The organism is Streptomyces sp. NPDC087263, assembly GCF_044744645.1.
Lineage (GTDB): Bacteria > Actinomycetota > Actinomycetes > Streptomycetales > Streptomycetaceae > Streptomyces.
Genome location: NZ_JBIUYT010000005.1, coordinates 112,231 through 227,573 on the forward strand (window position 1 = coordinate 112,231; position 115,343 = coordinate 227,573).

General features: G+C 69.3%; 89 protein-coding genes, 1 pseudogene and 1 riboswitch (2 of these 91 only partly in view). Of the genes and pseudogenes, 28 read left to right on the plus strand and 62 right to left on the minus strand.

The genetic code is table 11. The annotated features are described in order from the left end of the window. The 17 genes from ACIPC1_RS17650 to ACIPC1_RS17730 all read right to left on the minus strand — a co-directional run. Positions 1-226: the beginning of a peptidase gene (locus ACIPC1_RS17650; RefSeq protein ID WP_402517865.1), read on the minus strand. 698 nt of this gene lie to the left of the window's left edge; 226 of the gene's 924 nt are visible here — the first part of the coding sequence; its start codon is at positions 224-226; its stop codon lies off the left edge, out of view. A gap of 322 nt (positions 227-548) precedes the next feature. Continuing rightward, a complete protein-coding gene (locus ACIPC1_RS17655; protein ID WP_402517867.1) occupies positions 549-3,212 on the minus strand; it encodes a hypothetical protein in 2,664 nt (887 codons plus the stop codon). Beyond that, positions 3,209-4,729: a purine-cytosine permease family protein gene (locus ACIPC1_RS17660; RefSeq protein ID WP_402517868.1), complete on the minus strand. Its 1,521-nt coding sequence runs from the start codon at positions 4,727-4,729 to the stop codon at positions 3,209-3,211. The genes ACIPC1_RS17655 and ACIPC1_RS17660 overlap by 4 nt, the downstream gene beginning before the upstream one ends. Positions 4,730-5,522: 793 nt before the next feature. Further along, a complete protein-coding gene (locus tag ACIPC1_RS17665; RefSeq protein ID WP_402517871.1) occupies positions 5,523-6,806 on the minus strand; it encodes an XdhC family protein in 1,284 nt (427 codons plus the stop codon). Between the two features lie 4 nt (positions 6,807-6,810). Beyond that, the gene (locus ACIPC1_RS17670; RefSeq protein ID WP_402517874.1) at positions 6,811-7,581 is read right to left on the minus strand and encodes an aspartate/glutamate racemase family protein; all 771 of its coding nucleotides are present in this window, start codon (positions 7,579-7,581) and stop codon (positions 6,811-6,813) included. Between the two features lie 70 nt (positions 7,582-7,651). Next, a complete protein-coding gene (locus ACIPC1_RS17675; protein WP_402517877.1) occupies positions 7,652-8,134 on the minus strand; it encodes a MarR family winged helix-turn-helix transcriptional regulator in 483 nt (160 codons plus the stop codon). A gap of 78 nt (positions 8,135-8,212) precedes the next feature. Further along, positions 8,213-9,067 carry an alpha/beta fold hydrolase gene (locus tag ACIPC1_RS17680; protein WP_402518784.1) on the minus strand — a complete coding sequence of 285 codons (855 nt, stop codon included), beginning with the start codon at positions 9,065-9,067 and terminating at the stop codon, positions 8,213-8,215. A 20-nt stretch (positions 9,068-9,087) separates the two neighbouring features. After that, positions 9,088-9,750 carry an isochorismatase family protein gene (locus ACIPC1_RS17685; protein WP_402517880.1) on the minus strand — a complete coding sequence of 221 codons (663 nt, stop codon included), beginning with the start codon at positions 9,748-9,750 and terminating at the stop codon, positions 9,088-9,090. Then, complete coding sequence (locus ACIPC1_RS17690; RefSeq protein WP_402517882.1) at positions 9,747-10,445, minus strand: SRPBCC family protein; 699 nt, start codon at positions 10,443-10,445, stop codon at positions 9,747-9,749. The genes ACIPC1_RS17685 and ACIPC1_RS17690 overlap by 4 nt, the downstream gene beginning before the upstream one ends. A 3-nt stretch (positions 10,446-10,448) precedes the next feature. After that, positions 10,449-10,982, minus strand: coding sequence for a (2Fe-2S)-binding protein (locus ACIPC1_RS17695; RefSeq protein ID WP_402517884.1), 534 nt, complete (start codon positions 10,980-10,982; stop codon positions 10,449-10,451). Further along, the gene (locus ACIPC1_RS17700; RefSeq protein WP_402517887.1) at positions 10,979-13,333 is read right to left on the minus strand and encodes a xanthine dehydrogenase family protein molybdopterin-binding subunit; all 2,355 of its coding nucleotides are present in this window, start codon (positions 13,331-13,333) and stop codon (positions 10,979-10,981) included. Before ACIPC1_RS17700 ends, ACIPC1_RS17695 begins: the two co-directional genes overlap by 4 nt. Further along, complete coding sequence (locus ACIPC1_RS17705) at positions 13,330-14,178, minus strand: FAD binding domain-containing protein (RefSeq protein WP_402517890.1); 849 nt, start codon at positions 14,176-14,178, stop codon at positions 13,330-13,332. Before ACIPC1_RS17705 ends, ACIPC1_RS17700 begins: the two co-directional genes overlap by 4 nt. 42 nt (positions 14,179-14,220) lie before the next feature. Continuing rightward, positions 14,221-15,618, minus strand: a complete 1,398-nt coding sequence (locus tag ACIPC1_RS17710) for an MFS transporter (protein WP_402517892.1) — start codon at positions 15,616-15,618, stop codon at positions 14,221-14,223. 77 nt (positions 15,619-15,695) lie between these two features. Next, positions 15,696-16,967 (minus strand): FAD-dependent monooxygenase, encoded by a 1,272-nt coding sequence (locus ACIPC1_RS17715; protein ID WP_402517893.1) that lies wholly within the window; start codon positions 16,965-16,967, stop codon positions 15,696-15,698. Positions 16,968-17,052: 85 nt separating this feature from the next. Continuing rightward, positions 17,053-18,084: a hypothetical protein gene (locus ACIPC1_RS17720; protein ID WP_402517896.1), complete on the minus strand. Its 1,032-nt coding sequence runs from the start codon at positions 18,082-18,084 to the stop codon at positions 17,053-17,055. 603 nt (positions 18,085-18,687) lie between these two features. Further along, positions 18,688-19,437, minus strand: a complete 750-nt coding sequence (locus ACIPC1_RS17725) for a hypothetical protein (RefSeq protein WP_402517898.1) — start codon at positions 19,435-19,437, stop codon at positions 18,688-18,690. Next, a complete protein-coding gene (locus ACIPC1_RS17730; RefSeq protein ID WP_402517901.1) occupies positions 19,428-20,522 on the minus strand; it encodes a substrate-binding domain-containing protein in 1,095 nt (364 codons plus the stop codon). Before ACIPC1_RS17730 ends, ACIPC1_RS17725 begins: the two co-directional genes overlap by 10 nt. A gap of 201 nt (positions 20,523-20,723) precedes the next feature. Here ACIPC1_RS17730 and ACIPC1_RS17735 point away from each other — a divergent pair, with 201 nt between their 5' ends. The 6 genes from ACIPC1_RS17735 to ACIPC1_RS17760 all read left to right on the plus strand — a co-directional run bounded on the left by ACIPC1_RS17735 (position 20,724) and on the right by ACIPC1_RS17760 (position 27,890). Beyond that, the gene (locus ACIPC1_RS17735) at positions 20,724-21,773 is read left to right on the plus strand and encodes an autoinducer 2 ABC transporter substrate-binding protein (RefSeq protein WP_402517903.1); all 1,050 of its coding nucleotides are present in this window, start codon (positions 20,724-20,726) and stop codon (positions 21,771-21,773) included. A 10-nt stretch (positions 21,774-21,783) separates the two neighbouring features. Then, positions 21,784-23,346, plus strand: a complete 1,563-nt coding sequence (locus ACIPC1_RS17740; protein WP_402517905.1) for a sugar ABC transporter ATP-binding protein — start codon at positions 21,784-21,786, stop codon at positions 23,344-23,346. Then, a complete protein-coding gene (locus ACIPC1_RS17745; RefSeq protein WP_402517908.1) occupies positions 23,343-24,347 on the plus strand; it encodes an ABC transporter permease in 1,005 nt (334 codons plus the stop codon). Before ACIPC1_RS17740 ends, ACIPC1_RS17745 begins: the two co-directional genes overlap by 4 nt. Further along, positions 24,344-25,447 carry an ABC transporter permease gene (locus tag ACIPC1_RS17750; protein WP_402517911.1) on the plus strand — a complete coding sequence of 368 codons (1,104 nt, stop codon included), beginning with the start codon at positions 24,344-24,346 and terminating at the stop codon, positions 25,445-25,447. The genes ACIPC1_RS17745 and ACIPC1_RS17750 overlap by 4 nt, the downstream gene beginning before the upstream one ends. Positions 25,448-25,588: 141 nt before the next feature. Further along, positions 25,589-26,356 carry an SDR family NAD(P)-dependent oxidoreductase gene (locus ACIPC1_RS17755; RefSeq protein ID WP_402517913.1) on the plus strand — a complete coding sequence of 256 codons (768 nt, stop codon included), beginning with the start codon at positions 25,589-25,591 and terminating at the stop codon, positions 26,354-26,356. A gap of 16 nt (positions 26,357-26,372) precedes the next feature. Next, positions 26,373-27,890, plus strand: coding sequence for a mannitol dehydrogenase family protein (locus ACIPC1_RS17760; RefSeq protein WP_402517915.1), 1,518 nt, complete (start codon positions 26,373-26,375; stop codon positions 27,888-27,890). 158 nt (positions 27,891-28,048) lie between these two features. Here ACIPC1_RS17760 and ACIPC1_RS17765 read toward each other — a convergent pair whose 3' ends face one another. Continuing rightward, the gene (locus tag ACIPC1_RS17765) at positions 28,049-29,275 is read right to left on the minus strand and encodes a glycoside hydrolase family 88 protein (protein ID WP_402517918.1); all 1,227 of its coding nucleotides are present in this window, start codon (positions 29,273-29,275) and stop codon (positions 28,049-28,051) included. A gap of 390 nt (positions 29,276-29,665) precedes the next feature. Here ACIPC1_RS17765 and ACIPC1_RS17770 point away from each other — a divergent pair, with 390 nt between their 5' ends. Together ACIPC1_RS17770 and ACIPC1_RS17775 are read left to right on the plus strand one after the other, a co-directional pair. Next, positions 29,666-31,372 (plus strand): xylosidase, encoded by a 1,707-nt coding sequence (locus ACIPC1_RS17770; protein ID WP_402517920.1) that lies wholly within the window; start codon positions 29,666-29,668, stop codon positions 31,370-31,372. 223 nt (positions 31,373-31,595) lie between these two features. After that, positions 31,596-32,384: an SAM-dependent methyltransferase gene (locus ACIPC1_RS17775; protein ID WP_402517922.1), complete on the plus strand. Its 789-nt coding sequence runs from the start codon at positions 31,596-31,598 to the stop codon at positions 32,382-32,384. A 32-nt stretch (positions 32,385-32,416) separates the two neighbouring features. Here the strand turns inward: ACIPC1_RS17775 and ACIPC1_RS17780 are convergent, their stop codons facing one another. Next, positions 32,417-32,959, minus strand: coding sequence for an FABP family protein (locus ACIPC1_RS17780; RefSeq protein WP_402517924.1), 543 nt, complete (start codon positions 32,957-32,959; stop codon positions 32,417-32,419). 185 nt (positions 32,960-33,144) lie between these two features. Continuing rightward, on the minus strand, positions 33,145-34,443 hold the full coding sequence (locus ACIPC1_RS17785; protein ID WP_402517927.1) for an MFS transporter: 1,299 nt from the start codon (positions 34,441-34,443) through the stop codon (positions 33,145-33,147). A gap of 105 nt (positions 34,444-34,548) precedes the next feature. On the opposite strand from ACIPC1_RS17785, the gene ACIPC1_RS17790 reads away from it, so the two are divergent. Then, a complete protein-coding gene (locus tag ACIPC1_RS17790; RefSeq protein ID WP_402517929.1) occupies positions 34,549-35,475 on the plus strand; it encodes a LysR family transcriptional regulator in 927 nt (308 codons plus the stop codon). Positions 35,476-35,517: 42 nt separating this feature from the next. Here the strand turns inward: ACIPC1_RS17790 and ACIPC1_RS17795 are convergent, their stop codons facing one another. The 5 genes from ACIPC1_RS17795 to ACIPC1_RS17815 are packed head-to-tail and all read right to left on the minus strand — an operon-like array spanning position 35,518 to position 41,540. Next, positions 35,518-36,516, minus strand: coding sequence for a LacI family DNA-binding transcriptional regulator (locus ACIPC1_RS17795; RefSeq protein ID WP_385729695.1), 999 nt, complete (start codon positions 36,514-36,516; stop codon positions 35,518-35,520). Then, positions 36,513-38,360 carry a glycoside hydrolase family 36 protein gene (locus ACIPC1_RS17800; RefSeq protein WP_402517932.1) on the minus strand — a complete coding sequence of 616 codons (1,848 nt, stop codon included), beginning with the start codon at positions 38,358-38,360 and terminating at the stop codon, positions 36,513-36,515. The genes ACIPC1_RS17795 and ACIPC1_RS17800 overlap by 4 nt, the downstream gene beginning before the upstream one ends. 8 nt (positions 38,361-38,368) lie before the next feature. Further along, a complete protein-coding gene (locus ACIPC1_RS17805) occupies positions 38,369-39,223 on the minus strand; it encodes a carbohydrate ABC transporter permease (RefSeq protein ID WP_402517935.1) in 855 nt (284 codons plus the stop codon). After that, a complete protein-coding gene (locus tag ACIPC1_RS17810) occupies positions 39,220-40,158 on the minus strand; it encodes a carbohydrate ABC transporter permease (protein ID WP_402517938.1) in 939 nt (312 codons plus the stop codon). The genes ACIPC1_RS17805 and ACIPC1_RS17810 overlap by 4 nt, the downstream gene beginning before the upstream one ends. Beyond that, a complete protein-coding gene (locus ACIPC1_RS17815) occupies positions 40,155-41,540 on the minus strand; it encodes an ABC transporter substrate-binding protein (protein WP_402517941.1) in 1,386 nt (461 codons plus the stop codon). The genes ACIPC1_RS17810 and ACIPC1_RS17815 overlap by 4 nt, the downstream gene beginning before the upstream one ends. A gap of 241 nt (positions 41,541-41,781) precedes the next feature. Here ACIPC1_RS17815 and ACIPC1_RS17820 point away from each other — a divergent pair, with 241 nt between their 5' ends. After that, the gene (locus ACIPC1_RS17820) at positions 41,782-43,776 is read left to right on the plus strand and encodes a hypothetical protein (protein ID WP_402517943.1); all 1,995 of its coding nucleotides are present in this window, start codon (positions 41,782-41,784) and stop codon (positions 43,774-43,776) included. A gap of 103 nt (positions 43,777-43,879) precedes the next feature. Here ACIPC1_RS17820 and ACIPC1_RS17825 read toward each other — a convergent pair whose 3' ends face one another. The 7 genes from ACIPC1_RS17825 to ACIPC1_RS17855 all read right to left on the minus strand — a co-directional run bounded on the left by ACIPC1_RS17825 (position 43,880) and on the right by ACIPC1_RS17855 (position 54,297). After that, a complete protein-coding gene (locus ACIPC1_RS17825; protein WP_402517946.1) occupies positions 43,880-47,155 on the minus strand; it encodes a S8 family peptidase in 3,276 nt (1,091 codons plus the stop codon). Positions 47,156-47,500: 345 nt separating this feature from the next. After that, positions 47,501-48,217, minus strand: a complete 717-nt coding sequence (locus tag ACIPC1_RS17830) for a hypothetical protein (RefSeq protein WP_402517949.1) — start codon at positions 48,215-48,217, stop codon at positions 47,501-47,503. Next, positions 48,214-49,701 carry a xylulokinase gene (xylB, locus tag ACIPC1_RS17835; RefSeq protein WP_402517950.1) on the minus strand — a complete coding sequence of 496 codons (1,488 nt, stop codon included), beginning with the start codon at positions 49,699-49,701 and terminating at the stop codon, positions 48,214-48,216. Before xylB ends, ACIPC1_RS17830 begins: the two co-directional genes overlap by 4 nt. Before the next feature lie 68 nt (positions 49,702-49,769). Continuing rightward, the gene (locus tag ACIPC1_RS17840) at positions 49,770-51,392 is read right to left on the minus strand and encodes a sugar ABC transporter ATP-binding protein (RefSeq protein WP_402517953.1); all 1,623 of its coding nucleotides are present in this window, start codon (positions 51,390-51,392) and stop codon (positions 49,770-49,772) included. 43 nt (positions 51,393-51,435) lie between these two features. Next, positions 51,436-52,437, minus strand: a complete 1,002-nt coding sequence (locus tag ACIPC1_RS17845) for a substrate-binding domain-containing protein (protein WP_402517955.1) — start codon at positions 52,435-52,437, stop codon at positions 51,436-51,438. Between the two features lie 123 nt (positions 52,438-52,560). Beyond that, complete coding sequence (locus tag ACIPC1_RS17850) at positions 52,561-53,565, minus strand: ABC transporter permease (protein ID WP_402517957.1); 1,005 nt, start codon at positions 53,563-53,565, stop codon at positions 52,561-52,563. A gap of 78 nt (positions 53,566-53,643) precedes the next feature. After that, positions 53,644-54,297 carry an SIS domain-containing protein gene (locus ACIPC1_RS17855; protein ID WP_402517960.1) on the minus strand — a complete coding sequence of 218 codons (654 nt, stop codon included), beginning with the start codon at positions 54,295-54,297 and terminating at the stop codon, positions 53,644-53,646. A gap of 249 nt (positions 54,298-54,546) precedes the next feature. On the opposite strand from ACIPC1_RS17855, the gene ACIPC1_RS17860 reads away from it, so the two are divergent. After that, a complete protein-coding gene (locus ACIPC1_RS17860; RefSeq protein ID WP_402517962.1) occupies positions 54,547-55,491 on the plus strand; it encodes a sugar-binding transcriptional regulator in 945 nt (314 codons plus the stop codon). 87 nt (positions 55,492-55,578) lie between these two features. Here the strand turns inward: ACIPC1_RS17860 and ACIPC1_RS17865 are convergent, their stop codons facing one another. Continuing rightward, positions 55,579-59,796: a hypothetical protein gene (locus tag ACIPC1_RS17865; protein WP_402517963.1), complete on the minus strand. Its 4,218-nt coding sequence runs from the start codon at positions 59,794-59,796 to the stop codon at positions 55,579-55,581. Between the two features lie 186 nt (positions 59,797-59,982). Between ACIPC1_RS17865 and ACIPC1_RS17870 the strand changes: the two genes are divergently transcribed. From ACIPC1_RS17870 to ACIPC1_RS17890, 5 genes are all read left to right on the plus strand, one after another. Then, positions 59,983-60,984: a helix-turn-helix domain-containing protein gene (locus ACIPC1_RS17870; protein WP_402517965.1), complete on the plus strand. Its 1,002-nt coding sequence runs from the start codon at positions 59,983-59,985 to the stop codon at positions 60,982-60,984. 178 nt (positions 60,985-61,162) lie between these two features. Then, positions 61,163-61,906 (plus strand): acetoacetate decarboxylase, encoded by a 744-nt coding sequence (locus ACIPC1_RS17875; protein WP_402517968.1) that lies wholly within the window; start codon positions 61,163-61,165, stop codon positions 61,904-61,906. A 61-nt stretch (positions 61,907-61,967) separates the two neighbouring features. Next, positions 61,968-62,930, plus strand: coding sequence for a 3-hydroxyacyl-CoA dehydrogenase family protein (locus ACIPC1_RS17880; RefSeq protein ID WP_402517970.1), 963 nt, complete (start codon positions 61,968-61,970; stop codon positions 62,928-62,930). A gap of 148 nt (positions 62,931-63,078) precedes the next feature. Continuing rightward, positions 63,079-64,581, plus strand: a complete 1,503-nt coding sequence (locus ACIPC1_RS17885) for a CoA transferase (protein ID WP_402517972.1) — start codon at positions 63,079-63,081, stop codon at positions 64,579-64,581. Positions 64,582-64,661: 80 nt separating this feature from the next. Then, on the plus strand, positions 64,662-65,492 hold the full coding sequence (locus tag ACIPC1_RS17890) for an aldo/keto reductase (protein ID WP_402517975.1): 831 nt from the start codon (positions 64,662-64,664) through the stop codon (positions 65,490-65,492). A 25-nt stretch (positions 65,493-65,517) separates the two neighbouring features. Here ACIPC1_RS17890 and ACIPC1_RS17895 read toward each other — a convergent pair whose 3' ends face one another. The 11 genes from ACIPC1_RS17895 to ACIPC1_RS17945 all read right to left on the minus strand — a co-directional run bounded on the left by ACIPC1_RS17895 (position 65,518) and on the right by ACIPC1_RS17945 (position 77,141). Further along, on the minus strand, positions 65,518-66,375 hold the full coding sequence (locus ACIPC1_RS17895) for a DMT family transporter (RefSeq protein WP_402517978.1): 858 nt from the start codon (positions 66,373-66,375) through the stop codon (positions 65,518-65,520). 125 nt (positions 66,376-66,500) lie between these two features. Further along, positions 66,501-67,280 carry a GntR family transcriptional regulator gene (locus ACIPC1_RS17900; RefSeq protein WP_402517980.1) on the minus strand — a complete coding sequence of 260 codons (780 nt, stop codon included), beginning with the start codon at positions 67,278-67,280 and terminating at the stop codon, positions 66,501-66,503. 122 nt (positions 67,281-67,402) lie between these two features. After that, a complete protein-coding gene (locus tag ACIPC1_RS17905) occupies positions 67,403-68,365 on the minus strand; it encodes an SIS domain-containing protein (protein WP_402517982.1) in 963 nt (320 codons plus the stop codon). 4 nt (positions 68,366-68,369) lie between these two features. Further along, positions 68,370-69,266, minus strand: coding sequence for a PfkB family carbohydrate kinase (locus ACIPC1_RS17910; protein WP_402517985.1), 897 nt, complete (start codon positions 69,264-69,266; stop codon positions 68,370-68,372). Next, entirely contained in the window at positions 69,263-69,715 is a 453-nt protein-coding gene (locus ACIPC1_RS17915) for a secondary thiamine-phosphate synthase enzyme YjbQ (protein ID WP_384382986.1), read from the minus strand. The genes ACIPC1_RS17910 and ACIPC1_RS17915 overlap by 4 nt, the downstream gene beginning before the upstream one ends. A 54-nt stretch (positions 69,716-69,769) precedes the next feature. Beyond that, positions 69,770-71,860, minus strand: coding sequence for an ADP-ribosylglycohydrolase family protein (locus ACIPC1_RS17920; protein ID WP_402517988.1), 2,091 nt, complete (start codon positions 71,858-71,860; stop codon positions 69,770-69,772). Position 71,861: 1 nt separating this feature from the next. Further along, positions 71,862-72,686 carry a carbohydrate ABC transporter permease gene (locus tag ACIPC1_RS17925; RefSeq protein ID WP_402517991.1) on the minus strand — a complete coding sequence of 275 codons (825 nt, stop codon included), beginning with the start codon at positions 72,684-72,686 and terminating at the stop codon, positions 71,862-71,864. Further along, positions 72,683-73,612, minus strand: a complete 930-nt coding sequence (locus tag ACIPC1_RS17930) for a carbohydrate ABC transporter permease (protein ID WP_402517993.1) — start codon at positions 73,610-73,612, stop codon at positions 72,683-72,685. Before ACIPC1_RS17930 ends, ACIPC1_RS17925 begins: the two co-directional genes overlap by 4 nt. 79 nt (positions 73,613-73,691) lie before the next feature. Further along, positions 73,692-75,050, minus strand: coding sequence for an ABC transporter substrate-binding protein (locus ACIPC1_RS17935; RefSeq protein WP_402517995.1), 1,359 nt, complete (start codon positions 75,048-75,050; stop codon positions 73,692-73,694). Between the two features lie 113 nt (positions 75,051-75,163). Next, positions 75,164-76,153, minus strand: coding sequence for a nucleoside phosphorylase (locus ACIPC1_RS17940; protein ID WP_402517997.1), 990 nt, complete (start codon positions 76,151-76,153; stop codon positions 75,164-75,166). A gap of 67 nt (positions 76,154-76,220) precedes the next feature. Then, the gene (locus ACIPC1_RS17945) at positions 76,221-77,141 is read right to left on the minus strand and encodes a PfkB family carbohydrate kinase (protein ID WP_402518000.1); all 921 of its coding nucleotides are present in this window, start codon (positions 77,139-77,141) and stop codon (positions 76,221-76,223) included. 158 nt (positions 77,142-77,299) lie between these two features. On the opposite strand from ACIPC1_RS17945, the gene ACIPC1_RS17950 reads away from it, so the two are divergent. Beyond that, positions 77,300-78,259, plus strand: coding sequence for a nucleoside hydrolase (locus ACIPC1_RS17950; protein ID WP_402518002.1), 960 nt, complete (start codon positions 77,300-77,302; stop codon positions 78,257-78,259). A 30-nt stretch (positions 78,260-78,289) separates the two neighbouring features. Here ACIPC1_RS17950 and ACIPC1_RS17955 read toward each other — a convergent pair whose 3' ends face one another. The 4 genes from ACIPC1_RS17955 to ACIPC1_RS17970 form a co-directional block, all read right to left on the minus strand. Then, a complete protein-coding gene (locus ACIPC1_RS17955) occupies positions 78,290-78,967 on the minus strand; it encodes a response regulator (protein WP_402518005.1) in 678 nt (225 codons plus the stop codon). After that, positions 78,964-80,277 (minus strand): sensor histidine kinase, encoded by a 1,314-nt coding sequence (locus tag ACIPC1_RS17960; RefSeq protein ID WP_402518007.1) that lies wholly within the window; start codon positions 80,275-80,277, stop codon positions 78,964-78,966. Before ACIPC1_RS17960 ends, ACIPC1_RS17955 begins: the two co-directional genes overlap by 4 nt. A 104-nt stretch (positions 80,278-80,381) precedes the next feature. Beyond that, positions 80,382-81,203, minus strand: coding sequence for an ABC transporter permease (locus ACIPC1_RS17965; RefSeq protein WP_402518008.1), 822 nt, complete (start codon positions 81,201-81,203; stop codon positions 80,382-80,384). Further along, the gene (locus tag ACIPC1_RS17970) at positions 81,200-82,135 is read right to left on the minus strand and encodes an ATP-binding cassette domain-containing protein (protein WP_402518011.1); all 936 of its coding nucleotides are present in this window, start codon (positions 82,133-82,135) and stop codon (positions 81,200-81,202) included. The genes ACIPC1_RS17965 and ACIPC1_RS17970 overlap by 4 nt, the downstream gene beginning before the upstream one ends. A gap of 364 nt (positions 82,136-82,499) precedes the next feature. On the opposite strand from ACIPC1_RS17970, the gene ACIPC1_RS17975 reads away from it, so the two are divergent. Beyond that, the gene (locus tag ACIPC1_RS17975) at positions 82,500-86,564 is read left to right on the plus strand and encodes a discoidin domain-containing protein (protein ID WP_402518012.1); all 4,065 of its coding nucleotides are present in this window, start codon (positions 82,500-82,502) and stop codon (positions 86,562-86,564) included. A 50-nt stretch (positions 86,565-86,614) separates the two neighbouring features. Here ACIPC1_RS17975 and ACIPC1_RS17980 read toward each other — a convergent pair whose 3' ends face one another. Continuing rightward, positions 86,615-87,628, minus strand: coding sequence for a LacI family DNA-binding transcriptional regulator (locus ACIPC1_RS17980; RefSeq protein ID WP_402518015.1), 1,014 nt, complete (start codon positions 87,626-87,628; stop codon positions 86,615-86,617). Between the two features lie 145 nt (positions 87,629-87,773). Here ACIPC1_RS17980 and ACIPC1_RS17985 point away from each other — a divergent pair, with 145 nt between their 5' ends. Together ACIPC1_RS17985 and ACIPC1_RS17990 are read left to right on the plus strand one after the other, a co-directional pair. After that, positions 87,774-88,676 (plus strand): amidohydrolase, encoded by a 903-nt coding sequence (locus ACIPC1_RS17985; protein ID WP_402518016.1) that lies wholly within the window; start codon positions 87,774-87,776, stop codon positions 88,674-88,676. After that, positions 88,673-89,173: a cysteine dioxygenase gene (locus tag ACIPC1_RS17990; RefSeq protein ID WP_402518017.1), complete on the plus strand. Its 501-nt coding sequence runs from the start codon at positions 88,673-88,675 to the stop codon at positions 89,171-89,173. The genes ACIPC1_RS17985 and ACIPC1_RS17990 overlap by 4 nt, the downstream gene beginning before the upstream one ends. A gap of 224 nt (positions 89,174-89,397) precedes the next feature. Here ACIPC1_RS17990 and ACIPC1_RS17995 read toward each other — a convergent pair whose 3' ends face one another. The 4 genes from ACIPC1_RS17995 to ACIPC1_RS18010 form a co-directional block, all read right to left on the minus strand. Further along, positions 89,398-90,954, minus strand: a complete 1,557-nt coding sequence (locus ACIPC1_RS17995; RefSeq protein ID WP_402518020.1) for a DEAD/DEAH box helicase — start codon at positions 90,952-90,954, stop codon at positions 89,398-89,400. Positions 90,955-91,239: 285 nt separating this feature from the next. Next, positions 91,240-91,443 carry a cold-shock protein gene (locus ACIPC1_RS18000; protein ID WP_126388790.1) on the minus strand — a complete coding sequence of 68 codons (204 nt, stop codon included), beginning with the start codon at positions 91,441-91,443 and terminating at the stop codon, positions 91,240-91,242. Between the two features lie 318 nt (positions 91,444-91,761). Continuing rightward, complete coding sequence (locus tag ACIPC1_RS18005; RefSeq protein ID WP_402518023.1) at positions 91,762-92,943, minus strand: M20 family metallopeptidase; 1,182 nt, start codon at positions 92,941-92,943, stop codon at positions 91,762-91,764. A 52-nt stretch (positions 92,944-92,995) separates the two neighbouring features. Beyond that, positions 92,996-94,549, minus strand: a complete 1,554-nt coding sequence (locus ACIPC1_RS18010) for an AbgT family transporter (RefSeq protein ID WP_402518025.1) — start codon at positions 94,547-94,549, stop codon at positions 92,996-92,998. 115 nt (positions 94,550-94,664) lie between these two features. Here ACIPC1_RS18010 and ACIPC1_RS18015 point away from each other — a divergent pair, with 115 nt between their 5' ends. Continuing rightward, the gene (locus tag ACIPC1_RS18015) at positions 94,665-95,690 is read left to right on the plus strand and encodes a winged helix-turn-helix transcriptional regulator (protein ID WP_402518028.1); all 1,026 of its coding nucleotides are present in this window, start codon (positions 94,665-94,667) and stop codon (positions 95,688-95,690) included. Positions 95,691-96,287: 597 nt separating this feature from the next. On the opposite strand, the pseudogene ACIPC1_RS18020 reads toward ACIPC1_RS18015, so the two are convergent. From ACIPC1_RS18020 to ACIPC1_RS18030, 3 genes and pseudogenes are all read right to left on the minus strand, one after another. Next, positions 96,288-96,650, minus strand: a pseudogene (locus ACIPC1_RS18020) (transcriptional regulator); the annotation flags it as partial. A gap of 276 nt (positions 96,651-96,926) precedes the next feature. Beyond that, entirely contained in the window at positions 96,927-97,088 is a 162-nt protein-coding gene (locus ACIPC1_RS18025) for a hypothetical protein (protein WP_402518029.1), read from the minus strand. A 369-nt stretch (positions 97,089-97,457) separates the two neighbouring features. After that, positions 97,458-98,438: a threonine/serine dehydratase gene (locus ACIPC1_RS18030; protein ID WP_402518031.1), complete on the minus strand. Its 981-nt coding sequence runs from the start codon at positions 98,436-98,438 to the stop codon at positions 97,458-97,460. Between the two features lie 487 nt (positions 98,439-98,925). On the opposite strand from ACIPC1_RS18030, the gene ACIPC1_RS18035 reads away from it, so the two are divergent. Beyond that, positions 98,926-99,999, plus strand: coding sequence for a lipocalin-like domain-containing protein (locus tag ACIPC1_RS18035; RefSeq protein ID WP_402518033.1), 1,074 nt, complete (start codon positions 98,926-98,928; stop codon positions 99,997-99,999). Positions 100,000-100,069: 70 nt separating this feature from the next. On the opposite strand, the gene ACIPC1_RS18040 is transcribed toward ACIPC1_RS18035, so the two are convergent. From ACIPC1_RS18040 to ACIPC1_RS18050, 3 genes are all read right to left on the minus strand, one after another. Next, positions 100,070-100,672, minus strand: a complete 603-nt coding sequence (locus tag ACIPC1_RS18040; RefSeq protein WP_402518035.1) for a dihydrofolate reductase family protein — start codon at positions 100,670-100,672, stop codon at positions 100,070-100,072. A gap of 103 nt (positions 100,673-100,775) precedes the next feature. Next, complete coding sequence (locus ACIPC1_RS18045) at positions 100,776-101,534, minus strand: class I SAM-dependent methyltransferase (RefSeq protein WP_402518037.1); 759 nt, start codon at positions 101,532-101,534, stop codon at positions 100,776-100,778. A gap of 346 nt (positions 101,535-101,880) precedes the next feature. Beyond that, complete coding sequence (locus ACIPC1_RS18050; protein WP_402518039.1) at positions 101,881-102,630, minus strand: YoaK family protein; 750 nt, start codon at positions 102,628-102,630, stop codon at positions 101,881-101,883. Between the two features lie 463 nt (positions 102,631-103,093). Further along, a riboswitch (SAM riboswitch) is annotated at positions 103,094-103,203 on the plus strand. Between the two features lie 391 nt (positions 103,204-103,594). On the opposite strand from ACIPC1_RS18050, the gene ACIPC1_RS18055 reads away from it, so the two are divergent. From ACIPC1_RS18055 to ACIPC1_RS18075, 5 genes are all read left to right on the plus strand, one after another. Continuing rightward, entirely contained in the window at positions 103,595-105,217 is a 1,623-nt protein-coding gene (locus tag ACIPC1_RS18055) for an ABC transporter substrate-binding protein (RefSeq protein WP_402518041.1), read from the plus strand. A 62-nt stretch (positions 105,218-105,279) separates the two neighbouring features. After that, on the plus strand, positions 105,280-106,239 hold the full coding sequence (locus ACIPC1_RS18060; protein ID WP_402518043.1) for an ABC transporter permease: 960 nt from the start codon (positions 105,280-105,282) through the stop codon (positions 106,237-106,239). After that, on the plus strand, positions 106,236-107,162 hold the full coding sequence (locus tag ACIPC1_RS18065; protein ID WP_402518045.1) for an ABC transporter permease: 927 nt from the start codon (positions 106,236-106,238) through the stop codon (positions 107,160-107,162). The genes ACIPC1_RS18060 and ACIPC1_RS18065 overlap by 4 nt, the downstream gene beginning before the upstream one ends. Next, the gene (locus ACIPC1_RS18070; protein ID WP_402518048.1) at positions 107,144-108,937 is read left to right on the plus strand and encodes a dipeptide ABC transporter ATP-binding protein; all 1,794 of its coding nucleotides are present in this window, start codon (positions 107,144-107,146) and stop codon (positions 108,935-108,937) included. Before ACIPC1_RS18065 ends, ACIPC1_RS18070 begins: the two co-directional genes overlap by 19 nt. Before the next feature lie 55 nt (positions 108,938-108,992). Beyond that, positions 108,993-110,015 (plus strand): LLM class flavin-dependent oxidoreductase, encoded by a 1,023-nt coding sequence (locus ACIPC1_RS18075; RefSeq protein ID WP_402518051.1) that lies wholly within the window; start codon positions 108,993-108,995, stop codon positions 110,013-110,015. Between the two features lie 70 nt (positions 110,016-110,085). Here ACIPC1_RS18075 and ACIPC1_RS18080 read toward each other — a convergent pair whose 3' ends face one another. The 3 genes from ACIPC1_RS18080 to ACIPC1_RS18090 form a co-directional block, all read right to left on the minus strand. After that, positions 110,086-111,486, minus strand: coding sequence for an NtaA/DmoA family FMN-dependent monooxygenase (locus tag ACIPC1_RS18080; RefSeq protein ID WP_402518054.1), 1,401 nt, complete (start codon positions 111,484-111,486; stop codon positions 110,086-110,088). Continuing rightward, positions 111,483-112,592 carry an LLM class flavin-dependent oxidoreductase gene (locus tag ACIPC1_RS18085; RefSeq protein ID WP_402518056.1) on the minus strand — a complete coding sequence of 370 codons (1,110 nt, stop codon included), beginning with the start codon at positions 112,590-112,592 and terminating at the stop codon, positions 111,483-111,485. The genes ACIPC1_RS18080 and ACIPC1_RS18085 overlap by 4 nt, the downstream gene beginning before the upstream one ends. A gap of 319 nt (positions 112,593-112,911) precedes the next feature. Beyond that, positions 112,912-113,829, minus strand: a complete 918-nt coding sequence (locus tag ACIPC1_RS18090) for an LLM class F420-dependent oxidoreductase (RefSeq protein WP_402518057.1) — start codon at positions 113,827-113,829, stop codon at positions 112,912-112,914. Positions 113,830-114,369: 540 nt separating this feature from the next. On the opposite strand from ACIPC1_RS18090, the gene ACIPC1_RS18095 reads away from it, so the two are divergent. Further along, a protein-coding gene (locus tag ACIPC1_RS18095) for an NtaA/DmoA family FMN-dependent monooxygenase (RefSeq protein ID WP_402518060.1) crosses the window boundary here: on the plus strand, positions 114,370-115,343 show its 5' portion. It continues 364 nt past the right edge of the window; 974 of the gene's 1,338 nt are visible here — the first part of the coding sequence; its start codon is at positions 114,370-114,372; the stop codon falls past the right edge of the window.

The window sequence follows — 115,343 nt, forward strand, 5'->3', positions numbered from 1 at the left end:
GCACCTCGGAGACGCTCTCGGGCGCGGGCATCGGCTTGGCCTGTCGGATCCGCTCCGGGGTCCAGTAGGCGTCGAGTTGTGCACGTGACTTGGTGTTGACGACCGCGCCGGTCCCGATGGGGGTACCGGTCGGCCGGTCCTGCGCGACGGCCGAGACCGGCGTCAGCGCGACACACAGACTCGCTGCCGTGGCAAGGGTGGTGAGGGCAAATCGACGTAAGCGCATGGGAACCTTCCGGGTTCGTGAAGTGATCAAACGCGCTCACTGTCGCACGGGGTTCCGCGGGAGATCAACGGTGCGTACCGAGGGGACTTTTCCTGGTGGCACACCGGAAGTGGGAGGAGGGGATGCCGACGCATCCCGCACGGAGGGATGGGTCGCCGGTCGACCAACTCGACTCCGGGACACGGTTGTTGGAGACGCGGGAGTTGGAGACACTCCTAGGCGGGCCCCTGTCCCGCCATCGGCACGGCATGACGGGCATGCACCGATGGCCGCCCGCTTCCCAGCCGCACCCGAGTCCGCCCGCTTCCCAGCCGCGCCGGAGTCAACCAGCCAAGTCCTGGGCGGTTCCGGCACCTCGCTCCGGTCGGTCCGCGAGGCCGGCCATCCGCGGTCGTAGCCGTGGAGCGGCGGCGAGTCCGCTCGGATCGGCTGCCCCGGCCTGGTGGCGGGTGCCGGCGTAGTAGTGGTTGGCCCCGGTGGAGGCGACGCGGATGCGCAGGTCGTTGCGTCCTGGACGGAGCACGGACGAGGCGACGTTGCAGCGGAAGGGAGCCCATCCCCACCGGCCCACGGTCTGTCCGTTGATCTCGGCCTCGGCGCTCGTGTGCACGACGGGCAGGACGAGTTCCCAGTCGGGCCAGGCCAGGTCGGCGGCGCTGATGTCGAAGGTGTTCCGGTACTCGCCGATGCCCGAATACTCGGGCCAACCCTGTTCTTCCCAGCCGCGGTCGACGTCGATCGCCTGCTCGGCGGCGTCGAGGGTGAGCTCCCATCCTCGGTCGATGATGAGGGGAGCCGGCACCGTGCGCGGCCCGTGGGTCAGGTGCCAGCAGGCCAGTTCACCGGGAGCCAGGCTCAGGCGCAGTGCGCCGTCGATCTCGAACGGGGCCCCGACCACGCCGGACTCCGGCCGCCACCGAGTGACCTGGGCCGGGAGTTGAGAGGGCCGGACGTGGACGGCTCGCTCGCAGTCGTCGTCGTTGAACAGGGCGATCCGGGTCCCGTCGGCGTCGAGTGTCCGGCGTGACCACACGGCGCCGTCGAAGTCGATCGCCAGGTGGCTGGCGAGCGAGCGGTCCAGATGGGGTTCGACGGAGGCCGCCGACGGGATACCCGGCCAGTGCCGGGCCCGTGGTCCGGCGAGCAGTTCCCCGATCCGTCGGCTCACCCGGTCGTCGGTGCCCTGCGTCTGGGTCGCGTGCGGGACCGGGCCCGAGGCCAGCAGTGCTCCCCCGCCATCCGTGAACTCCGCGAGTGCGTCGAGGGTCTTGTCGTCCTGGAGGACGGACACACCGGGCAGGATCAGGGCACGGTAACGGCCCGCGAGCCGTCCCGCGCGCAGGTCCCGTTCGTCGACCAGATGAAAGTCGTGTCCCGCACGGGCCAGATACTCGGTCCAGAACGCCGTGTGCTCGCCGTAGGAATGGGTGGGACCCTCCGCCCAGCTCGTCCTGAGGGGATACAGGACGGCGACCTCGTCCAGCGGCCCGTTTCCGTCGAGGAACTCCGACAGCCTGCCCGACTCCTCCGCGAACTCTCGGTGGTGGGCGAACCACGGCTCGAAGTTCACGCCGGGTGCGAAGTCGAACCGGGGATTGGTGAAAAGCTCATCGCCCTCGTGACCGTCGGTGAGCCAGAAGGCGTGCATCAGCAACTGCCTGGCGCCGAACAGGTGGTGACGGACCGTCTGGTCGCGCAACTGCCCCAGGGTGAGTTCCCAGCGGCCTGCCGCGAAGTGCGAGCCGGTCTCGGTGCGGGCGAAGTACTGCTCGACCATGCAGCCGCTGCGACCGTTCGAACGGGCCACGGAATCGCCGAACTTGGCGCTGATCTGGGGGTGTTCATTGCGTGCGTCGACGGCCGTGATGTCGCGCCAGCGGTCCAGGCCGAAGTAGTCGGTGCCGAAGTTCGTCCGCGGATCCTCGGTGATGATCGTGGCGGCGGGATTCCAGGAGGAGACATAACCCAGCACCTCATGGCCGGACAAGGCCACGCCGTGCTCCGTGCACCACTTGGACAGCGTGCCGAAGAACGCGTCGATCCCGACGGCCGAGTAGCGCTCGAAGAAGTCGCACCGCCAGGCCGCCGTCAGCGGACCGACCTCGCGCGCCAGGGACAACAGGACGCGACGGTCGGCGGGCACGACGGTGGGTGCGTACATCAGCGACGAGTCGACGTGGGCGCGGCGCTGTCGCCAGTCGAAGAAACACCCGTGCGGCTGGTCGAAGAAGACGTAGCTCACGGTCGTTCCCAGGTGCTCGCCGAAGGCCTCCGCGTAGGGCTGGTAGCCGACTTCGAGGAAGCGTTGGGCCGCCTCGGGCAGCAGGTAGTTGATCATGCGGCTCGACGCGCACCGTGCGGCGACGAAGACGGTGACGGCCGACTGACCTGCCAGTGCCTGGGCAGGTACGCGCACTCGGCATCCGGACTCGCCGGACTCGATGAGCTGAGCGTGCTCCGTGACGTCCGTGATGGAGTCCTCGGAATCGATGTCTCCGGCCGGATGGGCGAGCGCCGCGACGATCTCCCATTCGTCCCACCGCATGACTCCGCCCGAGAACACCCAGTTCTTTCCTGGCTCCAGCAGATAGTCCACGTCCTTGGCGCGGATCTCGTCGACGGCGCACTCGGCGTACTCTCCGACGGGCTCCCCGGTGGTGCAGAACATGTGCCGTTCGCGCAGTTCATCGCGACCGCTGACGGTACGTCCGCCCGCGTGCCCGGAAAGCCAGTTGTACTCGTCGTAGATGCCCAGCATCAGTCCCCGGCTCGCCGCTTCGTCGGCGGCGAGTCGGCATGCGGCGAGATATTCGGGCCCGAGATAGTCCTCGATCGGGAACGACAGCCGGGTCTGGATCTGGAAGGACTTGAACCCGGCCGCGGCAAGGGTGTCCAACTGCTCCCGGATCTCGTCGGCCGTCGGAATCCGGTGCCAGAACCAGTAGGTCGCCGGCGCGTGCCACTGATCGGGGTTTTCGAAGGTCATGAGGAGACCTTCACGAGCTCGGGTTCACGCTGCGCTGCGTAGGTGCCCTTCGGGTCGATCTTCAGCACGAAGGTGAGGAACGCGTACATCCCGGCGCCGACCACCATCGCGATCAGGACACCCATGTTGGTGCTGCCGACGACACCCTTCTTCGCCGAGTCGGACAGCAGGAACCCGACGACCTTGGCGAGGTTGGGGTCGGACGAGGTGACCAGGCCCAGGCCGATCACGGTGGCGACGCCGAGGGACAGGAGCGCCGTCCACCGCCCACTGCGGCCGCCCTCCCCCGCGCGCTTGGCGAGATCGACGTTCCAGCCCAGCCGCCGCTGGCGGATGAAGTCGAGCAGCTGGATCGAGCCCATGGTTCCCATGACCACCGCGATCAGGGCCAGGAAGGCCTGGAAGGTGGCAAGGAACGAGTCGGAGAGGAAGAGCAGGTAGAAGGCGCCGGCTGAGATGATGACCATGTTGATGACCGTGGTTCCGGCCCGGGATACAGGCACTCCCAGCGCGAGGAGCGCGAGTCCCGAGGAGTAGAGACCCGTGATCGCAGCGGCGACCAGCGAGATCACGATGACGATCGTGAACGGGATGAAGAACCACAGGGGCAACAGGTCGGTGAGGGCGCCGATGGGATCGTTCGCGGCCGCGGTGCCGAGACCGGAGTCGCCCGCGGCCAGCAGCACACCGAGAACGAGCAGCACGGCGACGGGAAGCACGATGCCGAAGGTGGTCCAGCCGATCACGCTGCCCGCCTTGGTGCTGCGCGGGAGGTAGCGGGCGAAGTCGCCGCCGTAGTGCAGGAATCCGATCCCGACCATCGTCATGGCCAGGATGACCCCGCCGACGAAGGTGGCCAGTGATCCGTTCGCCGCGCCGCCGATCCGGTCCCACTGAATATGGGGGACGACCATGCCGATGAACACCACCGTCATCACCCCGGTGAGCCAGGCGATCCACTTCTCCACCTTGAGGATCATCTGGTGGCCGTAGACCGCGACCGTCACGGACACGACGAGCACCGCGATGTACCACAGCACGATCGCCGGAATGCTCGCCTCACCGTGTCCGTCGGCGAAGGGGCCCGGCCACAGCCTGGCGAGGAGATTGGCCCCCGAGGTCGATGCCAGCGTGATGAGGGTGACCTTCCAGCCGACGTTGGACAGGTAGGCGAAGAAGGTGGGGAATTTGTTGCCGTGGAAACCGAAAGCAGACCGGGTCTGGGTGAGGGTCGGCAGGCCCGTACGAGGACCGCCGACCGCGAGGATGCCCACCAGCGTCGAGGACAGCACGTACCCCAGGATCCCCGCCAGGATTGCCTGCCAGGCGCTCAGGCCGACACCGAACACGTAGATGCCCAGGCTGACCCCGAGGATCGACACGTTCCAGGAGAACCAGACGGGGAACAAGCCGCCTGGTGTGCCATGCCGTTCCGCGTCCGGGACGGGGTTCACCCCGTTCTGTTCGACAGCCGAGACAACGGGTGGCGACACAGTGGGTGCCGAGATGTCAGTCATGATCTGTTCCCTTCGGGATGGCGCCGCTGATGAGGTGGGCAGGCGACAGCACGTCGTCGGCCGGCCTTCCGCAGTACGTCCTGCGGGGGCGTTCGTGGAATGTGCCGCGGCCGGCTCGCCCGCCTCCTGCCGGACGGCAGGGTGTCGGAAGCATCAGCCGGCAAGGGGTGTGACCGCCTTCACCAGCGCCGTCGGCTCGCGCCTGGTCCCTCATAACGCGTCCTCGACGGCCCGGGCGGAGTCGGCGAGGACCAGGGCCGCACGGACACGGTCACCTGTCGCGGGAGTGGCCGGGCGTGCCCCTTCGTTGATCACGTAACTCACCAGGGCACCGGATGTTCCCGTCTGCCGGGCGACGTCAGCCCGCGCGGGGGCCTTTCCACCTTGCTGCATATCGGAGACATCCGTTCTACTCGAGACGATTCTCGTCATGTCCTGCTGAGTTGACGGTGCGGTGGAGGCCTCATCACGGGGGTGTCCCGAGGCTGGGGTGGAATGGGGTACGTCGGCCACAGGGATGGGGGCCGGCACCCGCGATGGCGGTCGCCCGTCGACCGCGCGCACGGTGTCGATATGAACCGGGCCGGTCACGACGTTGTGCGGTTTCCGAGCGGTTCGCTGGACACACTGCCGGATGCGGCTGATCGCGATCCGCCCGCGTCCGCCACGCCGGAGAATTAGTCCGGATGCTGACTATCTCCCGATGGAGCCTCTCCGTCAAGGGTTGGCCGACCCCATCTCCTGGCGGTCTCGGGCGCTGTTTCCCGGTCACCGCGCACAGCGTGAGGTCGCCTCACAGCCGCTGGGCGATCAGGGAGGCTGAGGCCCGGAGTGCGTGAATCGGAGCGCGGGTCTCGGTCAGACTCCGCCCCGTGCCGCCCTCGCGCAGCGCGATGATCTCCGCCGCGATGGACACGGCGGTTTCCTCCGGGGTGCGTCCGCCCAGGTCGAGCCCTATCGGTGAGCGCAGCCGCGCGAGGGCCCTCTCGTCGACGCCCGCCTCGCGGAGGCGCCGCAGCCGGTCCTCGTGTGTGCGCCTGCTGCCCATGGCTCCGATGTAACCGGCGTCCGTGTGCAGCGCGACCTCCAGCAGGGGGATGTCGAACTTCGGGTCGTGGGTGAGGACGCAGATGACGGTGCGCCCGTCGACCCTCGTACCGCTCAGCCACCGGTGCGGCCAGTCGACCACGACCTCGTGTGCATCCGGGAATCGGGCAGGTGTGGCAAAGACAGGCCGCGCGTCGCACACCGTGACTCGATACCCGAGAAAGGTGCCGAGTCGTGCCAGTGCTCCGGCGTGGTCGATCGCGCCGAAGATCAGCAGGCGCGGGGGCTCCGTGCAGGATTCGAGGAAGAGACGGGTCCCGTCCGGCAGCCTCTCCCGCGTAACTCCCTTGTCCAGGAAGCCCGTTGCCGGACGGTCGCCGATCTCGGCGTCGCTGTCCGCGCTCATCACTCGGCTGTACGTGGCTCCCCCGCCGTCCGCGCTGCCGGGCCCGTGCCCGTGCCCGTGTGAATCATCGGCCGACGCGGCCCATCCACCGCCCGGGCACGACTCCCCCAGCAGGCCTGACGGGCTGAGCCGTCGCATCCGCAGGAGTGCCTGCGCGTCCAGGTCACGTTCTCCCAGTGAGCCGGTCACCGTGCCGTCGTCCTGGACGAGCAGACATGCTCCCGCCGACGCACCTGACAGCACCGTCGCCATCGCCGCCGCACGGCCCTCCCGGACCGCAGCGGCCAGGGCCGACCACGGGGCGAACTGGCCCTCCGCGACGGGACGTACGAAGATCTCCAGCGTGCCCCCGCAGGTCAGACCCGCCGCGAACGCGTCGTCGTCGGCGACGCCGAATGTCTGCGTGACCACCTCACCGGTCTCCAGGGCCTGGCACGCCAGCTCGTAGACAGCGGCCTCCACACAACCGCCCGACACACTCCCCGCCACCTCCCCGCTCTCGGACACGGCCATCGCCGCGCCCGGCTGCTTCGGGGACGAGGACCAGGTGGCGACGACGCTTGCAACGGCAAACCGGGTGCCTGTCGCGCACCAGCCGTCGAGGGTCTCCAGGATCTCCCTCATGGGTTCAGGCCGTGGCGGAGCTGGGGACGCGACCGCTCAGCAGGCTGCCGGCGCCGGGCACGAAAGTGGGCAGGCCCAGTTCGGCAAGGATGCGGTACGCCGTGGCGGTGGCCGCGGAGAGCACCGGCAGGCCCGCCGCGTCCTCCACCGGCTGGATCGAGGGGAGCGACGGCATCTGGACACATGCGGACAGGACGAGGGCGTCGGCCCGGGAGAGGTCGAGGCGCCGCCAGTGATCGCGCAGGTCGGCGGGGTCGAGGCGAGCCACCGCCAGGTTGTCCGGCACCTCCAGGCTCAGCGCGTCCACCACCTCGGTGCCCGCGTCCTCGATGTAGTCGGCGACAACGCGGGTCAACGGCTTCATGTACGGGGTGATGATCGCGACCCGCCGTGCCCCCAGGGCCCTGATGCCGTCGAGCAGGGCCCCGGCGCTGGAGATCACGGGCGCCTGTGCGCCCTGGTCGCGGAGTACGGCGGTGATCTCGTCCTCCGCGGTGCAGTGGAACCCCGGTCCCTGCGCCATGATCGCCACGAGACAGGCCGTGGCCACCACGTCGGGGCGGGCATCGGCGAGTTCCAGAGCCGCGCGCCCGGTCTGCGCGTTCATGGCACGCAGTTGCTCGGGCGTGACGTGCTGCATCCGCATTCGGCTGCTGTGGAAGACGAACCGGTCCTCGGGACGTACGGATTCACGGTCCCGCAGCATGCGCGGAAGCTCCGTCTCCATGGTCAGGTTCGAGCTGGGCACGATCAGGCCGATGTGGTGGTCGGTCATGGCATCCTCCGGATATCTGGTGTCCGTACGGTGGCGACCCAGAACCCGTGGCGTGCCCGCAGCGAGCGGGTTACGAGTTCTCGGTCAGTCCCTCCCAGTGGTCGGCGAGGGAGGTGAGCAGGTGCATGATTTCTTCGCGCCGCTCAGCTCCGAACGGCTCCAGGAGCCGCTGGTCGAGCTGGCGCGCCCGGGCGTTCGCGCCGAGGAGGGTCTGCCGGCCCTCCTCGGTCAGATAGAGCAGCTTGCGGCGGCCGTCGGCGGCGGCCGTCTTGCGTACGATCAGGCCTCGGGTCTCCAGCCGCCTGGCGACGTCCGCCATCGTTGACGTGTCCAGGGCCACCGCCGATGCCAGCGACCGCTGATCGTGGCCCGGTGCCGACTCCACGGTCTGCAGCACCGCGAACTGCGGGCCCGTGAGTGTCGGGTCCACCGCGCGGATCCAGATCGCCAGGTACGCCTGGTAGAGGCGCCGGACCTGGTAACCGGGCGCGGCCGTCAGCGCGACGGGAGGCCTGGGCGTGGTGGAGGTCGAGGTAGCGGGTTCGTCAGCCATGCAGCCACTTAAGCACGGCCTTTGCCTGGTTCGGCACCCGGACCGGGACGGTCCGGAAACGGGGGCCATGGACGGCTGTCAGGTCAGCATCGGGCGCAGTGCCTCCCTCAGCTCGGCGAGTGCGACGGGAGGGTTGTCCCAGAACAGCATGTGGCCGGCGTCCGGGACCTTGCGGAACACGGCCGAGGGATGCAGCCGGGCCGCCTCCTGCGCGCCCTTGGCGGTGACGACGGGGCTGTCCGCGCCGTACAGCAGAGCCGTAGGGCCCGGTACCGAGGGCCACCACTGGAAGAAGTCCTCGGTCTCGAAGCCGCGATGGGTGGCCACGACGGCGTCCTGCGCGCAGCTGGCCAGCCAGCGCGCCCGCAGTGCCTGCTCCGGGCGCGGCCAGCGCGGCCACGCCTGTGCCACCTCATCCGCGTCCGTGCCACGCACGGCCTGCGCGAGCTGGCCCAGGAAGGCGTCCAGCGTGGTGGGGTAGGGCCCGCGCCCCGGACCGCTCATCGGTGGGTCCCCCAGCACCGTGCCGCGCACGGCGACCTTGCCCCGGACGGCGGTCACGGCCGCGATGCGCGCGCCCATCGAGTGTCCGAAGAGGAGGGGCCGGTCGAGTCCGAGCCCCGTGATGACGGCTTCGGTGTCCTCGGCGTACTCCTCAAGGCTGTACGAACCTCCCGCGTCGGACAGCCCTCGCCCGCGTACGTCGAGGACCAACGGCCGTACCAGATCGGTGAGTTCACGTGCCACGAAGTCCATCGTGATCGCCGGGCCGGTGATGCCGGGCAGCACGACGAGCGGGACGCCCGGACCGCCGTAGTCCAGGACGTGCAGGCGCGTGCCGCCCGAGCGCACCCAGCGACTCGTGGCGGGCACGTCGGCCAGATCGGCGAGCGCGGACTGCGGCAGGCAACGGGCGGGTGGTGCGGAAGTCATGGGGTCCTCGGGCGGTGGGGTCACGGGGCGCTCCTCGGCAGGCCGTCGAGATAGGCGACGGCGTCCTTGAGGCCGATCACGTCGCCGTACTTGGCCTGGATGTCGAAGAGGTTGGCCTCGTGCGGGCCGGATGCCCGGTCGCCGACGCACTCGCCGGGCACCAGCACCGAGAACCCGGACTGCACGGCATCCACGGCCGTCGCCCGTACGCAGCCACTCGTCGTCGCCCCGCACACCAGCACCGTGTCCCGGCCGAGGCCGGTCAGCAGGGCGGCCAGCGAGGTGCCGAAGAAGGCTGAGGCGCCCTTCTTCACGATCAGGTGGTCCTGCGGTTCGCGCGGCAGCCGGGGATCGACCCTGACCTCCTCGCTGCCTTCGACGAGGGACCGCATGCCCGGCGCCTTGTGCAGCCAGACGACGGCGTCACCGGCCGCCTCGGCCGGTGTGTAGGCGATCGTGGTGAACACGACCGGCACTCCGGCCGGACGTGCCGCCTCGATCAGCTCGCCCGTGGCGCCGACGACATCGGTCAGGTCCGCGCCTGATGGGAAGGCCTCCTCGGTGAAGCCGCAGGTGAGGTCGACCACGACGATCGCGGGCCGGCTGCCACGACGCACGGGGGCGCCGAATCCGGCACGCGCGTAGGTGTGTTCCGTCTCCGGCCCGTAGCGCGCGGTGCTCATGACGACCTCCGCAGGGCCCGCAGTTCCCGGGCCTGGGCGGTGAGCCTGCCCAGCAGCCAGCCCTCGAAGAGGCCGACCGCGAACGCCCCTGCGACCAGGCCGTACTTGGCTGCCGCGGGACCGAGCAGCAGGGCCAGGCCGTCGAGTTCGGAGTCCTGCGCGAGGGCGGGCTGCGAGGCGGGAGCAGAGGTGACGCCCACCCGCGGGGAGTCGGTACCCACGTGTGGGGATGCAGCCGCTCCCCCGGCCCGGTCCGCGTCCAGCAGGCTGCCCAGATTCTGCGCGAACTGCTGCAGGATCCGGTCCGACACGGCGGCGATCGCGCCCTTGCCGAACTGGGCGATCTTGCCGCGGATCACCAGGTCCGTGGAGAGCTGGAGCAGCGCGCCCTCGGGCGCCGCCACCACATCGAGTGCGACCTCGGCCTCCGCGTCGCCGTTGCCGTGGGTGTCGGCTCCGCGGGCGTGGACCCGCAGTCGCCGTCGCTCGGCGTCGACCTCCAGGAACCGGACCGTGCCCGCGTACGCGGCGCTGATCGGACCGACCTTGATCTTGACCCTGCCCTGCCAGACGTCGCCGTCCTGCCCGTCGAGCGCGGCGCCCGGCATGCAGGAGGCGACCCTTTCGACGTCGTTCATCAGGGCGAAGACCTCGTCCGGCGAGGCCTTGACCGGAACCGTGTTGGTCAGCTGCATACGTCATTTCTCCTTGCTGTCACAGAGGTTCGCGCAGGCCCCGCGCCGAGCCGTCGCGCACCCGTCGATCGCCTCGACGATGGTCTGGTAGCCGGTGCACCGGCACAGGTTGGCGGCGACGACCTCACGGATCTCGTCCTTGGTCGCCTCCGGCCGCTCGGCGAGGAACCCCTCGGCGAGCATCAGGAAGCCGGGCGTGCAGAACCCGCACTGCAAGCCGTGGTGCTCACTGAACGCCCGTTGCAGATCACCGAGTTCGGTTCCGTCCGAAAGGGACTCGACCGTACGGATCCGGGCGCCCTCGGCCTGGGCGGCGAACATCAGGCAGGCGCGTACGGGCCGGTCGTCGACCAGCACGGTGCAGGCGCCGCAGATGCCGTGCTCGCAGCCGACATGCGTACCGGTCAGCCGCAGCTCGTGCCGGAGTACGTCGACGAGGGTGCGGCGCGGCTCGGTGATCACCTCGTGCTGCTCGCCGTTGACGTCGAGGACGAGGAGCTGCAACTCCCGCTCGCTCAGGGCTGTTTCCTCGGTCATGAGGTGGCCTCCAGGTGCAGGGCGCGATGCACGGTCTCCGGGGTGATGGGGGTGTTGTCGAGTTCGACGCCGGTGGCGCGCAGGGCGTCGTTGACGGCGTTGAGGACGGCGGCGGGGGCCCCGATGGTGCCGCCCTCGCCGGCGCCCTTCGCACCGGTCTCGGTGAACGCGGAGGGCGTCTCCAGGTGGTGGATCAGTACGTCGGGGATCTCGTGGGCGGTGGGCACCTTGTAGTCCATGAAGCTGGTCGCCGACGGTTCGCCCTGGTCGTCGTACGTCACCTGCTCGAACAGTGCGCCCGCGATGCCCTGTGCGATGCCGCCCCGGCACTGTCCCTCGACGACCTGCGGGTTGATGGCGACGCCGCAGTCCTCCACGCACACGTACCGCAGGATCTCCACCTGTCCGGTGCCTTCGTGCAGTTCGACGACGACGCCGTGGGTCGCGTTGGAGAAGGTGCCGTCGTTGAAGACGTCGAAGGTGGCGGCGGCCGTCAGACCCGGTTCGATGTCCTTGGGCAGCAGGTGCGCCCGGAGGTAGGCGATGTCGGCGATCTCCTCGTAGGTGAGGGCGACGGAGGGCTCGTCCCGGCGACGGGCGACACCGTCCGTCAGCTCCACGTCGTCCGGGTCGATGTCCCAGCGGGCCGCCGCGATGGCGCGCAGCTTCTCGCCTAGCTTCTTGGCGGCGAGGCGTACGGCGCTGCCGCCGATGGTGATGGAGCGGCTGGCGAAGGTGCCGAAGCCGTAGGTGATGCGGTCGGTGTCGCCCTGATGGAGCCTCACCTTGGCGATGTCGAGGCCGAGTTCGTCGGCGACGATCTGCGCCATCGTCGTCTCGTGGCTCTGTCCGTGGCTCATGGTGCCGGTGGTGACGGTCACCGCGCCGCTGGTGTCCATCCGCACCTCGGAGATGTCGAATCCGGGCACCACCTGCATCTTGCGCTGGGCGAAGGCGGTGGAGCCGTATCCGGTGCGCTCGCTGAAGCACGAGTAGCCGATGCCGATGTGCCGTCCCTCGGCCGTCGCCGCGGCCTGTGTCCCGTACCAGCCCTCGTCCTTGACGAGTTGCTCGCAGAGGTTCAGCGACTCCAGATAGGAACCGGGGTCGTAGGTGATGTTGTTGACGCCGGTGTAGGGGAAGTCGGTGATGACGTTGCGGCGGCGGATCTCGACCGCGTCCAGGCCGAGTTCGCGCGCGGCACGTTCGAAGAGCCGCTCGACGACCATCACGTACTGCGGGCGGCTCACTCCCCGGTAGGGCCCGGTGGGCGCCTTGTTGGTGGTGATGGCCCGGCCACGTACCCGGTAGGCGGGCACTTTGTAGACGCCGGGCATTTCGGCGGATGCCATCAGCGGCTCGATGCCGGCGGTGAACGGGTAGCAGGAATAGGCGCCCATGTCGCAGACCACGTCCGCGTCGAGGCCGAGGATCCTGCCGTCCGTGTCGAAGGCGGCGCGCACCTGGTAGTGCTGTTCGCGGGCGAGGAAGGACGCGGACAGGGCGTCCTTACGGTCCTCGATCCACTTGACGGGACGGCGCAGGCGCAGTGCGGCGGCGGCCGCCGCGATCTCCTCACGTCCGACGACGCACTTCTGGCCGAAGCCGCCGCCCATGTCGGGCACCACGACCCGCACCGCGCGCTCGTCGAGGCGCAGGCTGCGGGCGGCCACCGTCCTCACCTGGTGCGGGATTTGGGTGCAGGTGTGCAGGACGAGCTGTTCCTCTCGGTCGTCCCAGTGCGCCACGGCGCCACGGGTCTCCAGCGGCAGCGCGTTCTGCCGGCCCGTCCTGGTCTCGACATGGACGACGCAGGGCGCGGACGCGAAGATCTCGTCGATGCCGTCCGTCGCGAAGAGGGAGACGTCGACGAGTGTGTTGCGGGCGGCTTCGGCGTGGACGAGCGGGGCGCCGGGCGCCAGCGCCACCTCCTCGGAGACGACCGGCGGCAGCGTCGTGTAGGTGACGCGGGCCGCCTCCAGTCCGTCCTCCACGGCGTAGGCGTCCCTGGCCACGACGATGGCCAGGGGCTCGCCCACGTAGCGGACCTTGTCGCGGGCGAGGACGGGCATCGCGGTGGGGACGAACTCCGAGAGAGGGCGCCCGAGTTGGGCGGTGATGTCGCCCAGCTCCAGGTCGTCCGCCGTGAACGCGGCCACGACGCCAGGGACTTCGCGTACCGCCGAGAGGTCGACGGAAGCGATCTCACCGTGGGCGACCGTGCTGCGTACGAACTGGGCGTGCAGCATGCCGGGCAGTGCGATGTCGTCGACGAACCGGCCGCGCCCGGACAGCAACCGCGGATCCTCGCGGCGTGCCACCGACGTACCCACCAGCTTTTTCCGGCTCATCGGGCCATCGCCTCCTCACAGGCGCGCCGGACCAGTGTCCGGACGAGTTCTTTGCGGTAGTGCGTACTGGCGGACGCGTCGGCTGGAGGCTCGACAGCCGCCGCGGCCGCGGACGCGCAGTCGTCGAAGGAGCCGCCGCCGGCCAGGACGGCTTCTGCCTCGGGCACCCGCACCACCGCGGCCGCCACTCCGCCGAGCGCCACCCGGCCGCCGCGTACGGCGCCTTCGTCGACGTCCAGGTCCACGGCGGCCGCGACGATCGCGAAGTCACCGCGCCGCTCGGCGAATTCGGTGAGGGCCGCGTGCGGGGCGGGACGCGGGAAGACGATCTCGACGAGGATCTCGTCCGGGTCGAGAGCCGTCGTGTAGTAGCCGAGGAAGAAGTCCGCGGCCGGGATCCGGCGCTCGCCGCGCGGCCCGCGCGCCACCAACTCGGCGTCGAGGACCACCGCGAGCAGGCACCACTCGGCGGTGGCGTCGGCGTGCGCGATGCTGCCGCCGACCGTGCCGCGCGTACGGATCGGCAGGTGCCCGATCCAGCTCATGGCGTCCCGCAGGACCTCGAAGCCCGCCCCGAGCATCCCCGCCGGGTCGGTCTCCACCGTGTGGTGGGTGGTGAGCGCCCCGATGCGCAGGCCGCCGTCGACGTCCCGGTGCAAGCGGTCGAGCTCCCTCATCCCGCCGATGTCGACGAGATGCCGCGGGCGGGCCAGCCGGAAGTTCATCATCGCGACGAGGCTCTGTCCGCCGGCGATGATCTTTGCGTCGTCGCCGAGCTCGGCCAGCAGACGAACGGCTCCGTCGATGTCGGGCGCCCGGTGATACCGGAAGGGGGCGGGCTTCATGGTCCTCCTGTCGTACGTGGTGTGCTGTGGTGGTTCGGGCGGTCAGAGAGCCGCCTGCTGGACCACCACCCGGGGCGCGGGCACCGGGAGTTGCTCGTCGTCGCCGTCCAGCGCCCGGCCCTTTGTCTCCGGAGCCGCGACCGCCATCCATACGACGGCCCCCAGCACGGCGAGTGCCAGCACCGCGAACGTCACCGGGAGCCCCAGCGCCGGCCACATCACCGAGCCGAACAGCAGCGGCGCGAAGCCGGTGAGGGCCCGGCTGACCGACGAGGCCCAGCCGAAGCCGCTGGCCCGCAGCGCAGTGGGGTACAGCTCGGAGACGTACGCGTACAGGGCGGGGATGGTGAGCTGCATCAGGAAGCCGAACACGGCGATCGCCACGACCGACCCCGTCGGCATCTTCATCACCAGCGCGAACACCACCAGCGCCAGCGCCCCGACCGGCGCCGAGACGCCGATGAGCCACTTACGGCCGACGATGTCGACGAGCGCGGTGGAGACCACGACGCCGACGACGCCGACACCGCTCATCACGGTGGTGCTCATGAAGGCGGCCGTGTCTCCGAGGCCCTCCTCCTTGAGGATGGACGGCATCCAGCTCAGCGCCGCGTAGTAGACGAGCATGATCGTGGCGAACAGCAACCAGGCCGCCGAGGTGATCCGCGGGCTGAACTTCCAGACCCGGCGCAGCTGTTCGGCCGCGGCGGCCACTGCGCGCACGCCGGTCTCGGCAACGGGTTCGGGGATGGTGTACGGCACGACCGGCGCGCCGGTGCGGGCGACGAGGTCGTCGATGACCTGCCGGGCCTCGGCCTCCCGGCCCTTGCTCGTCAGATAGATCGGCGACTCGGGGATGCCGCGGCGCACCCAGAACAGTAGGAGCGCGGGCAGCACCATCGTGGCGAGCATCCACCGCCAGTTCCCGTCGAGGGAGAGCATCGCCGTCGACACGAGCCCGCACAGCGTCACGCCGATCGGCCACCACAGGTCGAGCGCGGTCAGCACCCGGCCCCGGTACTTGCGCGGGGAGAACTCGCCGACCAGCGCGTAGTCGACGGGGATGCAGCCGCCGAGGCCCACACCGGCGAGGAAGCGCAGCGCGAGGAAGACGGGATACGTCGGTGCGAGCGCGCCGAGCGCCGAGAACAGGGCGAAGATCAGCAAGGTGACGCTGAAGGCCCGCTTGCGTCCGATCCGGTCCGCGACCGAACCCCAGGCGACGGCGCCCACGGCCATGCCGACGAGGTTGGCGGTGGCGACGAGTCCGCGCCCGCCCAGCGAGAGGTCGAAGTGCGCACCCAACAGCGGCATGAGGAAGCCGTTCAGTGCGATGTCGTATGCGTCGAAGAGGTAGCCGAGGCCACCGATGACGAAGATCTTTCCCTGGACCGGCCATTTCCAGGGGAGTTCCTGAACTATCTGATCGCCTGTCTTCACGTTCGCTCCACGGTGTCGCGACGGGGACGGAGTACGGCGGTTGCGGGTGCCGGGAACCGGAGGGTGAGGCGGGGGCCTCAGCGCGCGAAGCGGTAGGAGAACGCGCCGAGATCGGGGTCATTGAGCGGAGTGCCGCTCCACAGCCAGTCGTAGGAGAGGTCGGACTCACCGTCGAATCCGCGCCTGAGCCTCTCGTCCCTGGCCTGCTGCTCGGGGCCGTCGGGAAAGTGGTAGAAGGTCTTGTTCTCCAGCGAAGCATCCTGGACCATTCCGGCATGCTTGGCACGCCGGTCGACATAGCGGCGCAGCGCCCCTTCGATGCCGTCGGCCGTGACCCCGCCCAGTTCCTCGGCGAGGACGGCGGCGTCCTCCATGGCCTGCGAGGCGCCCTGTGCCTGGTAGGGCAGCATCGCGTGGCAGGCGTCGCCGAGGAGGGCGACACGGCCGTCCATCCACACCGGGTCGCGCCGCCGGTGGTAGAGGGCGAAGACGGAAACGTCCTCCTTCGCCTTGGACAGCATCGCCGGTACGCGGTCGTCCCAGCCGGGAAAGGCGTCGACGAGATCCTGTGCCGTCGCGGGGACGGACCACTTCTCACGCACCTCGTCCGTGCACGGCACGCACGCCACGACGTTGAGGTACTCGCCGCCGCGGATCATGTAGTGCACGAGGTGCCGGTCGGGGCCGTACCAGATGGTGCTCTGGTAGCGGTCCACGAGCCAGCGCGTCGCCGGGTCTGCGGCGATCAGGTCGCCGGGGATCAGCGCCCGGTAGGCCATCTCGCCGGAGAACAGCAGGGTGTCGGGCGCGCCCATCAGATCGCGTACCTGCGAGCGGACTCCGTCGGCGCCGATGAGCACGTCACAGGCGTAGCGCCGTCCGTCGTCGGTGACCGCGACGGGGCGTTCCGGGGCCGTGCGGTCCAGCTCGACGACCTTGCTCGCGGTGTGCACCTCCACGACGGGGCCAGGACCCGCCGGGTCGAGGCACGCGTCCAGCAGGACGCGGTGCAGGTCGGCCCGGTGGTAGTGCCAGTAGGGGGCGTTGAACTCGTCCTTGCAGCGCTGCCCCAGTGATGTCAGAGCGACGATGCTGCCGTCCTTCCAGCGGCGCCGCACCTGGTCGAGCGGCTCCGTGTGGATGGCCTCCATCTGCCGGCGCAGCCCGAGGCCCATCAGGATCCGGCTGGCGTTCGGTGCGGTCTGGATGCCCGCGCCGACCTCGCCGAGCTGCGAGGCCTGCTCGAGGACGGTGACGCGCAGGCCGCGCTGCCGCAGCGCCAGGGCTGCGGTCAGCCCGCCGAGTCCTCCCCCGACGACGGTGACTTCGTACGACTGGCTGGACGCCACTCTTCCTCCAACGCATCGGCGTGTACGGGTGGTTCGTGCGCGAAGCGGTGAGCTCAGCGGTCGGGAAGCTGAGCCCTCTGCGAGCTCAGCGGTCGGTGAGCTTCCCGTCGGTGACGACCTCGGTGCCGTCGACCGAGACGGTGCATCCGCGCATGGCGATGTCGAGGTGGGCGTACGATTCGCGGCCCAGTACCGGGTGGGGGCCGGTCGACCACAGGAAGTTGCCGGCGAAGGCGCGGGCGTCCATGCCCATCAGGTCGCCCTTGCCGTACATCGCCGTGGCGAACCAGTCAGCCGTGCGCATCAGGCCCCAGCCCATGTGGGAGAGGCTGCGTGCCCACTGGTCCTGCGCGTCCTCGAAGAACGTCGACAGCAGCGCGGCGTCGGCGCCGCCCGACACCTTCTCGATGTGCCCGCCGACGATCTCCAGCGTGACCCGGTCGCGGACGTACTCCTTGAAGGGCAGCAGGATGTCGCCCTCCGCCAGCACGATCTGTCCGTCGGAGATCTCCGGCCAGCACATCACCATGGTGCTGGGCCAGTGGTCCCAGCGGCCCGGATCGTCGGCGAACCCGCACTGGAACTCCGGCTTGGCGCCCGCGAGTTGAACCGTGAGGTCGGTGCCGGCGTCGGAGGTGACCCGCATGACGGAGGACCGCTTCAGCAGGTCGACGCCCTCTTGGACCTCGGCCTTGTCGCCCTCCTTGGGGAGGTTGCGGATGAGCACGTCCGGAGCGTCACAGACGAAGATGATGCGGGTGCCCGCGCGCAGGATCTCCTGCTGGACCGGCGCGTGGATGAAGCCCTCACGGGTCAGGTCGACGACCAGGTCCGCGGACTTCAGCAGGTCCTGTGCGGCGGTGTCGTTGAGGACGGACACCAGGCCCGGACCGGCCCCGGTGTGGGTGCTCGGCATCGGAGCCGGGCTGCCACCGGGCACGGTCGCGGCGATGACATGTGCGCCGCACGCCTTGGCCGCGCCGAACGCGGCCTCCACGTAGTCACCGCGGCTGCCGGGCTCGGAGAGCACGACGACATGCTCACCGCTGCGGACCTTGCACAGCCGCAACTCACGGATGAACGCATCGAGCAGATCAACAGACGAAAGATCGAACACGGGTTCCTCCAAGGACTCGCTCGTGGGTACCGGACACGGCCTCCGCATCAACGCGGGTAGGCCGCGGCCACGCTCGGGACACGTCGACACCGGGAGGGATGAGGGAGTGGAGACAGGGCGGACCCACCCCGCCGTACGGGCATCGAGCAACGGATTCGGGACGGTGGGGGGCCGCCCGACAGAGATAATCCGAACACGTACGATCCCGCTTGGCAAGGGGCTTCGATCCGAGTTAACACGGAGGTGAAGTGCCACGGAGGGGCCCGCGAGCCGCATGCACACAGGTCTGAACTGGTCTTTTGTGCGTTCATCGCCCTTGGGGCGCGTGCCGCGTCACGAAAGAATGTGTCGCCAGGACGACCCGGGGCGGCTCGGCACCAGTGCGTCCGGCCCTGCGGCCTTGCCGGACCAGGCAAGGAGACCAACCCCGCACCGACGAGGACCTGACAGCCAAGGGCGCGCACCGTCCCGCGCTACCGGGCGGAGCGCAACGGCTGCCTGCGCGCGTCGAAGCGGCCAGGTCTGCGCAGTGGTGAGCCGGCCACAACGCCAGAGCCGCGCCCCTGCGAGTATCCGTGCGCCCCTGGCCGTACGGCGCCCGCTCTACGCGCGCGAACTCAGTCTGGCGGCCAGATCGGCCAGCGCGGTCTCGCCCCGGAGAAGTGTCGTCGGGTCGGCCAGCCGGTCCGGCAGGTGAAGAACAGCGGCGATGTGCGCATCGGAGTCGTCGGCACCGACTCGTATCCCGAGCTGAACGATTCCGTAGGAATCAGTCAGCCGCACGACGCGCGCGCCGTCCTGGTCCACGGCCGTGATCGTGGTCAGCGCGTCCTGGATGTTCTGCGGGGTGATTCCCTGGTGGTCGGCGTATCGATCCACCAATTCACGAGCCGTCCTTTCGGACACACTCCGCAGTACGGCCGCTGCGCCGGCGCTGTCGGCCATCGGCCTGGACTGCCCGGGGCGCGGCGTCAACGCGAGGGGGTGCTGTCCCATCCGGACGTCCACGCACAGCGCCTGGAGCCCGACGACGCGCACGAACGAAACCGTGTGACTGTCGAAATACGCGATCTGTCCGAGAACCCGCAGGGCGCGCTCGACCAGTGTGGGGTCCTCCGGAGTGCCGGCGGTCGCTGCGGCGAGACGGATCCCGAGTCGCAGATTTCCGTTGATCGCCCGGCGCAGCAGATTCTCGACTTCCAGTGCCTCGACGAGGTCGCCGATCGAACTCTTCGCCATGGTCAGCTCGGCGGCCAGCGCGGCCGGTGTCGTGGCCACGTTGTGGCCCACCGCGTCGAGGACATCGACGGCCCGGTGCACAGCGGGTGTGCGGCGCGGTTGCTCTATCCCCATGTCTCGTAGTCCTTCGCGTTGTTGCGGTCGAGTATCTGCGGCGGCAGGAACACCGCTCGCTGAACTCGCCCCGAACCGGACCGCAGGGCCACACCGAGCTCCAGCGCCACACTGAGCAGGCGCTGCGGATCCTGGGCGGCCGATCCGATGAGCGGCCCACCGGCCAGGATCTGCTCGACCGCCTGCCGAGCCCCGTCAACTGCGACGATCGGTACCGGTTTTCCCTCTTCTGCCAGAACCTTCGCGATACCCAGGCCGATCTGGTCGTTCGCCGCGAAGATGCCGTCGATGGCTTCCCCCGACTTCAGGATCTCCCGTGCCGCCGACTCGCCGGATTCCTCGTTCAGCGCGCCGGGTGCGCCGATCACGGTCCTCATGTTCGGATACTCAGCCATCGCGCCGAGGAATCCGGAGATTCTGTCGGCATTGGCGGTGATCGCGATTCCGTCGACGAGAGCCACAGTTCCCTTGCCGCCCAGCACCCGGGCGAGCAGACCGGCGGCGAGAGCACCCGCTTTGGTGTTGTCGGTCGCGACGACCGCGTCGGCACCCGATGTCGAACTGCCGACGGCCACGACGGCGATGTGCGCGGCTTTCGCCTTGCTCAACACGTCCACCAGCCCGTCGGACGCGACCGGCTCCACGAGAATCAGATCGACGCCCGCGTCGACGAAGTCCGCGATGTCGTCGATCTGATTCGCCGTCGACCGGTTCGCACAGCGAATGTCCACCTGGATGCCCCGAGCTCTGGCTTCCTCTGCGAGACGACGGCACTCGGCGAGGAAGAACGGCTCGTTCTCCGGATAGGTGAACCCCACGCGACGGACGGTCTGGCTCTGCGTCCGCGCCATCGAGGCCAACTCGTACAGTCGCGGCCCGAACGCGTAGGTGCCGTCGATGCCCCGGGTGAGCAGTCGCTCCTCCGTGAGCGCGCGGCAGATGCCGAGCACGCTGCTCTTCGGCGCTCCGGTCAGCGCGGTGAGCTCGGCGAGGCCGCACGGCCGGTCGGCGGCGGACAGCGCATCGAGTACGAGCGCTGTGCGGGAGACCGCGGGTACGCGGTGCTTCTTCTGCGACGGCGTCATCCGTTCCCCTCCGGCCAAGGTGTTGACGTCACCGAAACCCTGACTTAATGTGCGTTCACCATCTCGGGTGAGAGTACGACATATGAAACGCTCGCGCAAGCGGATGCCGGCGGCGGCGTGACACGAACCCGGGCCGGAGACGAGATCACAACCGCCTGCCCCACCAGATGCGGGTCATCGCACGCACAAGGGAGTGGATCGATGGTCACCTTCACCGACAGAAGGACACGAGGCGCACTGGCCGCAGTCGTGGGCGCGGCGCTCTGTATGACAGCGGCATGCACGAAGCAGGGTTCGAACAGCTCCGGCGCCTCCAGCGCCTCCAGCGCTTCGACGTCGTCGGTCACCGTGGCCTTCGTCCCCAAGTTGCAGGCCGCGTACTACGACGCCATGGACACCGGCGCCGAGGCCGCGGCCAAGGCCCTCGGTTTCAAGTGGGTCGTCAACGCACCTTCCACCGCGGACCCCGCCGCTCAGGCCGGCATCGTCCAGTCGCTGATCCAGCAGAAGGTGGACGTCATCGCCGTCGCTCCCGACGATCCCGACTCACTGGCCCCGGTGCTGGCACAGGCGAAGGCCGCGGGCATCAAGGTCATCACGTCCGACAGCGACGCCCCGAACTCCGTGCGGTCGGTCTTCGTGAACCAGGGCACGGCACAGGCCATCGGCGAGGCCCTGGTCGACCAGATGGTGAAGGCGATGGGAGACACGGGCGAATACGCCATCGTCTCCTGCGGCCAGACCGCCGCGAATCTGAACGCCTGGATCGCCGTCCAGAAGTCGTACGCCGCCAAGAAGTACCCCGGACTCAAGCTCGACAGCGTCGTCTACGCCAGCGAGGACCAGGCACAGGCCGTGACGATGGCCAAGTCGCTGATGGCCGCGCATCCCCACATCAAGGGCCTGGTGGGCGAGTGCACCACCTCGGCGCCGGGCGTGGCCCAGGCAGTGCAGGAGACCGGAAAGATCGGCAAGGTCTTCACGGTCGGCGTCGGCACACCGAAGAGCATGCAGCCGTTCCTGAACGACGGGTCCTCCAGCGCCTCGGTCCTCTGGGACGTCCAGGCCCTCGGATACCTCACCGCCTGGACCGGATACGAGCTCGCGACCGGCAAGACCCTGCAGCCGGTGAACCACGTCTCCGACAGTCTCCCTGCGGTCAAGGAAGGCGTCATGGAAGGCGTGCCGACCGTACTGCTCGGCCCTCCGCTCATCCTCACCAAGGCCAACGTCGGACAGTACGACTACTAAGGACGCCTCGATGACCTCCACCCACCACGAGGCCGCCCGGGACTCCACATCCGAGCGAGCACTTCTGAGGCTCTCCGGTATTCAGAAGGCATACGGCGGCGTGCGCGCTCTGCGGGGTGTCGACTTCGAAGTCCGCAGCGGTGAAGTACACGCGCTCGTCGGCGAGAACGGCGCCGGCAAATCCACTCTCATCCGCATCGTCTCCGGCGCCGAGACACCGGATGCCGGCAGCATCGAACTGGGCGACACACCACTGGGCAGGGGCAGCACCTCGGCGGCGCTGGATGTCGGCATCGCGACGGTGTACCAGGAGCCCCAGCTGTTCGCCGAACTCACCGTGGTCGAGAACGTGTACATCGGTCGCGAGCTGCGCACTCGGGGAAGGGTCGACTGGAGACGACAGCGCGCCGAGGCCGAGGCCGCCTTCCAGCTCCTCGGCATGGATCCACGCATCGCGGACGTCAGGGCCGGAGACCTGCGGGTGGCCGAGCAGCAGCTCGTATCGATCGCCAAGGCGCTCATCCGCAAGCCCCGCATACTGATCCTCGACGAGCCCTCGGCCATCCTCGTCGACCACGACATCGATCTGCTGTTCAAGGCCATCCGGGCCAGTCGCCGTGACGGTGTGGGCGTCATCTACATCAGCCACCGGCTCGACGAGATCAAGCGCATCGCCGACCGCGTCACAGTGCTGCGTGACGGCGAGGTCGTCGCGACGCGCGATGTCCCGACGACGACGATCCGCGAAATCGCCCAGCTGATGGTCGGCAAGCAGGTCGTCACGAGCGACCGACGGCGCGAGGCCGCATCCGGCGAGGCGGTGCTCAAGGTTGCCGGTCTCGGGTACCGCTCCGCGTTCCGCGATGTCACCTTCGATGTGTCGGCAGGTGAGATCGTCGCTGTCTACGGCCTGGTGGGCTCCGGGAACGACGAACTGGCCCAGAGCCTGTTCGGCATCCTGCCGCCGACCGCCGGCACGGTCACGGTGGACGGCCGCAGGACTCCGCTGCACAGTCCGCGTGACGCACAGAACGCCGGCGTCGGGCTCGTCCCGGCGAACCGGAAACTGCAAGGAGTCTTCGGTGACAAGAGCATCGCCTTCAACCTCGGCCTGTCCAGCCTGGATCAGCTGAGTCGCTTCACCTGGGTGAAGCGACGCGGCGAGCGTCGACTCGCCGAGACGTACATGGCGCGGCTCGCGGTGAAAGCGCCGGACTCCGCGACACCCATCGCCTCCCTGTCCGGCGGCAACCAGCAGAAGGTCGTGATCGGCAGGCAGTTGGCGACACACCCCCGGGTGCTCGTCCTACAGGAACCCACCCAGGGCGTCGACGTCGGCGCCAAGGCCGAGATCCATCGGCGTGTGTTCGACCTCGCCGCCACCGGCAGCGCCATCGTCGTCTCCTCGACCGACCTGGAAGAGGCACTGACGCTGGCGGACCGCCTGATCGTCATGCGGAACAGGACCGTGGCCGCGTCCTTCGAACGGGGCACACCGGGTGTGGACGTCCTGGCCGCCGCTGCCGGAGATCTCGACGGCGGCGCGACGGACGAAGTGGAGGAGGTGTCGTGACCGCGTTGAGTACGCCGCGGACAGTCGGCGCACAGCGGTGGCGGACCGCGTTCGCCGCCGTCGAGGGACCTGAACTCGTGCTCCTCGGCGTGATCGCGTTGCTCTGGGTGGGTCTCGCTCTCGGAACGGACACCTTCCTGAGCGGAGTCAACGTTCAGAACATCCTGTCGTCGGTTGCCCCGGTCGCTCTGATCGGGATCGGAATGACGGCCGTGATCGTCACCGGCGGAATCGACGTCTCGGTCGGCAGCGCTGTTGCCGTGGTGATGGTGGTGGTCGGCAAGGCCATCACCACGCAGCACGTCGGCATCGGAACAGCCTTGCTCATAGCCGTGGTTGTCGGCGGTCTGCTGGGCGCTTTCAACGGTGCGGTCATCGCGCTGACCGGCATCCATCCCATCGTGATGACCTTCGCCACGCTGAACCTCTTCCGCTTCCTGTCGCTGGAGATCTTCGGGCCGGGAAATCTCGACGGCGTCCCCGACACGTTGCGGCTCCTCGGCGGTGGCGGCAGTGGGCGACTGCTCGGGGTGCCGAACTCCTGGTGGTTGAGCATGCTGATCAGCGCGGCCGTGTGGGTCTACATGCGCCACCGGCCTTCGGGCCGGCACTGGTACGCGATCGGCGGTGACGCCAAAGCCGCACGCCTGGCCGGCATCCGCGTCAGGCGCCGGGTGGTCGCCGCCTACGTCCTGGTCGGCGTGATGGCCGGCCTGGCCGGATGCGTATTGATCGGCAGTGGCGGCACCGTGCAGCAGAACAGCGGCACAGGGCTGGAGCTGAAGGTGATCGCGGCGGTGGTGATCGGTGGCACCAGCATCCTCGGCGGTCGCGGGACCGTTCTCGGCACGCTGCTGGGTGCCCTGCTCGTAGGCACCGTGACCAGTGCTGTCACGATCCTCAACTGGCCCTCGCAACTGGCCAACCTGTTCGTCGGGATCTTCATCGTGCTCGCCGTGGGGACGGACGTTCTGCGGGAGCGTCGCAGGAGGGCACTATGACCATCGACGAAGCCCCATCCGAAACAGTCGACATCGATCCCGTGCCCCCGGCCAAGGGCAGGGCCCACCGCTCCGCGGCGTTGCGGTGGCTGCTCACCGACCGGATCGCGCTGCTGATCGTTCTGCTGGTGGTACTGCTGGTCTGGTTCCACTTCCTCAGCGTCGGTGACTATCTGCTCGCTCCGTTCAGCGCGAACTACCTGGCCGGCTATCTCGCCTACTTCGTGCCGATATTCATGCTCGCCGTGGGCGAAGCCTTCGTCATCATCGGAGGCCGGGGCGGCATCGATCTCTCCGTCGGCGGGACCGTGAGCCTGGTCAGCATCGTCTTCGGCTACGAATACGCCTTCTGGCACTGGCCGTTGTGGCTGGCGATCCTCGCGGCGATGGCCGGTGGCGCGGTGCTGGGCGCGGTCAACGGCCTGCTCATCGGCGTCCTTCGCATACCCGCGCTGATCGCGACGCTGGCGACGAGCTACGCGTACAGCGCGCTGGCGCTCACCATTCACCACAGCGCGCCGATCGCCACGACCGAAATCCAGGATCTGACGTCGTTGACCCGGAGCGTCTCCCTGCCGCTGATCGGCGGTCTAGTGCCCGACATTCCACTACAGGTGCTCACTTTCTTCCTGCCCACTGCGGTGGTCGCGTGGTTTGTGCTGCACCGCTCCACCTACGGCCGCCGGCTCTACGCACTGGGCACGAACGAGACGGCCGCCCGGTTCGCGGCGATCTCGGTCGGACGCGTGCGGTTCACCGCATACGTGCTGTCGGGAACGATCGCGGGACTGGTGGCGGTGGTGACCGTTGCTCAGTTCGCCTCGGCAACCACCGATGCCGGCACCTCGGGCGCGGGCATGACGCTTCCCGCCATCACGGTCGCCGTTCTGGGCGGCGTCGCCATATCGGGCGGCGTCGGTCGCGTCGGCGGGGTGGCACTCGGGGCGCTGCTGGTGACCTGGCTCAACGCGGGAATTCTGCTGCTGTTCAACAACGAACAGTCAAGCAAGCTGCAACTGTTCGCCCTCGGTGCCCTGTTGCTGCTCGCCGCACTGCTGAACGTCTTCATCAGCCGCTTCGCGCGGTGGATCCGCTCATGAGACCGGTGCACTGAGCCGCGGCCGAAGCAGCAGACGACCGACGCCGCGGTCCGCTCCGGGTCCAGCGGGCCGGCCTGTATCCGGTCCCCTGCACCCGCCGCTCCACTCGCACCTGTCCGGACAACTTTGGAGAGAACAACGATGTCCATACTCGACACCTTTTCCCTGGCAGGGAAACGTGCTCTGGTCACCGGCGGAAATCGCGGCCTCGGGCTGGCGTTCGTCCGGGGGCTGGCCGAAGCAGGCGCCGATGTCGCCTTCGTGGCGCGGGATGCGCAACGCAACGCGTCCGCCGTCGGCGCACTGGCCGCCGCCGGCGTGCAGGCGCAGGCCTTCGAAGTCGACCTCGTCTCGGACGACGGCCCCACACAAGCCGTGGCGGGAGCCGTGGAACGCCTGGGTGGACTCGACATCCTGGTCAACAATGCCGGTATCGCCGTTCACCGCCCCGCGCTGGAAATCCCCGACGCGGAGTGGGACTTCGTCCTTGATGTCAATCTGCGCGCGCTGTGGCGTATGTGCCGGGCGGCCGGCGCGCACATGAAGGACACCGGTGGCGGCAGCATCGTGAACATCGGATCGATCAGCTCGCTCATCGTGAACCGGCCGCAGTGGCAGCCTTCCTACAACGCGTCGAAGGCGGCCGTCCATCAGCTGACCAAGTCTCTGGCAGCTGAGTGGGCCGAGTACAACATCCGGGTCAACGCACTCGCCCCCGGATACGTCAAAACGGAGATGGCCGCGGTCGACGAGCCGCAATTCCGGCAGCACTGGATCGAGGACGCGCCGATGAAGAGGTACGCGCTTCCGGAGGAGATCGCGCCGAGCGTCGTCTACCTGGCCTCGGACGCCTCGTCGTTCATGACCGGGTCGGTTGTGGTCATCGACGGCGGCTATGTCCTGCACTGAACGGGAGCCGAGGACGATGAAGATCGCACAGGTGAACTCCGCATCGCTGGCCGATATCGACGAACGGGTCGCGACACCGACGTACGACCGCTCCCAAGTAGCCGTGGGCATTGCTCACTTCGGTGTCGGCGGATTCCACCGTTCACACCAGGCGATGTACCTCGATCGCCTGCTCAACAAGGGCGAGGGATTCGACTGGGGCATCTGCGGCATCGGCCTGATGCCTTCCGACCAGGTGATGTCCGAGGTCCTGTCGCGACAGGACAACCTCTACACCCTCGTCACCCGAGCGACGAACGGGCAGCGGGAAGCACGGGTGATCGGATCGATCGTGCGCTGCCTCTACGCCCCCGACGAACCGGACGAGGTGCTGGATGTCCTGGTCGACGAGCGCACCCGCATCGTCTCGCTCACCATCACCGAGGGCGGCTACAACCTCGACCCTGTCACCGGCCTGTTCGACCCCACCGCTCCTGACGTCGCCCGGGATCTCGGTCGCGAGCCCGGCCACGCACCGCGCACCGTGTTCGGCTACGTCATCGAGGCGCTGCGCCTCCGCTGGGAAGCGGGACGTCCGCCATTCACGATCATGTCGTGCGACAACATCCAGTCCAACGGAGACGTCGCCCGAACCGCGTTCTCGGCGTTCGCCGCCCTCGTCGACGCCGAGTTGGGAGAGCGGGTCCGAAGCGAGGTCGCCTTCCCCAGCTCGATGGTCGACCGCATCACGCCGATCACCACCCCGGGCGACATCGCGGAACTCACCGAGGTCTACGGCATCGACGATGCCTGGCCAGTGGTCTGTGAGCCCTTCGCACAATGGGTGCTGGAGGACGTGTTCCCGTCCGGCCGGCCCCCGTGGGAAGCCGCCGGCGTTCAGCTCACCGACGACGTCGAACCCTACGAGCTGATGAAGTTGCGCCTCCTGAACGCCGGCCACCAGGCCATCGCCTACGCCGGGCGCCTGGCAGGCCACACCTTTGTGCACGAAGCTGCCCGCGACCCCGCACTTGCCGAATTCCTCCTCGGTTACATGACCCACGAAGGCGCTCCCACCCTCAGGCCCGTTCCCGGAATCGAACTCGACGCCTACATCCACAGCCTCCTCGAACGCTTCGCCAACCCCTCCATCCGCGACACCATCGCCCGCCTGTGCGCCTTCACCTCCGACCGCATTCCGAAGTTCCTGCTGCCCGTCATCAACGACAACCTCGCCCATGGACGCGAATTCGGCAGGTCCGCGGCGGTCGTGGCTTGCTGGGCGCGCTACGCCGAAGCCATCGATGAGCACGGTGATCCCATCGACGTACAGGACGCCCTGCGCGACGAGCTGATCGCCCGCGCCCGTCAGCAACGTGACAACCCGCTCGCCTTCATCGAGAACGAGTCGCTCTTCGGTCCGCTGGCCGGCAATCGGGACTTCGCCGAGAGATACCGGTCGACGCTGGAGTCACTCCACACGGTGGGAACGCGTCGAACGATCCAGGACCTCAACGCCTCACTGGCGTCGGACAGTGCTGACGCCGGGAGCTGACCGTTGTAGCACCGTTCCGCACGTGGATGCCCGCACGGCCGGGTGAGACCGGCCATGCGGGCACCGAAGGTGCACTCGACCTACCGGGTGACCGTCGAACTGGCCTACAGGACAACGGACTTGGCCCGCCAGAGGGCGGTCACCACGCCCCGCTCGCGTCAGACGGTGGACAGGTCGATCGCCCGATCGACGTCCTGCGGTTGCAGCACGCGCAGGATGCCTTCCAGCAGGTAGTAGTCGGCGTAGGGGAGCGAGACCTCGATCCCGTCCTCGGCCGGCCGGTTGCGGGTGCAGCGGGCCACGACCGCCTCGGCGCGGGAGGACTTGTCCGTCAGGCAGGTCTGCGCCAGGGCGGTGAGGATCCGCAGTGCGACCGTGCGGTACTCCTGCCTGCCCGTCGCGGCGGCCAGGTCGAGCAGACCGCATGCCATGATCGCGCCGGCCGAGGCGTCCTTGATGTCGTGGGGGTGCTGCGGCGCGAGGTAGTCCCACACGGGAACGTGGTCCGGGGTGAGCGCCCCTATGGCGAAGTCGGCGAGCTTGCGTGCGGTGGCCAGGAACTGGCGGTTCCCCGTGCGGCGGTAGATCGTGGTGAACCCGTAGATGCCCCAGGCCTGTCCGCGCGACCAGCACGAGGTGGGGCTGTAGCCCTGCACGGTGCCGGGGCCGACCGGCGCGCCGGTGGCCGGGTCGAAGTCGAACACGTGCGGGGTCGATCCGTCCGGTCGCGGGAACACCTGCTGAGCGGTCTTCGCGTGCTCCACCGCGATGTCGAGGTAGGTGCCGTCACCGGTCTGCTCGCCGGCGAACGCCAGGAGGTCGAGGTTCATCATCGTGTCCATGATGACCCGGCCCGCGTTGTTCGGATCGTTCAGTGCGCCCCAGGCCCGGATGAAGCGCCCACGCGGGTTGTACCGCTGGACCAGCGAATCGGCCGCCTTCAGGGCGCCGGTCCGCCAGGTGTCGTCGCCCGTCAGACGCCATGCGGTCACCCACGACGGAGAGAACAGGAAACCGAGATCGTGGGTGGTGGTGTCGTACTGACGGGGAGCGAGCTTCCTCGCCGAGTCGATTGCCAGGGTGCGGAACTGGTCGTCATCGCTGTAGAGCCACGCCATCCACAGCGTTCCCGGCCAGAATCCGCCGATCCAGTCACCGTTCTGGGAGTAGGTCCACTTCTCGAATTTCGTCCCGACGGGAAAGCCGCTCACCCCTGGTGCGACGGCACGGATCTTGTCCACGGCGTAGTCGGCCGCCTCGCGCAAGGTGCGCACGGTTGCCGCCGGTACCGGACCGGTTGCCGCCTGTGCGGTCTGCGGTGCGGAAGCGTATGCCGCCGTAGCACCGGCTGCCGTAGCCAGCACCGTTCGCCGGGAAATACTCACAGTCGCCTGCCTCTCCAACTGGACAACGTTGTAGGGAAGTTGAAGGAGTTTTGCACGGCAACCACCCGGACGTACACCCACATGACATCGGTTCGCATATGTGAACTTCGGGGTGTCGATGCCGCCTCACAGGGCCGCTACCGCGGATAACAGAAATCCAGCCGATTGAGCTTCTTCCCACAGCCGCCCACCCCACCTTGACCGTCGACATCCGGCGCAAGTTGAATCCCTTCGACGGCCGCGATCGCGCCTGTTCAAAGGACTGGCGCACCGTGGGCAGCCACGAGTTCGACGCGCCTCTCTCCCCCCACCCCATGAGTCCGCTGCTGAACGCATCGGACGGCAGTCGCCGGAGCCTGGCGCCCGACCCCCCTCACGGAGTACCACGCAATGTCTGAGAACCACCGCAAGCAGTTCTGGTCCCGCCGCAAGGTCCTCACCACGGCGGTCGGCGGTTCCGCCGCTGCCGCGGCCGGCGCCTTCGGGATCACCCAGGCGGCCACCGCCGGTACCACCGCCAGCGCCGCAGGCGATGTCGTCGGCAAGGTCAGCGTCGGCTACCAGGGCTGGTTCGCCTGTACCGGCGACAATGCGCCGATCAACTGCTGGTGGCACTGGAGCCCCAACGCCCAGCAGTCGCCGTCCCCCTCGAACACCGGCATCAAGTCCTGGCCGGACGTGCGGGAGTACACCACGACGTACAAGACGGCCTACGCCAACCTCGGCAACGGTCAGTCTCCCTCGTTGTTCTCCTCCTACGACCAGCAGACGGTGAACACGCACTTCCTGTGGATGCAGCAGAACGGCATCGACACGGCAGCGCTCCAGCGCTTCAACCCGGTCGGCGGCGAGGGCCCGACCCGCGACGCGATGACGACCAAGGTGCGCAGCGCGGCGGAGGCGTACGGCCGGAAGTTCTACGTCATGTACGACGTCACCGGCTGGACGAACATGCAGTCCGAGATCAAGACGGACTGGACCAACAAGATGAAGGCGCACACCGCCTCCTCGGCCTACGCGACGCAGAACGGCAAGCCGGTCGTCTGCATATGGGGCTTCGGCTTCAACGACTCCAACCACAACTTCTCGGCCGCGGCCTGCCTGGACGTCGTCAACTGGTTCAAGAGCCAGGGTTGTTACGTCATCGGTGGCGTGCCGACCTGGTGGCGCACCGGCACCAGCGACTCCCGCGCCGGATTCAGCGACGTCTACCACGCCTTCAACATGCTCACCCCATGGCTGGTCGGCCGGATCGGCAACATCGCCGACGCCGACAACTTCTACACCAACGCCACCGTGCCCGATGTCGCGGACTGCTCCGCGCACGGCATCGACTACCAGCCCTGCGTACTGCCCGGAGACCTGCAGGAACGGCAGCGGGTGCATGGCGACTTCATGTGGCGGCAGTTCTACAACATGGTCCGCGCCGGGGTGCAGGGCATCTACATCTCGATGTACGACGAGTACAACGAGGGCAACCAGATCGCCAAGACCGCCGAGACGCAGTCCTGGGTCCCCACCAACGCCAGCATGCTCACGCTCGACGAGGACGGCACCGCCTGCTCCTCCGACTACTACCTGCGGCTGACCGGTGACGGCGGGAAGATGCTCAAGGGCACGATCGCGCTGACCGCGACCCGCCCCACCAAGCCGGTCATCTCCTCCACGGCCTCGACCCCCGCCACCGTCAACTCGTACGTGGGCAAGACGATCACCCTGCGCGCCAAGGCCAACGACGCCTACGTGACCGCCGACGACGGGGGCGCCGAATCGCTGGTCGCCAACCGCACCTCCGTCGGCGACTGGGAGAAATTCGACGTGTTCGACGCCGGTGACGGCAACATCGCGCTGCGCTCCCACGCCAACGACAACTTCGTCACCGCCGAGGACGCCGGCGCCAAGCCTCTGATCGCCAACCGCACGGCGATCGGCTCGTACGAGACCTTCCAGCTGATCACCAACTCCAGCGGCACGGTCAGCCTGCGCGCGCGTATCAACGCCAAGTACATCACCGCGGACAATGCCGGGGCGGACCCGCTGATCGCCAACCGCACCAGTATCGGCAACTGGGAGCAGTTCGACATCGCCACCGTGTGAGGCCGCCGCCGGTCGATTCGGGCTTCCCCGGACCGGCCGGCCCGCGGAGGGTACCCGGATTTGCCCCGAATCATCGCCTGCCAACGGTACGGGGCAGCGGCGGCCGCACGGCACGGCGATCACCCGGCTGACACGCGCCAAGTCCCTTTACAGTCAGTCGAAATGCTGTGCCAGACTACGGTGATCACATCGTTGCTGATCCCTGCTGACGCCGGAGCCCGCCATGACGACCGACACCCCCCGCCCGCCGCAGATAGACACCAGCAAGGCACATCCCGCGAGGGTCTACGACTGGCTCCTGGGCGGCAAGGACAACTACCCCGTCGACGAGGCCCTGGGTGAGAAACTGCCGCCCGAGGCACGTGACGGGGCCCGGCAGAACCGTCAGTTCATGCACCGGGCGGCCGCCTGGCTCGCCACTCAGGGCATCGACCAGTTCCTCGACATCGGCACCGGCATCCCCACACAGCCGAATCTGCACCAGATCGTCCAGCAGATCGCGCCGACCGCGAAGGTCGTCTACACCGACAACGACCCGATCGTGCTGCGGCATGCGGAAGCGCTGCTGATCAGCACTGCGGAGGGCGCCACCGACTACATCCAGGCCGATGTGCGGCAGCCGGACGCGATACTCGAACGCGCCCGTGCCGTACTGGACTTCGACCGCCCGATCGCGCTGTCCCTGATCGCCCTGATGCACTTCATCACCGACGACCAGGACGCGCACGGCATCGTCCGCAACCTGGTCGCGACCCTCCCCTCGGGCAGCCATCTCGTGCTGTCACACGCCGCATCCGACCTCTTCCCGGAGTTGGCGGCCCAGGTCACCGCCCAGTACGCCAAGGGCGGCATCGCGCTCGGTTTCCGCACCCGCCCCGAGGTCGCCCGCTTCTTCGACGGCCTGGAACTGATCGAACCCGGCCTGACGACGGCCCCGGAATGGTTCAAGTCGACGCCGGCGCCCGAGCCCGAGGGCAGTGGTATCTACGCCGCCGTCGCACGCATCCCCTGACAGCCCGCCACCGTCCCTGAAGCGGTCGCCGTCTAACCCCTGCGCCGCAGCCGTGCCGAGAGATGGTGCTGCAACGGCTCACCGACCGCCGCGAGATCGTGGACGAAGGTGAGCGTGTCGTCGTCGGTCAGCGCGTAGCGGCGGCGGGTCGCGTTGACCTCCTTCGCGGTGGGAGTGAGCGCCACCTCGTGGGTGGCGAGGTCGACCGTGCCGTCGGTCGCCCGGCCGACCGCGATCTCCGCGATACCGGTGGGCTGGGTGATCAGTGCCTCCACCCGGCCGTCCGGCTGGAGCCGCCACCAGCCGCTCTCCCGGGCCGACGGGCGCAGCGGTGCGTCGTCGGCGTCCAACAGCCAGGCACGGGCCTCGTAGCGGAGGAAGGGGCGGCCGTCGTGGCTGAAGGTGACCTCCTGCGCGTACGCGAAGTCCTCGACGAGGGTGGGATATTCGCCGTTCCCCCGGCCGTACCAGGTACCCAGGAGCCCGAGCACGGGCGAGAGCAGCGCGTGCGGGGCGGGCGCCTCGTCCGGTCGGTGACCATCGGGGTACGGGTATGCCGGTGCGGGGTCGAACACGGTGCGCGCTCCTGGGATCGGGTCCGGGGCTGATGTCGGGTCGAAGCCTAGGGTGTCGGTCCGGCCGGTGACGGACGGGGCCGGATGCCCGCCCCGTCACCGTCGTCCGTGGCTCCGGCCCGGCCCGGCCCGCAACAGCGGGGAACCGGCTGTGCCGACACGTACATCACATCCGCTGCCAAACGTCAGCGCGTCCGGGTTCGCGTTCGCTCACCAGCCGCCTCCCCATCGCTTCGGTGCAGCTCCGCACCCACGACGCGGGTGCACAGCACCACGGCGATGGCCGCGACCACCACGAACACGAGCATCACCGTGCGCGCGGCCACGTACTGGGAGGCGATGCCCAGTACCACCACGGGAACCGACAGTCCGATGTAGGCGCCGAGGAAGAAGCCGGCGAGCACCTCGGCGCGTGACTCGGACGGGGCGGTGGATCCGGCGGCGCCGAGTGCGCCGCGGAAGGCCAGGCCGCCGCCGGCGCCACTGAGCACTCCGCCGATCACGAACATCGTCAGGCTGGGCAGCCACATCCCGCCCGCCAGGAGCGCGAGACCCGGGACGAGTACCAGCGGGCCGACCCGCAGAGTGCGCTGTAGCCCGGCTCGGCTCAACGCGATCTGGGCGAGCGCGCCTGCGGCGAACGCGGCGAACGCCACGGCGCCGGCCACCGCGTGCGAGTCCTGGTGCATGGTGCCGGCCAGGAACGACGGAGCCAGCGAGTTGAACACACCGAAGACCGCGAACGCTGCCATGCCCGCGGCGATGGCGCCGAAGAAGGTCCGGCGGGCGTGCCCCGGCACCGAGACGCGCTGCGGCCGGTAACGCGGCGCGGGGACCGGGCGGTCGGCCGTCTCGGGTGAGACCGCGACGAGTACGGCAAGCACGGACAGGACAACGGCGAACAGGATGTACGGCAGCCGCAGCGGTTGCGGCGCGTACTGGGCCAGCAGTCCGGAAATCAGTGGCCCGACGCCGATGCCGCCCAGGTTCGCCGCGGTCGCCACGACCTGGGCACGGCGGGGAGAGCCCTTGTCGCCGCCGGACGCTCCGAGGTGCAGTTCGGCGAGGTAGGCGGTGGCCGTCGCGGTGGTCAGACCCACCGACACCCCGCTGACGACCCGGGCCACGAGGAGTCCGGGCAGGCTGGGCTCGAAGAGGAAGATCAGCGCGCTGGCCACGTTGACCAGTAGCGCGGGCACGAACACGTTCTTGCGGCCCACCCAGTCGGACACATGGCCGCCGAAGAACAGACTGGCGATCACCCCGACCGCGTACACGGCGTAGACGACGGTCAGCATGATCGTGGAGAAATGATCACGTTGCTGGTAGAGCACATAAAGGGGCGTCGGTACTGCCGAGAATCCCATGTTCAGCAGAAAGGCCACCGTGGCGGCCCAGAACCCGAACGAATGGTGCCGGAGTCGCCGCACGTGCGCGGGGTGACCCTCTCCCTGCTCGTGTCCGACGGTGATGACAGAAGTCATGACGTGGTTCCTTATCGCATGGCCGAGGGGCGAGCGCAGCATCGCCGCCGCGTCTCCCCCTGAGCGTCCGCCCACCACGGTTATGCTGTCCAACGAAAACTGGGCATGACGGTGATGAATCTGGAGCATGACATGGAGCTGCGGCACCTGGAACACTTCGTCGCTGTCGCCGAGGAGCGCAGCTTCACCCGCGCCGCAGCGGGCCTGCACCTCGTGCAGTCGGCGCTGTCCGTGTCGATCCGGTCGCTGGAGCGCGAGCTCGGCGGCCGGCTGTTCGACCGCACCACCCACTACGTCAAGCTCACCGACGCCGGCCGGGCGCTGCTCGTCGAGGCGCGCAACGCGCTGGCCGCTGCTGACGCCGCCCGGGACGCCGTCGCCGCGGTGCACGGCGGGCTCCGCGGGACCGTGCGGGTCGGCATCATGCACTCGATGACGCTGATCGACCTGGCCGCCGTACTGACCCGCTATCACCGGGAACGGCCGCAGGTGCAGATCGTCCCGAGCGCCGCCCAGGGCGGGTCCACCGAGTTGGCACGCCAGGTGATCGACGGCAGGCTCGATCTGGCCTTCGCCGCCCTTCCCAGCGACTATCCGCCCGGTCTGACGGTGCACCCGCTGGCCTCAGAGCCGATGCTGCTGGCCTGTCCGGAGGACCACCCGTTGGCCCGCCGCCGTGTAGTCCCACTCGCCGAACTCGACGGCGAGCGGTTCGTGGACTTTCCGCCGGGGTGGGGCACTCGGCTCGGCGTCGACCGGCTGTTCCTGGAATCCGGGGTGCGGCGCGAGGTCACCGTGGAGGTGGCCGACGTCCCCACGGTCGTGGAACTGGTCAGGGCGGGTTTCGGCTTCGCGTTCCTGAGCGAGTCGCTGGCCTCCGGCTCCCGTGCGGTCGCCCTCCGGCCGGTGCGACCGGAACCGGCGTTCGTGATCTCCCTCGTCACAGCGTCCGACCGTCGCCCGTCCGCCGCCGCCCAGGCGCTCATCGACCTCATACTGACCACGTTCACGGGCCCGAAACCGAGCGCCTGATCAGGCGCAGGTGCTCAGCGGTCCCGCGCCCGCTGCCCCGCCTCACTCCGCCCGCGGAGCCGCCGTACTCGCGCGGATCACCAGTTCGGGGTCGAAGAGGAGTTCACCGACGGGGACGTCGCGGTTGCCGACCAGGGCGATGACGCTTCGGGCCACCTCCGAGGCCAGGCGGTCGGCCGGCTGACGGACGGTGGTGAGCGGTGGGTCCACGAAGTCCATGATCATGGCGCCGTCGTAGCCCACGACGGACACGTCGCGCGGGACGTCGTACCCCTGGCGGCGTGCCCCGCGGATCGCGCCCAGGGCCATGTAGTCGCTGGCGGCGACGATGGCCGTGGCGCCGCGGCCAAGGAGCGAGATCGCGGCGGACTGGCCGCCCTCCACGGTGTAGGACTGGCGGACCACCCACTGCTCCGGGTCCTCGACACCGCGTTTGGCGAGCGAGGAGAGGAAGCCGCTGACCCGGCGGTCGGCCGGGCGGTTGCCGACCGGGCCCGATGCCATGCCGATGCGGCGGTGGCCGAGCCGGTGGAGGTGGTCGACGGCGAGTTCGGCGGCCAGCAGGTCATCGGTGGAGAAGACCGGCGCCTCCCCCACGCCCTCGAACTGGCCGTTGACGCCGACGAACGGGATCCGCCGGGAGCGCAGGAGTTCGTACGCCTCCGGGTCCGCGCCCTCGATCGTGTTGCTGGCCGAGAGGAAGACGACGGCGGCGACTCCCCGGTCGGCGAGTGAGGTCACGAAGTCCAACTCCTGCACGCCGCCCGGGAAGCACGGGCACAGGATGGTCTTGAGGCCGTGCGGGGCGAGGGTGGACTCGATCCGTTCGCAGACGTCGGCGAAGAACGGGTTGGAGACGAACTCGGTGATGACCGCGATGAGTTGACCCCGTGTCTGCCGCTCGTACCCGAGGTCGGCCATGGCCTGCTCGACCGCCTCGCGGGTCTTGCGGGACACGCCCTGGCGCCGGTTGATGACGCGGCTGACCGTGGCCTCGCTCACCCGTGCCCGGTCCGCGACCTCGGTGATGCCGACCTTCATGCGTTTCCCTCCGCCACCCTTAGTGCCAGCAGCCCCGAGCGAGGTACGGGCACGATGTGCAGCCCCGGTGCCGGCGACCGTTCGCAGTCGTCGATGATACGGCCACGCTCGTCACGGACGGTCATGCGCAACGGGCGTCGGCCGCCGGTCACCTCGATCACCAGGCGGTCCGAAGCCGTGCCGTTGACCAGGGTGATGTCGTCGTACGCGACGGTGTCGACGGGCACGACGCGGTCGCTGTGCACGGTGGCGACGCAGACGGTTCCGCGCACCGCGGTGACCAGGGTGTAGAGATCGTCGGGGCGGCCGGGTTCGACGTCTCCGTGCAGCAGCACCGGCCGCAGCCGCCGCCACTCGGCGAGCCAGAACGCCAGCGTCTCGCGGTGCTCGCGGGACAGGCCGGTCAGCCGTACGGAGATCTGCGGCACGCTGTGCAGGGAACCGATCAACTGCCGGGCCACCGCGTGGGCGGGCGCGTCCCGGTCCCACAGGAGCATGTCGCCGTGGACGGCGCCGCCGACGGCGAGCATCGCGGTGTCGAGTGTCCGCACCCGGTTGCCGGTGGCGTCGCCCGGGCAGTCGAAGGAGCGCAGCATGTTGCCGAACGGGGCCATGCCGGGGCCGACGTACGGCTGGCGCAGTTCCAGCAGCAACTCGCCATCGGGGCGCAGCTCTTCGAGCGCGGCGCGCAGATCGGTGAGCAGGACGGTCATGGCCTGGCCGACGTCGCTGATGTCGGTGCCTTCGTGATGGGCGTGCGGGCCGTCGCCGCGGTACGCCATGGCCTCGTCCAGAAAGTCGATCTTGAGCCCGTCCAGGCCGTGGTCGGCGACCAGCCGGGTGCACAGGCGGATGACGTGGTCGCGGACCTCGGGACGGCGCGGGTCGAGGACGTGGGCGCCCGGGACACCGGCGGGCGCGGGGGCGTAGGGGGCGAGCCGCTCCGCGCAGTCGGCGCCGGGGCCGAGCAGCAGCGGCGCGACCCAGGCCAGGTAGCGCAGGCCCTCACCACGTACGGCGGACACGTGCGCGGTGAAGTCGGGGAACTTGGTCGGGTCGGGGCGCCAGTCGCCGCACCCGGCGTACCCGCGACCGTTGCCGTACTTCTGCCAGCCGTCGTCGAGGATGAGTACCTCGCAGCCGAGGGTGGCGGCGGCGCGGGCTTCGGCCTCGACCGACGCGGCGTCCACGCGCTGGTTGAAGGCGTACCAGGTGGAGTAGACGGGCGCCCGGGCACTGTCGGGGACGGGCATGGGGGCGCACTGCGGCTGCGCGGCGAACCAGTTCCGCAGCCCGCGCATGGCCGTGGCGACCGTGGGCGCCGAGCGGGCCAGCAGGACGCGGCGCGGGCCGCCGTCGGGTGCGGGAGCCAGGTGCAGGTGCACCACGTGGGTGTCGTTCTCCTCCGAGACCCCGAAGACGACATCGGTCTCGGGGACCGGGTCGGCGACGGCGAAGGTAAGGCGCGTACGGCCGTCGTGGTCGTAGAGGCAGCCCGCGGCGGTGCCGTCGACGAGGCTGACGCGCGAGCGGCCCGCCCAGTCGGCGACGAGGGTGCGCTCCCAGCCGGCGCCCGGGTGCCAGTAGCCGGCCGCGTCGCCCAGGGGCACGCTCATCCGCACCTCCGTCGGAGCCGGACCGCCATCGGTCCGGATCTCCAACAGCGCCTGCCCGTCGCCGAGTTCGGTCACCGTCCAGTGCGCGTGGGTGTCCGGCGCGTGGGCGAGGACCGCGATACGGATGCCGTCGAGGAGTGGCTCGTAGCGCGCCGGGGGGAGTTCGGCCGTGGTGACGGGCTGGGTGGTCACGCCGTGGGTGACACGCTGGGTGGTGCTGAGGGTCATTGCGGGGATCATTCCTTCACGGCACCGGCGAGGAGCCCGGAGACGAAGTGGCGCTGGAGTGCGAGGAAGACGAGGGCCATCGGGATCGCGGCGAGGGCCGTGCCGGTGAGCAGGGCGCCGTAGTCGGTCTGGTCCAGGCCCTGGAGGGACGCCAGCGCGACGGGGATCGTGAACTCACTGGCGTCGCGCAGCACGACCAGCGGCCAGATGAAGTCGTTCCACTGGAAGAGGAACAGGAAGATGGCGAGGGCGGCCAGCGCCGGTTTCATCGGCGGCAGCACGACCTTCAGGAAGAGCCTGAACTCCCCGCAGCCGTCCATCCGCGCGGAGTCGATGAGTTCGTCGGGCAGCGCGGCCATCGACTGACGCATCAGGAAGATCCCGAACGGCAGCGCGAGGTTGGGCATGATGACGGCCTGGTAGGTGCCCAGCCACTCCAGGTCCACCATCATCTTGAACAGCGGGATCAGCGTGACCTGGGTGGGGATGACGAGCCCGAGCATCAGCAGCCCGAACAGCGCGCCGCTGCCGCGGAAGCGGAACTTGGCGAAGCCGTATCCGGCCAGCGTGCAGATCGCTCCGGCGGCAATCGTGTAAATGACCGTGATGAGGAGCGAGTTGACGATGACCTGGCTGAACTGCGCGGACGACTCGAGGGTGGAGAGGTTGTCCATCAGGTGTCCGCCGGGCAGCAGCGGGGGCGGACTGTCGAAGATCTCCTTGGAGCTGTGGGTGGCGGCGGTGATCAGCCAGTAGAACGGCAGCAGGACGGCCGCCACGGCGATGCCCAGCGAGGAGGTCAGCAGGAGGGAGCGCGAACGGGGCGTGCGGCCGGACCGCGGCCGGGTGGCGGTGAGGGTCACGACTTCTCTCCCAGCAGGCGGAACTGCACGATGCCCAGGATGCCGATCAGGACGGTGAGGATGTACGCGACGGCCGAGGCGTAGCCGAAGTCGAAGTACTTGAAGGCGTTCTGGTAGAGGTACACGCCGATGGTGAGGGTGGCGTTGTCGGGACCGCCGCCGGTCAGGACGTACGGCTCGTCGAAGAGCTGAAGGGTGCCGATGGTGGACAGCACCGTCGTCAGCAGGAGCGCGGGCCGCAGCCCCGGCAGCGTGACGTGACGGAACGACTGCCAGGCGGATGCCCCGTCGACGGCCGCCGCGTCGTACAGCTCGGTGGGCAGCGACTGGAGCCGGGCGAGGAAGATCACCGCGTTGTAGCCGGTGTAGTGCCAGGTCAGTGCGAGGCCGAGGGAGATCCTGGCCCACAGCGGGTCGGTCAGCCAGGGGACCTCTCCGATGCCCACCAGGCCGAGCAGCCAGTTGACCAGTCCGTACTGGGTGTTGAGCAGGACGGCGAAGATGATGCCGTACGCGACGAGTCCGGTCACCGTCGGCAGGAAGAAGCCGAGCCGGAAGAAGGCGCGGCCGCGCAGGAGCGTGGAGTTGAGGGCGACGGCGATACCGACGGCCAGTGCCAGCATGACGGGAACCTGGACGACCAGGATGATCGCGGTGTTCTTCAGCGCGGTCCACAGCAGCGGATCGTCCAGCGCCCGCGTGTAGTTGCCCGCGCCCACGAACTCCTGGGTGCCGTTCACGTTCTCGTACAGGCTCATCAGGAACGACGAGCCGATCGGGTACAGCTTGAAGACGGCGAAGAGGACGAGCGCGGGGAGGATGAAGAGGTACGGAACGGCTCGTCGGCGCAGGATCCGGGCGGTGGGGCGGGGCGCGGTGGCTGGGCGGGCGGCACCGACGGTTTTCAGGGCGCCGTCGGTGGTGGTCGTGGTCATGAGGCGAGCTCCCGTCCGGTCTGGCGGGCGAGCTGGTCGGCGGCGCTGTGCAGGGCCCGGGCGGGGTCGGCGCCTTTGAGGAGTACTTGGGTCTGCGCGTCGGCGACTGTCTTGAGGGCGCGGGCGTAGTCGGCGGAGTAGTTGACGGCGGGCGAGCGGGCCTTGAGGGCGCTGAGGAAGATCTCGCCCTTGTGCTGGCCGCTGAAGAACTTCGACGGCTCGTGGAAGACGGGGGCCTCGTACGCTTTGAGTAGGGCGGGCGCGATGCCGTTGCTGCGGTAGATGGCTTCCTGCGAAGCCGGCCTGGTCAGGACGTACTCGACGAACGTCCAGGCGGCGGCCTGGTGCTTACTGGAGCCGGCGACGGCGAGATGGGTGGAGTTGACGGTCGCGGCCGTGGTGCCGCCGGGCTTCACCGCAGGCGGGAGGCGGACCTTCCACTTGCCGGATTCCTTGGGGACCAGGCCCTCGATGATGCTGCCGAACCAGGTGGGCCAGGGCAGTACGGCCGCGGTGCCGGCCTTGATGGAGTTCTCAAGGGCTGTCCAGCCGCCCGCCAGATCGCTGACCAGTCCCGCGTCGTTCATCTCCTTGATGAGGGTCATCGCGATGACGGCCTCGGGGGAACCGAGGGTGATCCGGCCCTCGGCGTCGAAGTAGAACGTGCCCTGGAGCTGGAGCAGCATCTGGAAGAAGTTGGCGGCGTCCGGCTGGGAGGCGGGCTTGTCGATACCCAGCAGGTGCACTCCGGTCTTCTTCTTGATCTTCTTCCCGGCGTCGATGGCATCGTCCCACGTCGCCAACGCCTCGCCGTCGACACCGGCGGCCTCGAAGATGTCGGCCCGGTAGTAGAACCCGGCCGAATTGGCCTCCCAGGGAAGGGCGTTGACCTTGCCCTTGCGGGTGACGGTCTGCCACATGCCGTCGGCGAAGGCGTCGCGGTAGCGGGCGGCGCCGAGCGGACCCAGGTCGGCGAGCCCGTCGGGAAACTTCTCGGTGTAGGCCGGGAGATAGTCGACGCCGATGTGCAGGACGTCCGCGAGACCCTGGCCGCCGGCCGCCATGGCAGTGGTGATCTTGTCCCAGATCGCCGGGTTGCCGATGTCCTGAACGGTGACGTCGATCCCGGGATGCTGCGCCTTGAAGGCGGGAACCAGCGCCTTCATGGCGGCGGCGGGACCCTGCCAGCTCCAGACGGTGATCTCGGCCCGGTCCGGGTCGCCGAGGCTCCCCGCCTTGGTCGCGCCCGTCACCGAACAGGCACTGAGCAACGAGGTCCCGGCGGCGAGCAGCGAACCGCCCAGCGCAAGCAGGCGTCGACGGTCCGGACCGAGTCGCGGAGGGTCGTCCGGCGGTGGCTGGTTGAGGGGCGAGGCGTCCATGGCTGCTCCGGGGGTCCGGCGAGTGCGCGGCTCTTGTGGCGCGGCTGGAAGCTAACAAGTCGCCGACCGGACTTGCAAGAGATGAGTGAAAACTTTCTGTCATTCGATCTGTTCATCGTGGCACTGGGTCTGCATTTCTTGCGCGTTTCCTGCGCATGACCATTGAATCTCCGCTTCCGCTCCTGCTAGCTTGCCGCCACTTGGCCGCCCCGCCCGCCGTCACCGAAGACCGGGAGATCCGATGAAGCCCTCAAGGCTTGTGCTGCTCACCGCTGTTGCCCTGCTCACGCCGATGGCCCCCGCGCTGTCGGCGACAGCGGCGACGGGAGCCGACGGCGCCCCCGCGTCGGACACCGCAGCCGCCTCCCCGCCCCAACTCGCCCTCAGTGACCCGGGATTCGAGAACGGCGGCACGGGCTGGACCTTCGGCGCGGGCACGGGGGTCGGCACCGGCAACCATCACGGCGGCACCCACTTCCTGTACCTCGACGCCGGGGCCGGCAAGAGCGCGCGGCAGACTCTCGTCGCGCCCCGGAACGGCAGCTACGACTTCTCCGCATGGATCGGGAGCGCGGGCACCGGCGGCACTTACACGGTCCGCGTCAACGGCAGGACCGTCGAGACGGTCACCCTGCCGGAGCGCCGCGCCTACGCCCGCTACACCATCAGCCGCGTCGAGTTGAAGGCCGGCGACCGGCTGGAGATCGCCTTCGGCTCCGGCACCGCCTGGGTCAACGCCGACGACCTGATGATCTCCCCCGCCGCGCCCGCCGATCCCAAGGTCACCTCGTCCGATCCCGAGGTCGTCGAGATGTTCGGCTGGGCCAAGAAGAAGGCCAACAGCTGGGTGCAGCTGCCCGGCACGGTGGGCCCGATCAACGTCGACGAGTACCAGACCGGCGGCACCGGCACCGCCCCCTACGCACCCTCCTACTGGGCCGGATACGCCAACCGCAGCGCCTACTACTCCCGCGACATGACCCACCAGCTCGCCGGCGCCCACATCCTCGGCCTCGACGCCGAGAACAAGACGATGCTCCGCTCGTACGCGTCATCGGCCACCGCCGAGCACAAGTACTTCCCGGTGTGGGCCCTGAACTTCGATGCCAGGACCTACCTGAGCATCGACTACAAGAGCCCGGACAACTTCGTGCGCGAGGTGCCGGCCGTCTTCGAACTCGTCGAGAAGGCCGGCCAGGCGTACCTCTGGACGGGAGACAAAAGCTACGTCGACGACCCGGCGCTGTGGGACTTCTACCGGCACTCCACCGAGGAGTTCATCGACCTGCACAACGGCGCCGTACCCAACGGCAAGGTCGAGGTCGCCGAGGGCACCGGCGAGGGTATCTTCGCCGGCGCCGCCAGCTACAACGAGCAGGACGGCGACGGCCTCGCCGAGGCCGGTGACGGCATCGCCGCGCAGTACCAGGCGTACCTGGCGATGGCCACCCTCGCGCGTGGCAAGGGCGACACCGCGCTGGCCAGGACGTACGACCGGCGCGCCGCCGACCTGAAGGAGTACTACAACGACGAATGGAGCGGCGGCGGAAGCGGAGCCGACATGGTCCGCGCGTACACCACGTCCGGCACCCCGGTCACCGGCTGGGGCAAGGAGAACAGCGTGTTCGTGCCGATGAAGCAGCTTCTCGATCCGGGCCCGCGCAACGACACCTACCTCGACTACATCCAGACGCAGGAGTTGGGGCCGGAGGGATCGCCCAACATCGAGTCGACGACGTACCTGCCCGACATGTTCTTCAGGAACAACCGCAACGACACCGCCTGGACGTGGATGAAGAAGATCTACGGCCAGCGGGAACTCCAGCACGTCAACTCGAGCCAGGGGCCCAACGGCGACTATCCCGAGGTGTCGTTCTCCCTGGTCAGCCAGACCGTCGAAGGCCTGATGGGCATCCAGCCCGACGCGGCGAACCACAAGGTGACCACGCAGTCGCGGCTCCCGTCCGGTATGAAGTGGCTCCGGACGGCGGACGTGCCCATCGGCACGAGCACGATCACCGTGCGGCACGACGGCGCGACGAAGTCCACGCTGACGAACAACGCGCGCAGCGGCGCCTACCAGTGGGAAGCCCGCTTCCAGGGCGTCCACAAGAAGATCACGGTCAATGGCGTCCCACAGCGCGTGCGGACCAAGAAGGTCGACGGGGTGACGTACACCTACGCGACGCCGACCGTGCGGGCGGGTGCGACGGCGGTGGTGCGGGTGACCGACTGACCTGGTCCCCGCTCCCCGCGGAGAGGTCCGCGAGGTCGCGGGTCACCGTCCGCGCACGGACGCCCGCACGGCCGGCCGGGACCGGCCGTGCGGGCGCAAGGATTCACTTGGTGCGGTAGGCGTCAACGATCGTCTGGGCGAAGGTGTTGCCCTTGCGGTCCGCCAGCCGGGCCCGGAAGGAGACCGAACCTCCCGCGGCCGGGTTGACCACCGTCACCGTGCCATGCCGTACGACGAGCGGGTGCCAGGTCTCGCCGCTGTCGTAGGAGACGGACACCTGAAGTGCCGCCAGACCACGTCCGGCGGCCGAGCCCTGCACGGTGACCGGCACCGACTGCCTGGCTCCGGCGGTGGCCGTGGAGTCGAGGCCGAGCTCCGGGGTGTAGCGGACGACGCTCGTCGGCAGCGCGACGGCTGAAGCAGTGTGGCCCGAGGTGAACTCGGCCTGCCAGGTGACCGTCGAACTGACCGACGCGACACCGGTCTTGGCCCGCTCGACAGTGGTCACCACGCGGTAGCGCGCCTTGTCCGCGGGCAGTTGGAAGTCGGCCGCGTCCAGCACGCCGTCCGCCGTCGCGTACTCCTTGCCGTTGCGATAGACCGTGGTCGACGCCGTGTCGTACACGCTTCCTCCGAGGTGGCCCTCGCCGTCGGCGAAGGGCACGATGCTGCCGGTGAGGGTGTCGCCGTCGCGGACCAGTCCCTGTCCCAGGCCCTCGCCGAGAACCGGGCCGAAGACGCCGGCGTTGACGGTGGCGGTGTGACTGCTGCCGCTGGGGTACGTCTTGTCGGGAAGCCGGTACGCCGCCTGAACGGTGCCGTTGGTGGGAGAGACCTGCTGGAAGTACTCGCTCCAGCGGTAATCGCCCTGCAGGTACACCGTCCTGGTGCCCGGCAGTTCCGAGTAGAACCCCACAGCGCCGAGCGGGAGATCGGGCGCGACAGTCCAGTTCACCCCCAGGGCTCCGACTGCCGACGATCCTTGGCGCAGCGTCAGCTTGGCCAGATCGTCCCAGGTCACATGCTGCGTGTGGCCGGTGTAGAAGGCATCCTCAAGGGTGTCCGCGATGTGGTACTCGGTGTCGCCGTTGTACCAGTGCGACCCGAAGTGAGAGGTCACCTCGCCCGGCGGCAGCGGGTCGCCGATCTGGGCGGTGCGGGTACCGGCCGTGCTCCCCGTCAGCCCGACCGTGGTGCTCGTCCCGGTTCCTTCGCCCTTGACGGTGGTGGACATGAACGAGGTGAAGCTCAGGGCCTTGGAGTCCGGCAGCGACAGGTCGACCGGCAGCGTCTGCCGGGCATCGATCTCGATGGTCATGTCGTGATCGACCGTCAGCTTCGGCGCGACGAGGTAGTCCAGGCCGATACCGCCGGCGCCGCCCCTCGCGAAGGTCTTGCCCACGACCGTGTAGTCGCCGGCGGACACACGTACCGTCCCCGTGCCGTTGCTTCCCTGGACCAGATCGAAGGTGTCCGTTCCGATGCCGACAAGGTAGGCAGCCCAGTCGTAGAAGCCGGGCCTCGAGCCGTCCCGGCCAGTGGCCTTGAAGGTGACGTCGTGTGTCGCCGCCGCGCGGTCCACGCCGCCGATGCTCCGCACCGTCTGGCCGCTGCCGGTGGCGGTCACCGTGACGCTGTACGCGCCGTCGGCGTCTCCTCCGATCCGGGTGTCAGCGCTCACGTCGACGCCGGCCGTGCCGCCGGGGGGCACGGTGACCTGCGGGGCGCTGAGTGTGAAGAACCCCTCGGGCGCCGTGGCGCCGTTCGGGCTCGTGCCGGTGGTGGCCAGGTCCAGGGTCACCGCCTGGTCGCCGTCATTGCGATAGGTGATCGTCCGGGTCAGCGGCTCGTCGTCGGTGTGCGGCCATGCCACGGCACCGAAGTTCAGCGAGGTGGGCTCCGCCACGACGGTCTGCCCGGTCGCGCGGACCAGGTCGATCCGGCCGGTGCCCTGCTCGTACACGCTGTAGTCGCCCGGGGCGGTCGAGCCGACCAGTGACGACTTGATCTGCTGCCCGCTCCAGTCCGGGTGCTGCTGGGCGAGGAGGGCCGCCGCGCCTGTGACGTGCGGGGTGGCCATCGAGGTGCCGCTGATCGTCACGTACTCCGGGCTGGGGTGCGGGGAGTTGGGCAGGGTGCCCGCGGCCGAGGCGGCGGTGATGTTCACGCCGGGTGCGGTGACGTCGGGCTTGACTCCCCCGTCCTCGAAGCGCGGGCCTCGGGAGGAGAAGGACGCGAGGACGTTCTGCTTGTCGACGGCGCCGACGGTCAGCGCGGACTCGGCGACGCCCGGCGTCCCGATGGTGCTCGCGGCGGGACCTGAGTTGCCCGCGGCGATCACGAACAATGCCTGGTCGGACAGCGCGTCGACGGTCTCTTCGAGCGGGTCGGTCCCCAGGGTGTCGGTGCCGCCCAGCGACATGTTCACGACGTCGGCGCCCTGCTCGACCGCCCACTCCATGCCGGCAACGATGTCGGAGGTGAGGCCGGATCCGCTGGAGTTGAGCACCTTGCCGTTGAGCAGCTCCGCGCCCGGTGCCACTCCCCGGTACTTGCCGTCCGAGGCCGCGCCGGTCCCGGCCGCGGTCGAGGCGACGTGTGTGCCGTGCCCGTTGTGGTCCTGGATGTCCGCGTCGGTGCTGAAGTTCTGCTGGGCGATGACCTTGCCGGCCACGTCGGGGTGACTGGTGTCGATACCCGTGTCGAGGATGGCGATCTTCACGCCGGTACCGTCGTAACCCGCCTTCCACACCTCAGGCGCGCCGATCTGCGGCACGCTCACGTCCAGCGCGGCCTTCACTATCTTGTCGAGGCTGATGGAGGCCACGCCCGGCGCCAGTTCACTCACCCCGTCCGAGGTGTCGGTGAGCGACGACCACGCCTTGGCCGTCTCCTGCGGGCTCAGGACGAGTGCCTCGCCGTCCACCGCGTTGAGCTCCCGGACGGCCGTACTGGTCTGCGCGTGCAGGCTGGTTCGTGCGGCCGGGTTCTCCCTGCTGTACTCGACGATCACGGGTGATCCGCCACCCGCCAGGTCGGCGTACTCGGAGCGGCCCAACTCCGCCGCGTCGAACAGCTCACGGTCCAGCTTCCCCGTGGAGATCAGCGGTTCGACATCGGAGGGGATCACATAGGTGTGTCCGCCGCTCTCGATGGTCTGGACGGGGACTGCTTCCCGTCCCTTGGCCGGGGTGACTCCCTCGACCGTTCCGCCCTGGCCGAGCAGTACGTGGTCGCCGGTGATCAGAGTGACCGTCCGCGCCGCGGTCGTCGCTTCGGCGACCGCCGTACCTTCGCCGTCCGCGGAGGCCGGTGGGGCGATGGTGAGCCCCGTCGTCATGGCCGCCGCGAGGGTCAACGCCCCGGCTATTGCGGTCACGGAGGGTCTGTTGCGTCTTGCTCGCAGCACTGTTGTCCCTGTCTTTGGTGGGGGGTCAGCAGAGAACCGATGAATGCTCAGCCTTACAAACTTCAAGCATTCTGTCAGGGGCTCGTCAATGAGACCACTGTCCCCCGAGGTGCTCGAGTGACGGGTGGCTTCAACTCCCTTTCACAGCAAATGCATTGAGATCAATCGGCCGCGACGCGGCAAGGAAGGCAGCAGGGCAGGGGAGTTGTCACACCATGTGCGACAACTCCCCTGCCCTGGCTGGATACTCGGGCCCCGGTTCAGCCATCCGATCTCTCCTGGCCCGTGCGCCACAGCCTGCGAGAGGTCGGTTCCCTACGACGCGAGGTGTCCAGGAGCCGGGGTGACGGACAGCAGGGCGCGGCCGGAGACGACGTACTCCGCACCGGCCCGGAGACAGGCGCCGAGGTTGACGGCGTCGACACCGCCGTCGACACCGGCCGGGAGTGTGGGGCGGGCCTGACCTGCCTTGGCCGCCAGCGCCGGGTCGGCGGCGCCGGTGCTGCCGGGTTCGATCAGCATGACCAGGAGTCCGTCGACCATCTCGAAGCACGCCCGGACCGCACTGAGTTCCGTTGCCGGTGCTACGGCGAGCCAGGCGGCGGCACCCGAGGCGCGGATCCGTTCCGCGGTGTCGGCCACGGCCGCGTGGTCCGCGCAGGACTCGAAGGGGAAGGTGACGCGGTCGACCTTCTGGGCACAGATCTCGTCGATCAGACCGTCGAGTTCCGGTGCGATGACGTGGATGTCGAGCGGTCCGATCCGACGCTCGGCGAGCGTACGTACAAGGGCGAGGTCGACGCCTCGATGCGTGCGGTCGTCCATGATGACGTCTGCGTGAACCCACAGGCCTGCGCGTTGCAAACGCTCGGCGGCGGCAAGCCGGTCCGCCTCGGCGACGGCGTAGACGCTGCCGGCGAGGGTGGCCCTGGGGTGGCGGGCGATCTCGGCGAGGATCTCCGGGTTCAGCCCATGGCCCTGCGGACTCAGCCCCTGCCCCTCCGGGTTCAGCCCAAGGCCCTGCGGTGTCACGCCGTCCTCCCGGCGGGCCCGGCGTTGTCGGTGTCGAGCGCGTCCCAGCCGGCCAGAACCGTGTAGACCGCCTCGCGCGCGCTTCGTGAGCCGGGGCGGGGAGCGGCGACCGGCCGGGTCACCGGCGCCCACTCGCGCAGGACATCGCGTACCGCCCGCTTCGAAGCGATGGCCGCCGCCTGTACGCAGGCGCCGCGTGCCGAAGCCTCGGGGGCGTCGGCGACGAACACCTCGCGGCCGGTGAGATCGGCCAGGAGTTGGGTGTAGGCGGTGGACCGCGCACCGCCGCCGGTGGCGATGAGGCGCCCGCCGGTGGCGACCCCGGCGGCGTTGAGGTGCCGCTCGCCGGAGACCAGGCCGAGGATGACACCTTCGTAGGCGGCCCGCGCGATGTCCTCGCGGCTCGTCGCCGAGGTCAGTCCGGCAAGGATGCCCTGGGCGCCGGGGCGGTTCGGCTTGCGTTCGCCGTCGAGGTAGGCGACGAGGACCGGTCCGACGGTGCTGAAGGCGGCGAGTGCCAGTTCGGCGAGACCCTGGTGGTCGACGCCGAGGATGCGGGCGAAGGTGTCGGTGACGCGTGTGGCGTTCAGGGTCGAGACGAGGGGGAGATAGCCGTCGGTCATGTCGGCGACGCCGTCGACGATGCCGTTCAGGTCGAACACGGGGGTCTCGCTGGTGGTGAAGACGACGCCCGAGGTGCCGAACGTGTACACCACGTCGCCGGGGACGATCCCGAGACCGAGGGCCGCCGCGTGCTGGTCTCCGCCGCCGGGGCCCACCAGGGTGCCGGCCGGCAGGTCGAGTTCCGCACGGGCCGCTTCGGTGACCGTTCCGACGGCCGTGGAGGCGTCCATGACCTCGGGCAGCGCGTCCGCCCAGTCGCGTTCGGCGTCGATGTGGGCCAGGAGTTCGGGGAGGTATCGGGATTCCGCGGCGCTGTAGTAGCCGGTCCCCGATGCCTCGGAGCGGTCGGTGGCGTAGACGCCGGAGAGTTTCCAGGTCAGCCAGTCGTGCGGCAACAGGACGCGGCGCAGCTTCTGGTAGTTGGCGGGTTCGTTCTCGGCGAGCCAGGCGATCTTGCTGAGGGTGAAGGCGGCGGTCGGCAGGGAGCCGACGGCGCGGATCCATTCGGGCGCGCCGATCAGTCGCTTGAGCCGTTCGAGCTGTGGCGCGGAGGTGGTGTCGTTCCACAGTTTCGCCGGCCGTACGACCTGATCGGCGGCGTCCAGCGCGACCAGGCCGTGGCACTGGCCGTCGACCGCGATCGCGGCGATGTCTCCCGTGGACACACCGGCGTCGATCCGGGCGGCCGCGAGCGCGGCTTTGAGCGCGGCCCACCAGGCGGCGGGGTCCTGTTCGCTGCTCGGCGGGAACGCGGGCGGGTGCGCTGCGTTTCCCGAGCCGAGCAGCGACCCGTCGTACAGGTCGCGGATCTCGACCTTGCAGGACTGGGTCGAGGAGTCAACTCCGGCGACGACGGGCATGGTGGTTCTCCTAGGCGAAGTGCGATCGCGGTCGACGGCCGGAGCAGCGATCCTGGGTCTTGTCCACGTCAGTCAACTGGAGCCTTGTGCTGGGGAGTTACGCCGTTCACCGCTCCCTCCGGTGCGTCGGCGGGCCGGTGGCTGCTGGGCCAGGCGAGCTGGCGCAGGTCTCCCGGCGTGACGGTATCCCGGGGGTACTTGATTCCGTCGCAGGAGCCGTCCTTGAAGACGCACACCGCGTCCGCGAGCCCGATCAGTTCCTCCTCCTCGGTGGACACCACGATCACGGCCACATCCCCGTCGGCGGCCATCGCACGGATCAGCGCGTGGATCTCGGCCTTCGCACCGACGTCGACACCCTTGGTCGGTTCATCGAGCAGCAGCAGTCTTGGCTGTTGCAGGGCGGCCCGGGCGAACAGCACCTTCTGCTGGTTTCCTCCGGACAGCCGCGTGATCGGCTGCTCGGTGTCCCCGCGGACGGCGACCTTCTTGAGAGCGTCGCGCGTCGCCTGGTTGATCCGCCTGCGCTGGAGCCGCCCGCCCCGGCTGAACCTGTGCAGCACGGGCAGCGCGATGTTCTCCTTCGCGCTCATCCCGGGAATGAACCCGTCGGCCTTGCGCTCCTCCGAGAGGAAGGCGATCCCGGACCTGATCGCCTTGGCCGGCGTCCGCGGCCGGTACGGGGTGCCCGCCAGGGTCAGCGAGCCGACCGGCGGGCGCTCGGCTCCGTACAGAGTGCGCAGGAAGCGCGACCGCCCAGAGCCGACCAGCCCGTACAGGCCCAGTACCTCACCGGCCCTGACCTGGAGTGTCACGTCCTTGAGCCGGTCCGTGGACACGTGTACGGCGTCCAGCACGACCTTGGATCCCTGCGGCTCACCGTCTGTCCGGTCCGCGGTCGCACCGGCCTGCGACCCGTTCGCCGACGTCGCATACGCGGGCGACAGGGAGGACGCGGACTCGCCGACGATGGCGTGGACCACATCGTCGTGACTCACCGTCTGTGCCGAACCGCTCAACACGACGCGGCCGTTGGCCAGCCCGATGACGTGATCGGCGACCGAGAAGACCTCGTCGAGCTTGTGGTCCACCAGCAGAACTCCCATGTTCCGCTCACGCGAGATGCGCTTGACCGTGGCCAGCAGATGATCGATCTGCTGCGCCTCCAGGGCGGTCGTCGGTTCGTCGAGGAGGAGGTACCGCGCGTTGCGGTTGAGCGCGGCGACCACCTCGACCATCTGGCGCTGGGCGACGGACAGTTCGCCCGCGCGGTCGGTGGGCGAGGCCGTGACGCCGTACTCCCGGCAGAGTTCGGCGGTACGCCGGTTCATCTCCCCCTGTGCGAGGCGGCCGCGCCGGCTGGTCTCATGGCCGAGGAAGACGTTCTGCGCGACGGTGAGCTGGTCCACCAGCCGCAGTTCCTGGTAGACGCAGGCCACTCCGGCGGCCAGTGAGTCGGCCGGGGTCGAGAAGTGCTGGGGCACGCCGTCGATGAGTACGGAGCCCTCGTCCGGGCTCTCGGCGCCGGCGAGCATCTTCAGCAGGGTGGACTTGCCCGCGCCGTTGTGTCCGACGAGGGCCAGCACCTGACCTGGGACGAGCGTGACCGTCACCCCGTCGAGGGCGCGCGTCTGTCCGTAGCGCTTGCTGATCGCGTCGACAGCCAAGTACTCCACAGCTGTTTCAGTCACGCTCGTACACCTCTCTCCGTTCCTGCTGTCGCGTGTGTCCGGGTCAGCCGACTTCGCCCGGTCCCGGGGTGCCGCTCGTGAAGATCTTCAGCGGCTGGAGGATCTCCGCCGGCACCTTGTCCCCGCCGACGTACTTCTTGACGTTGTCCACGACGATCCGCGCGTAGTCGGCCGGTTCCTGGGCGGCGCACGCCTTGTAGGTGGAGTTCAGAGCCGTGTCGGCGGCGCAGAATCCGTAGAGCACGACCTTGCCGGTCTTGCCGAGCTGGCTGATCGCCTGCAGCGCGCCGGTCGTGCCGGGGCCGGTGTCGGCGAAGATCACGTTGATGTCCGGGTTGCCCTGCAACATGTCGGTGGTGACCTGAAGGCTGACGTTGGGGTCGACCTTGCTGTTGACGGTCGGACCGACCTTCGCGTGGGCGTTGGCCTTGATCGCGGTCTTGAAGCCGTCGTCGCGCTGGTTGGTGGGGATCTGGTCGGGGTCCCCGACGATGCCCGCGTTGATCGTGGCGGTCGTGCCCATGTCCTTGATGAGCTGTTCGCCCATCGCCTTGCCGCCCTCGGTCTGGTCGGCGCCGACGTACTGGACGATGCTGGCGTTCTGGGTCTTCAGGTCGTCGGGCGAGATGATGACGTTGACCGAGAACACCGGGATCTTCGCCTGGTTCAGCGCCGCGACGCTGGCCGCGCCGGGCCCGGAGTTCACCGCGTTGAGGGCGACCGCGCAGACCCCCTGCTGGACGAAGCTGTTGATCTGCGAGAGCTGTGTCGAGTCGCTGTCGTTGGCGATGGCGATCTTGACGTCGAACCCGTCCTTGGCTCCGGCGTCGAGGAAGCTCTGGCGCATGGAGACGTAGTAGGGGTTCACCGTGTTGGGCAGGGAGACGCCAAGGACGGGCTTGCCCGACGTGCAGCTGCTGGGTACGGCGCTGTCGGCGCCCGTCGCCGTGGTGCCGCTGGTGGCCTGGTTGCTGCAAGCAGCCGCCAGGACTGCGATGGAGAAGGCGGCCGCCGCTGCGGTCAGCCCTCTGGTTCGGTTCGACATGCTCTCTCTCCTTGCTTGGGACGTTCGGCGCGGCTCGCCTGACGTGGGTGGAGATCTGTGTCGGCCGGCAGTCATGGAGCAGGAGTGCGGGCCAGGGCCGGAGCGAACTGGGGTTGGCGGGCGCTAGACCGCCGTGGGTTCCTTCTGGGGCTCTTTCCGGGAGGTACTGGTGAGCGCGCTGAGGAGGGACTTGCCGCTCAGACCTCGCCGGTAGGTGTCGAACGAGACGCCCAGCAGGATGATCAAGCCGATCACCAGCGACTGCCAGTAGCTGCTGACGTTCAGCACGTTCATGCCGTTGCTGACCGAGGCGATCAGGACGGCGCCGATCATGGCGCCGGCCACGGTGCCCATTCCTCCGAACAGGCTCACTCCGCCGACCACCGCCGCCGCGATGGAGAAGAAGAGCTCGTTGCCCAGCCCGGTGGCCGGGAACCCGACCATCAGGCGCGAGGTGGCGATGAGCCCCGCGATCCCTCCGCACACGCCGCTGACGGCGTAGGCCAGGATGGTGACCACCCGGATGTCCACGCCGGCCAGTCGGGCCGCCGACTTGTTGCCGCCGGACGCGTAGACGTGTACGCCCAGCCGGGTCCGGGTCAGGAACCAGCCGGCCGCTACAGCCGCCACCAGCAGCATGATCACGGGCAGCGGGATTCCGGCGACGCGGCCCTGGCCGATCCAGGAGAAGCCGGCCTGGCGCACCGAGATGGAGTTGGCGCCGGTGATGATGAGGGGGACGGCGGTCGCGACGCCCTGGGTGGAGAAGGTGACGATGAAGGGCGGCACCTTCACGTAGTGGATGATCAGGCCGTTGATCACCCCGAGGACGAGCCCCGCTCCCACGGCCAGCAGGGCGGCCACCGGCCAGGGAAGGCCGTCCTGCATGAGGACCGCTGCCAGCACGCCCGTCATGGCGACGTTGGCCCCGGTCGACAGGTCGATCCCGCCGGTCAGCAGCACGAACGTCTGGCCGAGGGCGAGAAAAGCGATCACCGCGCCGTTCAGGAGCAGCGTCAGACCGTTGTGCACGGTGCCGAACGACGGCGACAGGATGCTCAGGACGGCGAGCACGACCAACAGGACCAGGAAGATTCCCGTCTCGTCGGGAAGGCGGAACTTTCTCATGGGAATCTCCATGGTTCGTGGTTCATCGGCTCGGTCGAGAGGCCGGCTTCCGGTGCGAACGGGTGCGGACCGCATGGGTCACTCCCTGCCATTCAGCGCGGAGGCGTCCAGCGGTGCCAGTTCTTCGGGAGCATCGGTGATCTGCCCCACGCTGCCCGCCGGGTGCGCGGACAGCACCTGGGACCAGGAGTAACCGCTCAGCCGCATCAGGGTGACCGCCAGGGCGTCACCCCAGGCCGATACGGCGAGGGTGCTGCCCATGGCGATCACTCCACCGGGGTCCGCGTGGCCTGCCGGGGCTATCTGCACGCTCACATCCGCGAGCAGGCCGAGCGCCGAATCCGCACGGGAGGTCAGCGACAGCACGCGAGCCCCGCGCTCCTGTGCCCCGCGGGCGAAGTCGTTGAGTTCGGCCGAGCCGCCGCCCTTCGAGATGGCGATCACCACGTCCGTCTCCGACACCGCGCCCAAGGATCCGTGCAGTGCGTCCATGGGGTGGAGGAAGACAGCCGGCGTGCCGCAGACGGACAGGAGGTGCGCCATCCGGCGTGCCACCGTCCCCGATGTCCCCGAGCCGGCCACGACCACCTTGCCCTGGCATCCGAGCAGCAGCGAGACAGCCGACAGGAAGGAACCGTCGAGTTGCTCGGCGATGCCTGCGGTGGCGGCGCCTTCACGGCGGATCACCTCCCGGGCACCCTCAAGGATCTGGTCCTCAGCAAGGGAACTCACGACGACATACCTCCGGGGATGGTGCGGGATCGAGCACACGGCGGGAGTGCTCGGTCGGGGAACTTCATCGGCCCGCTCCTTCCGCAACACGCGGCACGTACATGTTCACGCCGTAAATGCCGCGTAACGACTGTGTGGCGCGAGGTGGGAATATCAGACATCCAGCCCGCCCATGCGTCAAGTAAGCTGCCCATATGGGCGGGCGCCGACCGAGTGGGCGTCGCTGAATCGTTCGCGAAGGAGAATCCGATGGGTCCAGCCGAACTCCAGCGAGCCACCACGGTCGCCCGCAGATACTTCGTGGAGGGCAAGGCGAAGACCGAGATCGCCGACGAGCTCGGCATCTCCCGCTACAAGGTGGCCCGCATTCTCGACGAGTGCCGCGAGCAGGGCATCGTGCGGATCGAGATCGGCGTGCCCACCGCCGTGGACAGTGAGCTGTCGGAACAGCTGCGCGCCGCGTTCGGGCTCCAGCACTCGCTGGTGGTCAAGGTGACCGCACCGGACGTGGTCACCCTGCGCCGCGAACTGGGCACCGCCGCCGCCGAACTGCTCACCGAGATCGTGACCGAGGACGACGTCCTCGGAGTGAGCTGGGGACGCACGCTCGACGCCATGGCGCGCGCACTGAACGCACTGGCGCCGTGCAGCATCGTGCAGATGACGGGCGTGACCGGCGCGGTCGGCGCCAACAGCGCTGATCTGGTGCGCCAGTTGGCAGCCGTGTCACACGGTCCCGCCTATCCGATCTACGCGCCGCTCGTGGTCTCCGACGAGAGAACGGCCAACGCTCTCTACTCGCAGCCGGGCATCGCCGCCGCCACCTCGCGGTTCCCCTCCATCACCAAGGCGGCTGTGGCGATCGGCAGTTGGGACCCCGAAGGTTCGCAGTTCCACGCGGCGCTGCCCCCCGCGATGCTCGCCTCACTACGCCACGAGGCCATCGCGGCGGAGGTCTGTTCGATGCTGCTCGCGGAGGACGGCACCCCGCTGGGCGGAGACGTCAGCAGACTGACGATCAGCATCGGCGCCGATCAGCTGCGGCGGATCCCGGAGGTCATCGCGGTGGCCGGAGGGGCGTCCAAGGCGCGGGCCATCCACAGTGTGCTCCGTGGCGGACTGGCCCATTCCGTGGTGACCGACGTCAGCGCGGCACGGCTGGTTCTTGATGCGCATGCGCAAATCACTCGATGACAGTCGGCCGTGTACAAAGACGCGGGGCGGGAAGCGGCCTGGGCCGCTTCCCGCCCCGCGGGATGGGTGGAGGGGGTCAAAAGGTCATCAGTAGGAGAACTGCTGGATCTGGCTGCCGTCCGGACCGTAGGTCCAAGCGGTGCGGGTGGTCGGATCGAGCTGGATCGAGGGGTCCTGCACGCCGTGCAGGAGCAGACCGCCCCGGCCTGTGACGCTCAGGCCGTTCACGGTGCGGATCACCTCTCCTGTGGTCAGGTCGACGACCGCTATCTGGCTGGTCGCGTTGTTGTCGGACACGACACCCTGCTGGGAACCGAAGTACACGGTGCCCTCCGGGGCCGCGAACGACACCAGGGCGAGGTGGTGGACGCCGTCCACGGCGAGCGACACGGGCGTGCCCTTGCGCAGCGCGAAGGCGTCACCGGTGGTCTGGGTCTCCTCGTCGTACGTGGTGAGCGTGGCGGTCGGCGCGATCTTGGTACTGATCGCGGTGGCGGACACGCTGTAGAGGGTGCCCGCATCGTCCGAGGCGATGCCGTGACCGCAGGCCGAGATGGAACCCGATGTGGTCACGGTTGCGCTGTCGAGGTCCACCCGGGCGGGGGCGACACCGCCGAGGCAGATGATGTTCGTGGCGATCTTGCCCAGGAACACGTCACCGGTGGACTGGTCGATGTCCAGCAGGCTGTACGTACCGGTCGGGATCTTGCCGTTGTTGTCGGCCTGGATCAGCTCGCCGGTGGTGCCGGTGGCCAGGTCGACAGGGAGCACCGAGTCGGTGTTGCCCACCTTGGCGCGCAGCAGTACGGCGGCCCGGTCGCGCTTGGCGTCGACCCGTCCAGTGACCACCAGGTACTCCGCGGCCCGCAGGGTCGAGCTGCCGACGAGCGTGTCGGTCACGGTGTCCCAGGTCTCCAGCCTGACGTCGCCGCCGGCCGCGCTCACGTGCCCGAGGAGCACCCGGTGCGCGTCCGGGGCAACGCCGATCACCTGGTAGTCCGAACCGCTGCCGGAGTCCGAGGTCAGTACGGCTCCGTAGGCGCCGGTCGAGGTGGAGTAACGCCGCACTTCGGTGCCGCCGGCGGTGGTGCGCAGGGCAGCGATGGAGTCCTTGCCCGCGGCGCTGAAGCTCAGCACCGTACTGCCGTCGGGAGCGAGGCCGTCGTCGACGGCCAGGTTGGAGACGGATGACGCCTGCCCGATGACCCGCTGGTGGCCGTCGAGGGCGAGCACACGCACGCTGTAGGTCGCGGAGGTGGTCAGGCCCAGGGACAACGCGTCGAGACGGACGGTGCCGGAGGTGGCCGACAGCTCCTTACTGACGGTGGACGGCGTGTCCGCCGCGTCGTTGTCCAGCGCCGAGCCGTTGGCGTTGCTGAAGGTGTTCAGCGAACCGAACAGCGTCGGGGCCGGGGCGGAGAACTCGACGATCGCGGACTTCGCGCCGGGAACGCTGCGTACGTCGTAGCGAAGACGGAAGTCGGGAGCGGTGCGGGTGACTTCCGCCGTGTGGCCGTACGGGGCGCCGCTCCCGGTCGTGGCGATGGTCGGCGCGTCCGGCCGGGTGGCGGCGGTGCCGCCGGCGATCCGGATCGGGGCGAACTCGCCGTACTTGGTGAGGCTGGGGTTGCCGCCGAAGCCGGACAGGGCGATACCGATGCCGTAGATCCCGCCACCGCCCTTGAAGGCGTCCGCGGGGATGGTGACGGTGCCAGTGGTCGCGGTGAGGCTCTGGTGCCAGGCGGCGGAGAAGATCGGGCCGAGGACCGGGTTCCAGTGACCGACGGTGGACACCACCAGTTCGGGGGCGGTCGCCGTGGTGACGCCGGTGAGGTCGTAGGAGACGGTGACCGCCTTCCCGGCATCGGCGGTGGCGGGCGCGAGCGGCGCGGTGGACTCGACATAGCGGCCGTCGCTCGGGCCGATGGCCAGGGTGCGGTGCACGGTGGCCTGTGTCCTGCCGCCGATCTGCACCTTGAAGGTGAGTTCGATGTCGCGGTCGGTGGTGGAGACGACCGGAAGCCCTGCCGCCGAGAGCAGCTGCCGGGGCGTCACGCGGATAGCCGGGGTGTCGGAGGAGAAGGTGACCGGATGGTCGGCGGCGACGGTGAGCGTGTACCGGGGCTTGGCGCCCTGCGGAAGGCCGGTGACGTCGGCGGCGAAGGTCACCGGGCCGACCAGTCCCTCGCCGTTGCCGCCGGAGGCCATGTCACCGAGGTCGATACGGTTCTGGTCGGTGGTCTCCAGAAAGGTGCCGCCGAGCGCGCCCACGGTGACCCGGTGGGCGACGGAGAGCCGCACGACCGAAGGCCCGTCGCTCTTCAACTTGCCGCCCAGCGCCTTCTCGGTGGCGGCGGTGACGTCGATCTGCGGTCCGACGTGCAGGGTCCGGTCGATCTGCGGCGGGCTCTCGACCGCGCGGCCGGTCTTCTCCAGCAGGTCCCTGACCTGCTTGGGGCTCAGGTCACGCCCGGCCAGTCGGCCGGCCTGGAGCACGACCGCCGCGGCCGCGGCTATCTCGGGCGCGGACGCCGACGTACCGCCGTTGAACACCGCGGTGACGGCCTGCGCGCTGCCGCCTCCCTTGTGCTGGAAGGCGATGATGTTGTCGCTGGGGGCGGAGAGGTCCACCCGGCTGCCGAAGCCGGAGGCGAAGCTGCCGAAGCCGCTGATCCTGGTCTCCGCGACGGTGCCGGTATCGGCGTACGGGCTGCTGGAGTTCGCCGGTACGGCGAGTGTGTCGTCCAGGGTGGTGCCGCCCGCGGCGATGGCGCCGGTGTCGGGCACCTTGGACGGGGTGGTGGTCAGCGCGACGTCGTCGATGGTGGTGGCGGAGGCGGTGTTCGGGGCCGTGTCGGTGGGGGTGCTGCCGCCGTCGGGGCCGACCGCGGCGGGGGTGTAGAGCCGGGTGCCGTCGTTCGAGGAGATCGACACCACGATGCCGTCCTTCTGGACGATCGAGGCGACCACGGACCGAACGAAGGGGTCGTCCTCCAGGTAGCGGCCCGGGAATCCGACCGAGTCCGTGCCGAAGCCGAGGCTCGCGGTGATGACGTCGGGGCGGGGCGACTGGTGGGCGGCGGCCAGCAGCGCGCCGGCTATCTGCTCGATCGTCGGCTCCTGGGGGACGACCAGCCGGTAGTCGGCCCCCGGGGCTATGCCGAGCAGGTCGGTGTAGCCACTGCCGAGGGCGTCCTCGCGCTGCTGGTCGTGGGGCAGCGGGGCCATGACGCCGAAGTCGAGGAGCACTTCGCCGAGCGAGGGGTCCTGGTTCTTGGTGGAGGCGGACGGGTCGAGGGCGCCGTCGCTGCCGGCCACGTAGGTCGGGATCAGCGGCATCGACGGCAGGTCGAGGTACCGCTTCCCGTCCTTCAGCACCGTGGTCGGGCCGTAGCCGTTGACGTAGTTGTCTCCGGCGTCCGCCATCGACTGGTCGGTGAGGTCGCCGATGGACACGTTGGTGATGGTCTGGCCGGTGCCGGGCAGTTGGCCGTAGCCGTCCTGGAGAGTGGAGAAGGCGCCCACGGCGTTGACTCCCCCTGCGTTGAGGAACGCCTGGGCGGAGGAGGACACGGCGTAGTTCGACGGTACGTCGGCGGGGTCGGCCCCGGCGTCGGGGGTCGTCGCAGGGGTGATCGCGACGTCGGGAGTCCCCGCGGGAGCCTTCGCAGCGCCGGCCGAGGTGGGCAGCGGCTGCGCTCCGGCGTTCATGGTGTTCACGTAGCGGTTGGGTTCGGCGTACGCGATTCCGGATGTGCCTTGAAGGTCACCGGCGACAGCTGTGGAGTCCTGCTCCTTGACCTTGACCACGTAGGTACGCGACAAGTCGGGAGCCTCGGCTCCCAGTTGGTCGCGTGCGGCCGCGGTCAGGGAGCCGGTGTCGGCCGAGGACAGCGAGGGCAGCAGCGGCTGCAGGGAGGTGGCGCCCACCGCGTGCAGCTTGGTGTCCAGCGCTTTGTCGCTGGTCTGCGGCGCGCGGGCCTCCAGTTGGCGCTGGGCCTTGCCGGACAGGGCGGCCCCGGTGACGGAGGTGTCCGGGTCCAGGGTGACCAGCACCTGGCCCGGCACCACTCCCTGGCGTTGCGCGGGCGGCTCGGCGGCGCCCTTGACGGTGCCGTCCAACGGCGTCTTCCCGATGCTCAGTTGATCGGCACCGGAGGGCGCGGCGGAAGCGGCGGGCGCCGGGGAAGCCCCGTCGGACGACGGAGCCGCGGACGCGGTGCCGGTGACGACGGCGGTGGCCAGCGCCGCCAGGGCGAGAGCCGCGGCGGTGTGCCGCCTGTGTCGGGCATGCGCTTGGAGCACGGGCAGGCCTTTCCGGTTCAGCACGGCAGGCTGCCTGGCGGGACGCACTGCCGCATACGGGGGTAGGCGACGCGCCGCCTTCTTACTGATGGAAGATGTCAACCGAGTCGGAAGTGACACAAGGCAATCTTGGTGGCCGAAGTACGCCGGGTGGCGGACAGTCGCCACCTGCACGGCGGAGGGTTCATGGGACTTAACGTGCTGGGACTTACGGAGGAAACAGAGCACGTTTACACGGCCCTGGTGGAGCATCCACGCTGCACCGCCTCAGAGTTGGCGGAGACCTGCAAACTGTCCCCGGCCGGCGCCGGACGGTCACTGTCGGCACTGGTCAAGGAAGGCCTCGCGACCCGGACCACCGGACGGCCGCCCCGCTTCTCCGCCACCGCCCCCGACGTCGCGGTCACCGCTCTGATCGACGAGCAGCAGCACCGCCTCGACGAAGCACGTTCACTGGTGCATCAGTTGATGGCGACCTACCGGGAGGCCGCGCGGATCACGCATCCCGAGATGGCCGTGGAACTGCTGACCGAGCGCGACGACATCAGCTCGGCGGTGGGCCGGCTGACGGCCGACGCCCGTCACCAGCTGCGGGCGTTCGACCGTCCGCCCTATGTCGACCGCCCGGGGAGCCGCCTCGACCACCAGATCGAGCGCCAACGGCACGGTGTGGCCCACCGGGTGATCTACGACCGGGAAGCCGTGGCCTGGCCGGGCAGGATGCACGACGACATCGCGCCCAGTATCAGAGCGGGCGAAAAAGCCCGGGTACGCCCCGAGTTGCCGCTGAAGCTGGTGATCAGCGACAGCCAGGCGGCCATCATCCCCTTCAGCCTCGCGGCCGGCGGTCAGTCGGCGGCCTACCTCATCCACCAGTCCCCCATGCTCGTCGCGCTGGAGTCCCTGTTCGAAGCCGAATGGGAGCGCGCCGTCGCCCTGCCGGACGCCGGAGACCCCGCTGGCGACAACCCGACACGGCAGCCCGGAACCGTTCCCGTCCAGCCGGATCCGGACACCCGCTCCCTGCTGGCCCTACTCGCTTCCGGCCTCACCGACGCGGCCATCGCCCGCTCACAGGGCTGGAGCGAGCGGACCACCCAGCGGCGGATCCACCGGCTGATGAGCGAACTCGGCGCCTCGACCCGCTTCCAGGCCAGTCTCACGGCGGCCCGCCGCGGCTGGCTCTGACCACCCGGGCCCGCCGCGGCCCCCTGAGCGCCGACCGACTCCAGACGTCAGTATGGATTTGCAGGAATACGTCACTCCGATTTATCGTTGCAACCAGCAACAAGTTGTATATGGCAACTAATAGGATCCGGTCCGGCAGAGAGTTCCTGGCAGCCGAGAAGAGAGAAAGGCGATCCTGATGCGCGCGGACGACGTCGTGCGGTCTCTGACCACTCCCCTGAACGCCCCTGCCTTCCCGACAGGGCCCTACCGGTTCACCAACCGCGAGTACCTCAACATCACTTACCGCACCGACCCGCAGGCCCTCGCCGCCGTCGTACCGGAGCCGCTGCGTGTTCCCGAACCCTTGGTGCGCTTCGAGGTGATGCGCATGCCCGACGTGACGGGGCTCGGCGACTACACCGAGTCCGGCCAGGTCGTGACCGTCGAGCACGAAGGTGAGCGCGGCGAATACAGCCTGGCCATGTATGTCGACAGCTTCCCGGCCATCGCCAGCGGCCGCGAGGTCAGCGCCTTCCCCAAGAAACTGGGCGCGCCGCGGCTGTATGTCGACTCCGACACCCTGGTCGGCACCCTCGACTACGGAAGCCTGCGCGTCGCCACCGCCACCATGGGCTACAAGCACCGTCTTCTGGACCCCGCCGAGGCCCGCGACGAAGTCACCCTGCCGACCTTCATGCTCAAGAAACTGCCGGGCTACGACGGCACCCCCCGCATCTGCGAACTGGTCCGCGCCCAGATCTCCGACGTGACCGTCAAGGGCGCCTGGTCAGGGCCGGCACGCCTGCAACTGTTCGCCCACGCGCTCGCGCCGCTGTCCGACCTGCCCGTACTCGAAGTCGTCTCCGCGAGCCACATCCTCGCCGACCTCACCCTGGGCCGCGCGGAAGTCGTACACGACTACCTCGCCCGACCCGCGTAACCCTCGCGTTCCGGGTCAGCCGCACTCGTAGGACCGCCCCTTCCTCAGAGAGGACCCTTCCATGACGGAAACCACCGACGCCGCCGGAATCCGCCGCGTCACGGTCGTCGGCGGAGGCGTGATCGGCGCTTCCTGGGCCGCACTGTTTCTCGCCCACGGACTGGAGGTCACCCTCAGCGACCCCCAGCCCGGCATCGACACCCAGGTACGGGAACTGATCGACGGAACCGTGCCCGTACTCCAAGGCCTGGGCCTGGAGACAAAGGACCTCACCAAGAACCTCAGCTTCGAACCCGACCTGGCCGGCGCCGTGCGTGAGGCCGACCTCGTACAGGAGAACGGGCCCGAACGGCTGAACGTCAAGCAGGAGATGTGGCGAACGATCGAGGAGAACGCGCCGGCCACCGCCCTGTTCGCCACCTCCACCTCCGGGATTCCGGCCACCGACATCGCCACCGTGCTGCGCCGACCGGAACGTCTGGTGGTGGGCCACCCCTTCAACCCGCCGCATCTGGTACCGCTCGTGGAGATCGTGCCCGGTGAGCGCACCAGCGAGGAAACGGTGGAGCGGGCCCGTGCCTTCTACACGGCGCTGGGCAAGAGCCCCCAGGTGCTCCGCAAGGAGGTTCCCGGCTTCGTGGCCAACCGTCTGCAATCGGCAATCTTCCGGGAATGCGTCCACCTGGTCGCCGACGGAGTCGTCACCGAACAGGAGCTGGACGCCATCGTCACCTCCTCCATCGGGTTGCGCTGGGCGGTCGCGGGACCGTTCCAGACGTTCCACCTCGGCGGAGGGCAAGGGGGCCTGGAGCACTTCGTCACGCACCTGGGCCCCGGCATGGAGAAGCGCTGGGACCAGATGGCGCGTGAGCACGTCGCCTTCGACGACGCCACCGTGGAGACCCTGAGCGAACAGGCGCGGAACTTCGGCGCCGGCATCGACGAACTGGCCGCCGAGCGCGACCGCAAGCAGGTCCTCCTGATGCGTGCCCTCTCCGAGACCCCCGACGCGCACGAGGCGTAGGACGCGATCGAGTGCAGACCGAGGCGCACCGGGCGTAGCACCGCGATCCAGCTCAGCCCAAGGCGCACCAGGCCTGGGACGGCGGTCACGCAGCCCCGCGCGCCTTGGTGTCATCCCCCCTCTTCCCCGTTGTGGAAAGTCCCCCACCATGAACTCGCTCACCGAGAAGATCTCCCAGGCCGTAGCCCATCCCCTCACCGGCGACGACGACTTCGACATCCACCACGCCCTGCACGACGTCCTGGCCGACATCGGGATGCGGCCCGAGGACAGCGGCGGCGCGATCACCTTCCTGGGAACCGACCCGATCGTGCCCTCCACTCTCCGTCTGGGAGCAGTGCCGGCGCTGGGCATGACCGCCAAGTCCGTGGCCCTCGCGTCGATGTGGCGGCACCGCGGGGGTGAGGGGCAGGACATCACCATGGACCTGCGGAAGGCCCCGCATCGCCTGTGCCCCTTCTACGACAAGAAGTGGGAGAAGCTCAACGGGTTCAGCCCCGGCCGGCCGCATGACCCCGACAACCCTTTCAGCCTGCGGTTCTACGAGACCCGCGACGAGCGCTGGGTCATGCCGCTCAACCTGTATCCGAAGATCAAGGACGCCACGCTCCGGCTGCTGGGGACCCACCCGGACGAGACCGCCGTCGCGGAAGCCATCCGTACGTGGGACGCGGCCGACCTGGAACAGGCCGGCGCGGACGCCGGTGTCGTGATGCCGATGCTGCGCACGACCGAGGACTTCCTCACCGAACCGCAGTACCGGGATCACCTCGCCCACGAGCCACTGATCAGGATCGAGAAGATCGGCGACAGCGAGCCCGAACCCCTGCCGGCGGGAGTTTCCCAGCCCCTGGACGGTCTGCGTGCGCTGGGAATGGGACACGTCATCGCGGGCGCGGGCATCGGCCGCGACCTCGCCCAGCACGGCGCGGACGTCCTGAACCTGTGGCGTCCCACCGAGTGGGAGAACGACGTCACGTACTACACCGCGAACGTCGGGGCACGATCGGCCACTGTCGACCCGTACTCCCCCGAAGGCCAGAGCCGCATCCGCGATCTCCTGCGCGAGGCGGACATCTTCTACGCCAACCGCCGGCCCGGCTTCCTGGAGAAGATCGGGCTGTCCCCCGAGGAGGCCACGGCGGTACGTCCGGGCCTCGTCTACGCGACCGTCAGCCTGCACGGTGACAGCGGCCCCTGGGCCGACCGCGTCGGCTTCGACCAGACCGCCGGCTGCGTCAGCGGGGTGATGCTCCGGGAGGGAACTGCCGGGCGCCCTGCCCTGCCACCCATCGGTGTCGTCAACGATTACGTCCTGTCCTGGCTGGCCACCACCGGAATCATCCGTGCCCTCATCCTCCGGGCCACCCAGGGCGGCAGCTACCGGGTCAGCCTCAGCCTCAGCCGGGTGTCCGCCTGGATCCTCAGCCTCGGTGTCTTCGACCGCGCCTACGCCCACGAAGTCGCCGGCACCGGCGGCCCCGACTCGCCCCACGCCTACCTGGATCCCGACCAGTTCACCGCCCAGACCCCCTGCGGCCACTACACCGGCGTCACCGACCAGGTCGTCATGTCCGCCACCCCGGGCCGCTTCCGTACAGTGCTCGTACCCCGGGGCAGCGGCGCCCCCACCTGGCTGCCACAGGCCTGACCGGGTCACCGGCCCTGCCCGCTGCACCCAGCGCAACGACTCACCGCTTGTACCGCACAGCAACATGGGAAGGCCCTTCCGTGATCAGCATCCCCGCGCACAGGCTCAACGACGGTTCGAAGATCCCCGCCCTCGGCCTGGGCACCTATCCGATGGACGACGCGCAGGCGGAGCAAGCCGTCGGCGAGGCGCTGGACATCGGCTACCGCCTCATCGACACGGCCACCAACTACCGCAACGAGACCGGAACCGGGCGCGGCGTCGCCCGCAGCGACGTCCCTCGCGAGGAGATCGTCGTCACGACGAAGCTGCCCGGCAGGCATCACGGGTACGAGGAGACCCTCGCGTCCTTCGAGGAGTCCCGCAGCCGTCTCGGCCTGGCGTACGTGGACCTCTATCTGATCCACTGGCCGCTCCCCCGCGTCGGCAAGTACGTGGAGTCCTGGAAGGCGATGGTCAAACTCCGCGCCGAGGGCCTCGTCCGTTCGATCGGGGTCTCGAACTTCACCCCGGAACACATCACGCGGCTGGAGGAGGAGACCGGCGTCCTGCCCTCCGTGAACCAGGTCGAACTGCATCCCTTCTTCCCGCAGGAGAAGTTGCGGGCCTTTCACGCCGACAAGGGCATCCGCACGGAGAGCTGGACTCCCTTGGGCCACAGCACCGACCTGCTGGACACCCCCGCCGTCGTGAAGGTGGCCGAGGCCCATGGCGTGACGCCGGGGCAGGTCGTGCTGCGGTGGCACACGCAGTTGGGTGCGGTCCCCATTCCCAAGTCCGCTGACCCCGGTCGCCAACGCGAGAACCTCGACATCTTCGGCTTCGAACTGACGCCCGCCGAGCTGGCGGCCCTCTCCGGCCTGCCCTCGCGGCGTATCGGTGGAGATCCCGAGGTGCACGAGGAGTTCTGATCCCGGGCGCCCGCGAGGTGAGTGGCTACCCCGTGACCTGGCGAATGTGCGGCACCACACGGGTCAGCCGCAGCACGCCCCACAGGATCGCTGCGGTCCCGATCGCCTCGGGGAGCAGCCACCAGCCGGTACGGACCGTCTCCCCGAACAGGGTGACACCCAGGATCAGACTGACCGTCGCGTCACCGATGGTCAGCGCGGGCTGCGAGGCCGCCAGGGCGCCGGCCTGCAGCGCGTTCTCCAGCAGCAGGATCGCGCTGACGCCGGTCAGCGCGAACCCGTAGGTCTGCCAGGCGCCGAGGAAGGCGGTGAATCCGTCGTCGGCGAGGGTGCCGGTAGCCGACTTCAGCAGCGCGGCGGTCAGGGCGTTGCCGACGGCGGACGCCGATCCCAGCACGGCGGCCCGGAACAGCGGCGGATGCCCCGGACGGGCCACGGCGACCAGTACGCCCATCGCTCCCAGGCACAGCACCAGCGCCGGGATCCACCTCACCATGGAGGCCTGGTCGTGGGCCCCCGAGGGGGCGGCCGAGCCGAGGACCAGGGCGAGGCCGACGACCACACCGGCGACGGCCCACCAGCCCGCACGTGGCAGACGTCTGTGCAGCAGCGGAATGGCGATCAGCAGGGCCAGTGGCAGCTCCAGGATGAACAGGGGCTGCACCAGTGCCAGTGGCCCGTTCACCAGAGCCAGGGCCTGGAAAACCGCGGCTGCGACAACCCCGGAGATCCCGATCAGCCAGGCCGGACGCCGAGCCAGGTCGAACATCAGGCGCAGCCCACCGCCGCGCGCGACGGTGGACGCCGCCTTCCGCTGAAAGGCGGTACCGGCCGCGTTACTGGCGGCCCCCAGGACAGCGAACAGCACAGCCAGCACGATCACCCCTCCACCATGCCCGTAGAAAGGCCATGAGGCCTTCCGGGAGGCGCCGACCGGCGGGCTCGGCACACACCTCGCGCCGGGTCCGGCGTCGCCTCGCCAGGGCAAGGGGAATCACGAGGAAGCGGTCACGACGTGTAGTGGAAGCGCACCCGGCTCCCGAGCCACGCGGTCCGTGTCGTCTCCAGCAGGCGGCCGTCTTCGAGGCGGGCCACGGACCACACCACGAACAGCGGCGCGTCGAGGGTGGTGTTCAGCAGGCGGGCCTCATGGGAGTTGGCCGCGCCGACTTCGAGATAGTGGTTGGCGTCAGCGGGGACGAGCTCGAAGACCTCGCGAAGCGTCCGGGACAGGGAGCCGTCGACGAGGAGTCGATCGGACAGTCCGGGCGCCACGGGTTCGGGGACCCACGAGTCCGTCAGCCCGATCGCGCGGTCGTTGACCACGTGAAGCCGCTTGAGGTGAAGCCGCTTGGCGGAGGCTTCCTCCGGGGTGATGAGCTTGATCAGCTCGTGCGGCTCGGGTTCGGCGGGCTCGTCGCGCAGTTGGACGGACTTCGCGGTCTGCCCAGCGGCGTGGAAACGGTCCCGCCACGGCGTGGTGAGTGCGAAGTCGTGCTGGACCGGTTCCGGGATGTCGGCGACGAAGGTCCCGGCGCCCTGCCGGCGCTCGACGTAGCCGTCCGCGGCCAGGGCACCGAGCGCCTGTCGGATGGTGATGCGGCTGACGCCGTAGAGTTCGGAGAGTTCACGCTCGGTCGGCAGCCGGTAGCCCGTCTGGAGTTCCTGGTCGATCTGCCGACGCAGATCGCGCTGCACCTGAGCCCAGGCGGGCATGGGCGATCTGCGATCAACCGGGTGCACGGACATGCGCCCCCGGTCGGTCGTCGCACCCTCGACGACGGACACGTACGGACTCCCCTCGGCCTTCGCGCGCCGCAGTCCACGTCGCACAATTGGTCTCAATATTAGCACCTATCGCGCGAGGCTCGTGGAGACGGCGGGGCGCGCGAAGGCGTACGACAGGTGGGTCAGGAGTCGAGTTTGATGTGTTTCGCGTCCATGTTCACCGCTCCGCCGCGGAAGGGCGGACGGCCCCACCGCAGTGCCGCACCGTGGGCGAACCAGGTCCCGGCCACCGCCGTGGCGATGTCACGCAGCACGGCCGCGTCCGGCACATCGGGGTCCGTCAGCTCGCCTGCGTCGACCTGAACGACGGTCTGGCCGGTGGTACGCAGAGCCTCGGCCAGGCGGTCGAATCGCGGTCGGCCGTGCGGGCCGATGAGTTGCAGGGTGAGGTGCTGTTCGGGGCCGATGAAGTAGTCGACGTGGCCGCTCTCTTCCAGGGGCACGCCGCGCACCGCGATTCCGCAGGCTTCGATCAGCTTCAGGACCCAGAAGTCGGCTCCGCTGCAGAGCTCCGGAAGTGACAGGACCGACATGGCGGCCGGTCCGGAATCGGGCAGCGCGCCCACCTGTGCCTCGACCGCCACGCGGATGCCGTCGAGGCTCTTCGCGAGGGCCCGGTTGAACGGCGAGGTGTCGACTCCGCAGACCGCGGCCACCCCTTGGGCGAGCATGACGTGTCCGGCGCAGGGGACTACTTCCTCCACGCGGAGCGCGGGCACCAACTGGACCTCGTCGGCGCTGTCCGCCAGCGGTGAGGACGCCTGCGAGGTGATGGCGACCGTCTTCAGCCCGGCGGTCCGGGCCATGCGCAGGGCCCGTACGGTGGCGCCGGAGGTTCCGGAGTGCGAGATGCCCACGAGTGTGTCGCAGGCGGCGGGCAGGGTCTCGCTCCAGGTGACATCCCCGGCCGACAGGGCGCGGTGGCCGAATCCGGTGGCGACCAGGCCGGAGGCCAGCGAGTCCCCCGAGCCGACGAATACCGCGCGTCCCAGGTCGGGAACGCTGCCGACGGTTACCGGGGACACGTCCAGCAGAGCGGCGCGCAGCGCGGCGCTCACGGTGGCGGGTGCGGGTGTGGCGGACATGGTTCTAGTGCTCCTTGCGGGTGGTGATGCCGGGGAAGGGGCGTGCGATGGGGGTCGCCGCGGCGAGGGCCTCGTGGCCCCAGCCCGCCAGGGCGGTGCGGGCGATGCCGGTGCCGAACAGCGCGGCCTCGACGGGGTCGGCGCCGGCGGCGAGGGCGGCCACGACGGCGCCCGCGCAGGCGTCACCGGCGCCGGTGGTCTCCACGACGGAGACCGCGTGGTCGCGTACGGACCAGCTGCCGTCGGCGGTGACGACGTAGCTGCCCTCGGCGTCGAGGCGGGCGATCACCGGCAGGTCCAGCGCGGCCGCGAGTGACCTGGCGGCGCGGCGTGGGTCGGGGTCCAGCAGGCTCAACTGGACGCGGCTGGGCAGCAGTACGGTCGTCGCCGAGACCACCCGGCGCAGGTGGTCCAGGCCCTGTTCGGCGACCAGGGTCTGGTGCGGGTCGAGACCGACCCGGGTCCTGGGGTCTGCCTCGGGCCGCTCGGTGGGGGACGAGGCGACCAGTCCGTCGAGGCCGTCCTGGAAGCTCGGTGCCGGCGCGGGAAGCGAGTCCCGCGGCTCCGGCCCGACGGGATCGGGTCCTTCGAGTTCGGTACGTGCTGTCGTGTCCTGGGCGACGATGCGCCGTCCGCGGGCGGAGTTCAGGATCCACAACCGCGGCACGGTGGGCACCTGTGGGCAGTACTGCCGGTCGACGCCCAGGTCGTCGAAGAGCCGTGCGAACTCGGGGGCGTCCTCGGGCAGCGGGCAGCTCACGCGAACGTCGGTGCCGGAGACGAGCCGCGCGCCCAGTGCGGCGAACAGGGCGGGCCCGCCGGGGCACGAGAAACGTGCCCCGGCGGGTTCGGTGACCAGGTGATCGACCGACAGGCCCCCGTGGATGCCGACCAGCGTCACTGCGAGAACCGGGAGAAGGCGTACTGGACGGTGCGGTCGCGCGGCCCGTCCAGCTCCAGGAGGTAGATGCCCTGGCTGTGTCCGATCCCCAACTGCCCGTCGACGACCGGCAGAGTCAGCGACTGGGCACCGAACACGCACCGCACGTGCGCGGCCGCGTCCTGCGGTCCGTCATGCAGGTGGACGAAGGGGCGGTCCACGGGTATCTGTCCCTCGATGTACAGCCGGATGTCGTGCAGCGTGGTGCCGTCGACTCCGGAGTTGAGGATCAGTGTGCAGGTGGTGTGCGGGATGTAGACGGTGAGCGTCCCGTCGCCCAGCTGCGGCGGGACGGCGTCCCTGAGCCGCGGAGTGAGATCGGTGTAGCCGACAGGTGCCGCGTACCCGTCGGCGGGCTTGGTGTTCACGCTGAAGCGCTGCCATTTGCCGATCGTGGGGGGAGTGCTCATCGATGTGCCTTTCGTGTTCGTTTCGTGGTCCTTCACCGCGCTGGACGACAGGGCCTAGGGCGCGGCAAGCCGTGAGATGCGTACGCCGTCGGCCGCGACGGCGCCGCGCTCCACGAGGAATCCAGTGCCGCCGCCGAGGGTGTCGGCGGTGATGCCGGTGAGCAGGGTGCTGCCGTCGACGGACAGCTCCAGGTCCCTGCCACGACAGCGCAGTTCCACCGCGTAGGGGCGGTCGCGGTCGTACGGGAACGGGGTCTCGGCCAGGACGCGGCGTTCGCCGTCGCGCTGGTGCAGCAGGCGCAGCCGGTCCCCGCCGGTGAAGACCCCGGCGTAGAAGCGGCGGTGACCCCTGCTGCGGACCACCAGGCCGGCACTCTCGTGCAGGGAGAGGGTGAGCCGGCTGGCGACGGCGTAGTCGGTCCAGTCCCGGGTGCCGGTGGTGACGACGCCGAGGGTGTCCGGGTGGGAGACGGAGTAGGTGACGGCGAAGTCGGCCTCGAAGTTCTTCGCCGAGCTCACCCAGGGCGCGAGTGCCTGGGGCGTGGTGTCCCAGATCGAGGAGAGCAGGACGCCGCTCTGCTCGAAGCGCTCCGGTGCGCCGCGCCAGTCGAGTTCGTGCAGGAACGCCTCGGTACCGGTTCCGGTGAAGGCGAACCCGACCCGGAAGGGGACCCGTCCGTCGACGGGAGGGACCTGCCAGGTGACCGTACGAGGGACAGGGCCCAGTGGATGTGCCTCGCCGAGGACGGTGCTGATCCGGTCCCCGTCGGCGTACAGGCAATAGGCGCGGACGCTCGTGCCGTCGTGCGCGGCGGACAGGCGGGCGGTCAGCGTCTGGCCGGGGTAGAGCGTGGGGCTGGCGAGGGTGGAGAAGTTGCCGCTGGTCTCGGCGGGGTCGAGGAACGTGGGTGTGGACACGTGCCTTGTCACCGCCTCGGGGGAACCGCCGAGCTCGACGCGCAGACCGTTCCCTGTCCCGTGGACGTCGCCGCCCGGGTGGTAGGGACAGGCGGCGAAACCCTGGACCGAGCCTCGGTAGGCGAAGGTGAACCGGGGCCGGGGCGGCGGGAGTTCGTCCCCGGCAAGGGTGGCGGCGGAGGCCAGGATCCGGTCGGCCTCGCGGGTGGCGTCGCTGACGCACTCCCCTCCGTCGGAGGTGACGACAAGGAGCCGGTCCGCCGCGGGAGTCCTCAGGTCGGGGCCCTCGCTCAGTGCGTCGAGACCGAGGCGTACGCCGTTGAGGCAGCCCACGGTCCCGGCGTTGCTGTCGGTGTCGAAGCCCACGGACGACGCGATCATCACCGAGTCGGGGAAACTGTCGCCGGCGCCGAGCAGCGCGCCGAGCGACATCGCCAGGTTGGACAGGGCGTGGCAGGGGCCCGGGTAGCGGGCGTACCCGTAGTGCCGGTCCACCCAGTCGCGGATGTCGCGCCAGTCGTGTGCGGCGGAGCAGTTGGCGCGGACGTCGTCCAGCAGGCGGCGTACCGCCGGGGAGCGTACGTAGGCGGTGCCGGCGTCGAGGAGACGGTCGAGGTCGGGCTCGTCGAAGGCCAGCGCGCGCATGGCGGCGAGTAGGCCGGCCGACTCCAGGGCGTCGCCGTCGTGGCTGACCGATGCGGCGGTCCTGGTCAGCGCGACGGCGCGGTCGGGGTCGCCGGGGTGCATCAGGCCGAAGGCGTCGCTGAAGATCTGGGCGCCGATCTGCTCGGCGAGGGTGCGGCCGTTGACGGCGATGGATCCGCTGCGCGGGGCCGGTATGCCGCGGCGCAGGTTGAGGTAGGCGGTGTGCTCGGTGGACCGGCCCATGCCGCCCCACCACAGGATGGTGCGGTCCTCGATGACGTAGTTCAGCCAGGTGTCGCCGACGTCGGCCGCCTCGACCGTCCGGCTCGGGTTGTCGAGGACGACGCGGGCGAAGGCGAGGGTGCCGGAGATGTCGTCGTCGGCGACGATCAGCGGGACGCCCAGGTCGTCGTTGACGTACCGGCCGACCTCTCCGAACCGGTCGGCGATGTCCTGGTAGGCCCAGCCTTCGACCGGGCGTCCCAGATAGACGCCGATGATCTTGCCGAGGACTCCGGCGTATACCTGCTCGGCGTACCGCGGGCGCTCAACAGGAGCCTGTCGTACGGGATGTGTCGTCATGTCAGCCCTTGACCGCGCCGCCGGCCATGCCGTCCACGACGTAGCGCTGCAGGGCGATGAAGACGCCGAGGACCGGGAGGATGAGGATGAGGGCGCCCGCCATCATGGCCCCCAGCTGCGTGGAGAAGGTGCCGTTCATCGACAGGAAGCCCAGGGTGACGGTCTGGTCGGAGGGGTCGTGCAGGAAGGTCGAGGAGATGAGGAAGTCGTTCCAGGCGTTCAAGCCGACGATGATCCCCACGGTGATCAGACCGGGCCGTACGACGGGCAGCAGCACGCGGTGGATCAGCTGGAAGACGTTGACGCCGTCGACCAGTGCCGCCTCTTCGAGTTCCTTGGGGACGTTGAGGAAGAAGGTGCGCATCAGGAAGGTCGCGAACGGCATGTTGATCGCGGCGAGGATCACGCCGACGGCGAAAACGTTGTCGAGCAGCCCCAGGGCGGCGACACCGGCGTACAGCGGAAAGATGAACAGCTGGATCGGCACCGTCATGGCCATGGTCAGGTAGACCATGATGGCGGGCCACATGCGGATCTTCTGTCCGGCCAGCACGTAACCGGCCAGCGACGAGCAGAGCAGTACGACGACGACCGTCGTCCCGGTGAGCAGAAGGCTGTTGACGAATCCGGTGCCGAACCCGCCGTACTGCCAGGCGGTTTCGAAGTTGGACAGGCTGAACGACTTGGGGAGCGCGAACGGGCTGCCGGTGACGCCCGCGTTGGTCTTGAAGCTGTTGAGCACGACCAGCAGGAGCGGGAAAAGGGCGGTGGCGGCGAACACCAGGAGCACGGCGTGGGCCATGAGGCCCTTGAGTCGGTTTCTCATGACGACAGTTGCCTCCGGCTCATCCATGTGTAGACGCACGAGGCGATCAGTCCGAAGAAGCTCATGATGAGTCCGACGGCGGCTGCCTTGCCGAACTCGAAGGCCGAGAAGGCGAAGGCGTAGGCGTAGGTGCCCAGTACCTCGCTGCCGTGTGCCGGGCCGCCCTGGGTGAGCAGGTAGACGTAGTCGAAGGCGAGGAAGGAGAAGATGACCGTCATCACGCCCATGAGCAGCAACGTGGGGCGGATGCTGGGGAGATAGACGTGCCGGAAGACCTGCCAGGAGCCCGCGCCGTCGACGATGGCCGCCTCCACCTGCTCGACCGGCGTCTGCCTCATGGCGCCGAAGTAGACGACGGTGAGGAAGCCCCAGTAGTGCCACATGTCGACCGCTGCGGCGGCGTAGATCGCTCCGTGCAGGCTGGAGAGCGGTGAGTCGATGTGCAGGACCCCGGTGACACCGCCGTTGGGGTTGTAGATGATGCTCAGCCACACCATCGCGTTGACCACCGGTGCCAGGACGTACGGCATGAGGTAGACGACCTGGTAGAAGGTGCGCGTGCGGCGTCTGCGGAGCAGGAGCCACGCGGTGAGCAGGCCGATGACGGCGGGGACGGTGAGGAAGAGGGCGAGCCATTTGATGTTGTTGCTCAGCGCGGTCGTGAAGACGGGGTCGGCGAGGATGTCGGTGAAGTTGCTCAGGCCGACGTAGTTCGCGTGGAAGCCGACGCCGGTCCAGTCCGTGAAGGCGGCCATCGCCGTGAGGACGCCGGGTACGACGACGACCAGGACCGACAGGAGCAGGGCCGGTGCGACCAGCAGGTGGTTGACCAGCGACCGGCGGCGTCGGTAGGCGCGGCCGGCCCGGTGGTCCGGTGCGGGGGCCTGGCCTTCCCGGTGGGGCGCCAGAGTTGCCGTAGCTGTCATGCTCGCATTCCTCCGAGCGTCGGATGCCGCGCGTCGGGCCCGCGGCATCCGACGGTTCTGAGTCGGTGGGGACGGACCGTTACCCGGCGGGTTCGGGCACCGGTGGCACCAGACCCTTGGCCTTCTCGTCGTCGAAGGTCGACTGGATCTTGTTCAGGAAGTCGGTCGTACTTTCCGTGCCGAGCCAGACCCCGTCGATGTCGGTGAAGGCGGTGGCGGTGGCCGGCGGGAAGAAGGTGCCGGCGAAGAAGCCGTAGTCACCCGTGTTGACCATGTCGACCGTGTCCTTGACCGACTGGACGAACTCCTTCGACAGACCGGTGTACGAGTCGGGGTCGAGGTCCCAGTTCTTCAGCGGGACGCCCCAGTACCCGGGCCAGGTCTTGTTCATCTCCTGCGCGAACTTGTCGCTCATCATGTAGTCGATCACCTCGGCCGCCCCGTCCTTGTTCGGGGAGTGGGCGTTGATGGACAGCGAGGCCGTGGTGCCGAGCGTCCCGCTGGGCGAGGGAAGACCGGCGGTGACGTTCGGGAAGGGGGCGAAGCCGAGGTCGGAGGTGTTCCCGGCGGCGTCGTTGAAGTAGTCACTGGCGAACTGGAAGGCCAGCGTGGGGCCGAAGAAGAAGGGCGACTTGCCCTGGGCCAGCAGCTGCATGGACTCCGTGAAGTTCAGATTCGCGTAGTCCTTCCCGCCGAGGTAGCCCTTCTTGTAGAAGTCGGCGGAGTCGTCGACCGCTTTGACGATCTTCGGGTCCGTCCATTTGATCTTGCCCTGTAGCGCGTCGTAGACGGCCTTGCCGCCCGCCACATGGGTCAGGAACATCGAGATGTAGTTCTGATTGACCGGCTTCCAGCCCTTGTTGCCGGTGACCGACGGGTACATGCCCGCCTTGGCGGCCTTGTCCATGTCGGCGGTCAGCTCGGCGAAGGTGGTCGGCACCCCGACGCCCAGCTGGTCGAGGACCTTCTTGTTGTAGAAGATCCCCAGGTTCTCCAGCGAGTTGGGCAGCGAGTAGAGCTTGCCGTTCACGGTTCCCGAGTCGTACATCGGCGCCAGGATCCGGTCCTTCCACCCGTACTTCTCCGCGTACGGGGTCATGTCGGCCAGCTTGCCCTGGACCGCGTAGGCCGCGGAGAAGGACGGCCCCGAGCCGTAGACGATGTCGGGGCCCTTGTTGGCGGAGAGCGCCACCTGGACGTTCTTGTCCACCGCGTTGTTGAAGGTGACTTCGAGGTTGTACTTGCTCTGCGACTTGTCGAACCCGTCGACGAGCACCGACTTCATGGTCTTCTGCTGCTGCGGCGACGCACCCCAGAACCACAGCTGGAGGGTCTGGCGACCACCGGCGGCCGAGGAACTGCCGCCGGAGCACGCGGAGAGCACGACAGCCATCGCCGCCAGGCCCGCGCCGAGCACCCGGATTCCTGATCTGCTCATGTACCAAGCTCCTTCGCTACCGCACGCCGGCCCTTCCGGGTCCGCCAGGAGCACCGCTAACCTCGTTGTTATTGGTACTGATCTCAGTACCATAGGACCACTGTTGGGTGGTGTCAACGAGTTTCGGACACTGCTTCGAAGGACGCCGGCACCCAGGGGCCACCACCCGAAGCTTCCTTGGCCGCATCGAGACGGGCGAGCTGGACCACGCCCCGCAACGCGACGTCGACGGCCGCCACATGACCGGCCCCGGCGACGAAAGGCCTGTTGGCAATGACATTGTCGGCGACGGAGCAGACCGAGCCACCGCGCTTGCCGAACAGCCCGGCGAGTGTCACCACGGCCGCGGACTCCCGGTCCCCGTTGAGCACGCCGGCCCGGGCCCAGGTTTCGAGGATGTCGAGATGCCATGGCTGGAAATAGCCACCCACTCCGGGGCGGCCCACACCGCAGAAGTCGGAGTCACTCGACCTGGTGATGCCCTGATGGAAGGAGCAGCCGAGTTCGACGGCGGCCCGCGACATCGCCAGGACCACTTCATGGTGGGCGACCGCCGGATAGGACGCCGGAATGTAGGCGCGGGTCATCCCCTCGTCCCGTACGACCCCGGTGGTGACCACCACATCTCCCGGGAGCGCCCGCGGGTGGATACCGCCGGAGCCGCCGACCCGTACGAAGGTGTCCGCTTCGGTGAACTCCAGCAGCTCATGCATGATCAGCTCGGCCTCGGGGGAGCCGCTCCCGCCCGAGACGACGGTCACGGGCACGCCCTCGCAACGCCCGGAGTACGTCGTGAACATCCCGGAGTCGCCGATCCGCTCGGGCTCGTCGAGCCGCCGCGCGATCTGCTCGGCCGGGTCCTCGTCGTAGGCACAGAGCGGATCGCGCACGGTCACCAGGACGTAGCGGGCCACCCGGGCCGGGTCGATGCCGGACAGCGCCGGCCTGCCGTCCCGGAGCAGCCCACGGCGGGGCAGGTGGTCGGCGAGGGCGTAGTCGTCGTAGATCCGGGCGGGGTTCCACGCCGGGGAGCCCGGCGTCCCGCCCATGCCTGTTTCAGCGCCGGTGGCTTCTCCCGCGGCCGTGCGTGCCTCAGCAGCCATGCCCGCATCAGCACCTACCCCTGTTCCAGCACCCGTCCCTGCACCAGCGGCCATGTCTGCTCCTTCGTCACGTGGTGGTCGCGGACACCGTCACTTCGCGGACGGCGCGCCGGGTCTCGTCGCGCTCCAGGGGACCGACGCCCGGGGCGCCGTACTGCGCGATGGTGCGCGAGGCGGCGGCCGCGGCGGCCCGCGCCGAGGCGGGGATGTCGCCGGTCGAGGCGTAGGCGGCCAGGAAGGCTCCCGAGTAGGCGTTGCCGCCGCCGGTCGGGTCGATCACGGGTCCGGGCGCCGTCCCCACCTGCCAGGTCCTGCGTCCGTGCCGGACCAGTGACCCGGCGGCACCGCACCGCAGGACCACCACGAGGCCGTTCCCCGGCAGCCGGGCCAGCGCGTCGAGCGGGTCCGGCCTGCCGGTCAGGGCCGCGGCTTCGGCGGCGTTGAGGGACAGTACGTCGACGAGCCCTGCCAACTCCGTGACCCGGGCCCGGTCCGCCGGGGTGCAGGCGTCGGCGGCGATCTCCCAGAGGACCGGGCCGCGCCATCGTGGCCGCAGCGCGGCGACCTCGCTCCAGTACCGCTCGTCGGTGCCGTGGAAGAGATAGGCGCCCGCCAGCCGGTCCTGACCGACCGGCCACCGGCTGGGGAAGGGGGTGTGCGCGGCGAAGTGGGCGTCCCCCAGTACCGACTCCTCCACGCGCTCCCCGTCGCCCCGATAGCGCACACGGGTGACCGGGCTGTGCTCGCCGACCTCGAAGAGTCCCACGGGGTCGATCTCGCGCCGGCGGAACCACGCGCCCAGTCGCCGTCGGTCCAACGCACCGACCCCCGACACGATGGCCGTGCTCCAGGGCGCGGACACCAGGCCGGCCCCGACGGCCGCGTACGCCCCGGCTCCGCCGACCTCACGGGCCGACAGCGTGCCGTCAGCCGTGTAGACCTCGTCGGTCACCGCGTGGGAGAACACCGCAACGAGCCGCTGGGACACCCTCGTTCCTCCGAGTTCCTCTGCGTTACCCCGAGTTTCGACATCCCCCATTGAATCTGCTTGTTGTTATACCTACCATACCTTTCAGTGTCCCGGCTCTCGGCGAAGTACTCCCCCGGACGCCCGGAGCCGGGATGCCGAATGCGAGAAAGGCACGTGTGAAAAATCTTCTGATCGACACCGACCCGGGCATGGACGACGCCCTCGCGATCATCCTCGCGCTGAAGTCACGCAAGCTGCGGACCCTCGCGGTCACCGCGGCGACGGGCAACCTGACCTCGGACAAGACCGCCGCGAACGCACTGCGTGTCCTCGACCTTCTCGACCGCGATGACATCCCGGTCGGCCAGGGCCCCCTGCTGCCGCTGGACGGCGACTACCCGGTCGACCCCTTCTCGCACGGCAGCGACGGCCTCGCCGAGTCCCACTTCCCCGCCTCCTCGCGCACCGTCGACCCGCGCCCCGCCCCGCAGTTGATCGTGGACACGGTCAACGCCCACGCCGGTGACATCAGCATCGCGGCACTCGCGCCACTGACGAACCTCGCCCTCGCCCTGGAGATCGACCCCCAGCTGCCCGAGAAGGTGACCGAACTCGTCATCATCGGCGGCTCCTACGGGCTCACCCCGTACGCCTGGTCCCAGGCCACCGGCGACAACGCGGTCAGCGAATGGAACATATTCGTCGACCCCGAGGCGGCCCACCGGGTCTTCCGGGCCGGGTTCGACCTCGTGGCCGTCGGCCTCGACATCGCCACCCACCCCCGTATCAACTTCCGCGACAGCGACCTCGACCGGCTGCGCCGTGCACGGACCCCTGAAGCCGCGCTCGCCGCCCGAGTGGTGGACTACGTCAAAGGGCGCGGCTACCAGTCGTACTGCTCCCTGATCGACAGCGTGGCCGTCGCCGCTCTCATCGATCCCACGCTCATCGAGTGTGTCGAGGTCCGCTGCGACGTGGAGCGACGCGGCGAGCTGACCCGTGGGATGACCGTCGTCGAGCGCCGTGCGCACCACGGACGCAAGGACCTGCCCGTCATCCGGACCGTTTCCAGCCTCGATTTCGACCGCTTCCTCGACCTGGTGACCACCGTGCTCAGCGACGATCAAGCCGCCTGACCAGGGAGCCGCAGGGTTCGGGCAGCCGTGTCACCGGGGTCGGTCGGTCCCCACGATGCCCGCCTCGTACGCGATGATGACGGCGTGGACCCGGTCGCGGGCGCCGATCTTCGCGAGGACCTTGCCGACATGGGTCTTGATGGTGGAGGCCGAGAGCACCAGCAGTTCCGCGATCTCGGTGTTGGTCAGCCCCCGGGCCATGGCCAGTAGGACTTCCCGCTCGCGCCCGGTGAGACCGGCCAGCCGGGAATCGGCTTCCGCGCCGCCGGCGTCGGCCGGTTCCGGTGACTTCTTCACGAAGGCGTCCAGCAGTCTTCGGGTCAGAGCCGGGGCCGCGACGGCGTCTCCGGCGGCGACCGCGCGGATGCCGGCCAGCAGTTCGTCCGGCAGCGCGTCCTTGAGCAGGAAGCCGCTCGCCCCCGCGCGCAGCGCGCCGTAGGCGTACTCGTCCAGATCGAATGTGGTGAGCACGAGCACCCGTGAACGGCTTCCGGACGCCACGATGCGGCGGGTGGCCTCGATGCCGTCGACGCCGGGCATCCGGATGTCCATGAGGACGACGTCCGGGCGCAGCGAGGCCGTCTGCCGGACGGCCTCGGCACCGTGCCCGGCCTCCCCGACGACGCTTGTGTCGGGATGGGCGTCGAGCAGCATGCGAAAGCCGAGCCGTTGCAATGGCTGGTCGTCGACGATGAGCACCGTGGTCATGGCCGGTTCTCTCCAACGGCTGGGGGCGGGAGCAGGGGAAGAACGGCGTGCACGACCCAGCCTCCACTGTCCGTCGGCCCGGCCTCGGCGCTGCCTCCCGCGAGGGTGGCGCGTTCGGAGATGCCGACGAGGCCCTGGCCCGGGTGGCTTGTGGGTCCGGGCTTCGGTGAGCCCGGGGGTGGCCCGCTGTCACGGACGCTCACGTCGACGGCTTCGTCGGTGACCCGCAGCGCGACCTGGACGGAGGTCTCGGGTCCTGCGTGCTTGAGGCTGTTGGTCAGCGCTTCCTGGACGATGCGGTACACCGCGAGTTGCACGCCCGGGGTCATGGTGTCGTGCCGTCCCGCGGTGCGGTAGGAGATCCGGGGCCCGGCGGTCTGGGTACGCTCCAACAGGCCCGCGAGGTCGGCGGTTCCCGGCTGTGGGCTCAGGGCGGCGGCGTCTTCCTGCTCATCGGGGCGTTCGCGCAGGGCGCCCAGGGTGCGGCGCAGTTCGCTCAGCGCCTGCCGGCCCGTGCCGGCGATGATCCGCAGGATCTGGGCGCAGCGCTCGGCGTCAGGTGCGGCCGCGGCGCCGTCGGCGAGACCGATGATGACGGCGAGGTTGTGGCCGACGATGTCGTGCATCTCCCGGGAGACCCGGGAGCGCTCGGTGAAGACGGCGAGCTGCTCGCGCTGCGCGCGTTCCACTTCCAGCTGCGCCGCGCGGTCGGCCAGTGCGCTGAGCTGGGCTTCGCGCACCCGGACGACCAGCGCGACGGCGATCGCGGCAGTGACCGAGGAGCACAGGAAGAAGAGGATGGTCAGGGACTGCTGATCGAAGGGCTGGAACCAGAAGGCGGCCACGGTGAGTGCCACCACGGTGCCGAGCGCCGCCCACGGCAGTCTCTTGATCCAGTCGTAGCGGGCCATCGAGTACAGCGCGATCATGAGGCTGCCGACTCCGCTGCGGAATTCCCCGCCCTGGGACCACTGGAGCAGGCAGCAGAACAGCACCGCCGCCAGTACGGCGGACGGCACCCGGCGCCGCCAGATCAGCGGAAGGGCTTGTCCGGCCATCGACACCACGAGCAGCACGGAGATCTCAGGACGCGCGTCCAGGCCGTGCCCCTCGTTGGGTACGAGCAGGTCGACCAGGCTGTCCGCCAGTACGAGCAGGGCCAGCAGCGAGTCCAGCAGCACCGGGTGTTTACGACCCAGCCGACGCACCGCACTGGCCAGGCCGACGACCCGGCGCACCAGCCGACTGCTCCACAACACGTCCAGTTCCGGCGGGAACAGCTCGCCCCGCGGGAGGCTGCCGGATCGCACGGCGCTTCCACCTTCCCTTCGGGTCCGCTCCACTCGGCTCGCATGCCCCCGCGATCACTGTAGAGCGATCGCGGGGGCACGGACCGTCTACGCCTGTGCGCCGGTCACGCGTCAGAACGCTTGAGCCGCCAGGCGGCAGCGGCGACGGCCACGGCGACCCAGCCGACGAGGACCGCCAGTCCCGCGCCTGGGCTGAGGGTATTGCTCGCCTGGTGCAGGGCGAACATCGAGCCCCCGGCGTTGCTGGGCAGGTAGGGGCTGATGTCGTCCTGCAGTGAGGTGGACAGCAGTCCGGTGAAGACCGGCAGCAGCATGAGGACCACGACCAGCAGTCCGATGCCACCGGCCACCGAGCGGAGCAGCGCACCCAGCGCCACACCCATGACACCCGCCAGCGCAAGGTACACCGCGGCCCCGAGGAGACTGCGCACCACGCCCGAGTCGGAGATGCCGAGCACGATGTCGGATCCGCTCAGGACGCCCTGCGTCGCGAAGAAGGACACGAAGACGGCGACCGTGGTGACGAGGAAGGCGATGCCGCCGAAGGCGGCGATCTTCGACCACAGCACGGGCAGGCGGGTCGGAACCGCCGCGAGGGTGGAGCGGATCATGCCGGTCGAGTACTCCCCGGCCATGACCAGGACACCGAGTACACCGAGGGCGAGTTGGGCGAAGTTGATTCCGCCGAGAGCGACGGCGATCCCGTCCTGCGCTTCCGACCCGGGCCCCCGCCCGTCGCCGGACGAGTAGGTGGAGGCGAAGATCAGCCCGAAGCCGATGAGGATCACCAGGGACAGGCCCAGGGTGATCCAGGTGGAGCGCAGCGACCAGAGCTTGGCCCATTCCGAGCGCAGCACATGGACGCCGGTGACCTTGTACTCGGGGCGGGTCCGGGCGGTGGTGGGTTCGGCGGTCAGGGTGCTCATACGGTGCTCCCGACGGGGGTGCTGGAAGTGGTCCCGTGGTACTCGACGGCGTCACCGGTCATGGCCATGAACGCGTCTTCCAGGGAGACGGTCTGCGGGGTGAGCTCGTAGAGGGGAATGGAGTGCTCGAAAGCCGTCGCGCCGATCTGACGTGCGTCCAGGCCGGTGACGTGAAGCTCCTCGGAGCCCGTGGCACCGGTGATCTCCACGTCCGGACCGAGCAGCAACTCCCTCAGCCGGGCCGGATCCCCCGTCAGGACCTTCACGCTGTGGCCCCCGGCTCCCTGGATGAACTGCTCGACGGTGGTGTCGGCGAGGAGCCTGCCGCGCCCGACGACGACCAGGTTGGTGGCGGTCAACGCCATCTCACTCATCAGGTGCGAGGAGACGAAGACGGTACGTCCCTCCTCGGCGAGTCCGGTGAGCAGGCGACGGATCCACAACACGCCCTCGGGGTCGAGCCCGTTGACCGGCTCGTCCAGCATCACGGTCTGCGGATCACCGAGCAGTGCCGCGGCGATGCCCAGACGCTGGCCCATGCCCAGGGAGAACGCTCCCGCGCGCTTGCCCGCGACCTGGGTGAGACCGGTCATCTCGATGACTTCCTGCACCCGGCGGCGTGGGATGCCGTGGGTCAGGGCAAGGGCGTTCAGGTGGTTGAAGGCGGAGCGGCCGGGGTGGATCGACTTGGCTTCCAGCAGCGTCCCCACCTCTTGCAGCGGGGCTCGATGCTCTTTGTAGCGGCGGCCGTTGACCGTGACGGAGCCGCTGGTGGGCGCGTCCAGGCCGACGATCATGCGCATCGTGGTGGACTTGCCGGCGCCGTTGGGGCCGAGGAAGCCCGTGACGACACCCGGCTTGACGGTGAAGTCGAGCCCGTCGACGGCGGTCTTCTCGCCGTACCTCTTGACCAGCCGTTGTATCTCGATCATGTTCCGTCCCAGTGTGAGGGTGGCGAGGCCGGTCCGGGCGCGGTGCCGCCGGGGGCCGTGCCTCAACGATAGGAACGGGGAAGGTCCGAAACCCGGTACCGCGGGCTGGTTCCGGAGCGCGGACGGTACCGGGGTACCGCGCTCCCGTGATCCTCAAGGATGACCCGACCCCGGTCCTCCCCATCGCCCGAAGCTGCGGGACCGGGAGGACAGGACCACCTCAACTCGGCGCCGCTGTGAGCGAGCTGTGCAAGAAACCTTGACAAGGGTTCGGGGGCGACAGAGTCTTTGGCAACGTTGTCATCGCACCAAGCGCAGAGGTCACTTGCTCCCCTCCGGGACCGTCTGGAATGGACCACCGCACATGTCGACCGATCCGCCCCGTCCCTCCCGCCGCGCGGTCCTGGCCACCGGCTCAACTCTGTTGGCAGGCTTCGGCCTTGGAGTCGCGCTCCCCCAGAACGCCTACGCCGCCACCCCGTTGGGGTCCACCGGCACGCGGGGTGACCTCGCCGCGTACCGCCCGATCTCCGTGTCGTCCACCGACTACGCGCCCACGCCAGGCGAGTTGGTCGTGGACAAGGTCAACTCGGTGGGCGTGAAGGGCACCGGCTGGCGTGCCGCCGACGGTGACCCGCAGTGGATCTCGGTGGATCTACAGGCGGACTGCGCGGTCGACTCCGTACGCCTCACCTTCGAGGCGACGGCGGACGACCCGGTCTTCGTCCCCTCCACCGGCGGCAATCCCCGCGACCGCACGACGGGGCAGGAGATCCTGTCCAGTTGTGCGGTGGAGTTCGTCGTCGAGACCTCACGGGACCATCGCACGTGGACCACGATCCACCGGACCACGTCCGGCAGGGGTGGAGTCGTGGAGATCACGCCGGCCGGACCGGTCACCGCCCGCTGGGTGCGGATGACCGTGACCAGGCGCTCCAACGCCAACCCGCTGGGGCTCAACGGCTTCGAGGTCTACGGCTCGGCGAACGGACACCGCCCGTCGGCGACCGGCTGGACCGACTGGGGTGTCCATGCCCACCGGGCGCCCGCGCTCAAGGCGGCGGCCGACGGCACGGTGCCGTTGGAGTCCGGCTGGACGCTCACCATGGACGACTGGGCCGGCGCGGAGGGCGCGGAGCTGTCCCTGCCGGACGTGGACACGAGCCGCTGGCTGCCCGCGACCGTGCCGGGGACGGTACTGGCCTCGCTGGTGGAGCAGGGCCATCTCCCGGACCCGGTGGCCGGCTTCAACAACCTGCACATTCCGGAGGCCCTGTCCCGGCACTCGTGGTGGTACCGGCGAGGCTTCGAGCTGCCGCGCGGTCTGCGCACCGGCTCGGGCCGGCGCATCTGGCTGGAGTTCGACGGCATCAACCACACCGCGGAGGTCTGGCTCAACGGGCAGAAGGTGGGCGGTCTGACGTACCCCTTCGCCCGTTCCGCCCTCGACGTGACGAAGCTGCTCGCCGAAAGCGGCGAACAGGCCCTGGCCGTCAGGATCACCCCCATGCCGTTCCCCGGCAGCCCCGGCGACAAGGGCCCGGCGGGTCTTGCCTTCGTGGACGCCGGCGCCACCATGATGAACCAGAACTCGCCGACCTACCTGGCCGCTTCAGGCTGGGACTGGATGCCGGCGGTGCGCGACCGGGTGTCCGGCATCTGGAACCACGTACGGCTGCGCTCGACCGGCCACGCGGTCATCGGCGACCCACGGGTGGACACGAAACTCCCCGACCTGCCGGACACCTCCAGCGCGGAGCTGACGATCGTGGTCCCGGTGCGCAACGTGGACTCCACGAGCAGACGGGTCACCGTCACGGCCGCCTTCGACGACGTACGGGTGTCCCAGACGGTGACGGTGGCCGGCGGTGAGAGCGTCGATGTGACCTTCGCACCCTCCACGTACGCCTCGCTGCGGCTGCGCGACCCCAAGCTGTGGTGGCCCAACGGCTATGGCAGTCCCGAGCTGCACGAACTGACGCTGACCGCCTCGGTCGACGGCCAGGAGAGCGACCGGCGCACCACCCGGTTCGGCATACGGCAGTTCGGCTACGAGTACGCGGTGCCGCTGCCGTTCAGCGGAAGCAGCAACCGGTACACCCAGCCGGTGCCCCTCGGCGCGCGACAAGCACGGTATGTGCGGATCAAGTGCCAGACCCGGGCCACCAATTGGGGCTTCTCACTGTGGGGACTGTCGGTGTTCGACAGCACGTCGGCCGGTACCGACCTGGCCCTGCACAAGACGGCCACCGCGTCCACCGAGGACTCCGGCAACACGGCATCCAACGCGACCGATGGCGACCCGGGCTCCCGCTGGTCCTCGGCCTTCGAGGACGACCAGTGGATCCAGGTGGACCTCGGATCCGTCGTCGCCTTCGACCGGGTCGACTTGACCTGGGAGCAGGCGTACGCCAAGATGTTCGTCGTAGAGGTCTCGACCGACGGCTCGGCGTGGACCGACACGGGGTCGGTGGACAACGGGGCGGTGCCCCTGCCGTTCAACAGCGGCGCCGCGAGCCTGCAGACGGTGGACTTCACCGCTCACACCTCACGGTACGTGCGGATCAACTGTGGTGCCCGGGCGACCAGTTGGGGCAACTCGTTGTGGACCCTCTCGGTGGTCGACAGCGCCTCCCCCGGTACCGACCTGGCCCTGCACAGGACGGCCACCGCCTCCAGCGTGGATCCCGGCAACAACCCCTCGAACGCGACCGACGGCGACCCGGGCTCCCGCTGGTCCTCGGAGTATCAGGACAACCAGTGGATCCGGGTGGACCTGGGCTCGTCCGTCTCCTTCGACCGGGTCACGATCGTATGGGAGTCGGCGTACCCGAAGACGTACGTGATCCAGGTGTCCGACGACGGCGACACCTGGACGGACGTCAGGTCCGTGGACAACACCCCGGATCCGCTGAAGATCAGCGTCAACGGTGTCCGGGTCTTCTGCCGTGGCGGCAACTGGGGCTGGGACGAACTGCTGCGCCGGATGCCGGCCGCCCGGATGGACGCGGCCGTGCGCATGCACCGGGACATGAACTTCACGATGATCCGCAACTGGGTCGCGTCCAGCAACCGGGAGGAGTTCTTCGCCAGTTGCGACGAGCACGGCCTGTTGGTGTGGAACGACTTCCCCAACGCCTGGGCGATGGACCCGCCGGACCACACGGCCTACAACGACCTGGCGCGGGACACCGTACGGCGCTATCGCATCCACCCGAGCGTCGTCGTCTGGTGCGGTGCCAACGAGGGCAACCCGCCCGAGGCCATCGACACCGGCATGCGCGAGGCGGTCCTGGCCGAGGCGCCCGACGTCCTCTACCAGAACAACTCGGCAGGCAGCATCGTCACGGGCGGCGGCCCCTACGGCTGGGTGGAGCCCGACCGCTACTTCTCTCCCGCCACCTACGGGAGCGGCAATTTCGGCTTCCACACCGAGATCGGCATGCCTGTGGTGTCCACCGCCGAGAGCATGCGCAAGCTCGTCGGCGACGAGCCGGAGTGGCCGATCGGCGGCGCGTGGCTCTACCACGACTGGAGCACCCGGGGTAATCAGGCCCCGCAGAACTACCTGGCGGCCATCGAGACCCGCCTCGACACCGCCAAGGATCTCGACGACTTCGCGCGCAAGGCGCAGTTCGTCAACTACGAGAACGCCCGCGCCATGTTCGAGGCGTGGAACCAGCACCTGTGGAAGGACGCCAGCGGCCTCATGCTCTGGATGTCCCACCCGGCCTGGCACAGCACGGTGTGGCAGACGTACGACTACGACTTCGACGTCAACGGCATGTACTACGGCTCCCGCGCGGCATGCGAACCCGTCCACGTCCAGGCCGACCCCGTCAACTGGCAGGTCATCGCGGTCAATCACACCCCGCGCGGGCTCAACGACGTGACGGTCACGGCTCGCGCCTACGACCTGGGCGGAAGGCAGTTGGGCTCGACCCGGCGCGCCACGGTGGATGTCGCCTCGTCCGCCACGGCCGAGGCGTTCACCGCGGCGTTCAGGAGCTCCCTGCCGGACTTCCACCTCCTACGCCTCGGCCTTGAGGACGGCCGGGGCCGGCTCCTGTCGCAGAACACCTACTGGCGCTACCGCCGGGCGTCCGACATGCAGGCGCTCAACAAGGCCAAGGCCGTGAAGGTGTCCGCCGACATCGGGCAGGTGACGCGCACGGGATCACGGCGCACGGCGACGGCCCGGATCCACAACCGCGGCTCGGCCGTCGCGGCGATGATCCGGCTGTCGCTGCTGGACAGCAGGACCGGCGCCCGCGCGCTGCCGACGCTGTACAGCGACAACTACGTATGGCTGCTGCCCGGCGAGTCACGGGAGATCACCCTCTCCTGGCCCGCCGCCGCCCTCCCCTCGGGTCGGCCCGCTCTGCGGGTCGAGGGCTACAACGTGTCGCGGACGGAGGCCCGTTCATAGTCCAGCCGCACCTTGGCAAAGCGAGGGAAAGCGGGGCCCGAGGCAGGGGCTCAGGGGCCCTGCACCCGTACCGCCGACCCTCGCTCGCTCATCCGCGGCGCACACAGAATCCGCTTCTTCCGCACCCGCTTCCCCTCGATCGCCGCGACGATCAGCCGGGCCGCCTCGTCGGCGATCCCGGCCAGTCCCCAGTCCACCGTGGTCAGTGGTGGGGTGAGGACGCGGGAGACCGGGTGATCGTCGAAGCCGACCACGGACACGTCCCGGCCGACTTCGAGTGAGGCCTCGGCCGCCGCCGCGTAGACGCCGTATGCCAGGGAGTCGGAGAAGCAGAAAACGGCCGTCGCGGGCCGCGGGCCCTCCAGGAGGCGTCGCGCGACCGCCGTCGCCTCACCCAACTCCTGCGGGCAGGGCACCAGTTCGGCCCGCAGCCCGAGCCGCTCGGCGGCCTCGCGCGCGTACACATCGGCGGGCCGGTCCGGCGTGCTCGGCCGCGTCGGGGTCAGCACGGTCACCCTGCGGTGGCCGAGATCATGCAGATACTCCAGTACGGCGTCGATGCCGGCCCTGTTGTCGAAGATGACCTCTCCGGCCGTACGGGCCGCGCTGAGCGAGTCCCCGACGGCCACCACAGGCAGCGCCTCGGCGATCGCCGCCCATCCCTCGGCCGCAGGGTTCACCGGCGACACCAGCAGCGCGTCGACGCGTTGATCACGCAGTTGTTTGGCGAGCACCAGCTCGCGGTCGGGATCGCCGCCGGCGTCCAGAATCAGCGCATAACGGTCGCCGACGAGCAGTTCGCGGCCGATGGCCGCCATCAGCTGCTGCTGCCACAGGTCCTGGAGGTCGCCCGCGATGACGCCGACCATGCTGGTGCGGCCGCTGGCCAGCGCGCGAGCGATGGGGTCGGCCTCGTAGCCGAGCTCGGCGGCGGCCCTGCGCACCCGCTCCTCGGTCTCCTTCGAGACGTGCTTGCCGCGCAGGGCATAGGAGACGGCTGCGGTGGAGAGGCCCGTGGCCTCGGCCACCTCCCGGAGGGTGGTGCGCTTAGTGGGCCTGGCCATGCCGGGAAGCCTACCGGGACCTGTCCGCTCTGCGGCGCACCCTTGACACCCCACCTTGTTAAGCGCTTAAGTTAAGCGCATAAGTGAAGCGGTTAACCTCTCGTTCGAACCGACTCTCCACGAGGACTCTCCCAAGGACTGCCGCGTGCCCACCGATGTCCACCAGCACATCTGGCCGCCCGAGTTCATCGAGGTGCTGCGCGCCCGTACCGCGCCGCCTCACCTCGACGGCTGGACCCTGCACCTGGCGGGTGAACCGCCCTACGAGGTCGATCCGGCCGACCACGACATCGCGGCGCGCACCGCACTGACCCGGACCGACGGCCTCGATCTGGCCCTGGTCTCACTGTCCAGCCCGCTCGGCATCGAGTACCTGCCGCCCGCCGAGGCCGCCGGGCTGCTCACCGCGTTCCACGACGGCGCACTTGCCCTGCCGGCGCCTTTCGGCGTCTGGGCCTCGCCCTGCCTGTCATCGCCGGTCCCGGAGGCGGTCGAGGCAGTCGAGCGGGAACTCCACCGTGGCTGCCGTGGCCTCCAACTCCCCGCCAGCGCCCTGCTGGACGCGGCCGGCTGGGACCGCTGCGCACCGCTTCTCGACGTCCTCCCCCATCACGACAAGCCGCTCTTCATCCACCCGGGCGCCGCGCCGCCCACCCCCGACGCACCCTCCTGGTGGGCGGCCCTGGTCCCCTACCAACAGCAGATGCACGCGTCCTGGTTCGCCTTCCGCGCCTTCGGTCGCGCCCGGCACCCACGCCTGCGTGTCTGCTTCGCCGCTCTCGCGGGCCTGGCCCCGCTGCACGGTGAGCGACTCGCCGCCCGCGGCGGAGGGCGCGGCGAGATCGACTTCGACGCCTTCTACGAGACCTCGTCCTACGGGACCCGCGCGGTGGACGCGCTCGTCCGGGCCGCCGGCATCGACGTGATCGTCAGCGGCAGCGACCGCCCCTACGCGCCCCTCACCATCCCCGACCTCGGCGCGGACGCCGCCGTCCACGCGCTACGCACCGTCAACCCCGCCCGGTTGCTGAAGGGATCCACTCCATGACGTATCAGGCCCTGCCGGACCGCACCCTCGACAAGCGTGAACTCCAGGCGCTCGTCGAAGAACTCGCCGGCCGTCCCGACCTCTGGCGCGAGCAGGTCGCGTTCTCGGACGAGGAGCGGCACTACGCGTCGCTGTACCGCGACGAGTACGTCGACGTCTGGCTGCTGTGCTGGACCCGACAGAACGACACCGGCTGGCACGACCACGACATCTCCTCGGGCGCGGTCGCCGTCGTCCAGGGAACACTGAACGAGTCCAACCCTCGCATCGGGGGCAGCCACCTGTCCGTCACCGTCGGGGCGGGCGACTCCTTCTGCTTCGGATCCGAGCACATCCACCGCCTCACCGGGGCCACCGACGACGCGGTCTCCGTCCACGCGTACTCGCCACCGCTGTGGCGCCTCGGCCAGTACGACATCACCGACGACGGCCTGATGCGCCGGACCTCCGTCTCGTACGCGGACGAGCTGCGGCCGCTGGACGCCCCGGCCGCCTGACGTGCCTCATGGGCCACCATGGACGAGACGGTTACGCCGGTCTTCGACGGGCGGGCCGAGCGCCCGCGCGGCGGCGGCCCCTGACCTGACTGCCCAGCTCAGGGCCGGCGACGCGACCTCACCCGGACTGCTGCTGGTGGTGACGCCCTTGGGCAGTGACGGGCGGACGAACTTGAGGTGCAGCGGATGAGGCTTGCCAACTCCCTCAGGTCCACCGGACGGTGCTATACGCCGCGACGGATGCGAGCGGCCTTGCGGGCCTCGGCCGTCAGCCGGGCCTCGGTGGACCTACGGGACTCACCACTGACGCGACCCGCCCGGCCCGGGAGGGTGCCCATGCCACGGAAGGGCGCTCCGCCGCGCTTGGGCCGCTCCCCGACCGGCTCGGCGACGCCGCCGCTGCCGCCGCCTCCGATGGGAACGCCGGAGGGGGTCCGGGCACCGGTGATGCGGCTCAGTTCGGCCTCGCCGGAGCGGACCTGGGTGATCTGCGGCCTGATACCGGCGTCGGACATCACGCGGGTCATGTCACGGCGCTGGTTGGGCGTGACCAGCGTGACGACGCTGCCGGACTCACCGGCGCGCGCCGTACGGCCGCCGCGGTGCAGGTAGTCCTTGTGGTCGCTGGGCGGGTCTACGTTGACGACGAGGTCGAGGTCGTCGACATGGATACCGCGAGCGGCGACATTGGTGGCCACCAGAACCGTGAGGTGACCGGTCTTGAACTGTGCCAGTGTGCGGGTGCGTTGGGGCTGCGACTTGCCGCCGTGCAGTGCCGAGGCCTTGACGCCGCTGTACAGCAGGTGCTTGGTGAACTGGTCGACGGCGTGCTTGGTGTCCAGGAACATGAGCACGCGCCCGTCGCGGGCGGCGATCTCGGTGGCGGTGGCGAACTTGTCGGCGCCGTGCACATACAGCACGTGATGTTCCATCGTGGTGACCGCACCCTCGGACGGGTCGACCGAGTGGACCACCGGGTCACGCAGGTACTTACGGACCAGGAGATCGATGTTGCGGTCCAGCGTGGCCGAGAACAGCATGCGCTGTCCGTCGGGACGTACCTGGTCGAGCAGTACGGTGACCTGCGGCATGAAGCCCATGTCGGCCATCTGGTCGGCCTCGTCCAGGACGGTGATGCTCACCCGGTCCAGGCGGCAGTCCCTGCGCTCGATGAGGTCCATGAGGCGGCCCGGAGTCGCGACAACGACCTCGGCCCCGGTACGCAGTGCGCCGGCCTGCCTGCCGATCGACATCCCGCCGACCACTGTGGCCATCCGCAGCTTCAGCAGCCGGGCGTACGGGGTGAGCGCGTCGGTGACCTGCTGGGCGAGCTCGCGGGTGGGGACCAGGATCAGGGCCAGCGGCTTCTTGGCCTCGGCACGCTGTCCGGCCGTACGCACCAGGAGTCCCAGACCGAAGGCGAGTGTCTTGCCCGATCCGGTACGCCCACGGCCCAGGACGTCGCGGCCCGCAAGGGAGTTCGGCAGGGTGGCGGCCTGGATCGGGAACGGTTCGGTTACCCCGAGGTCGGCCATGGCCTTCAACAACTCGGCAGGCAGGTCCAGTTCACTGAAGGCCGCAACGGCGGGGAGCCCCGGGGTGATGGTGACCGGCAGCGCGAACTCTCCCTGCGGCGCGGACGGACGGCGTCCGTTGCCGCCTGAGCGGGCACCGGGGCGATCCTGGCCCTGCGGCCGGAAGCGGGCTCCTCGGTCGGAACCGGCGGAGCCGTCCTTACGGGTCTTGGAGTAACGGTCGTTCGTGCGAGCTGAGCGGTTCATGAAGAACCTTCCTCGATATGGCACGCATCGAGGAATTCCCGGCACTCATAAGCCGGATGAATTGCAAGCACGAGCCGAATGTAAGACCAAAAAATAGCCGGTCGCACCGGCACGGTAGAAAACAGCCGCTGGAATCAGATTTCTCCGAATCCGCCGAGATCGGCCTACCGGATCGCAGGAGCCCGATCAGGTCATCACTGCCCGTCCGGCAAACCCTGCAAAAAAGCAACAAGCTGGGACCCCACCGCAAGGGTAGGGGTCCCAGCTGCCTCAGACGCTTCAGCGTCAGGCGGGAGTGATGTTCTCCGCCTGGGGGCCCTTCTGGCCCTGCGTGATGTCGAAGTTCACCTTCTGGCCTTCCTGGAGCTCGCGGAAGCCCTGGGCGGCGATGTTCGAGTAGTGGGCGAAGACGTCCGGGCCCCCGCCGTCCTGCTCAATGAAACCGAAACCCTTTTCCGCGTTGAACCACTTAACCGTACCGGTAGCCATGTCAAATCTCCTTCGAGGCCATGCCCAGGGGTTCGCACTGTGTGAACCCCCGCGTCGCCGAGATGAACCCCGTCCGGTAAAAAGCACCGGAAATACAAAAATGCCCGACGAAATTGATTCGTCTAAGGCACTTGAAGTCAACGGGAACCACAACTGCAACTGGATCAAGCCTAGCACGATGCGCGGATCGGGGCACGGCACGTACTACCTTCCTCCCGGGCCGCCCTGCCCGCACGCTCCGCAGCTTTCTGAACCCGCGGCCAGGGATATCAGCTTCGGCGGAGCACGCCGCCGTGCCGCGGGCCAGGACACCACGGCTCAGCCCCGCAGCGGTTCCGCCAGTCGCACCAGGAGTCCCGCGACCAGGGCGGTCTGGGCGGGCACGGTGTCGGGGTAGATGAACTCGCCCTGGGCATGGGCGCCGTCGCCGACTGCGCCCATGCCGCACAGTACGGGGAGGCCGAGGGCGGCGACGAAGTTGGCGTCGCTGGCGCCCCCGACGGCCGCGTCCGGCAAAGCGCCGCGGCCCTGCTCGTGAGCGACACCACGGGCGAGGTCGAGGAGGGGGGCGGAGGCGGCGTTGAGGGTCATCGGCGGCCGGTTCCAGGCGTGATCGATCTCGATGCGGACGCGGGCGTCGCTGACCTTGATGGCGTCCAATTCGGCGTCGACACGAACCTGTTCGGCCTCGCTGCTGACCCGGATGTCGACGCCGGCGGTGGCCTGCCCGGCGACGACGTTGATGGCGGAGCCGCCTTGGATGAGCCCGGTGTTGATCGTGGTGCCCTTGTCTGGGGCGGCGACGGTCGCGGCGGCGACAACGAACTCGGCCAGCGCGGTGATCGCGCTCGCCCCGTCCTGCGGCGCCAGCCCGGCGTGCGCCTCGACGCCGGTGGCCGTGACCTGGAAGATCCCCGTGCCCTTACGGGCGGTCTTGACCGCGCCGTGGGCACTCGGCTCCAGCACCAGCGTGACGTCGACCTTCTGCGCGACCTCCTCGATCACCGGCCGCGAGGACAGGGAGCCGATCTCCTCGTCGCCGTTGAAGAGAAAGGTGACGGTGGGCAAGGGTGCGCCGCCCTCCCGGGCCAGCTTCAGGGCCCAGACACCCTGCGCCAGACCCGTCTTCATGTCGAAGATGCCAGGCCCGCTGAGCTTGTCCCGACCGTCCTCGGAGACCTCCCGCTGTTCCCATCCGGCGAGGGTCCCGGTCGGCCATACGGTGTCGTAGTGGCCGACGAGCGCGACGTGCCCGGCACCCGTGCCGGTGTAGGTCAGGGTGAGGGTGTCTCCGCACGCGCCGCCGGGATGGCGCTGCTCGTGGTCGGGCTTCCCGAGCCGGTGGACGGTCAGCTCCCGCAGGAGGTCAAGACCGGTCGCGAGGCTCGACAGGTCGTAGCTGCTGGTCTCCTGACGGACGAGCGTCAGGATGTCGGCGACGATCTCCGACGAGACGTCCTGGGCGCGGGCGGTGAGGGCGGCAACGGGTGATGCGGTCATGATCTGCTTTCTCGTACGAGGGTGTGGGGGGGCGCTGTTGTGGGAGGCGGGGTCAGCTGACGCCGAGGGGGATGCCGAGCAGGTACCAGGCCACGAAGAACGCGACCCAGACGACCCAGACGACAGCGGCGATCGGGATCGTGAATGAGGCCAGGGTGCCGATGCCGGCGGACTTCTTGTGTTGCTGGATGAAGCCCAGCGCCATCGCGAAGTACGGGCTCATCGGGGTGACGCAGTTGGTGACCGAGTCGGCGACGCGGTAGACGGCCTGGGTGGTCTCGGGTTCGATGCCGATGAGCATCAGCATGGGCACGAGGATGGGGGCGGCCAGGGCCCACAGGGCGGAGCCGCTGGTGATGACTAGGTTCATGAACGTGATCAGTACGGCGATGCCGATCAGCACGGTCCATCCGCCCAGATGCATGTCCTTCAGGGTCTGCGCGCCCTCGATGGCGATGACGTTGCCGATATTCGTCCACTTGAAGTACGCGAGGAACTGGGAGATCGCGAAGAAGAGAACGAGGATCGGGGCGTAGGTGCGGGTGCCCTCGACGAGCGCGTCGACGATGTCGCGGGGGGCACGGAAGGTGCCCGTCATCCGGCCGTAGACCCAGCCGAGCAGGGTGAAGAACAGGAAGAGGACGAGCGACATGCCCGTGATCAGCGGGGATTCGACGATGGAACCGTGCTCGCCGCGCAGCGGTGAGGACGACGGGATGAGGGACGCCGCCAGGACCGCGACAAAGCCGAGCCCGACCAGCCCGGTCACCCGCAGCGCGCGGCGCTGGTCATCGGTGACCTCGATCGTCTTGAGCTCGTCGGCAGTCAGCGCGGTGACCGGCTCGTCGGGGTCCAGGTCCGAGCGCTTGGCGATGACCTTGTCGACGACGAGTGTGATCACCAGGGCCACGAGGACCGACGAGGCGAGCCCGAAGAAGTAGTTGGCCACCGGGGTGACGACGTAGTCCGCGTCGGTGGTGTGGGCCGCGGCGGTGGAGATCGACGACAGCAGCACGTCGGTCGTGGTGATCGCCGGGGAGGCGTCGTACCCGGCGGAGATGGAGACGTAGGCGACGATGCAGCCGAGCACCGGGCTGCGGCCGGCGGCACGGTAGACCAGGGCCCCGAGCGGGATGAGGGTGACGTACGCGGCATCACCGGCGACGTGGGCGACCATCGCCGTCATCGACAGCACGAAGGTGAGGTACTTGCCCGGCACCCGGGCGACCATGCGGCGCAGCATGGTCGTGAACAGTCCGCTCGCCTCGGCGACAGCTATGCCGAAGCCCACGACGAGGATCGTGGCCAGTGGCGGGAAGGTCGCGAAGTTGTCGACGGCCCCCTCGACCATCGTCGTGACCCCGGCCTTGCTGAGCAGGCTCTGCACCTTGATGGTCTCGTGCGTCCCGGGATGCGCGGTGCTGACACCGGCCGCCGCCAGTACCGCGCTGAGAACGATCACGACCCCCGCGAGGATCCAGAACAGCCAGAACGGGTTGGGGAGCTTGTTGCCGACTTTCTCGATCGCCGCGAAACTCCGGAACGCGGTGCGCAGGACTCTCGACTGCGGCTCGGTCGGCTGAGGCTGAGCGGAGGTGACACTCATCGGTACCTCTTCGTGCATTGAGGGGATGTTCCTGCGAACATTGGCATCCTAGTGAGAGATTATCTATATCTCAGAAGTAACAGTGGGATTAAGTGGCACCCTAGAGTGGAGCACCATGACCAGCCCTCTCCTCGACGAGCTCGACCGGCGCCTCATCGGCGCGCTGCATCTGGCACCCCGCGCCACCTGGGACGACGTCGGCGAGATCCTGGCCGCCGACGCCAGCACGCTCAAACGCCGCTACGACCGGTTGCACGAGGCACGGATGGTCCGCGTGATCGGGCAGGCCGACTGGGGCATGCACTCCACCGCGATGCCGATCCACGTATTCCTGGACATCACCGGCGAGAGCCCGCTCGCCGTCCTCCACCGGCTCCGTGACCTGCCCCACCTCCAGCTGCTGGCACAGATCTCCGGCGACTACCCCCTCTACGCCGTCGTGCACGCCCCCTCCGAGGCCGCTACCAGCGAGGCGATCGACCGGATGTTCTCCGTCCCCGGCGTCCGCCGCGTCAACGCGCTGCCCGCTCTCAGTACGCTGCGCCGGGGCATCACCTGGGACCCCCAGTTCCTCACGGACACCGAACGCGTAGACCTGCTGAAGCTCACCGGCGCCCGCCCCGAGGGCACCACGACCGCGACACCCCCCGCCAAACCACTCAGCGAAGCCGAACGCACCGTCGTCGCCCAGCTGATCCAGGACAGCCGCGCATCCGCCGCGAGCATCGCCCGGGCCGCAGGCCTGGCCACCTCCACCGCGCACCGCGTCGTCCGCCGGGTCCTCGACGAAGGATGGGTCAAACCGCGCCTGGAGATCGTGTCGGATTGGCTCGGCTTCCAGACCCCCTTCGTACTCCGCCTGCGAGTGGCCCCAGGCGAAACCCCCGACGTCATGCGCCGCATCGACCAGCTCCCTCAGACCCGGCTCGCCGCCCACGTCGCCAGCGACATGGCCGTCCTCTCCACCGGCCTGGTAGCCGACCGCTCCGCCCTGGCGCTCTTCATCGACAACGAGCTGGCCAGGATCCCTGGCATCCTCGCCGTCAGTGTCGACGTCATGCTCGCCGAACCGCGCCGCTACTGGCTGGACCGGGACCTGGCCTCCGGTCTCGGCGAATTCCACGCGCCGACACTGCTGTAGGCCACGACGGCGCTGATCGGCGGTGTCCCTGCCTGCCGGAGTCAGTGCTGTCGTGCGCGGCAGAGGTCGCGGATCAGGGCGATCTCGGCTCCGTGGTGCAGCATTTCCCGCCGGCATCGAATGCTGAGACCACGTCCACGACGTTCCCGTTGACGAGGTAGTCGTCTCGGGTCAGCACGTGATCGCGGTTGGTGTGGTCGGCACGCAGGGGATCAGCGATTCGCGAGGTTGCTCGGGCGCCACGCGATGGTCGCGAAGGGCGACGGCCAGCTATGCGGGAGGGGGCCGCATGCGGGAGGGGCCGCGTCGCACCCCCAGGCGCCGCCGCCGGGGAGGAGCGTCGCACGCGGCCCTGGTCCGTCCGCACGCCGCCGCACCGACCAGCAACTCGGCATCGGCTCCCGGCGGAACTCCTCGCCGGGCAGGGGGCCGACCTTGGTGTCGGTCCCATCGCCGCTGTCCCTCACGGGCACTGTCATACGGCAGGCGAGGCGCTCCCGCGCGAAGTCGAACTCCTCGAGCAACGGGGCCGGTCGGGGCGGGATCACGGTCACTGGAGACTCCTGTGCCCGCCGACAGCTGCCGGATCAGTGTCCTGCCGACGATGTAGGTGTCCTCGATCTTCACTTCGGCGACTCCGCGGCCCTCGGGGAAGACGCTGCGCCAGTCACCGCTGACGTGCAGTTCGTCGGTGCCCATCGCGCGGACCACCATGAGTCCCTCGTCGTACGCCTTGTGGGCCTTCATCCAGAGGTTGGCGAAGGCCTGGGGGCGGATCAGGTGCATCCAGTCCGGGCGGTACAGCTCCCGGTTGTAGTGCGACTCCCCCATCGTGGAGACGAACTTCGAGTACATCGCCTTCACGTACTCGAGAGTCACCTCGCCCTCTTTCGCGATCGCCCCGTCCCGCGCGTCCTTCAGCGCGACGCGGAACTTCTCCAGCAGCCCCTCGGTCGCCCCGCGACCGGCGCCGCATTGAGACGACCGAGGAGGTGGCGGGCGACATTGTGGCGCCGCACCGGACTCGATATCCCTGTCCGGCACCCCGCCTCCTCATTCTGCAGACAATTGACGGGTCCTCAAAAGCCCATACTTCAGACTCATTCGAGTCTTCAGGAGGGGAGGACCCGGATATCCGCCATCCCGAATTCCGACAGCCCGCGGACGCATAAGAACACACCACCCGCCTGCTTCATCCACCAAGGGATCCATCACTCACCAAACCGCCGCAATCGGTCAACCGCGGCCGTCGATGCTCCAGCACTCCGGCCCGACGCCGCGCCAGTCGATGAGCGGCGAAGCCGCGGCGGCCACCGGATCCAAATCCAGGCCCGCACGGCGCAGGAACTCGGAGAGGTCCTCAAGGTTGTACGCCACCCCCAGGTTCTCGCCGTTCACACGAACTCGGCGACCGCCCTTCGGCAAGGGCGGAGCCACGGTCACAGGCAATGGTGCGGACATGGACCCAGCCTCGTTTGTACGGTTTGGACGCGGTTCCGGATGTTCGCGTCGGGCTCTCATCGGTGCTCGTCGCGGCCGGCGTGCTCCTTCGCTCCGGTGCGCTGCGGCGTCGTGGGGACGGAACCCGGCATCGCTGGAGCCTCGGCGGTGATGCCCTCCCTTCTCCTGTCGGGCCCGAGTCGGCACGAGCGGCAGGACCGAGTCCACTCCGCTTGGTGCGCCATGCCGTAATTCAATCACGTGTTCGATTTCCGACGCACGTCGACCGCGACCACCGCGCTGGCTGCCGCCAAGCCGGAGTAACTGTCAAGGCCGGTGGACGGGAGCCGCACCGACCCAGCGGTGATAGGCGTCCACGTCGACATTGCTGCCGCACAGGATGGTGACCACGTGTCGGCCGGCGAAGCGGTCACGGTCTTCGAGGATCGCCGCGATGCCGAGCGCGGCCGACGGTTCGACAATGAGGCCGGCGTGGTCGAGGAGCATCCGCATACCGGCGATGATCGACGCCTCCTGGACCAGGACGGCGTCGTCGGCGACCAGGAGGAGGTCCTCCAGGACGGCCGGGATGGGACACCGGCCGGCGACACCGTCAGCGATGGTGTCGGTCGAGTCGGTGGTCACGACGCGCCGTCTGCGCCACGAGTGGGTCATCGCCGGTGCGCCCAAGGGCTGGACGCAGATCACCTCGACTCCGGGAGCCAGAGCCTTCATCACGTGCCCCACACCGGTGGCCAGCGCCCCTCCACCGAGAGCGATCAGGACGGCGTCGAACGACGGCACCGTGTCCACCAGTTCAAGGCCGATGGTCGCCGCGCCCTCGCAGGTCTCGAGGTCCAGGCTGTCTTCGACGAGCCGGATACCGTCGTACCGCGCTATGGACGCCGCCCGCTCGCGAGCCATCTCGTGGTCGCCGTCCACCAGCTCCAGACTGGCACCCAACGCGCGGATGCGATCAAGCTTGGCCACCGTCGCAAAGCGGGAGGCCACGACGGTGACGTCGAGCCCCCGGCCGCGACCGGACCAGGCGAGGGCTTGGCCGAGGTTGCCCGCGCTGGCGCACACCACCGCTCGCGAGGCATCGTCGGCGAGCAGGCTCGCGACCACCTCGGTGCCACGGGCCTTGAAGCTGCGGACCGGGTTCGCCGTTTCGAGCTTGATGCTCACCGTGCACCCGAGGTCGGGCTCCAGCGCCTCGCAGCGGTACAGCGGAGTGTCGAGAAAGATCGGGTCGATCACCCGGCGAGCCGCCCGGATCCGGGCGGTGTCGAGACGCGTCTGCTGCACGACACAGCAGCGTAGCGCCACGGTCAGGGTCAGGGGCAGAGCGCTTGAGGCCCGACGTCGGATCGCCCGGCCCGCTTGATGGGCGAGCGTCCGCCTTCCTGCGGACAGGGCAGGCCGACGCTCGCCCATCAAGCGGGGCCGCCGGGAACGGCGTACCGACCGAGGACTTGAACCTGCGCCGGGCCGAGCGATGCGACACCGTGGTTACGGGTGGGTTCTTTCTGCCCGACCGCGCCGCGCCGCGCCGGTGATGTCTGCTCTCCTGACCGAGGAGGGACCTGCCCTCTTTTTCCGCATTGGCCGACGCCTAAGGACTGCGCCTTTGAGGACTACGCCTCAGGACTGCGCCTCAGGACTGCGCCGAACGCGGACGGGAGAAAGGAAAGGGTCAACGTCGGCGTCGGATGAGCCGATACCAACCATGAACTCACCAAACGACTGCAGAGGGAAAGGGGAGACGACGATGTCCCGCACCGAGGATTGCCGCATGGCGGATCGGCCGGCCGACTACCAGCGTCTGGGGATCGCCAGGGGCGAGATCGCGCCCTGGGAGGACGGCTTCCGCTCGCGCCCCGGCGGCCCCGGAACCTTCGAGTGGTGGTACTTCGACTGCGTCCTCGACGACGGATCCACCCTCGTGATCAACTTCATGGTCAAGGACTTCCGGGTCGGCAAGGGCGTCAACCAGCCGCCCGCGCCGGTGGTCACCATCGAGCTCGACCGGCCGGACGGCACCCACATCGAACGGACCTCACCGGAGTACCCGGACGACCACGACTTCGGCACCGACCGGTGCGATGTCCGCATCGGCGACAACCGCTTCAGCGGTGACCTGCACACCTACCGTATCCACGCGAACGTCGACGGCGTCGTCGCGGACGTCACCCTCACCGGGCAGGTCCCCTCCTGGCGGCCGGAGACCGGGCACGTCACGTTCGGGGAGGAAAAGCACAAGTACTTCGCCTGGCTGCCCTCCGTCCCCCAGGGCCGGGTCGAGGCCACCCTCACCATCGACGGCACGACCGAGACCCGCACGGGCACCGGCTACCACGACCACAACTGGGGCGACGCCGAGATGGCGCGTCTCATGCACCACTGGTACTGGGCACGCGCCGAGGCAGGCGACTACACCGTGATCGCCTCCTACATCACCGCCGCGAAGAAGTACGGCTCCGCCGAGATCCCCATCTTCATGCTCGCCAAGAACGGCGAGATCCTCGCCGACCGCGCCAACCTGGTTCGCTTCACCAAGTCCGACGAACACCCCGACCCCGTCACCGGAAAGCCGGTCGCCAACACTCTTGTGTTCGACTACGACGCGGCCCCCGAGGGCGGCGAGGGGTTCCGGGTCACCTTCCGCCGCGAGAACACCATCGTCCAGAACCGCATGATCGAATCCCTCAAGGGGGCGAAACGGATCCTGGCCAGACTCGCCGGATTCAACGGTGCGTACATGCGCTTCACAGGCCAGGTCACCGTCGAGCACCTCACACACGGCGAGGCCGTCGACAGCGTGAGCGCACCGGCTCTGTGGGAACTCATGTACTTCGGCAAGCACTGAACCGGCTCCGGCACAGCGGCGGGCGTCAGCGCGCGCTTCCTCCGTCGGTGGCCGCCCGGCGCCTCCCGGTCTACCCGTGGTCGACCGGCCGGTAGGTGCACACGTTCACGCCCGTGCCGCTGGTGACGGTCGAGACCAGGTGGAGCGTGCGCAACGCACCGTCGCCGGGGAAGATCGACTTACCGCCACCGAGGATCACCGGCATGATCATGAGCCGGAGTTCGTCGACCAGGCCCTCGCGCAGAAGGGTGCGCACGAGCGTGGGACTCCCCATGACCAACAGGTCCCCGCCCTCCGTATCCGTCTCGCGCAGCTTGCGGATGTGGGCGACGGCCTCATCGCCGGGGATGTGCGTGGTGTTGTTCCACGTCAGGTCGTCGTCACCCAGCGTTCGGGAAACGACGTACTTCGAGATGGCGTTCATCCGGTCGGCGAACGGGTCGCCGCCCCGCTCGGGCCACGCCGCAGCCATCGACTGCCACGTGCGGCGCCCGAACAACAGCGCGTCGGCCTTCGTCAGCGCGTCGGCGAAGGCGCCGCCCACCACCTCCGGATCGAAGAACGGGTGGGTCCAACCGCCGTGAGTGAAGCCACCCTCGGTGTCCTCGTCGGGCCCACCCGGTGCCTGTACGACGCCGTCCAAGCTCATGAATTCACTGATCACGATGCGCATGGGACTCGCTCCTCTTCCTCACGCCAAGGGTTACGGCAACCACGCCAAGGGTTACGGCCATGGAGACTGCCGCGTCGCTGGAAAGTCATCGCTGCCCTCCCCATCACCTGTCCAGTCCCTGGCGAGGGCTTCCCGTCGTCTCCGCAGGAGGGCGCGCCGAACGGGGGCGGTAGTACGACGCGACGGCCGGCTGGCCGGTGTAGTTGGGGCCCGCGTGGGGGTCGGCGCCGAGGTAGGTGAAGGGCAGGGTGATGCGGCGGCCGCCCCGCAGGCTGAGGCGGTGGTGGCGGGTCGAGTAGTGGAAGCCGGCGGCGCGCAGTGCGGCCAGGACCGGGCGGGAGGCATCACCGCCGTCGGGTCGCCGCAGCGTCGAGGGGTCGAGGTGGGCGACCAGCAGGCCGGTGCCGGTGAGCCAGGAGGCGGCCCGCTCCAGCAGCGCGAGCCGGTCGCCGATGTAGTGCAGTCCGTGGACGCAGGTGACCAGGTCGTAGCGGCGCTCCGCGGACCACCCGCCGAGGTCTGCGGTGATGAGTTCGAGGCCGTCGGGCAGCGCTGCCCGCAACCGCGGGCCCACCAGGTCCACGCCGGTCAGTGCGGCTTGCGGGAGTCGCTTGGCCGCTTCGCGTAGGGCCAGCCCTTCTCCGCTGCACAGGTCCAGCCATGACGGGGCGGAGCGGCGGTCGCTCTCGTTCAGGAAATCCGTGGGAGCGAAGCCGAGTTCGCGGGTGTAGCTGTTGACGCCGGCCAGAACCCGTTCGCGGTTCATGGCGCTGTTGGCCACCACCGAATGGCCGGCCAACTCGTCGTCCTTGATCAACCGGGGCGGCGGCTCGGCTGTTGTCCGCGAAGTACCGTCGATCATCGCACCATTGTGCGGTACGGCCGGTCGTTGCGGGCGAACCCAAGGGCCCACGGGCCTCGGCGAAGCCGTGAATAGCGGTGCCGCCTCCCGTGGACGGCGGCCCGGTCGGCACGGGGCGCCGGGCCGACTGCCCAGCCGCGGACGGCAGCCACGCCGTTTCAGGGCGGAAGGCGGCCTACCGACTCGCCTCGCGTACGGGATGCAGCCCCGAAACCGCCCGCCCGTGCGCTGCAGCTCACCACGGTGCTCAAGCCGGATCCCGGCCACAGTGCCGGTCAGCCCGAGCCGGTACGACCGTCATGTCGGCCGTACCGGCGCCGAGGCGAGGATCCCGCTCGCCGACGCTCTACCGCGCAGGTTTCTGCTTCAGCATCACGGAGGCGACCGCGACGACGAGTGCGATCACGACCACTGGCAGCACCGGCGCGTAGGTGTGCGCGTGGCTGAGCATCCAGTCTCCGACGAAGGCGCCGGCCACCATGCCCACCAGGACCCCGGTCAGGCGACGTACCGCGGCGGGCTTCAGAGACCAGGTGGTGATACCGGAAATCCAGCTGATGAAGGTGGCCGTGGCCGCCGTGGTGGAAATGCCCGGCACATGGAGCGACCGAACGGCATTCATCTGCAGACCCATCGCAAAGGCGTTGAGGGCGACCAGGATGTTGGACACGAGGCTGGACGGAGACGCCGCCATCCACACGACGATGAAACCGACCTGCGCCACCGTCGCGACGCACAGTGCGATGGAGACGCGACGCGGCCACGCTTCGAAGATCTGCGAGTCCTCCATCTCCTCGTCGCCGTTGAACGCGGTCAGGATCCGTGTTGCCACTGCGGCCCCCACGGCGAACGCGGCAAGTGAAATCACCACGCGAACGGGATCCGGGCCGGCGGGCGGCCGCGTGCCGGCTACCCCAAGTCCGAGAAACACCAGGTTTCCGGTCTGGAACGCCGTGAAGACCTTCCCGAAGGAGAGAAAGCAGATCGCCTCGAAGACGCCTGACGAGAACGCCAGGGCGACAAGCAGCCGGTCACGAATGGCCAGCAGTTCCGGCGTCGCGTGCGCTGCGGCCAGGTCCACACGCCGGTCATCCACGGGTTCGGCTCCTCCGTCGCCCCGGACCGGCAGGGTCGGGGCGGCAGGTCGAGTGTCCCGAGAACGTTCGAGTCGAGACCGCCGGCCGTGGGTGTTTTGCAGGCTGCTCCATTGCATGCCTTTCCCTCCAAGCGCCCAGAGTCGGCAACTCGCCCCGACTAGTTGCTAGGTACACATTTATCTCCCGCGTTCAGGATGTGACCACATCTGGGAAAAAGCCACATATTTGGGCGAAACCTTACTCAGGTTTCAGCAAAGAACTACGAAGGCCCTCTGGAATGACAAAACAGACAGGTCCGACGATTTCTTGAGTCGGGGCGCCTCGGGTCCGACCGGCGCCCGGTCAGGAGAGTTCGGGACGGCCGTTTCCGGGCCTTTCGCAACTCGGTCCGCCGTGCCGTGCGTGGCCCAACTCGCCTGTCGGCATTGACGGATCATGGCGACGCTCGTTAGCGTTCCAAGCGGCATTGAGTGTCAGCGTCAAGCCCTGGCTCGTTGATCGGCAACCCTCCACCGCGGTGGGGTGCTCCAGGTGAAAGCCCGGCGGGGTCATCGACCCCGCAAGCGCGTGGCCCCTTGACCGGGCCTGAGATCGGGAGGACCAGCGTGCCGAACAGCAGTGATCTCAGTGCTTCGATCGCGGCCGCTGCGGTGTTCTCCGGATTCTCCCGCCGACGCCACATCGACCTGCAGCTCTTCACCAGCTGTCTGTGTCACGACTGATTGCGTCCCGGCCTCCCCGCCTTCCTGACTGACGTTCGCCGACGGCTTTGACGCCGCGGGCGACTCCCTGCGGGCTCTCACAGTGCTGTCGGAGTCCGCGGCACTGTCACGCCTTCGTCGGCACCCTTTCCCCAGACATCTTCCGAATATTTCCGTCACTTCGCCCAGGTCTGCCCAGGTCCACTTCGCCTTGGTCTGCACCGGCATGTGCGCGGTGACTTTGGAGTAGGAGAACCCGTCCGTGATATCGCATCCGGATTCCCGACCCACCCGGTGGGCGGCACTCGCCGCCCTTGTGACAAGCAGCCTCCTGCTGAGCGCCTGCACGTCGAGCGACAGCGCCGGCTCGACCAGCGACAACGGCCCGGCCAAGTCCGGCGGCACACTGACCTTCGCGGTGGGTTCCGACGTGGGCTGCGTGGATCCGCAGCAGGTGGGCAGCAACGACACCATTTACTCACTGCGCCAGATCGTGGACTCCCTGACCGACCAGGATCCCAAGACCGGCAGAATTGTGCCGTGGCTGGCGAAGAGCTGGGACGTCAGCTCCGACACGACCACGTTCACCTTCCACCTGCGATCAGGTGTCACCTTCAGCGACGGGACACCGCTGACCGCGCAGGTGGTCAAGGACAACTTCGACGCGGTACCGAAGCTCGGCGCCCTGGGGACGCTGGCCCAGGGGTACTTGAGCGGCGTGGACAGCACCACCGCGGTCGATCCGCTCACGGTGCGGGTCAAGTTCCAGCAGCCGAACGCGCAGTTCCTCCAGGCCACGTCGACGCACTCACTGGGTATCGAGTCGTCGGCTAGCGCGAAGCAGAGCCCGCAGGAGAAGTGCAGCAAGGGTGTGGTCGGGTCCGGGCCGTTCACGCTGGAGAGTTATGTGCAGAACCAGGCGATCACCTTGACCAAGCGCAGCAAGTACGCCTGGGGTTCGTCCCTGTGGACCAAGCAGGGCGAGGCGTACCTGGACAAGCTGGTGTTCAAGGTGGTGCCCGAATCGGGCGTGCGCACCGGCAGCCTGCAGTCCGGTCAGGTGGACGCGATCAGCAGCGTCGGCAAGGCCGACGAGGCTGCGCTCACCGGTGGCCAGGTGAACCTGCAACGACGGGCGAATCCCGGTGCGGTGTTCAACCTGGGGCTGAACAACTCCCGCCCGCTGCTGAAGGACGTGAAGGTGCGTCAGGCGCTCCTGTTCGCCATCGACCGGCAGCAGATCGTCGACACCGTGTTCCCGACCGGCACCAGGCCGGCGACCAGCATCCTGGCGTACACCACACCGGACTACGCCGACCAGGGCTCCGACCTGGCCTTCGACACGGCGAAGGCGAAGTCCCTGCTGGAATCGGCTGGTTGGAAGGTCGGCAGTGACGGCATCAGATCGAAGAACGGCACCAAGCTCAGCCTGATCGTCAGGTGGTTCGCCAACTCGGCCACCAACCAGCCGGCCCTGGAGCTGATCCAGCAGCAGCTCAAGGCCGTCGGAGTCGACGTGGTCCTCAAGGAGACGCAGACCGCCCAGTTCGCCACGATGCTGCAGTCCGGCGACTTCGACGCGTCGTGGGGCAACCTGACCCGCGCCGACCCGGACATCCTGCGCAGCCAGTACTCCACCGAGCTGGCCAACCTCTACCGCCTGCCGGCGGGCCCGCTGGACTCGGCGCTGACCCAGCAGGCGGCGACTGCCGACGTGGCCAAGCGGAAGGAACTGGTCGGCCAGGCACAGCAGTTGATCGTGCAGAACGCCTACGTCATTCCCGTGGTGGAGCTGCAGACCCAGCTGGGGGTGGCGAAGAAGGTGCACAACCTCACGTTCGATGCCTCCAGCCGGATCCAGCTGCACGACACCTGGATCGGCTAGCAGCCGGTGGATGCGCGACAGAGCGTCCGATCCGGTCGTCGGCTACAGGAGGTGGGCAGGAAATGCGTCACTATGTGAGCAAGCGTCTCGCACAGGCACTCGGGGTGCTCTGGGCTGCGTACACGGTGTCGTTCTTCGTGCTGAACTATCTGCCCGGTGATCCGGTCTCGGCGATGGCCGGCGCCGGAGCGGACTCGGGCCAGATCGATCCGGCGCAGATCGCCGCACTGCGGCATGAGTACGGCTTCGACAAACCGGTGCTGGTGCAGTACGCCGACTATCTCGGCAAGGCGGTGCGCGGTGACTTCGGGAACGCGGTCTCCACCGGTCGGCCGGTGACCTCGACGCTGGCCGACGCGCTGCCGCAGACGCTGCAGTTGACCGGAGCGGCGCTGCTGCTCGCGGTGGTCTTCGGTGGCGGTCTTGCGGTGCTGGCGACCTACACCACGCAGCGGTGGTTGCGGCAGCTGTTGCTGTCGTTGCCGCCGCTGGGGGTGTCGGTGCCGACGTTCTGGGTCGGGCTGGTGCTCGTCGAGCTGTTCTCCTTCCGGGCGCGGTGGTTCCCCGCGTTCGGTAACGACGGGCTGCCGGGTCTGGTGCTGCCGGCGGTGACGCTCGCGATCCCGACCGGCGCCCTGGTCGCGCAGGTGCTGGCCAAGAGCCTGCTCACGGCGCTCGACCAGGCCTATGTGGAGACCGCGCGGGCCAAGGGCGCCGGCCGACTGCGTATTCACCTGCGGCACGCGCTGCGCAACGCCTCACTGCCGGCGTTGACGATCGTCGGGCTGCTGGCCGGGCAGCTCGTCGCCGGTTCGGTGGTCGTCGAGACCGTGTTCTCCCGCGACGGCCTGGGCCGGGTGACGGCCGCTGCGGTCACCGCCCAGGACATTCCACTGGTCCAGGGAGTGGTGGTGTTCGGAGCCCTGATCTTCGTGGCGGCCAATCTGCTCGTCGATCTCGTCTATCCGCTGCTGGACCCGCGGATCGTGGTGACCTCGAACAGGAAGGTGCGGCCCGCATGAGCGAAACCCTTGTCGAGGATGCCGCCGCAGGCGCCGCCCTCGGCCCGGCACACCCCGTCGAGCCCGGCATCGACCCGGGGCCGGTGCGCGGGCTCGAACCCGGGCGGGTGACCCGATTCCTGCTGCTGCGACCGGGCTTACTGGCGTCGGTCCTCGCGGTGGCGTTCGTGGTCCTTGCCGCGTTCCGGCCGGGGCTGTTCACCTCGCAGGATCCGCTACAGGGGGTGCCGTCGCAGAACTTCCAGGGCCCGAGCGGCGCGCACTGGTTCGGCACCGACGAACTGGGACGTGACCTGTTCTCCCGGGTGGTGCACGGTGCGCAGCTGTCGTTGAAGGCGACGCTGATCGCGGTGGGCGTCGCCTTCCTGGTCGGCGGGGCGCTCGGCCTGATCGCCGGGTTCGTGGGCCGCTGGGTCGAGGACGTGGTGATGCGCTTCGTCGACGTACTGCTGTCGATCCCGGCACTGTTCCTGTCCCTGGCCCTGGTCACCGCGCTGGGATATGGAACGGTGAAGGTCGCGGTCGCCGTCGGGATCGCCAGCGTCGCCGGCTTCGCACGGGTGATGCGTGCGGAAGTGCTGCGGGTGCGCCAAGCGGTCTTCGTCGAGGCGTCCCGCTCCTGCGGGTCCCGTTGGTACTCGGTCCTTGGCCGGCATGTGCTGCCCAACGCGATGGGCCCGGTGATCGTGCTGGCCACCCTGGAGTTCGGCACCGCCGTCCTGGCCGTCTCGTCACTGAGCTTCCTCGGTTACGGAGCGCCGCCACCGGCGCCGGAATGGGGCACGTTGATCTCCGACGGACGCAACTACCTGGGCAACGCCTGGTGGCTCACCGCGCTTCCCGGGCTGGTGATCGCCTCGACGGTGCTGGCCACCAACCGCATCGCCCGCGCGCTGGACGGCGAATGGTCCCGGCAGCGATGACCGGCCCGCTGACGAACGAACCCGAGACGGATGACGCCGTGACGAACGAGGCCGTGACCACCGCAGTGCCTGCCACCAGGGAACCGCTGCTGGAGGTGCGGAACCTGTCGGTGTCGTACCGCACCCGCGGCGGCTCCTTGCATGCCGTGCAGGGCGTGGACCTCGACGTATGGCCGGGCGAAGTGACCGCGGTGGTCGGCGAGTCCGGATCCGGCAAGAGCACGACCGCGCATGCGATCACCCGGCTCCTGGCGGCGAACGGCGGCATCGACGCCGGTAGCGTCCGCTTCGGCCGGCACGACCTCGCCTCGCTGTCGGAACGCGAGCTGCGCACGGTGCGCGGCGCGGGGATCGGCCTCGTGCCCCAGGACCCGTCGGTGTCACTCAACCCGGTCAAGCGCATCGGTGAGCAGGTCGCCGAGGTGCTCCGTATCCACCGGCTGGCGACCCGACGCTCCGCGCCGTCGGACGCGATCGCCGTCCTGGACCTGGCCGGGCTGCCCGACGCGGCCACCCGCGCCCGGCAGTACCCGCACGAACTGTCCGGCGGGATGCGGCAACGGGCGCTGATCGCCATCGCCATCGCCGCCAAACCAAAGTTGATCATCGCCGACGAGCCGACCAGCGCACTGGACGTCACCGTGCAACGGGTCATCCTCGACCATCTGCAGCACCTCACCGAAGCGTCCGGAACCGGGGTGCTGCTGGTGACCCACGACCTCGGCGTCGCCGCCGACCGGGCCGCGCGGATCGTGGTCATGTCACAGGGGCGGGTCGTCGAGACCGGTCCGACCCGGGAGATCCTGGAGAACCCGCGGCATGACTACACCCGACGGCTGCTGGCCAGCGCTCCCACCCTGACCACCGCACGCCCCCGGACCACCGTCGCCGTCCCGCCCGCCACAGCCGAGAAGGAGGCGCCGCTGGTCGAGGTACGCAACCTGGTCAAGGAGTTCCGGCTGCCCCACGCCGCGGGCTCGGCCCGCACACTGCGAGCGGTCGACGATGTCAGCTTCACCCTCCACCGCGGGCGGACACTGGCGCTGGTCGGCGAATCCGGCTCCGGAAAGTCCACCACCGCCCGACTGGTGCTCCGCCTCGCCGACCCGACCGCCGGGCACGTCCTGTTCGACGGCGCCGATGTCACCACCGCCCGCGGAGCACAGGCCAGGCAGTTGCGCCGACGAGCCCAGCTCATCTACCAGAACCCGTACGCCTCGTTGGACCCGAGGTTCTCCATCGGCGAGGTGATCACCGAGCCGCTGCGCGCGTTCAAGGTCGGCGACCGCGCCTCCCGGACGGCCCGGGCCAAGGAGCTCCTCGACCGGGTGGCGCTGCCCGCCTCGGTCCTTGGCCGCCGCCCGGCGGAGCTGTCCGGCGGCCAGCGACAGCGCGTCGCGATCGCCCGCGCCCTCGCGCTCTCGCCGGACCTGGTGGTCTGCGACGAACCGGTGTCAGCGCTCGACGTCTCCGTCCAGGCCCAGGTCCTCGACCTGCTCGCCGAACTACAGGCCGACACCGGGGTGGCGTACCTCTTCATCTCGCACGACCTGGCCGTCGTGCGCCAGATCGCGCATCAGGTCGCCGTCATGCGCGCCGGCCGCATCGTCGAGACAGGCACCAGCGAGGAGCTGTTCAGCCGCCCCGGCCACGACTACACCCGGGAGCTGCTGGCGGCGATCCCCGGCGGCCGGCACTCCTCGGCTGCCGCTGTCGGACAGCCCTCGGGCGGGAGCGAGTCCACCGACCCGATCGCCCCGGAGGTGAGCCGGTGACGCCTCCGGACAGCAAAGTAATGAGTACCGCACACCACACGAGGACGAAGACCGCATGAGCACCCCCACCATCAGCTCGCTGGCCTTTCTCACCCCGGGCAACTTCGCCGACGACGACCCGTACACCGGCCTGGAGGAGACCCTCCAACTCTTCGAGTACGGCGAGCGGTTGGGCTTCGACGGCGCCTGGATCCGGCAACGCCATCTCGAACACGGGGTGGGCTCTGCCGCGGTGTTCCTCGCCGCGGCCGGTCAGCGTACCGAGCGGGTCGAGCTGGGCACCGCGGTCATCCCGATCGGCTACGAGAGTCCGTTCCGGCTGGCCGAGGACCTGGCGTTGGCCGACGTGCTGTCCCGCGGCCGGCTCCAGGTCGGCTTCAGCACCGGCATGCCGCACGCCGAACTGCTCGGCGACCTGGTGTACGACGGTGACTGGCGCGCCTTCGACCTGTCCTACGGCAGGGTCGCCCGCGTCGTCGACAACCTGCGCGGCGAGTATCTCGGGGGCCCGGACACCGTGATCCAGTCGCCGGGCAACACCCAGCGGCCGCGCCTGCAACCGCACAGCCCCGGCCTGGTGGACCGCATCTGGTACGGCGGAGGAAGCCTGCGCTCGGTCCGCTGGGCCGCCGAGAACGGTCTCAACCTGCTGTCCGGCAATATCGTCACCGGCGAGAGCACCGACGACTTCACCACGGCCCAGTTGAACCTCCTCACCGAATTCCGGCGTACGCAGTCCACCGCCCGCGTCGCGGTGGGCCGCGTGATCGTGCCGTTCGACAGCGCCGACCGGGCCACCCGCACCCGCTACCTCGAGTACGCGGCGAGCCGCCACGCCCGCACCCTGGCCCCCCAGGGCCCGAAACGGATCCTGTTCGCACCCGACGTGGTCGGCACGGCGGAGCAGATCCTGGAGCAACTGGCGGCGGACCCGGTGGTCTCGGCGGTGTCGGAGCTGCGTATCGAGTTGCCGTACGAGTTCCGGCGGGAGGAGTACGAGCAGATCCTGCACGACGTACGCCACCTGGTCGCGCCCGAACTGGGTTGGCAGCCGAGGCAGTTGGAGACAGCGCGATGAGTTCCGCACTGGACGTGCAACCGGCCCACCCCCGGGAAAGGGTGGGCCGGCGGCGCGGAGGAGCGGCGGGTCAGCCGGCCTGGCGCCGGTCGGTGGTGGAGCGGTGGGTGAGGGGTTCCCGCAGGCCCAGGTGCTCGCGCAGCGTCGTACCCGTGTACTCGGTGGGGTAGAGACCGCGTTCCTGTAGTGCGGGGACGAGCAGGTCGACGATGTCGTCGAGGCCGCTGGGGATGAGGTACGGCGTGACGTTGAAGCCGTCGACGGCGCCGTGCCGCACCCAGTGGGCGAACTTGTCCGCGAGACCTGCCGGGGTACCGACGTGGCCGCGCTGGGGACCGAGCGCGATGACGGTCTCCCGCAGTGACCAGCCGTGTGCGTCGGCCTTCTCCCGCCACTCGGCGACCACCTTGCGCGGGTCGACGACACGCCGGGCGCCGAAGGAGCCGTCGTCCTCGGCGACGACCGGGTCCTCCTTGGGTAGCGGCCCGTCGGCGTCGCGATCGGAGAGGTCCAGGCCCCACAGGAGTCCGGCGATACCCAACGCCGTTGCCGGAGTGACCTGTTGGAGACGGATCCAGCGTTTCTTCTCCTGGGCCTCCTCCTCGGTGACCCCGACGATGATCTCGGTACCCGGGAGGATGCGCAGGTCGTCGTCGGGCCGGCCGACGGCCCGCAGGCGGAGCCGGACGTCGTCGGCGAAGGCGAGCGCGTCGTCGAAGTCCTCGCCGTGCCTGGAGAAGATGACGTCGGCGTTGCGGGCTGCGAAGTCCCGGCCGTCACCGGAGTCCCCGGCCTGGAAGATCACCGGGTGACCCTGGGTGCTGCGCGGCAGCGTGGGCGCAAGGTCGACGTCGAACTGCGGCCCCTGGTAGCGGACTTGGCGCACGGCACCGGGTGCCGCCCAGGCGGGGGCGCCCGGGGAGCCGGAGACGGCACCGTCCTCCCAGCCGTCCCAGAGCGCGCGGGCGACGGTGAGGAACTCCTCGGCGCGCCGGTAGCGGTCGGCGTGGTCGAGGTAGCCGCCGCGGCGGAAGTTGGCGCCGGTCCAGGCGTTGTCGGTCGTCACCACGTTCCAGCCCGCGCGGCCCTCGGAGAGCAGGTCGAGACCGGAAAGGCGGCGGGCGAGGTCGGCGGGCTCGTTGAAGGTGATGTTGGAGGTGGAGACCAGGCCGATCCGGTCGGTGACGGCGGCCAGTGCGGCGAGTTGGGTGATGGCGTCCGGCCGCCCGGCGATGTCGAGGTCGTGGATACGGCCGTCAACCTCTCGCAGACGCAGCCCCTCCCCCAGGAAAAACGCGTCGAACAGGCCCCGTTCGGCGGTCTGGGCGACGCGCCGGTAGCTGGCCGGGTCGATCTGGCTGCCGCTGGCCAGGTCGGACCAGATGGTCCAGTGGTTGACGCCCTGGAAGAAGACGCCGAAGTGGACCTGGGCGTGCGGGCGGGGGACGTCGAGGGGGTCGGTGCGGGTCATCGGGTCTCCTCAAGGGCCTCGAACGCCGCACCGGCGGCGTAACGGTTGGCGGGCCGGTCGAGGCCCAGGTGGGTGCGCAGGGTTGCGCCGGGCAGCGGGCGGAGGGCGTGCCGCCGCTGGAAGAGGTCGGGCAGGACGAGACGGGACAGCTCCAGCAGGTCCTCGTCGAGCACCAGCGGACGCAGCCGTACGCCGTCCACGACGCCCCTCAACTGGCCGAGCAGCGCGGCGAGTCCGGCAGCGGAGCCGATGTGGCGCAGCCGTCCGTGGTCGGTCCAGGGCGCATGCCGTTCGAGGTCGGCGACGCGCTCCTCGGCCGTGGCGTCCGAGGTGTCGAGGGCGATCTCGACCTCGGCGAAGGTACGCGGCGTTCCGGCGGCGGCCGCGGCCGCGGTGACCTCGGCGAGGTCACGGCCCTCGACGAGGGCGACGTCGAGTTGCCCGGCGGGCACGAGGTCGGGCCGGCCGAGCACGACGAGTTGCCCCTGGGGCGGCCGCGGCACGATCGCGGGGCCCTTCACGGCATAGGTGTCGCCGGTGAAGTCGACGTAGTGGAGCCGGTCGCGGTCGAGGTAGCGGCTGGTGGCCACGGAACGGATGACCGCGTCGTCCTCCCAGGAGTCCCACAGAGCGCGGACGACCTCGACGCCGTCGCGGGACTCGCGGGCTCGGGCGGCTGCGCCGTCGACGAGGGGGCGGCCCCAGGCGCGAGCCGCGTCAGGACGTACCTCTTCGCTCACCACCCACCCGGCCCGCCCGACCGAGATGTGGTCCAGGGACGCCAACTGGCTGGACACGTGGAAGGGTTCGGCATAGGTGACGGGGACGACCGGCGCGATGCCGATGACGCTCGTCGACGCGGCGAGGAACGCCGCCCGCTCCACCGCGCCGATGCGGCCGACCACGTCGGGCGTGGCGCCGGGCGGGAGTACGCCGTCCTCCAGGGTGAGCAGGGTGAACCCGGCGTTCTCCGCGGCGGCGGCGACGCGGGCCACCCGGCGCGGGCTCAGCAGGTGGTCAGGTGAGTGGGCGGCGCGGCGCCAGGCCGCGGGATGGGCGCCGTCGCCGTCGAGTTCGACGGCGAGCCGCAGGGCGGGGCCGGACATGGGGTTTCCTTCCGAGGGCACAACGAGACGGCCGGCCCGGCGGGCCGACGGGGGTCAGAGTCGTGCGGAAGGACAGACGGCAGAGGCGGTGCGGCAGTAGTCGACGTGCCGTCGGATGATGAGCCGCGTCCCCGTGCCGGCACCGTGCGGTGCGGCGCCACGTTCACGCATCGGGGCCTCCACCCGTCCGGGACCGGTCACTTCAACCTACGTCGTCGGCCCTGGAAGGTGTCAAGACCATTAGATGTACGTGCATACGACAGCGACAGCGAAACAGCCGGCTCGTCGGCTCCGGCGATACCCAACTGTCCGGGGCGCCTCAGGAGTTCGCGAGCTCTCCGAGCAGCTTCCAGGTACGGCGGCGGTCCGCCTCACCGCCCAGGTCCGTCGCGGTGAACACCACCTCTGTCGCCCCGGCTTCGCGGTACCGCTGTACCTCGGCGGCGACGGTCTCCTCGTCGCCGATGACGGCCAGGTCGGCGGCCCGGGTGGCGCCGGAGAGTCCGATGACGCGTTGGTAGGAAGGGAACTGCTCATAGAACGCGAGCTTCTCGGTCGCCGTCTCCCGTACCGCTTCGATGTCGGCGGTGACCACGCCGGGCACCACGGCCACGATCCGGGGCGCCGGCCGGCCGGCTGCCTGTGCCGCGGCGGTGACGGCCGGGACGAGGTGCTCGGCGAGGGCGCGCGGGCCGGCCAGGAGCGGGATGATCCCGTCCGCGAGTTCGCCGGAAGCGCGCAGCGCCTGCGGAGCCATGGCGGCGACCAGGAGCGGCACCGGCGGTTGGGCTCCCGGCACCGTCGCCGGCAGCGGTGTGGTGGCGGTCAGCAGCTCTCCGTGGAAGTCGGAACTGCCTGTTTCCACGAGTTGGCGCAGGGCGGTGAGGAACTCGCGGAGCCGGGCGATGGGGCGCTCGTACGGGATGCCGAAGGCCGTCTCGGTCAGGTGTTTGGTGCCGAGTGCGAGCCCCAGGTGGTAGCGGCCGCCGGTGGCGGCCTGGGCCGTCTGGGCCTGGCTGGAGATGAGCAGCGGATGGCGGCCGAAGACCGGGATCGCGGCGGTTCCGACGTGCAGCCCGGGCACCTCACGGCCGACTATTGCGGCGAGCGTGGGCGAGTCGTACGCGAAGGTCTGCCCGAACCACGCGGAGCGCAGTCCGGCCTCATGAGCCTCCCGCGCGAGTTGCACCGTGGTGTCGATCCGGTTCTGGAGAGGCAGCGTTACTCCGATGGTCATACACAGGGCAACCGGCAGGCGTGCGACGGGCATTCCTGCTCGTTCATGACAAGCTCATGGCGGCCTCGTAACAGCTCTTTCGGCGGCGTACCGGCGGCGCTGTTGCAGACAGGGACGGCGCAGGTGCGGTCTTGACAAGGCCGCCCGGCACCCACGTACGTTCTTCCCGCACCACCAGGAACGGCCGAGAGACCTGGCTCCTCGAAGCCGCGCTCACCGCGCGTCGCGATCCGCGGCGCCGCCCGACGCCAGGCCGATGGGAGTCACCGTGAGGGCATCGTGCACCGGGCCGGCCGGAACCGCGGTTCTGCTGCCGGCCTGGACGAAGCGCCGGCACGTGGACCTGTGCCGGACCCACGCCGCGCTCTGTCGCTGACCATTCGCTCCGGCTTTCCCCTGACGGGCCCGCGCTCCACCGTCTGACGGGTCCGCGCGCACTCGTGGTGCCAGCTGGACCTGATCCGGCATGCCCGGGTGCTCGTTCGCTCCGAAGAATCCTCCACCCGAGATGTCACCGATGCCGGTGAGAATGGACGAGTTGTGAGCGCGAAGCGGCCCAGGACGCTGAAGACCGTGACCGGTGCCGGCGGCACGTCGGAGACCTACGACCTGGCGGTCGATCCCACCCGGTCGACCCTGGACACCGCCGTGCGGGTGGCGAAACTCGCGGAGGCCGCGCGGATCGACGCGCTGTTCACCGCCGACCTGCTCAGCTTCGGCGCCCAGGGCGCGATCGGGTCGCAGGAACCGCTGGTCTTCGTCTCGGCGCTGAGCCAGGTGACGTCGCGGATCGGCCTGATCGCCACGGTCTCGACCACCTTCAACCACCCCTTCAACCTGGCCCGGTTGTTCGGAACGCTCGATCACGTCAGCAACGGCCGGGCCGCCTGGAACCTGGTGACGTCCTCGATCGGTGAGGAGAACTTCGGGTCCGGCGAGCTGCCCAGCCCGGAGGACCGCTATGCGCGCGCCGCGGAGACGCTGGAGGTGGTCAACGCGCTGTGGGACAGCTGGGAACCAGGTGCGCTGACCGTCGGTGCGGACGGCAAGGCAGTGCTGCACCGGGACCGGGTGCACCCCATCGACCACTCCGGCCGGTTCTTCACCGTGGCCGGTCCGCTGAATATTCCGCCGCTTCCGCAGCGACGCCCGGTGCAGATCCAGGCCGGGCAGTCCGCAGCGGGTACCGCCCTGGGCGCCCGCTACGCCGAGCTCGTCTTCACCTCGCTCCCCACCCTCGACATCGCCGTGGACTTCACCCGGAAGATCCGCGGCCAGGCCGAGCGACTCGGACGGGCCGACGGACTCCCGCTGATCTTCAGCTCGTTCCATGCCACCTACGGCGCCACCGAGGAGGAAGCACAGCGGCTCGTACGCGAGCGGCGCGAGGCGATCGACTTCGAACGCGGGCGCGCCCAGGTGGCCGACATGCTCGGCGGCGGAGTCGACCTGTCGGAGGTCCCCCTCGACGCGACGCTGCCGGAGAGCCTGCTGCCTGACATCGCCTCGGTGAA

Excerpts from the sequence above, each read along its gene's own strand:
- ACIPC1_RS17655 (WP_402517867.1), bottom strand. The coding sequence starts at position 3,212 with ATGACCTTCGAAAACCCCGATCAGTGGCACGCGCCGGCGACCTACTGG.
- ACIPC1_RS17660 (WP_402517868.1), bottom strand. The coding sequence starts at position 4,729 with ATGACTGACATCTCGGCACCCACTGTGTCGCCACCCGTTGTCTCGGCT.
- ACIPC1_RS17665 (WP_402517871.1), bottom strand. The coding sequence starts at position 6,806 with ATGAGGGAGATCCTGGAGACCCTCGACGGCTGGTGCGCGACAGGCACC.
- ACIPC1_RS17670 (WP_402517874.1), bottom strand. The coding sequence starts at position 7,581 with ATGACCGACCACCACATCGGCCTGATCGTGCCCAGCTCGAACCTGACC.
- ACIPC1_RS17675 (WP_402517877.1), bottom strand. The coding sequence starts at position 8,134 with ATGGCTGACGAACCCGCTACCTCGACCTCCACCACGCCCAGGCCTCCC.
- ACIPC1_RS17680 (WP_402518784.1), bottom strand. The coding sequence starts at position 9,067 with ATGACTTCCGCACCACCCGCCCGTTGCCTGCCGCAGTCCGCGCTCGCC.
- ACIPC1_RS17685 (WP_402517880.1), bottom strand. The coding sequence starts at position 9,750 with ATGAGCACCGCGCGCTACGGGCCGGAGACGGAACACACCTACGCGCGT.
- ACIPC1_RS17690 (WP_402517882.1), bottom strand. The coding sequence starts at position 10,445 with ATGCAGCTGACCAACACGGTTCCGGTCAAGGCCTCGCCGGACGAGGTC.
- ACIPC1_RS17695 (WP_402517884.1), bottom strand. The coding sequence starts at position 10,982 with ATGACCGAGGAAACAGCCCTGAGCGAGCGGGAGTTGCAGCTCCTCGTC.
- ACIPC1_RS17700 (WP_402517887.1), bottom strand. The coding sequence starts at position 13,333 with ATGAGCCGGAAAAAGCTGGTGGGTACGTCGGTGGCACGCCGCGAGGAT.
- ACIPC1_RS17705 (WP_402517890.1), bottom strand. The coding sequence starts at position 14,178 with ATGAAGCCCGCCCCCTTCCGGTATCACCGGGCGCCCGACATCGACGGA.
- ACIPC1_RS17725 (WP_402517898.1), bottom strand. The coding sequence starts at position 19,437 with ATGGGGATAGAGCAACCGCGCCGCACACCCGCTGTGCACCGGGCCGTC.
- ACIPC1_RS17730 (WP_402517901.1), bottom strand. The coding sequence starts at position 20,522 with ATGACGCCGTCGCAGAAGAAGCACCGCGTACCCGCGGTCTCCCGCACA.
- ACIPC1_RS17735 (WP_402517903.1), top strand. The coding sequence starts at position 20,724 with ATGGTCACCTTCACCGACAGAAGGACACGAGGCGCACTGGCCGCAGTC.
- ACIPC1_RS17740 (WP_402517905.1), top strand. The coding sequence starts at position 21,784 with ATGACCTCCACCCACCACGAGGCCGCCCGGGACTCCACATCCGAGCGA.
- ACIPC1_RS17750 (WP_402517911.1), top strand. The coding sequence starts at position 24,344 with ATGACCATCGACGAAGCCCCATCCGAAACAGTCGACATCGATCCCGTG.
- ACIPC1_RS17755 (WP_402517913.1), top strand. The coding sequence starts at position 25,589 with ATGTCCATACTCGACACCTTTTCCCTGGCAGGGAAACGTGCTCTGGTC.
- ACIPC1_RS17760 (WP_402517915.1), top strand. The coding sequence starts at position 26,373 with ATGAAGATCGCACAGGTGAACTCCGCATCGCTGGCCGATATCGACGAA.
- ACIPC1_RS17770 (WP_402517920.1), top strand. The coding sequence starts at position 29,666 with ATGTCTGAGAACCACCGCAAGCAGTTCTGGTCCCGCCGCAAGGTCCTC.
- ACIPC1_RS17775 (WP_402517922.1), top strand. The coding sequence starts at position 31,596 with ATGACGACCGACACCCCCCGCCCGCCGCAGATAGACACCAGCAAGGCA.
- ACIPC1_RS17785 (WP_402517927.1), bottom strand. The coding sequence starts at position 34,443 with ATGACTTCTGTCATCACCGTCGGACACGAGCAGGGAGAGGGTCACCCC.
- ACIPC1_RS17790 (WP_402517929.1), top strand. The coding sequence starts at position 34,549 with ATGACGGTGATGAATCTGGAGCATGACATGGAGCTGCGGCACCTGGAA.
- ACIPC1_RS17795 (WP_385729695.1), bottom strand. The coding sequence starts at position 36,516 with ATGAAGGTCGGCATCACCGAGGTCGCGGACCGGGCACGGGTGAGCGAG.
- ACIPC1_RS17800 (WP_402517932.1), bottom strand. The coding sequence starts at position 38,360 with ATGACCCTCAGCACCACCCAGCGTGTCACCCACGGCGTGACCACCCAG.
- ACIPC1_RS17810 (WP_402517938.1), bottom strand. The coding sequence starts at position 40,158 with ATGACCACGACCACCACCGACGGCGCCCTGAAAACCGTCGGTGCCGCC.
- ACIPC1_RS17815 (WP_402517941.1), bottom strand. The coding sequence starts at position 41,540 with ATGGACGCCTCGCCCCTCAACCAGCCACCGCCGGACGACCCTCCGCGA.
- ACIPC1_RS17820 (WP_402517943.1), top strand. The coding sequence starts at position 41,782 with ATGAAGCCCTCAAGGCTTGTGCTGCTCACCGCTGTTGCCCTGCTCACG.
- xylB (WP_402517950.1), bottom strand. The coding sequence starts at position 49,701 with ATGCCCGTCGTCGCCGGAGTTGACTCCTCGACCCAGTCCTGCAAGGTC.
- ACIPC1_RS17845 (WP_402517955.1), bottom strand. The coding sequence starts at position 52,437 with ATGTCGAACCGAACCAGAGGGCTGACCGCAGCGGCGGCCGCCTTCTCC.
- ACIPC1_RS17850 (WP_402517957.1), bottom strand. The coding sequence starts at position 53,565 with ATGAGAAAGTTCCGCCTTCCCGACGAGACGGGAATCTTCCTGGTCCTG.
- ACIPC1_RS17860 (WP_402517962.1), top strand. The coding sequence starts at position 54,547 with ATGGGTCCAGCCGAACTCCAGCGAGCCACCACGGTCGCCCGCAGATAC.
- ACIPC1_RS17870 (WP_402517965.1), top strand. The coding sequence starts at position 59,983 with ATGGGACTTAACGTGCTGGGACTTACGGAGGAAACAGAGCACGTTTAC.
- ACIPC1_RS17875 (WP_402517968.1), top strand. The coding sequence starts at position 61,163 with ATGCGCGCGGACGACGTCGTGCGGTCTCTGACCACTCCCCTGAACGCC.
- ACIPC1_RS17880 (WP_402517970.1), top strand. The coding sequence starts at position 61,968 with ATGACGGAAACCACCGACGCCGCCGGAATCCGCCGCGTCACGGTCGTC.
- ACIPC1_RS17885 (WP_402517972.1), top strand. The coding sequence starts at position 63,079 with ATGAACTCGCTCACCGAGAAGATCTCCCAGGCCGTAGCCCATCCCCTC.
- ACIPC1_RS17905 (WP_402517982.1), bottom strand. The coding sequence starts at position 68,365 with ATGTCCGCCACACCCGCACCCGCCACCGTGAGCGCCGCGCTGCGCGCC.
- ACIPC1_RS17915 (WP_384382986.1), bottom strand. The coding sequence starts at position 69,715 with ATGAGCACTCCCCCCACGATCGGCAAATGGCAGCGCTTCAGCGTGAAC.
- ACIPC1_RS17920 (WP_402517988.1), bottom strand. The coding sequence starts at position 71,860 with ATGACGACACATCCCGTACGACAGGCTCCTGTTGAGCGCCCGCGGTAC.
- ACIPC1_RS17925 (WP_402517991.1), bottom strand. The coding sequence starts at position 72,686 with ATGAGAAACCGACTCAAGGGCCTCATGGCCCACGCCGTGCTCCTGGTG.
- ACIPC1_RS17930 (WP_402517993.1), bottom strand. The coding sequence starts at position 73,612 with ATGACAGCTACGGCAACTCTGGCGCCCCACCGGGAAGGCCAGGCCCCC.
- ACIPC1_RS17935 (WP_402517995.1), bottom strand. The coding sequence starts at position 75,050 with ATGAGCAGATCAGGAATCCGGGTGCTCGGCGCGGGCCTGGCGGCGATG.
- ACIPC1_RS17940 (WP_402517997.1), bottom strand. The coding sequence starts at position 76,153 with ATGGCTGCTGAGGCACGCACGGCCGCGGGAGAAGCCACCGGCGCTGAA.
- ACIPC1_RS17955 (WP_402518005.1), bottom strand. The coding sequence starts at position 78,967 with ATGACCACGGTGCTCATCGTCGACGACCAGCCATTGCAACGGCTCGGC.
- ACIPC1_RS17965 (WP_402518008.1), bottom strand. The coding sequence starts at position 81,203 with ATGAGCACCCTGACCGCCGAACCCACCACCGCCCGGACCCGCCCCGAG.
- ACIPC1_RS17970 (WP_402518011.1), bottom strand. The coding sequence starts at position 82,135 with ATGATCGAGATACAACGGCTGGTCAAGAGGTACGGCGAGAAGACCGCC.
- ACIPC1_RS17975 (WP_402518012.1), top strand. The coding sequence starts at position 82,500 with ATGTCGACCGATCCGCCCCGTCCCTCCCGCCGCGCGGTCCTGGCCACC.
- ACIPC1_RS17980 (WP_402518015.1), bottom strand. The coding sequence starts at position 87,628 with ATGGCCAGGCCCACTAAGCGCACCACCCTCCGGGAGGTGGCCGAGGCC.
- ACIPC1_RS17990 (WP_402518017.1), top strand. The coding sequence starts at position 88,673 with ATGACGTATCAGGCCCTGCCGGACCGCACCCTCGACAAGCGTGAACTC.
- ACIPC1_RS17995 (WP_402518020.1), bottom strand. The coding sequence starts at position 90,954 with ATGAACCGCTCAGCTCGCACGAACGACCGTTACTCCAAGACCCGTAAG.
- ACIPC1_RS18000 (WP_126388790.1), bottom strand. The coding sequence starts at position 91,443 with ATGGCTACCGGTACGGTTAAGTGGTTCAACGCGGAAAAGGGTTTCGGT.
- ACIPC1_RS18005 (WP_402518023.1), bottom strand. The coding sequence starts at position 92,943 with ATGACCGCATCACCCGTTGCCGCCCTCACCGCCCGCGCCCAGGACGTC.
- ACIPC1_RS18010 (WP_402518025.1), bottom strand. The coding sequence starts at position 94,549 with ATGAGTGTCACCTCCGCTCAGCCTCAGCCGACCGAGCCGCAGTCGAGA.
- ACIPC1_RS18015 (WP_402518028.1), top strand. The coding sequence starts at position 94,665 with ATGACCAGCCCTCTCCTCGACGAGCTCGACCGGCGCCTCATCGGCGCG.
- ACIPC1_RS18035 (WP_402518033.1), top strand. The coding sequence starts at position 98,926 with ATGGCGGATCGGCCGGCCGACTACCAGCGTCTGGGGATCGCCAGGGGC.
- ACIPC1_RS18040 (WP_402518035.1), bottom strand. The coding sequence starts at position 100,672 with ATGCGCATCGTGATCAGTGAATTCATGAGCTTGGACGGCGTCGTACAG.
- ACIPC1_RS18045 (WP_402518037.1), bottom strand. The coding sequence starts at position 101,534 with ATGATCGACGGTACTTCGCGGACAACAGCCGAGCCGCCGCCCCGGTTG.
- ACIPC1_RS18060 (WP_402518043.1), top strand. The coding sequence starts at position 105,280 with ATGCGTCACTATGTGAGCAAGCGTCTCGCACAGGCACTCGGGGTGCTC.
- ACIPC1_RS18065 (WP_402518045.1), top strand. The coding sequence starts at position 106,236 with ATGAGCGAAACCCTTGTCGAGGATGCCGCCGCAGGCGCCGCCCTCGGC.
- ACIPC1_RS18070 (WP_402518048.1), top strand. The coding sequence starts at position 107,144 with ATGGTCCCGGCAGCGATGACCGGCCCGCTGACGAACGAACCCGAGACG.
- ACIPC1_RS18075 (WP_402518051.1), top strand. The coding sequence starts at position 108,993 with ATGAGCACCCCCACCATCAGCTCGCTGGCCTTTCTCACCCCGGGCAAC.
- ACIPC1_RS18080 (WP_402518054.1), bottom strand. The coding sequence starts at position 111,486 with ATGACCCGCACCGACCCCCTCGACGTCCCCCGCCCGCACGCCCAGGTC.
- ACIPC1_RS18085 (WP_402518056.1), bottom strand. The coding sequence starts at position 112,592 with ATGTCCGGCCCCGCCCTGCGGCTCGCCGTCGAACTCGACGGCGACGGC.
- ACIPC1_RS18090 (WP_402518057.1), bottom strand. The coding sequence starts at position 113,829 with ATGACCATCGGAGTAACGCTGCCTCTCCAGAACCGGATCGACACCACG.